Genomic DNA, 97,943 nt, shown 5'->3' with positions numbered 1-97,943 from the left:
TAGAGTTACTTACTTAAAAAACACTTATATTTATAGTAAATACAAGGATATGGAAAGTATATTTCAGGGGGAGAATATTTTAGAGTTCATAAAGACATTCCCAGACGACCAAAGTTGCCGTGAATTTATAGCCAATGAGAAGTGGAAAGACGGCTATAGATGTAAACGTTGCGAGAATACGAAGTATGTTTATTTTGAAAAACACAATAAAAGAGAGTGTACCAAATGTAGATATAAAGAGAGTGCAACGGCAGGAACTCTTTTTCATAGAGTTAAATTTGGAATTCAAAAAGCATTTTGTATTGCCTTTGAAATGACTTGTACAACCAAATCAATATCCTCAACTCAAGCGGCAAAACGCTATGGAATAACTCAAAAGACTTCTTGGTTGTTTATGCAAAAAGTAAGACTTGCGATGAAGTCCTCAAAACAGTATCCAATGACAGGAAATGTACAAGTTGATGAATTTGTAGTTGGCGGAAAAGAAACAGGAAAACAAGGTAGAAGTTACGATAGCAAAAAGGCAAAAGTTGCTTGTGCTGTTGAGCTGACAGATGAAGGAAAGATAAAAAGAGGTTATGCAAATGTTATTGATGATTATTCTGCAAAGTCAATAAAACCATTATTTGACGAGCATATAAGTAAAGATGCGAATATTAAAACAGACCAATGGACAGCTTACAAAATAATAGCAAAGAGCTATAACATCGTCCAAGAAAAAAGCGTTCCTGGGAAAAACTTCAAAGAAATGCACACTATTATTCATCAGGTAAAAACTGCAATAAGAACGATTCAATCACACGTCAAAAAGGAACATCTCCAAAAATATTTAGATGAATATTTTTATCGACTGAACAGGTCAATTTACAAAGATTCTATTTTTGATAATATATTCAAACGATTAGTCTCACATCCGCATCAGGGTTGGAAGCAAATCGTAGTCATTAAGTAAGTAACTCGATAATTTTATAACTGTAGTCTTTTAATTAAATTAACGTATCACAACATGTCTTTTTCAAGTAATAATAAATTAATGGTATCTTTTATTTTATTGATGAATTCCTTATTGGGTTTTAGTCAATCAAGTAACTTTAAGGTAACGCTAGATGCCGGTCATGGTGCACATGATTTTGGTGCAGTTTATGAGGGTAGGATCGAAAAAAATATTGCATTAGCTGTTGTACTAAAAGTAGGTAAAATTTTAGAATCAACTCCGTATATGGAAGTCAATTATACGCGAAAAACAGATGTTTTTATTGATTTGATTGAAAGAGCCAATATCGCAAATAGATTTAATGCAAATATTTTTGTTTCCATACATTGTAACGCAAATAAAAATACCCTAGCTGACGGAACTGAAACCTATGTGATGGGTTTGAGTAAAGTGTCATCAAACTTAGAGGCGGCAAAGAAAGAGAACTCTGTAATAACTCTAGAAAAGGATTATAAACAAAAATATGAAGGTTTTGATCCTAACTCTCCTGAGACGATGATTGGTATGACTTTAATGCAAGAAGAATATTTAGATAACAGTATTTCACTTGCCAGTAAAGTGGAGGATGCGTTTGAAAATTTAGGAAAAAAAATACGTGGTGAAGGGGTGAAACAGGCTCCATTTATGGTTTTACATAAAGCTTATATGCCTCGTGTTTTAATTGAAATGGGATTTATTTCAAACACTATTGAAGGTAATATTTTAAACTCTGAAGAGGGACAAAACCAGATTGCAAAAGCTATTTCGGATGCAATTATTAGCTATAAAGCGGAATATTATGGGACTAATGAAATTGAAAACATACAAGAAGTATTACCCCAAGACAAAATAGAAAAGCCCCTTAATGAAATTATCGAAACGCCAACTACTTCTGTTTTACAATCAGAAGTTAATGTAGTTGAAGTTTTGCCTGGGATTAATGGTAGTGTCTTACCGGTTTTTAAAGTACAATTGATGGCTAGTTTGACCAACTTAGATCCAAGTTCAAAAACGTTTAAAGGTCTAGAGGCCATTTCTGTAATTACCGAAAATAAATATTATAAGTATTTATATGGAAATACAACAGACTATGAAATAGCCAAAAAAGATCTAAAAGTAGCAAAAGATAAAGGTTTTAGTTCTGCGTTTTTAATTGCTTACAAAAATGGTGAAAAAGTAAGTGTTCTAGATGCTCTTAAATAAATTCTCCAAAAAAGGAAGCTAATGATTTTAAATCTTTTATATTTTGCATAGTGTTTTAAAAATAAAAACAAAATGTGTCTTTTTTTTTCTAATGGCAAGCTTAGCTGTTTTCTCTCAATCTAAAGGTAAATTTATTATTATCCTTGATGCTGGTCATGGAGGTAAGGATCCTGGGAATTCCCATCATGGCTTTATAGAAAAAGAAATTGCACTAAAGACGACTATGCAACTCGAAAAGCAATTGAATGACGATAGGGATATAAAGGTAGTGCATACCCGCAAATCGGATGTTTTTATTGAACTCAGAGACCGACCACACAAGGCCAATTGTCTGCATGCGGATTTGTTTATTTCCATTCATTGTAATTCAGTAAAAGATTCCGCGCCATATGGTACAGAAACATTTGTTATGGGTATAACCCGCAGCAAAGAAAATTTAGAAATTGCAAAACAAGAAAATTCAGTTATACTTTTAGAAAAGGGTTATAGAAGAAGTTATAAAGGTTTTGATCCAAAGAATCCAGAGACATTAATAGGTTTGAAAATTATGCAAGAAGATTACCTAGACCGGAGTATTCAATTGGCATCAAAAATAGAAAGTAATTTTAAAAACAAACTCAATCGTAAATCTAGAGGTATCAAACAAACCCCATTGTGGGTATTGGATGCAGCATATATGCCTAGTGTTTTAATTGAACTGGGTTTTTTAAGTAATAAAAGTGAGGGGTTGTATCTCAACTCTGCGGAAGGGCAAAAAAACATGGCTAAAGCAATCGCATCGGCTATTATAGCCTATAAAAAGGAATATTTTGATACAAGTTCTTCAAATGACAATCGTGATTTGAAAGATATTTCAAAAAAGAAATCCATTGCCAAAGATAAAAATTCAACGGTTAAAGAGGCTTTGTCAGATAAAAATTCGAAAAAATCTAAGACGAATGTTGTTTTTAAAATACAATTTGCAGTAGGTAGTAAAAAGTTAGAATTAAAGCCTCATAATTTCAAAGGTTTAAAAGATGTTTCAGTTCAATCTAGTGCGCAAAATTTATTTACTTATTTCTATGGGGAATCAAATTCTTATGCTACTGCAACAGGAAATTTAAAAAAGGCACAATCAAAAGGATATACAACTGCTTATATAATAGCATTTCAGAACGGAAAAAAGATTAGTGTAAAAGAAGCGCTTAAATTATTATAACAAGTCAAATATTTTATATTAAATTTGTCAAAAATACTTGAATTTTGAAAATATCACGAGAAATTAAAACTGCAATTTTAGTAATTGCATCCATATTATTATTTATTTGGGGGTACAGTTTTTTAAAAGGGAGAGACTTATTTACGGACTATAAGACTTTTTTTGTAGAATATAAAAGTGTAGAAGGACTTGCGTCATCAGCACCAGTCACCCTTAACGGTTTGGTTATAGGTAAAGTTAATAGCATTAAAATTAATGAAAAAACAGGTTTTTTGCTAGTTGAAATGCAATTAAAAACTGATTTTCCAATATCTAAAACAAGTGTTGCATCTATTTACGAGCCAGGTCTTATAGGTGGAAAGCAAATTGCAATTGTGCCAAATTTTAATGATAATGAATTAGCTGTTGAAGGTCAGTTTTTACAAAGTGGCATTAAGCTTGGTTTAACCGATAAAGTTGGGGATCAATTAGCGCCACTGCAAGAAAAATTAGAAAAATTATTAGGCAATACGGATAAATTAATTTCTGGATTAAATAATGTTTTAGATCAAAAAGGTCAAGCTGATATCAAATTAACCCTTGCAGAACTGAGCAAAACTGTATCTGAATTCCATAAACTTTCCACTAATGTGAATGATTTATTGGCTACAAACAAAACACAAATAAATGGAGTTGTCACTAACTTAAATAAAGTTTCAGGAAATTTTTCAAAAATTTCAGATTCTTTAAATAAAGCTGACTTAGGTAAAACTGTTAAAAATCTTAATGCGACGCTAGGACGTGTTGATGGAATTATGCGTAACCTAGAATCTGGAAAAGGTACTATTGGTAAATTATTAAAGGATGAATCTTTTTATCAAAATATTAAAACATCTACTAAAGAGTTAGAATTGCTTCTCCAAGATATTAGGTTGTATCCTACTAGATATGTAAATATTTCAGTGTTTGGAAAGAAAAATAAACCTTATGTAGTACCACAAAACGATTCTATTAAAATAAAGTAAAAAACACATTAAAATGAGCTACTTAGACAATATTTTATTTGCCATAATACTGGCAATAGGTTTTGGATATTTTTTTGTAAGTATCAAAAAAATAAGAAGAAATATCAATTTGGGTACAGCTGTTGACCGCACCGATAATCCAAAAGCAAGATGGACAAATATGGCCATGATTGCACTAGGACAATCAAAAATGGTCAAGAGACCAATTGCAGGGATTTTACACATTATAGTCTATATTGGTTTCGTAATTATCAATATTGAGTTGTTAGAAATTATTATCGATGGGCTTTTTGGCACGCACAGAGTTTTTGCTTTTTTAGGAACTACTTATAATGTATTAATTGCTTCATTTGAGATACTGGCTGTCTTAGTTTTAGTGGCTGTATTTGCTTTTTGGAGCCGAAGAAACATTATTAAATTAAAGCGATTTGTAAGTTCAGATTTAAAAGGCTGGCCTAAAAGTGATGCGAATTACATTTTGTATTTTGAAGTGGTTTTAATGACATTATTTCTATTAATGAATGCTTCTGATTTACATTTACAAAATGTACCAGGAGGTTATGGACATTTTATAAAAGCAGGATCTTTTCCAGTAAGTCAGTTTATTGAGCCTGTTTTTAATGGACTTTCAAATGAATTGGTGATGTTATTGTCTGAAGGATTCTGGTGGGTTCATATTGTAGGGATTTTAATTTTTATGAATTATCTTTATTTTTCAAAGCACCTTCATATTTTATTGGCTTTCCCAAATACGTATTTTGCAAACTTGAATGAACAAGGGAAATTTGATAATTTACAGTCGGTTACCAATGAAGTGAAATTAATGATGGATCCAAATGCTGATCCTTTTGCTGCAGCTCCTGTTGATCCAAACGCTGTTCCAAGTAAATTCGGCGCTAGCGATGTGCAAGATTTAAACTGGGTTCAGTTGTTGAATGCTTACACTTGTACAGAATGCGGCAGATGTACTTCTTCATGTCCTGCAAATACTACCGGAAAAAAATTATCTCCAAGAAAAATCATGATGGATACAAGAGATCGTCTTGAGGAAGTAGGTAAAAATATAGATGCAAACAAAGGTGTTTTTGTGCCAGACAATAAGTCATTGTTAAATGATTATATTACAGCCGAGGAATTATGGGCTTGTACATCTTGCAACGCTTGTGTTGAAGAGTGCCCGGTAAATATTAGTCCATTATCTATAATTATGGATATGAGACGTTATTTAGTAATGGAACAGAGTGCCGCACCAATGCCATTAAATGCTATGATGACAAATATTGAAAATAACGGTGCACCATGGCAATACAATCAACAAGATAGATTAAATTGGAAAAATGAATAACCTGTCAATACAGTATTCATCGTTGTATTTTTAATAATACAAACATAAATTATCACCTAACCGAATTAATAAAATAGTATGTCAGAAAATTTAATAGTGCCAACTATGGCCGAAATGTTAGCTCAAGGAAAACAGCCAGAAGTTTTATTTTGGGTGGGCTGTGCAGGAAGTTTTGACGATAGAGCAAAAAAAATCACTAAAGCTTTTGTTCGAATTTTAAATAGATCCAATGTTTCTTTTGCTGTTTTAGGAACCGAAGAGAGTTGTACTGGAGATCCGGCTAAAAGAGCTGGAAACGAGTTTTTGTTTCAAATGCAAGCCATGATGAACATTGAAGTTTTGAATGCGTATGAAGCAAAAAAAATAGTTACTGCATGTCCGCATTGTTTTAATACTCTCAAAAATGAGTATCCAGAACTAGGAGGGCAATATGAAGTGATACATCATACAGAATTTTTAAAATCTCTACTTGACGATGGTAGGCTTACTATTGAAGGTGGTCAATTTAAAGGAAAGCGTATTACTTTTCACGATCCTTGTTATTTGGGTAGAGCCAATAACGTTTATGAAGCTCCTAGAGATTTGATCGCAAAACTTGATGCCGCTCTTGTTGAAATGAAGCGATCAAAAGCTAATGGACTTTGCTGTGGTGCTGGTGGAGCACAAATGTTCAAAGATGCTGAAAACGGAGATAAGGAAATCAATATAGAAAGAACCGAAGACGCTCTTGAAACTACTCCTGATATTATTGCTGCGGGTTGTCCATTTTGCAATACCATGATGACTGATGGTATTAAAAATAAAGAAAGAGAAAGTGATGTTAAAGTAATGGATATAGCTGAGCTTATTGCCAACGCACAAGATCTTTAAAAATGAGAAAAGTAATCATAGCACTTCTTTCAATTCTTAGTGCAAATGCTTATTCTCAAGACATGTATGACGTTATTGGCAAAGAAACCTGCGCTTGCTTAGGATCTAAAAAATTAGATTATAAAAAAATAGACAAGAAAGAGTTGCAAACTCAAGTAGGGTTGTGTATGATTCAAAGTTATACCAGTCACATAAATGAATTCAAGGAAGAGGATAAGATTCAGTTTGATGACAAAGATGGAATGCGAAAAATGGGCGAGAAAGTAGCGCTTAAAATGCTAGTCAACTGCCCAGAAATTATTTTAGAGTTAGGAAAATCTACTCAGAAAGATAATGGTGATGAAAGTGAAGATGAAATTGTCGCTGATGGACCAGCTGATGTGTTTATTGAAGGTCAAATTACCGCTATTAAGAAAGATCAATTTATTTCTTTACAACTTAAAGATAAAAACGGTAGAGTTTATAGTTTTTTGTTATTAGATTACTTTGAAACGGCGTCAATGCTGACTAACAATGAACTTAAAGCTAAAGATTCTGTTAAAGTGAGTTACACTGAAATTGAACTTTTTGATGTAGCAACAAATGAATTCAAGTATTTTAAAATTATTACTGATTTACAACGTAAATAGTTTTTAATGCTCTCAATTTTACAAACAAAAAAAATATGTACGTTCCTTTTGAAAATTTACCCGAAGATTCTAGAATTTGGATTTATCAATCTAATAGAAAATTCTCTGATATTGAATTTGCTGAAATAGAAACTTTATTACAGTCTTTCTTAGAGCAATGGGCAGCCCATGGAACGAGTTTAGAATCTTCGTATCTCTTAAAGTATAATAGGTTTGTAATTATTGCTGTAAATCAAGAAGTACAAGCAGCTACGGGTTGTTCTATAGATGCTTCTGTAGAGTTTATACAATCATTAGAACAAAAATATACGGTTGATTTATTAGATAAAATGAATGTGACTTTTAAGTTAGGAGACCACATTGCTCATAAAACGCTAATTGATTTTAAAAAAATGGTCAAAGATAAAGCGGTAACTGAAAATACAGTAGTGTTTAATAACCTGGTAAACACTATTGAAGAGTTTAATGAATCTTGGGAAGTTCCTGCCTTAGATAGTTGGCACAGTCGTTTTTTTTAAGAAAGGAATATTTTACTGAATTATAGTTTTTAGAAATAAATATTAAAAAATTTTGAATGCGGAAAGTAAGAACTGAAATTCTATATTGTTTCTTTTTTTTGATGGGTTTTAGTAACTTATTTTCTCAAAATCTTGATATAAAAGTTTTAAGAGCTATACACGTTGAACGCAATCAAAGTTTTGATTCTCAATTTAACAATATTACAAATAGTGCCTTACCAGTCAGTATTGCAACTCCAGTATTGATCTATTCTATTGGGTTAATAAAGAAAGATAGTACACTAAAACATAAAGCTATTTTTATCGGCGAAACATTTCTTGTCAATGCTTTTATTACAAAAGCGCTCAAAGTAGCCGCTAATAGAGCCCGCCCTTTTGATACTTATTCTGATATTGATCCTGTTGTATCATCAACAGGAAAATCTTTTCCTTCAGGACATACCTCTATTGCTTTTTCTACTGCAACTTCGTTAAGTATGGCGTATCCTGAATGGTATGTGATTGTGCCTTCTTTTTTATGGGCAAGTAGTGTAGGTTATTCTAGAATGCATTTAGGAGTTCATTATCCTAGTGATGTGGCGGTAGGTGCGCTTATTGGTGCTGGATCTGCTTTTGCTACTTTTAAGATTAATAAATGGTTGAATAAGAAAAAGTATAAAAAAATAGAAGGTGTAAAATAAAGAGACCTTTAATTCATAAATCTTATTTAATTTTTTTTGGCGAACATTTCGTTTTTCATTTTTTTAAACTTCTTCTCTTTTTTTTTTCGTTTAAGTTACTCTAATGAATGGTAATTAACATTAATTTCAGCAAACTCAATTCAAATTTACTTACTTTCGTAGTATTAAATAGTCTTCATGAAAATTGCAATTGTTTGTTATCCTACCTTTGGAGGTAGTGGCGTAGTTGCCACAGAACTTGGTCTTGAACTAGCGAGACGTGGTCACGAAATTCATTTTATTACCTATAGACAACCAGTGCGCCTAGCATTACTAAGTCCAAATGTATATTACCATGAGGTTAATGTGCCTGAATATGCCTTATTTCACTATCAGCCTTATGAATTGGCGCTATCCAGTAAACTGGTCGATATGGTGAAACTGCATCAAATAGAGCTGTTGCATGTACATTACGCTATTCCGCATGCTTATGCAGGTTATATGGCAAAACAAATGCTCAAGGATGAGGGAATTAATATTCCGATGGTAACTACACTGCATGGAACTGATATAACTCTTGTAGGTAATCATCCTTTTTATAAACCTGCTGTAACTTTTAGTATCAATAAATCTGATTTTGTGACCTCAGTTTCTCATAGTTTAAAGGATGACACTTTAAAATTATTTAATATTAAAAATGAGATTGTGGTTATTCCTAATTTTATAGAATTAGATAAAAACAAAATGGATACTGCCATTCCATGTCAAAGATCAGTAATGGCAAAAGAAAACGAAAAAATAATCACCCATATTAGTAATTTTAGAAAAGTAAAACGAATTCCTGATGTGATTAAAGTTTTTTATAACATTCAAAAAGAGATTCCAGCAAAACTTATGATGGTGGGTGATGGTCCTGAAAAAGAAAAAGCGGAGCTTTTATGTCAAGAATTAGGAATTCAAGACAAGGTGATATTTTTTGGTAATAGTAATGAAATTGATAAGATTTTATGTCTTACAGATTTGTTTTTGTTGCCTTCACAAACGGAAAGTTTTGGACTTGCTGCACTTGAAGCAATGGCATGCAAGGTACCTGTTATTTCGAGTAATTCTGGTGGATTAGCCGAGGTTAATTTTGATGGAGTTTCGGGGTATTTAAGTGATGTGGGAAACACAGATGAAATGGCTTTAAATGCTTTGAAAATATTGAAGGACGAAAAAACGTTAGAATTGTTTAAAGAAAATGCCTTTGAGGTAGCCAAGCAGTTTGATATTAAAAATATTTTACCGTTGTACGAAGCCTTATATCAAAAAGCAATAAACAAATACAAGTAAAAATAGCTTTAATTATAATTTGATTTTTAAGAATGAAAAAAATAGTATTGGGTGCAATAGCGTTATGTTTGTTTTCTTGCGCCGCAGGGAAGCAAACAGCAGACTCGTCAAAAAAGCTTTATGAAGTATTGACAGAGCAGTCATACGGAGGTGCGTCAATTCGTTTTTTTGAAATTTTATCAGAGCCAAATGAAATAAAGATGCTTCAAAAGGATGAAAATCTTAAAAATAGTATTAAACCCTCGGATGTACAAAACTCAAATTTTGTGATTCTGAATATGGGTGAAAAATCAAGTGGTGGATACAGTATACACGTTGAGAGCGTACTAGAAACACCTACTCAAATTATAATTAAGGTAAAGGAAACTGCACCAGATACAGGTGCAATGGTTACACAAGCTATGACAAACCCTTTTTGTGTAGTGAAGATTAACTCAAAAAAAGAAATTATTTTTCAATAAAAAAAGAGGCTATTTACGAATAAATAGCCTCTTTATATGAATCTGCTGATTAAAATCTGTATCTGATACTTAACGCTAAATCTGGAGAAAAACTATCAGTTCTAAAATTATCATCATCTGAAAAGTATAATTCGGGTCTAATGTCAAGAGCTAATTGAATTGGAGCTTCTTTGAAATTATATTCAATACCTAAATCTCCAGCAACAAACGCATAAGTTCCGTTTACATCAAATCTGTTGTTATCCCAGCTTCCTAATCCACCACCTACACCAGCATACCAGTTGAAACCACCGTCAATATTCCAAACCCATTGGTAAATACCTGTAAGTTTAAAAGCATCAACATCATTACTATTTCTAAAACCTAAATCTAATTCTAAACGGTTGTTGTCACCAAGACCTCTTTGGTATGAAATTTCTCCACCAAAACCGTCGTTATCCCCTAAACGAAGACCTAAAGCATTCTTTGAAATATCTTGTGCTTGTGCTGTAAATGATAATGCTACTAACATAACAGCTGATAAAATAATCTTTTTCATTTTTATTTGTTTTATTGAGTAAGCAAATCTATTTTTGATTGTCCGTAATTACCCATAATTAAAAAAAAACCATTATATTTGATAAAAAAAGCAAATGAATTTATTCAGTTTTACAGCAAATTTTGGCAGTGAAGAATCTTGTAGGCTTCATTTTAAAGAAGAAAGAGACAAACAAGGTGTTCAATGTAAATGCGGAAGCAAAGAGCATTTTTGGATAAAAAGTGTTTGGAGTTATGAATGTAAGAAATGTAGAAGTAGAATTTCTTTACGAAGCGGAACAATAATGCAAAGTTCCAACTTATCATTTTTGATTTGGTACAAAACCATGTTTTTAATGACTGCAACTAAAAAAGGTTTTTCAAGTAAAGAAATTCAAAAACAACTTGGACTAAAGCGATACGAACCAGTTTGGGCAATGGTTCATAAATTGCGAAAAGCAATGGGTAATAGAGATGCACGTTATACTTTAGAAGGAATGATAGAATTTGACGAAGGATATTTCACTGTTGAATCATCAGAAATAGAGCAAGAAAAAGGTATTCGTGGTCGTGGCGCAGTGGGAAAATCTAACGTGGGAATTATGGCCGAATCAACTGTTTTAGAAGACATTGAAACTGGAGAGAAATCAAATCAATGTAGATATTTTAAAGCAAAAGTTTTGAAGGATCATACTTCTGAACAAATAAATGAAACGATTGTAGCATCTATCTCTGAAAAAAGTATTCTTTTTACAGACAAAAGCACTTCTTATATTGATATTGCTGACTATGTTGAAATACACATAAAAGAAAAATCAAATAAAGAAACTACAACAGAAACTTTAAGATGGGTTCACATAGCAATTAGCAATGCAAAACGCAATTTTCTTGGAAATTACCATAAAATAAAAGGCAAATATCTTCAATTGTATCTAAATGAGTTTGTTTATAAGCTTAATAGAAGATATTTTGAAGAAAAACTATTCGACAGGCTAGTAATTGCTGGTATTACAGGATTATGACGGAAAACGGACAATCAATTATTCTTCATTTTGAAATTTCAAATTTGTTAAAAAAATGTTAATATTTTTATTTTTTTATATTTTAGATATTCTTAAAAGTTTATTATTTAGATTTTGTAGCAATTAATGCAATTAATTCTGTGTGAAATAATTGTATGGAGGATTTTTTGATATTTAACTTTATTTACATTTTAAGTGTAAAACTTCGCTAAACTTCAGTTGTAGTTTTGGCAGATAGAATTTCTTAAGAATCATTTTTAGATTTTTATGAAGATTTACAAATCGATATTAACATTGGCATAATATAGAAAAAATAATATTAAGCCAGCCTTGCAAGGATGTTGTAAAGAGGAAGTAAAATTAATGGGGCGGAACAAATTAACTTAAACTAAATTCTTAAAGTTTTCGTCCATAAATGGGGTTGTTTATTACTCAAAAAGAAACTAATTTTAAAATGAAAAAAAATAAAATAACTATTGTATTAGCGACTACTATCGCTATAAGTTTATCATTTTTGTTTTCTTGTACTTCTGAAATTAATAAAGATGAGGAGATAATTTCTAGTAAATATCGACTTGATGAATTTTCCAAAAAAACAAGTTTAACAAACTTTGCAGCAAACCATGCAATTTATAATATTTCACTATCTAAACTTGAAGCAAATAAATATAAGGTAATTACTGAAAGTTATGATTTGTCAACTATAAATAAAACCTTAAAAAATAATTATTTTATAACATTGACAAAAAATTCTGTTGCATTAGAGACAAATGTAAATGGAAAGTTTTATAGATTTATAAAAAATGATATTAAAAACGAGGCTTCTTTTCAAGTTAAAGATCAAGTATTTTTACTAGATGATTTATTTTTTCAATCTATAAGTAAAGAAGATGATGATGTTTTGAACAAATTAGTTTCAATTTTTATTGAGCTTTATGATAATAATGCTAAACGCTTAAATTCTAATGCTACAAAAAAAGTTGCCAACTTAATAGCTGGGAAATCGGTAAGTTCTTGTTTAAAGTTTGAATCAGCTATAGGTGCGACAGCAACAGCCTCTAAATTGAGAGCTAGCATTGATACAAAAGAATATATCAGTGACGGTAATAGTGATTGTAAAGCTATTGGATCAGATACTTCGTGTGCTATAGATGGTCATGTTTGTGTTACAACTGTAACAATGGCCTGTTCTAGTTCGTGTAGTTGGTGGAACTAATTTAAATATAAAATATTATGGTAGAAATTCTTTTTATGATTCTTGTGGTTTTTTATTTTGTATTCTGGATTTACTCCTTGTATACGGTTATAAACTTAACAACAGTGTCTTCAGTAACTAAAATGCTTCTTATTCTTTCGCTAATTGTTTTACAACCATTGGGTGTATTAGCTTTTTGGTTGTACAAAATTTTAAGCAATAAAAAAGCTGTCGCAATTTAGAAAGATCATTATAATTTTTAAGTGTTCCTTAAAAACGAATAGTACATTATAAACCTAAAAAAAAATCTCTAATTGCTTAATTAGAGATTTTTTATTTGCGGTATATTTTATTAATGTGCTTCTAGCCAGTCTTTTCCGGTGCCAATTTCTACTTCCAGTGGCACAACAAGTTGAAAGGCGTTCTCCATTTCATGTTTAATCATAGGTTGTATTTTTTCTAGCTCTCCATTATGCACATCAAACACAAGTTCATCATGAACTTGTAATAACATTTTGCTTTTCCAGTTTTCACTTTTTAACCTTTTATGAATGTTGATCATTGCAATTTTGATAATATCGGCAGCACTTCCTTGAATAGGAGCGTTTACGGCATTTCGTTCTGCACCACTACGAACAATGGCGTTTTGAGAGTTGATATCTTTTAAATACCTACGACGTCCCAAAATGGTTTGTACATAACCATGATCTCTAGCAAAGTCTACTTGCTCTTGTATATACGTTTTTAATTTTGGATACGTTTGGTAATAAGCCTCAATCAATTCAGCACTTTCTTTACGGGTCAAACTAGTTTGATTGCTTAGTCCAAATGCTGATACACCATAAACAATTCCGAAATTTACGGTTTTGGCATGACTTCTTTGTTCGCGAGTTACCTCTTCAAGCGGAACGTTAAATACTTTTGATGCCGTAGATTTATGAATGTCTTCGTTGTTTTGAAACGCTTTTATCATATTTTCTTCTCCACACAAAGCTGCAATGACGCGCAATTCAATTTGTGAATAATCGGCAGATACTAGGGTGTGATTTTCATCTCTCGCAACAAATGCTTTCCTAATTTGGCGACCACGTTCCGTACGTATTGGGATGTTTTGTAAATTAGGGTTATTAGAACTCAATCGTCCAGTAGCTGCTACAGTTTGCATATAGTCTGTATGGATGCGTTTAGTAACGGCGTCAACTTGGTTTGGTAATGCATCTACATAGGTGTTTTGCAATTTCACTAACTGTCTCCACTCCAAGATGTCCTTTACTATTTGATTTTCTGGGGCAAGATAACTCAGTATTTCCTCACCGGTAGCATATTGCCCTGTTTTGGTTTTCTTTTGTTTAACTCCGCCAATTTTTAATTTGTCAAATAAAATATCTCCTAATTGTTTAGGTGATGCCAAATTGAATTTTTCACCTGCAGTTTCATAAATGCTTGCTTCTAAAATTTTGATATCCTCATCAAGTGTTTTAGAAAGCGACTTAAGGAAATCTACATCAACCCGAATACCTTCTTTTTCCATATCGGCAAGTACTTTTACCAATGGGATTTCAATTTCTTCAAAAAGTTTTTTAGTTTCAGTTTGTTCTAGTTCTTGGGTGAAAATATTTTTAAGTTGCCAAGTTACATCGGCATCTTCAACGGCGTAATCTTTTATTTCTTCGAGAGCTACGTCACGCATTGATTTTTGATTCTTCCCTTTTTTTCCAATCAAAGCCTCGATAGATTGTGGCGAATATTTTAAATAAGTTTCGGATAAGATATCCATGTTATGACGCATATCAGGATTAATAAGATAATGTGCAATCATGGTGTCAAATAACTTTCCTTTTACTTCTACCTTATAATTAGATAAAATTTTCAAGTCGTATTTTAAATTCTGACCAATTTTTTCAATGTTCTCATTTTCGAAAAATGGAATGAATTTATCTATCAAAGCTTGTGCTTCTTCTTGATTTTCTGGAAACGGAACATAAAATCCTTTCCCTTTTTCATACGAAAAAGAAATTCCCACTAGTTCTGCATGTAGTGCATCAAGCCCAGTAGTTTCGGTATCAAAACATACAGAGGTTTGTTTGTTTAAGTTGTTTAAAAGCAATTTTAGACCTAAATCACCTTGAATAATTTGATAGGAATGTTCAGTGTTTGTTAGCGTACTGTAAAATTGATTTCGATTCTCATCTGATGTAGCGTCTTGATCATTCGATCCAAAAAGATCAAATTGATCTTCATTTTTCGTAGACTTCTTATACAGTTTGGCATCTGTTTCGGCTCCGTTATTTTGTGCAAGCGGAGATGGATTTTTAAAAATAGCATCAAATTGCTCGGCCATTCTTCTAAACTCTAATTCATTGAATATGGCATCTGTTTTTTCTACATCAGGTTTAGAAAGCTCATAGTCATTTTCATTAAAGACAACAGGGCAATCCAGTAATATGGTCGCTAATGTTTTAGATAACAATCCTTTTTCTTTATTGGCTTCAATGTTCTCTTTCATTTTTCCTTTCAGCTTATCTGTATTTGCTAAAAGGTTTTCCATACTGCCAAATTCTTTCAAAAGTTTCTTTGCGGTCACTTCTCCTACGCCAGGCAAACCAGGAATGTTATCTGCAGTATCTCCCATCATGCCTAGAAAATCAATAACCTGTTCAGGTCTTTCAATTTCAAATTTTGCTAGTACTTCTGGGACACCCCAAATTTCAATACCATTACCCATTCGGGCTGGTTTGTACATAAAAATGTTTTCAGATACTAGTTGTGCAAAATCCTTATCGGGTGTTACCATAAAGACCTTGTAATTTTCTTTTTCAGCTTGCTTAGCAATTGTTCCTATTAAATCATCGGCTTCATAACCGCTTACTTCAATAATAGGTATGTGCATGGCCTTGAGTAATTCTTGAATGTAAGGAACCGCAATTTTTATCGCTTCTGGTGTAGCGTCTCTATTTGCTTTATACTCAGGAAAGAGGTCATTTCTTAAATCGCTTCCGCCTTTATCAAATGCTACAGCAAGGTGATCTGGTTTTTCACGTTTTATAACATCCATCAATGAATTCATAAAACCCATAATGGCTGATGTGTCCATACCTTTTGAGTTAATACGTGGGTTTTTGATAAAAGCATAATAGCCACGAAATATTAATGCATAGGCATCAAGTAAGAATAGACGTTTTTGTTGAGACATAATATATTATTTGAAAAGTTCAAAAGTACAAAACTTGAATGAGTATGAACCTTAGCTTTTTAATTTTTATGGATTTGTGTTTTATGAAATTGAAGTGATAATATTTAAAGTTAAATATCTTTTAAGATTAAATCACGAACTACATAAAGTAAGAAAAAATATCATTTATGAATAAAATCATGTATTTTATCGATTAAATATGTATTTAAACGATAATTTGTTTTATATTTACAACAGGTTTAAAATCAAAAGGAGTTGTAATTTTTAATATTTTAATACATTTTGTCATGAGAAAAAATTATTTTCCAAAAAGAGTGTCACAAGTTGTTTTATTCTTTTTCTTAATAATATCTGCAAATACTTTTGCACAAGTAGGTGTAGGTACAACAACACCTCATTCAAGTTCGGTTCTTGACGTTTCATCAACTACTCAAGGAATGCTTACGCCAAGGATGACTACCACACAACGTTTAGCAATTGCATCTCCAGCCGATGGATTAATGGTTTATGATACTGATCTTAAATCATTTTATCATTACAATCAAGGGATAACTTCATGGAACCAGGTCAGTAGTGCTACAACAGGACGATCAAAATTTAAACTCATTAAATCGAGCGATGTACTTGCAACAGTTTTAGCTGCTGAAAAAACCGCAGGATCAAATGCCAAATATGTATTGGACCCAAATACCTATTATGAAATAAATGGATCTGTAACTTTAGATCTACCAATAGATTTAAATGGGGCTTATATTTCAGGTGAGGATTCAGCAGATGATAAACTAATTAGGACTTCTGGTAACCTTTTTGATGGCGCTATAGGCGGAAGTATAAGGAACGTTACCATTCAGGTTACTGGCGGTGGTAAAGTTTTTAACCTAAGTGGCACAGCTGCCCAAACGCTAATTTTTAGAGATGCACTTGTACTTGGGTGTTCTAATGTAGGGTCAATATCAGGATTTGGTCTTGTATTTGTTAGCATAGTACAGTATGCTGGTAATACTACAGGAATTGTTTATGATAATATTTCTAGAGTGTTAATTAGTAATGCGGGATGGTTTGGAAATAATTTGGGAACATATGAGAAATTTACCGGTACTTTCTCCCTAATTGAAAAACAAGGAGGCTTTTCTGAGGTAAATCTTGCTGCTATTGGGGTTGATGTATCTGATCCTTCGCTAACAATCACTGGCGATGCAGTAATGGAAACGGTTGTTTTTACTGGCACCCTTTCTACAGGAAAGTATGTAAATGGATATACAACTGGCACTTATCCAGGATATAACTTCAACAACAGTTGGAATGTGCGTTGTGCGGGTATCCCAACTGAAACTGATGCTAGTGCAGTAGGTGAATTCTCTGTAGATTATGCTGTAGGCTCAGGTGCGGGGACTACCTTTAATACCTCAAACCCTAGTAACACAGTAAAAGTTCAGGGAGTTTCTACTTCATCTAATTTGTATCGATTCTCTACTGGGGCTCAAAACAATAGATTACAATATTTAGGAAAAAAGAAACGTTTTTTTCAAGTTACAGGGTCTATTTCTTTTCAAGTGACTAATCCTGGCACTTATATAATTTATGTTGCGCTCAATGGTACGCCAGTTTCTAAATATAAGATCTACGGACGCGGAACTGTTGCAAGTGATATTGTGGTATTACCATTAAATGCTTTGATTGAAATGAATACTAATGATTATGTTGAAATATATGCACAGCGTTATACGTCAACATTAACTTCAGATAATATTATTACTCCTAACATGACACTTGTAATAAAGTAATATTATTTCTTTTCAAACTTTTTCTTCAGCCCCAAAGTGTTATTTGGGGTTTTTTATGAATTGAAAGTATGATCAACCGTTAAATTTTATTTAATACAAGTCTTGTTTGCTTTTTTCTTTTGTTATTTTGCTTAAAAATTATTGGTGATGATCTTTCGTGTAGTTATATTGTGTTTGTTTCTTTTGGTTTTAGAAATCTACACGTTCCAAGTTTTTAAAACCATTATTAAAAATAAGTCTTTTTTATATAGTATTCAAATTGCAAGTGTTGCTTTATCAGTTTATATTGTTTACTCCTTAATGCAGTTTGATAGGAGTGTAGGTCAAACACAAAAAACAATGTTTACTATGGCCTTGTTGCTATTAGTTTACCTTCCTAAGTTTGTTTTTACAATACTACTTTTAGGAGAAGATTTGTATCGTTTGTGTGTAGGGACCTTAAATTATTTTTCTAATTATGATGAAAGCAAAGATTTTTTTAACTCAAGAAGAAAATTTATAAGTCAAATAGGATTGGGTCTTGCTGCTGTTCCTTTTTTATCACTTATATATGGTATTACAGTTGGTAAGTACAATTATAAAGTAATCAAGCAGCGTATTTTTTTTCCGGATTTACCAGATGCTTTTGATGGATTTACAATTACACAAATATCAGATGTTCATAGTGGTAGTTTTGACAATCCAGATAAAATACAACACGCAATTGATTTGATCAATGAGCAAGGTTCTGATTTAATATTGTTTACGGGTGATATTGTAAATACGCATGCCAAAGAAATGCATCCTTGGATAGAAACGTTTAACAATATCAATAAACACGAGTACGGAAAATATGCTGTATTAGGGAATCATGATTATGGGGAATATGTAACTTGGAAAACCGAGCAAGAAAAAGAGGAGAACTTTGAGAATATAAAAAAGCTTTACGGACAAATAGACTTTAACTTATTGCTTAATGAGCATACTTTTATAAAGAAAGGCAATGATCAAATAGCTCTTGTAGGGGTAGAAAACTGGGGACACAATTTTAAACAAGCAGGAGATTTAGATAAGGCATCAGGCTTGTTAGAAAAACAAGATTTTAAAATATTAATGAGCCATGATCCTTCACATTGGAACAAAGTAGTTCAGCACGATAAAAGACATTTTCAACTTACGCTTTCTGGTCATACTCATGGCATGCAATTTGGTATTGAAATTCCAGGCTATTTCAAATGGAGTTTAGTGCAATATGTTTACGAACAATGGGCTGGTTTGTATGAAAACGTGGGACGCTATATTTATGTAAACAGAGGTTTTGGTTTTCATGCCTATCCTGGTAGAGTAGGAATCATGCCAGAAATAACAGTAATTGAACTAAAAAAAGCCCCTAATGTGGCATAATTCGTTAAAAATGTTACATTTGTATATTATCAATCTCTTGTATTACATTTAGAAAACTAAATATTAAGGTTTATGTCAAAATTTGGAGAACTTTTACATACTCAAGTGCCCGTATTAATTGATTTTTATACGGATTGGAATGAATCTTCGGTAGCCATGCATCCCGTTATTAGAGATGTAGCAGCTGCTCTTGGTGATAAAGCTAAGGTTATAAGGATAGACGTTGATAAAAACCAAGAATTAGCCAATGCACTTCGCATTAAAGGACTCCCAACATTGATGCTTTATAAGCAAGGCCAAATGATTTGGAGACAATCTGGAGAGCTCGATGCAAATACTCTTATTAGTATTGTTCAAGGACAGTATTAATTATCATTACCTATAACTTTCGTTTCATAGTTGTTATCTTGTAAATATTGTAAGGTTGCGGGTAACACGTATTTTAGTTTTTCAAAAGCTTTTATACTGTCATGAAAAACAATAATACTCCCTGGCTGCAAGTTCATAATTACATTGTTCAAGCATTCTTCATTGGTTATCTTTCCATCAAAATCGGCGCTTAAAACATCCCACATAAATATTTTATATCCCATTTTTAATAAAGCTCTAGACTGAGCTTTTTTTATTTTGCCGTAAGGCGGACGAAAAATTTTAGAATCAGAATTGTATTGCATATTCTTGTCTATTATTTCTTGACAAAGCTCCGTGTTGTCAATGTAGTTTTGCGTTGATGTCTTCCATCCGTTTAAATGATTGAAGGTATGATTCCCTACAGCATGGCCTTCACTTATAATTTTTTTAAATATTACGGGATATTTACGAATGTTATCACCTATACAAAAAAAGGTAGCTTTAAAATTGTATTTGTTCAATTCATCCAATATCCATGATGTCACTTCGGGTGTGGGACCATCATCAAAAGTGAGATAAACCACTTTTTTTGTGTTTGGAATGTCCCAAATCCATTTTGAGAACAGTGTCTTAATTAGTTTATTAGTTTTGACCCAGTACAATTTCATCTCAAAGAAAGTTAAAAAAAATAGCGACATGATTGCCGCTATTTTAAATGCTATTTTATTTATTCTCTATCACGTTCAAAACGTTCAAACATTTTTATGTAGGTATTAAATGTAGCTCTGTGCTTGTTGTAGAACTCTAAGTCATTATTCTCTTTCATTACTTTAAGCAAGCTTCTATAGCGCTCAATATCTGTAACAATAGGAATCACAATGCTTGACTGCTCACTAGCTTTTAAACCTCCATAATAATTAAGATTTTCACGGTATTTCTGGGTTAGTTTATCCAATAATTGTTGAGCTTTAGCTTTCTCACCTGTTTTATAATATCCATCTGCAAATGGCTCCACAAGGGAGTAGTAACCAAAGTATTCTATTGGAAGTTTAGTCATTGCGAGATCTATAACTTTCTTTGCCTTATCGGTTTTGCCTTCCTTAATGAGTTGGTTCATCAATCTAGAAAGGTATGATCTGTAGTTGATGCTGTTGCGTCTAGTTTCAGGATCATGATAAATTGTAGTACTTTCTCCGTTACCCCATTCCCATTTCATAACAATATCATACATTTTATCTGAATCCAATTGTCCCATGTCTAGTGGGCTAGCATCTTTAGGTAAAGTAGTTTTAACAGGAACCAGTTTGTATACCATTCCTTCTAGTTGAAGATACTCTTTCATCCAAATGTAATCTTCGTTATCAAATGCACCGCCACTAAAATAGATAGGGCGTTTCCAGTTGTTATTTGCAACTATATCTAGCATCATCAATCGGTTTTTGTACAAGGCATTTTTGCTAACATCAATGTCAATGTATGGAACTATTGAGTCAAAGTATTGCGCCGAAACAACTTTATTTTTGATAATTGTATTTTTATCAACTGGGATTCTGATTTTGTTTGTTGGATAAAAATGAATCGTTTGTCCGTTTTGCATTTCAACTGTTGATTTTGGATTTTTAATAAAATCAATCAAATCTTTAATGTCCCAACGGGTGTCTATTTTAGGGATAAATGCCACATAGTCTAATTTGTCACCCACGTATTGATCATGCGTAAATGAAATCGGCAAAGCATCTGATTCGTATGTTTTGGTTTTCATTTGATCAATATACCAATCGGTCATGAACAAACTAGTATTTACAATTTTAATGTCAGTTCTTACACCTTCAATTTCTTGGGCATACCACAAAGGGAAAGTGTCGTTATCCCCAATGGTGAATAAAATAGCATTAGGATCGCATGATGTTAAGTATGCTTTTGCCATAGCTACAGCAGTAGATTTGCCTGAACGGTCATGATCATCCCAGTTTTGAGATGCCATTAAAACGGGAGCTGCAAGTAAACAAGTACTAATCATTATTGGGCCAGCAATTTTTGGGGCTAAATATTTTTGAGCGCTCTCATATAATGCATATACACCAAAACCAATCCAGATAGCAAACACATAAAACGATCCTACAAGAGCATAATCTCGTTCTCGTGGTTCAAATGGTCTTTCGTTGAGGTATATTTTCAATGCAATTCCTGTAAAAAGAAATAAGGCAAGTAGAACGTAAAAACTTTTTAAATCTTTATTGGCGTGATACATTAAACCAATAAGTCCTAGAATAAAAGGTAAAAAGAAATATACGTTTCTACCTTTGTTGTTTGTCACATCTGAAGGTAAGTTTTCTTGACTTCCTAAATGTAATTCATCAATAAATGAAATACCACTCAACCAGTTTCCATCAAGATAATCATATCTTCCTTGAACATCGTTTTGTCTCCCTACAAAATTCCACATTAAATACCTCCAGTACATATAGCCAAATTGGTATTCAACCATAAAGCCTAAATTGTCTGCTGTGGTAGGTTTTTCAATTAATAAATAGTCGCCATAACTTTTTAAGAATTTAACATATCCTTCATTGTCAATTTGTTGTTGTGCATACGCTTGTCTAAACTCGTTTACAATTTTTTCTGTTTCACTCTTTAGTTGCGCTATTGCTTTGTTATAATCTTCTTCGCTTAATTGGCTAGGGTCAATGCCGTATTTTGCAAGATCTTCTTCATAAGGATAATCAGGATTTAGTCTAAACGCTGGAGGATTAGTAAAATTCATATAATTCTCAATATGCTCAGCGCTCCACATTCTTGGCAAGATGGTTTTATGATTGTTGTCGGAATTTTGATCTGCGTTTTTGAAATTGTTTACAATAACGTATTTACCAGTTTTGTAATCACGCTCATAATTTGGTGCTTTGTCCAAGTACGGATTGTCTTTGTCTAGACCAGCAAAATTTTCAGTGTATTGAGGACCGTAAAAAAGAGGATTCACGCCATACTGCTCTCTGTTATAATAGGCAAGAACTTCGCGAGCATCCGATGGTTTGTTTTCATTAATTACCGTATTTGCATTCGCACGAATAGGTAACATCATCCAAGTAGAAAAACCAATTAGGATGAAAAGTACACAAAGCAATAGAGTGTTATATGTAATTAGTTCTTTTTTCTTGGTGTATTGCAAACTAAAATAAAACAAAACAGCTATTAACAAGGCTACAAACAATGTCCCAGAGTCAAAGGGCAACCCTAAGCTATTAACCATAAACACTTCGGTTTTACCAAAGAAAGCCATGGTAAGTGGCAGTAGCAATTTAAAAATAAATAACAAAATAGAAATCACTACGACATTCGCAATGATAAAACTTTTAACAGTTACTTTTTCGTAATTTTTAAAGAAATATAAAAAACCAATTGCAGGAATGGTTAATAAAGCCATAAAGTGTACACCAAAAGAAAGTCCTACTACTAGTGAAATAATGAGTAACCATTTATTACCTCTTGGTTTATCCATGTCTTGTTCCCAACGCAAACCAAGCCAAAACAATAATGCAATTAAAAGTGAAGCCATTGCATACACTTCGGCCTCTACGGCATTGTACCAAAAACTATCTGAGAAAGTGTACGCTAATGCTCCTACAAATGAACTTCCTAAAATAACAACATCATTATTTTTGTTTAATGCAGTTGTAGATACAAATCGACCAACGATTTTTCTTAAAATCATTGATGAAGACCAGAACATAAATAAAATAGTAAAGGCACTTGAAAAAACAGATACCATATTGACCATCAATGCAATCTTAGTATTGTCTAAAGCAAACATGGCAAAAAAGGCTCCAATCATTTGGTATAAAGGAGCACCTGGTGGGTGACCAACTTCTAATTTTGCAGCTGTGGCTATGTATTCCCCGCAATCCCAAAAACTCATGGTGGGCTCAACGGTTAAAGTATAAGTGATCAATGCTATCCCAAAAGTAATCCAACCTATGATTGTATTCCATTTATTGAAATTGAATGCTGTTTTATCCATGTATAAGGTATTATATTATTTAAGTTACAAAGAAAATGTTTTTTTGTTTAACCCACATAGCATTAACATTATTTTCTGTAAAACTACATATAACTTATAAGCAATTTATAATCAGTATTTTGCACGCAAATCAGGATCTTTTTTTTAAAATAATTTATTTTTTTTCAATAAAAATGCAAAAAAAATTTGTGCAAACTAAAAAATAGTATAAATTTGCACTCGCTAAGCAATAATACAGCAAAGCAAATTTACTGGTCTATGGTGTAATGGTAACACAACTGTTTTTGGTGCAGTCTTTCTAGGTTCGAGTCCTAGTAGACCAACATAAAAAAAACCTCTCATTTGAGAGGTTTTTTTGTTTTACAGTATTTTTTTTTTTTTTTTTAAATCCTGAAGGTAAGAACTGGTCGTGATTCGTGATTTATCAAACCTTGGCTTATGCTGCTATTGAAAAAATGTGACAATCTCGTTCTTCCATGTGTGCAAATGCTTATGAGGTCAGCGCCTTGGGATTCAGCAAAATTAGTAATGCCCTTTTCAATATTGGTGTCATTGTGTACATGGGTTGAGTAGTTTTTTAAATCATATTTTTTAAGAAATTTTCGCATAATTTCATCACTCTTTTGGGTTGTTTTGAAGCTGTTTGGCGTGTTTATCATGACTAAAAGTAATTTTGCATTGGTTTCTTGGCTAAATTTCAATAAGCTCTTGAATGGTTTTTTTGTTTCTTTCGAAAAATCAGATGCAAATACTATCTTTTCTAATTGGAAGTCTTCGGGGTCTTTTTTTATTACTAAAACAGGGGCTTTGGACAAGCGAACTACTTTTTCGGTATTGGAGCCTATGAATAAGTGTTCCGTGTGAGCCCATAATGATTAAATCAATTTCGTTGGTTTCATTGAATGATAAAATTCCAGAAAACGCTTTTTCTAACTGGACGCTACTCTCTACTAGAATGTCTTGTAGGTAAGATTGTGATTTTAGGTCTTCAAGTCTTTCATTTGCCTTTCGAATAAATAAAATCACTTCAGGAATGCTTTTCCCACTCGAAACCGCATCGCTCATTTGGCTGGGAAGTTCTAATAAATGTAAGAGATAAATAGAAGCATTGTTTTTTTTAGCAAGAAGAGCTGCGGCTCTTAGTGCGTATTCAGCTTGTTCAGAAAAATCAGTTGGGACTAAAATATGTTTCATAATTATGAAAGTGTTAAATTATGGGAATCAACAAGTTGTTTTAACTTAATAATAAAGATAAGAATTATTTTTAAAGCAGTCAATTATTTTAATTTGTAAAAAAACACTATATTTGCACCGTTATTTATTAAAAACTAGATAATGAGGGGACGGATTGTCCCCTCTTTTTATAAAAATATGACATTTAAAGAAAATTTACATATAGTTTTGAGCGACTGCCTAGCAGAAAAGCCTTCGATTTTCCTAATTGACCTAGTGGTTACAGATGCTTTCAAAGTAATCATAGCCTTAGATGGTGATCATGGAGTAGCGCTTCAAGATTGTATTGATGTGAGTAAATTTATTGATAGCAAGCTAGATAGGGAAGAGCAAGACTATTCTCTTGAAGTAGCATCAGTAGGTGTAGGGTCAGCCTTAAAACAGGTAAGACAATACAAGAAAAATATTGGTAGAACCTTGATTGTTAAGGCAAATTCGGAAATTATTGAAGCGGAATTAATAGATGCTAATGATGATTTTGTAATTTTGTCTTGGAAAGCAAGAGAGCCAAAGAAAATAGGTAAGGGGAAAGAGACAGTTCAAAAGGAATTGAAAATTTCGTACGTAGATATAAAAGAAGCAATTGTTACAGTAACATTTTAATTAAAGAATTCGCATGGAAAATTTAGCATTAATCGATTCATTTTCAGAGTTTAAAGATGATAAACTCATTGATCGTGTAACGCTTATGGCAATTTTAGAAGATGTATTTAGAAATGCATTGAAGAAAAAGTACGGTTCAGATGATAATTTTGACATTATTATAAATCCTGATAAAGGAGATATGGAGATATGGCAGAGAAGAGTAATCGTTGCGGATGAAGATTTAGACTTTGATCACCTTGAAATTACGTTAACAGAAGCTAGGCAAATAGAGCCGGATTTTGAAATTGGTGAGGAAGTATCTGAAGAGGTGAAACTTATTGATTTAGGACGTAGAGCTATTCTTGCTTTGCGCCAAAACTTGATCTCAAAAATACATGAACACGACAATACGAATCTTTACAAGCAATTTAAAGATTTAATAGGAGATATTTATACAGCAGAGGTACACCATGTGCGTCCTAGGGTTGTGATACTTGTTGACGATGAAGGAAATGAAATTGTATTGCCTAAAGAAAAACAAATCCCATCTGATTTTTTCCGTAAGGGTGATAACGTTAGAGGGATTATAGAAAGCGTTGAATTGAAAGGGAATAAGCCGCAAATAATTATGTCTAGAACTTCAGAAAAGTTTCTTGAAAAATTATTTGAGCAAGAAATCCCTGAAGTTTTTGATGGTTTGATTTTGGTTAAAAAAGTGGTAAGAATTCCTGGCGAAAAGGCGAAGGTAGCTGTAGATTCTTATGATGATAGAATAGATCCTGTAGGTGCTTGTGTGGGAATGAAAGGATCTAGGATTCATGGAATTGTGCGTGAACTAGGAAATGAAAATATTGACGTTATTAATTATACTAGTAATATTCAGTTGTTAATTACACGTGCTTTAAGTCCAGCAAAAGTTTCTTCGATTAAAATTAATGAAGATACCAAAAGAGCCGAGGTTTTCTTGAAGCTTGAAGAAGTTTCTAAGGCTATTGGTCGTGGAGGACACAATATTAAATTAGCTGGTTTGTTAACGGGCTATGAATTAGACGTGATTCGTGAGGGTGATGTAGCAGGAGCTACTGCTGATGAAGATGACGTTGAGTTAACTGAATTCTCTGATGAAATTGAGGGTTGGGTTATTGAGGAATTCGCAAAAATTGGTCTGGATACTGCAAAAAGTATTTTGAGTCAAGATGTTGATGACTTAGTAAGAAGAACAGATCTAGAAGAGGAAACAATTTTAGATGTTATGAGAATATTAAAAGAGGAATTTGACAGTTAGTCAATGAGTCTTCAACTATAAACATGCCATTTTACAAGTAATCTAGCTCGGTAGGTATCGAATAGAAGTAAAGTGAGGAATAACAAAAAAGGTAAAAATAAAAAGGTTTTATGTCTGAAGAGAGAATTATTAGAATAAACAAAGTTTTAAGGGAATTGAATATTTCTTTGGAAAGAGCTGTGGATTATCTAAAAGATAAGGGAATTGCAATAGATGCAAATCCAAACGCAAAAATTTCTGACGATATATACAATGTTTTGTGCGGTCAATTTGCTGGTGACAAAGGGAATAAAGAAGCTTCTAAAGAAGTGGGAGAAGAGAAAAGAAAAGAGAAGGAAGCATTACGTTTAGAGAGAGAAAAAGAAATCGAGGATAAACGTAAACTTGATGAAGAGCGAGCAAAACAACAGGAAGTTATCAAAGCAAGAGCGGTAATATCTGGACCTGTTCAGGTAGGTAAGATTGATTTAAATCCAAAAAAAGCTGCGATTGTTCCCCTGGTAAAAGAGGTGCCAAAAGTAGAACTTGCTCCTAAAAGTGTTGAAGTTCCTGCTGCAAAGATTACACCAGCAGAAAATAAAATTGTCCCGAAAACTTTGGATAATAAAGCTACTTCAGATGTTAAAGAATCTAAGCCAGTAATTACTCCTAAAGAAATGGTAAAAGAAGCTGTGGCTGTAATACCCGAAGCCCCTAAAGCAGTTGAAAAAGTAGAGCCGGTTAAATCTGAAGAGGTGTCTGCTGATGAAACGATTACTACTCAATATCAAAAGTTATCTGGTACTACATTAACTGGTCAAATTATTGATTTATCGCAATTTAATAAGCCTAAAAAGAAAAAAGAAGAACCAAAGATTACGCCTAATAAACCAGGTGCTCCAGGTTCTGCGGCAGCTAATGCAAATAAGAATAAACGTAAAAGGATAGCTCCTAAACCAGGCGCGCCAAGGCCTCCTGCTGTTCCAGGTGCTCCTAATCCAAATAAAATAACTCCTAATACTGGTGGTGGAGGATTTAATGCAAATAGAAGTGCAAGACCTGGTTTCGTAAAAGGAAACAGACCTGCAATTGTTGCAAAAGTGGAGCCAACAGAAGAAGAAGTTAAAAATCAAATTAGAGAAACTTTAGAAAAACTGCAAGGTAAAGGTGGTAAATCTAAAGCTGCTAAATACAGAAGAGATAAAAGGGATACACACCGTCAGAAATCTGATGATGAGCAAAGAGCTTTAGATGAAGGAAGTAAAACTATTAAAGTTACTGAATTTGTTACTGTAGGTGAAATTGCAATCATGATGGATGTGCCAATTACCAAAGTTATTGGTACGTGTATGTCACTTGGAATCATGGTTACCATGAATCAACGTCTTGATGCAGAAACGTTGACTATTGTTGCTGATGAATTTGGTTATGAAGTTGAATTTATCACTGTTGATATCGAAGAAGCAATTCAGGTTGTTGAAGACAGAGAAGAAGATTTAGTTTTTAGAGCGCCAATCGTAACGGTAATGGGTCACGTCGATCACGGTAAGACATCGTTACTGGATTACATTCGTAAAGAAAACGTAATTGCAGGTGAATCTGGAGGAATTACACAACATATTGGTGCCTACGGAGTAACTTTGGATAACGGACAAAAAATTGCATTCTTAGATACACCTGGTCACGAAGCGTTTACTGCGATGCGTGCGCGTGGTGCTCAAGTTACCGATATTGCTATTATTGTGATTGCTGCTGATGATGATATCATGCCGCAAACTAAAGAGGCAATTAGCCATGCTCAAGCAGCTGGGGTTCCTATTATATTTGCTATCAATAAAATTGATAAGCCAAATGCTAATCCTGAGAAAGTAAAAGAAAGATTAGCAGGTATGAATTTACTTGTTGAAGATTGGGGTGGAAAAATTCAATCACATGATATTTCTGCGAAAGTAGGAACAGGTGTTAAAGAATTATTAGAAAAAGTATTGCTTGAAGCAGAACTTTTAGATTTAAAGTCAAATCCAAACAAAGCGGCACAAGGAACTGTTGTTGAGGCTTTCTTGGACAAAGGAAAAGGATATGTTTCTACAATTTTAGTTCAAAACGGAACGTTGAAAATTGGAGATTATATGTTGGCTGGTAAGCATCATGGTAAAATTAAAGCTATGCATGACGAAAGAGGGAACATTGTAACTGTTGCGGGTCCTTCGACTCCGGTTTCAGTTCTTGGTCTTGATGGAGCTGCAACAGCGGGTGATAAGTTCAATATTTTTGAAGATGAAAAAGAAGCGAAACAAATTGCTTCAAAACGTTCTCAATTGATGCGTGAGCAGTCAGTACGTACTCAGCGTCATATTACATTAGACGAAATTGGACGTAGAATAGCATTGGGTCAATTTAAAGAATTGAACATTATCCTTAAGGGAGATGTTGATGGATCTGTTGAAGCATTGTCTGATTCGTTCTCTAAATTATCTACTGAAGAAATACAAATCAATATCATCCATAAAGGTGTTGGAGCAATTACAGAAACTGACGTAATGTTGGCTTCTGCTTCAGATGCAATTATTATTGGATTTAATGTTCGTCCAGCTGGAAACGCAAGACAATTAGCAGATAAAGAAGAAATAGATATCCGTTATTACTCTATTATCTATGCGGCTATCGATGACTTGAAAGATGCAATGGAAGGAATGTTAGCTCCTGAAATGAAAGAAGAAATTCTTGGTACAGCTGAGATTAGAGAGATCTTCAAAATATCTAAAGTTGGTTCTATTGCCGGTAGTATGGTTATGGATGGTAAAATTGTTAAGAATGCCAAAATGCGTGTTATTCGTGATGGTGTAGTTGTGTTCACTGGAGAGTTATTAGCTCTTAAACGTTTTAAAGATGACGTTAGAGATGTAGCCAAAGGATACGATTGTGGTATTCAAATTAAAGGATATAATGATATCGAAGAGCGCGATGTTATTGAATCTTACCATGAAGTTGCGGTTAAAAAGAAATTGAAATAATTTTTTCTATTATAGTTTTAAAATCCCGACTCGTCGGGATTTTTTTATTTTAGTACTTTTTGTAAAATAGTATTTTGTAAATGTGGAGTGGAGATGTTGTTATTGATATATAATCATGCTAAGCTTTTTATTGACTGTTCTAATATTATATTCCTTGACGGATTTTGTTCCTTTTTATATAAAAAAAAGCCATTCTATCTGAATGGCTTTATTGGATATGGTAACTTGTTTTTATTCGTTTTTTATTTGGTTGGGCGAATCAAATTCAGATTTGGATACTTTTTTTTGATAGCTACAATGTGTCTTTCCGCTTCTATTCTTGATTTAAAATTCCCTATCCAAACTTTATAATTTGGAGCGAAAAACACTATGGTAGCTTCAACGTCATTAAATTGTTGTCTAAATTCATTTAATGTTAATTTAGCTTTCTCGTTATCACCACTGTAAATTTGAATTTTAAAACGGTCATTTACAGTGTTTGATTGATTTGTTTTTCTTTTTTCTGTAAGCAATTGCTCGAATTTTGAATCTTGTTTTATAGAAATATTGTGCTGTTGTGCCGTCGATTTCGAGTGAAAAATTGCTGTTGAAATAAGGGCGATAAGTGAAGCTTTCAGGCTTAAAATTCTCATAATGTGTATGTTTTTATGCAAAATTAATATTTAGTGTTTAATACCAAATCAAAAACGTTATTTAGAATAAATATAAATTGAAATTAAGGCTATTTTAGGGTTTTGAGAATAGTTCTTATATCGTATTTTTGTCCAATATTTTAAACAAAGGAGCAGTTCTTCTAAGTCTATTAGTAAAGACTGTGCCAATTTTTAGTAGATAATCATTATACTATATGAAAAAGGTGGGTAACCATAATTCGATCACAAGAAAATTATTTTTAGGCGTAGCCTTATCGTTAATTTTCTCTTTCACTTCATTTGCTCAAGAAGCTGCCGCTGTTGCTGCTCCTGATGCGGCCGCGGCTCCTGCTGCTGCTTCTGGTGGAGATGCTGCTAAAGGTAAAGAATTGTTTAATGCAAATTGTGCTGCATGTCACAAGTTAGATGCTAAAGCTACAGGACCTGCACTTAGAGGTATTGCTAGTAAGTATGAAATGGCATGGCTTTATAAGTGGGTAAAAAACAGTTCAGACTTGATTAAATCAGGTGATGCTCAAGCTGTTAAGGTTTTTGAAGAAAACAACAAGTCAGTAATGTCTGCTTTTCCTCAATTATCAAATGCTGATATTGATAACATTATAGCTTACACTTCTGAGCCAAAAGCTGAAGTAGCTGCTCCGCCTGCTGGTGGTGGTGCTGCGGTTCCTGGTGGTCCAGTTGCTGATAGCGGTATTTCTAACAATCTTATATTAGCTGCTCTTGCACTAGTATTAGTAGTGTTGGTAGTAATGTTAGTTTTGGTAAACAAAGTTCTGTCAAAAGTTGCAAAAGCAAACGGGATAGTAGTTGAACCAAAAGCTAAAACAACTCCAATTTGGCAAGCGTTTGCTAAAAATCAATTTTTGATTTTGGTAACGGTTATTTTCTTACTACTTACAAGTGCTTATTATGTGTATGGTTTCTTCATGCAAGTAGGTGTTGATCAGGGGTATGAGCCAATACAGCCAATACATTACTCGCACAGAATTCACGCTGGTGATAATGAAATAAACTGTAAATACTGTCACTCAGCTGCACGTGTAAGTAAAAATGGAGGTATTCCTTCTCTTAATATATGTATGAATTGTCATAAAAATATTGCTGAAGTTGCTGAGACAACTGCTACTCCAGAGTATAGTAAAGCTTTTTATGATGAGCAAATTCAGAAATTATATACTGCGGTTGGATGGGATCAAGCAACTCAAACATATACAGGGAAAACGCAGCCAGTAAAATGGGTTCGTATTCATAATCTTCCAGATTTTGTTTACTTTAATCACTCGCAACACGTAACTGTTGGAGGAATTGAATGTCAAACATGTCACGGTCCTGTTGAAGAATATGAAATTCAAAAACAGTTTGCTCCATTAACAATGGGATGGTGTATTGATTGTCATAGAAAAACTGAGGTTAAAATGGAGGGTAATGAATATTACACTAAAATCCATGAAGAGCTTTCTAAAAAATATGGTGTAGATAAGTTGACTGCTGCGCAAATGGGTGGTTTAGAGTGTGGTAAATGCCACTATTAATCAAATTATTAAGATTTTAATATTTATATATGTCATCAAACAAAAAATACTGGAAAAGTGTTGAGGAACTAGACCAAAATAGTTCTATTGTTGAGGCGCTAAGAAATAACGAATTTGTTGAAGAAATTCCTACTGATGAATTTTTAGGAAATAGTGATGCATTATCATCTTCTTCAACATCACGTCGTGATTTCTTAAAGTACGTTGGTTTTAGTACTGCTGCTGCTACTTTGGCAGCATGTGAGGGTCCTGTTAATAAATCAATACCATACGTTCTTCAACCTGAGCAAATTATTCCTGGAGTTGCGGATTATTACGCTACTTCAGTTTTTGACGGATTTGATTTTGCAAATCTTTTGGTGAAAACCAGAGAAGGACGTCCTATTAAGATTGATAATAATACTATTGCTGGAGCTAAATTTACAGCAAATGCAAGGATTCATGCTTCTATCTTATCGTTATATGATAGTATGCGTCTTAAAGAACCAAAGATTGAGGGGAAAGATTCAACTTGGTCAGCTGTTGATGCTAAGATTAAATCTAGTATTGCAGATGCAAAAGCTAAAGGAGGACAGGTTGTTCTTTTAACAAATACATTAGCAAGTCCTTCTACTGAAAGATTGATTTCTGAATTCGTTTCAAAAAATCCTAATTCTAAGCACATAATTTATGATGCGGTGTCAGAGTCTGAAGCTCTTGATGCAGTTGAATTAGTTTATGGTGAAAGAGCATTAGTGGATTATGATTTTTCTAAAGCTTCTTTGATTGTTTCTGTTGGTGCTGATTTCCTTGGAGATTGGCAAGGAGGAAGTTTTGATACTGGTTATGCCAAAGGTAGGATACCAAAAGCTGGAAAAATGTCACGTCATTTCCAATTAGAGTCTAATATGACTTTATCTGGTGCTGCTGCTGACAAGCGTTTGCCAATGTCTGTTTCAGCCCAAAAGCAAGCTTTAGTTCACATATATAATATTGTAACAGGTTCTGCTGTTTCAGTTAAACTTGAAGATAAATTTAAATCAGAAGTTACCAAAGCTGCACAGCAATTAAGAGCAGCAGGAAGTAAAGGTGTTTTAGTTTCTGGAATTCAAGATAAAAATGCTCAATTACTAGTTTTGGCTATTAATCAAGCTCTTGCTAGTGAGTCATTTGTTAACGCAGGTTTAAGACAAATTAGAAAAGGTTCAGCATCTAATGTATCTCAATTAGTAGCTGATATGAAAGCTGGTAAAGTTCATACTCTTATTATGAGTGGTGTGAATCCTGTATATACTTTATCAGATAGCGTAAGTTTTCAAGAAGGTTTAAAAAAGGTTAAAACATCTGTAGCATTCTCTTTGAAAGAAGATGAAACTGCTTTGTTGTCTACAGTAGCTGCTGCTGTTCCTCATTATTTAGAATCTTGGAATGATTTAAGTCTGATTAAAGGAACTTATTCTTTGACTCAGCCAACTATTCGTCCGCTTTTCAATACAAAACAATTTCAAGATGTTTTGTTATCATTAAACGGAACTGCAGGTTCTTTTTATGATTATATTAAAAATACTAGTTCTTCAATTATTTCAGGATCATCTTGGAATAAAGTATTACATGATGGTGTTTTTGTTTCTAGTGTGCCAACTTTAGGTTCGGGAAGTGCTGATTATTTAGCTGCTGCAAATGCATTAGCTGCTACTAAGTTGTCTCAAGGTCTTGAGTTAGTATTGTATACTAAAACAGGTTTAGGTGATGGTCAGCAAGCAAATAACCCATGGTTACAAGAGTTTCCAGATCCTATTACAAGAGTGTCTTGGGATAATTATGTAACTGTATCTAATGCTGATGCAGTTAAGTATGAGCTGTCTAATGAGATTGTTGCTAACGGAGGTTTAAACGGAAGTTATGCTACAATTACGACAGCCGATGGATTGAAACTTGAAAATGTACCTGTAATTGTGCAGCCTGGTCAAGCAGTTGGAACTGTTGGTTTAGCTTTAGGTTATGGTCGCAAAGCTGCTTTGAAAGAAGAAATGATGGTAGGTTTAAATGCTTACTCTTTATATAAAGGTTTCAATAATGTTCAATCTATTACCTTAGCGAAAGCTGACGGAGAACATGAATTTGCTTGTGTTCAAGGTCAAAAGACATTAATGGGTAGAGGTGATATTATTAAAGAAACTTCTCTTGAAATCTTCAACACAAAAGATGCTCATATTTGGAATGAACAACCGATGGTTTCTTTGGATCACAAAGAAGTAGAGGCAACTAAAGTAGATTTATGGGATTCATTTGATCGTTCAACAGGTCATCATTTTAATCTTTCAATTGATTTAAATGCTTGTACCGGTTGTGGAGCTTGTGTTATCGCTTGTCATGCTGAAAATAATGTTCCTGTCGTAGGTAAATCTGAAGTTAGAAGAAGTCGCGATATGCACTGGTTGCGTATTGATAGATACTATTCATCAGAAAGTACTTTTGAGGGAGATAATGAAAGAAAAGAAAATATTGCTGGTTTAACAAGTTCTTTGTCTACATTTAACGAAATGGAAAAAGCAGGAGATAATCCTCAAGTTTCTTTCCAGCCTGTTATGTGTCAGCACTGTAACCATGCACCTTGTGAAACTGTTTGTCCAGTTGCTGCAACTTCACACTCTCGTCAAGGTCAAAATCACATGGCTTATAACAGATGTGTTGGTACGCGTTATTGCGCTAACAACTGTCCTTATAAAGTACGTCGTTTTAACTGGTTCTTGTATAACAAAAACAGCGAATTTGATTATCATATGAATGATGATTTAGGTCGTATGGTTTTAAACCCAGATGTTAATGTTCGTTCAAGAGGTGTTATGGAGAAATGTTCTATGTGTATTCAAATGACACAAGCAACTATCCTTAAAGCTAAAAGAGAAGGAAGACCAATTGTTGATGGCGAATTCCAAACTGCATGTTCAAATGCATGTTCTACAGGAGCTATGATTTTTGGAGATGTAAATGATAAAGATGCTGAAGTTGCAAAACTTGCTGCTGATGATAGAATGTATCATTTATTAGAACATGTTGGAACTAAACCTAATGTGATTTATCATGTTAAAGTTAGAAATACTTAGTACAAAAAAAATTAATTAAGAATCAATATAAAGGATTATGTCGTCTCACTACGAAGCAACCATTAGAAAACCCTTAGTTATAGGTGATAAAACTTATCATGATGTAACTGTAGACGTAGCCGCACCCGTTGAAGGTAAGGCAAATAAACATTGGTGGATTGTATTTTCAATTGCATTAATAGCCTTCCTTTGGGGACTTGGGTGTATCGTATACACTGTATCTACAGGTATTGGTACATGGGGTTTAAACAAGACAGTAGGTTGGGCTTGGGATATTACTAACTTCGTTTGGTGGGTTGGTATTGGTCACGCTGGTACACTTATATCAGCTGTACTTTTGCTTTTCCGTCAAAGATGGAGAATGGCAATTAACCGTTCTGCTGAAGCAATGACTATTTTCTCTGTTATTCAGGCAGGTTTATTTCCAATCATTCACATGGGTCGCCCTTGGTTGGCTTACTGGGTTTTACCAATACCAAATCAATTTGGTTCATTATGGGTAAATTTTAATTCACCATTACTTTGGGACGTATTTGCGATCTCTACTTATTTATCTGTATCATTAGTTTTCTGGTGGACAGGTTTATTACCAGATTTCGCAATGCTTAGAGATCGTGCTGTAACTCCTTTTAACAAAAGAGTTTATTCAATTTTGAGTTTTGGTTGGAGTGGTAGAGCAAAAGATTGGCAACGTTTTGAGGAAGTTTCTCTTGTTCTTGCTGGTTTAGCTACACCTCTTGTGTTGTCAGTACACACTATTGTATCGATGGACTTTGCTACCTCGGTTATTCCAGGTTGGCATACCACTATATTTCCTCCATACTTCGTTGCGGGAGCCGTTTTCTCAGGATTTGCGATGGTAAATACTTTGCTTATTATTATGAGAAAAGTTTCTAATCTTGAAGCTTATATAACTGTTCAGCATATCGAATTGATGAATATTGTAATTATGATTACAGGTTCTATTGTTGGTGTTGCTTATATCACTGAGCTTTTCGTTGCATGGTATTCTGGAGTAGAGTACGAACAATATGCTTTCTTAAATAGAGCTACTGGACCTTACTGGTGGGCGTATTGGGCAATGATGACTTGTAATGTGTTTTCACCTCAGTTTATGTGGTTTAAAAAATTACGTACTAGTATTATGTTTTCATTCATAATATCAATTGTTGTAAATATTGGAATGTGGTTTGAAAGATTTGTAATTATTGTTACCTCTTTACATAGAGATTATTTACCATCTTCATGGACTATGTTTTCACCTACCTTTGTTGATATTGGTATCTTCATTGGTACAATTGGTTTTTTCTTTGTGTTGTTCCTACTTTATTCAAGAACTTTCCCGGTTATTGCACAAGCTGAAGTTAAAACAATTTTAAAAGCAACTGGAGATAATTACAAACGCGCAAGAGAAGCAAATAAAGATTCACATCATGAGTAATAAAGTAATATACGCCATTTATAATGACGATGATATTTTGATGGACGCAGTAAAGAAGACTAGAGCAGCTCATCATCATATTGAAGAAGTTTTTTGTCCATTTCCTGTTCACGGTTTGGATAAAGCTATGGGAATAGCCCCTACAAGATTAGCTATTTGTGCTTTCTTGTATGGATGTGTTGGAATTTCAGTAGCAACAGCTATGATGAATTATATTATGATTCAAGATTGGCCTCAAGATATTGGTGGTAAGCCTAGCTTCAGTTATATTGAAAATATGCCTGCATTTGTGCCAATTATGTTTGAGCTTACTGTATTTTTTGCAGCTCACTTGATGGTTATTACTTTTTATATGAGAAGTAAATTATGGCCTTTTAAAGAAGCTGAGAATCCAGATGTAAGAACTACAGATGACCATTTCTTAATGGAAGTTGCTGTACATGATAACGAAGAAGAATTAGTTTCTTTTTTTCAAAATACAGGTGCGGTTGAAGTTAAAGTAATAGATAAGCATTAATTATAGTTATGAAAAGCATATATAAAATAGCACTATTATTTGGTATCGTAATTTTAGTTTCATCTTGCCATGATAATAAGGCACCGAACTATCAGTATTTTCCAAATATGTATGAGTCTTTAGGTTATGAGACCTACTCAGAGTCGGATGCGTTTAAAAATGGTCAAGAAGCACAGTTACCTGCAAAAGGTTCGTTGAATAGAGGTTTTGTACCTTACGAGTATGAAAATACTACGGCTGGTTATGAATTGGCTAAAGCCAATTTGAAATCTCCCCTTGATTCTTTAGGTAGAGATCTTGAGAAAGGTAAAGCACTTTTTGAAATTTATTGTATTAGTTGTCATGGTGCATCTGGTAACGGTAAGGGTAAATTAGTTGAGCGTGAAAAATTTCTAGGAGTGCCTAGTTATAAAGATAGAGTTATTACTGAGGGTAGTGTATTTCATGTTATAACTTATGGTTTGAATTCAATGGGTTCGCATGCAAATCAGTTGAGTCCCCAAGAACGTTGGTTAGTTACTGACTATGTTCTGAAACTAAAAAGTGAATTATAATTGTTGAACAAACTGATCGTAATAGATATGTATACATTTTCAAGTAAATTAAAAACTATTTCTTTTGTCTTAATGGCCATTGGTTTATTAGGTATAGGTTATGGTTTTTACACTGCACCAAAAGATATTAAAGAAGTTGAAGAGCTTCTTACTGCTGATAGTCATGGTACACACGCTGTTCAAAAAGAACATGAAAGTTCTAATGAATCAAATGCTCATGAAGCGCATGGTTCAAGGGAGGAAAGTCATGCTGAAGCTAGTTCTTCTTCACAAGAACATGAAGTTTCTTCAGTTGACGAACACACTGAGCATTTAAATCATGTATTGCATCAATTGCAAAATAAGCCATGGTCTGCTTTGTATGTAGCTTGTATATTTTTTATGCTTGTGTCATTAGGTGTTTTAGTTTTTTACGCAATCCAACAAGTTGCACAGGCGGGTTGGTCCCCTGTTCTCTTCAGAGTTATGCAAGGTATTACATCTTATTTGCCTGTTGGAGCTGCTATTTTCTTTGTTTTGTTAATTTTGTGTGGTTTGCACTTTAATCATATGTTTATATGGTTGGACCCTGAAGTTGTTGCTACAGACAAATTAATTGCTAATAAAACAAGTTTTTTAAATTTCCCGTTTTGGATTGTTAGAGCGGCGATATTTTTGACAGGTTGGTCCCTATATCAATTTTATTCAAGAAAAAATTGTCTTGCACAAGATGAGGCATCAGATGATTTATTGTACAAGAAAAACTTCAAGCTTTCTGCAATGTTTCTTGTCTTTTTCATAGTTTCTGAGTCTATAATGTCATGGGATTGGATTATGTCAATTGATCCGCACTGGTTCAGTACTTTATTTGGTTGGTATGTTTTTGCAAGTTTCTTTGTTAGTGGTGTTACTACAATAGCTTTAATTACATTGTATTTAAAGTCAAGAGGTTATTTGGAGTTTGTAAATAACAGTCATATACACGATTTAGCTAAATTTATGTTTGGTTTAAGTGTTTTTTGGACATATTTATGGTTTTCACAATTCATGTTAATTTGGTATGCTAATATTCCTGAGGAGGTAACGTATTTTATAACTAGAATTCAGTTGTACAATCTTCCATTCTTTGGTGCAGTTGTCATGAATTTCTTATTTCCTTTGTTGATATTAATTAATACTGATTTCAAGAGAATATCTTGGGTAATTGTAATGGCGGGTGTTGTAATCTTGATGGGTCATTATTTAGACTTTTTCAATATGATTATGCCTGGAACAGTTGGAGATAGTTGGTTTATCGGCGTTTCGGAGATAGCTTCAATACTTTTCTTTCTTGGTTTATTTATATATGTGGTATTTACTGCCTTATCAAAATCACCATTGCTAGCAAAAAGAAATCCGTTTATTGAGGAAAGTAAACATTTTCATTATTAATTTTTAAAGAAAAAAACAGATGACAAGTTTGTTAGTAATTATAGTTTTAGTTTTATTAGCTGTTGCTTTATGGCAATTGACTAAAATCTTCGACCTAACGCAAGTTGGATCTACTTCGGTTAATACAGAAATCGCTACTGATAACGATAATAATGTACAAGGTTATTTGATGTTTGGTTTTTTAGGTTTTATCTATATTTTTACCATTTTTGGTTTAATTAAGTGGGGTCCTTTAGTACTTCATACGCCTGCTTCCGCGCACGGTGGTCAAGTTGATAATTTAATGAACATTACTTGGGTATTAATTTTTATCGTTCAAGCGATTACACAAGTTTTAGTACATTACTTTGCTTTTAAATATCGTGGTAAAGAAGGTCAAAAGGCTTTGTTTTTTGCTGATAATAATAAGTTAGAGGCTGTGTGGAGTATAATTCCTGCAGTAGTGTTAGCTGGTTTAATCTTGTATGGTTTATATGCTTGGACTAATATTATGTTTGTTGACGAAGATGAAGATACAGTTGTTATTGAACTTTATGCGCAACAATTTAATTGGAAGGCAAGATATTCAGGTGAAGATAATGTTCTTGGTAAAGCTAATGTTCGTTATATCGAGGGAGCAAATGCTGTAGGTATTGATTTAGCTGATCCTTATTCACAAGATGATGTTGTAGTTACTGAATTGCATATCCCTAAGGGAAAAAAGATTCTTTTTAAAATGCGATCTCAAGATGTTTTGCACTCTGCTTATATGCCACATTTTAGAGCTCAAATGAATTGCGTTCCAGGTATGGTGACACAATTTGCTTTCGAGCCTATTTATACTACGGCTGAGTATAGAGAATTGCCTTTTATGGTTGAGAAAGTAGCTAATATTAATGCTTTAAGAGCTAAGAAAAGTGAGGCGTTAGTTGCTAAAGGTGAAACGGCTCTTGATCCGTATACTTTTGATTATCTTCTATTATGTAATAAAATTTGTGGTGCATCACACTACAATATGCAAATGAAGATTATTGTTGATACTCCAGAAGATTATCAAGCATGGTTAAAAGATAAAGTAACTGTAGTAAATGAAGTTAAAGCTTCATTAGCTGCTCCTGCTGCAACAGGTGATGCAAAAGCAGTAGACAGTAGTAGTGCAAAAAAAGATGAAGTTGCTGCAATGGCAGCTAAATAATTATTAAGAAAATTTAAAGTATAAATATATGTCAGCAGAAGGTCACGATCACGCTATGGATCACGAACACGAACACCACCACAAAGACACTTTTATTACTAAATATATTTTTAGTATAGATCACAAAATGATTGCTAAACAATACCTGATAACAGGTATTATTATGGGTATCATTGGTGTTGGTATGTCGATGTTGTTTAGAATGCAACTAGCATGGCCAGAAGAATCTTTTAAAATATTCAATATTTTATTGGGTGATAAGTTTGCTCCTAATGGAGTCATGGCAAATGATATTTACCTTGCACTTGTTACAATACACGGAACCATAATGGTTTTCTTTGTACTAACTGCGGCGTTAAGTGGAACTTTTAGTAACCTTCTTATTCCACTTCAAATTGGTGCAAGAGATATGGCCTCAGGTTTTATGAATATGGTATCATACTGGTTATTTTTCCTTTCTAGTATCGTAATGATTTCGTCCTTATTTGTTGAAGCAGGTCCTGCTTCGTCTGGTTGGACAATTTATCCGCCATTAAGTGCTTTACCGCAAGCTATTCCTGGATCAGGTATGGGTATGACACTTTGGTTGGTTTCTATGGCATTGTTTATTGCTTCTTCTTTGATGGGGTCTTTAAATTATGTTGTTACGGTTATTAACTTAAGAACTAAGGGTATGACTATGACGAGGTTGCCTTTGACTATCTGGGCATTCTTTGTTACTGCGATTATTGGTATCGTTTCGTTTCCAGTACTTTTATCAGCTGCTTTATTGTTGATTTTTGATAGAAGTTTTGGTACTTCTTTCTTCTTATCGGATATTTATATAGCTGGTGAAGTATTACATTATCAAGGTGGTTCTCCTGTTTTATTTGAGCACTTGTTTTGGTTCCTAGGGCATCCTGAAGTTTATATCGTATTATTACCTGCTTTAGGTATTACATCTGAAGTTATTGCAACGAATTCACGTAAACCAATTTTTGGTTACAGAGCGATGATTATGTCAATTCTTGCAATTGCGTTCTTATCAACTATTGTTTGGGGTCACCACATGTTTATCTCAGGTATGAATCCGTTCTTAGGTTCAGTGTTTACTTTTACAACTCTTTTAATTGCAATTCCATCTGCGGTAAAAGCATTTAATTATATTACTACCTTATGGAAAGGTAACTTACAGCTTAATCCAGCTATGTTATTTTCAATAGGGTTGGTGTCAACTTTCATTACTGGTGGGTTAACGGGTATTATTCTTGGAGATAGTACGCTAGATATTAATGTTCACGATACTTACTTTGTAGTAGCTCACTTTCACTTAGTAATGGGTATTAGTGCTCTTTATGGAATGTTTGCTGGTATTTACCACTGGTTTCCAAGAATGTTTGGAAGAATGTTGAATAAGAATTTAGGTTATATTCACTTCTGGGTAACTGCTATTTGTGCTTATGGTGTATTTTTTCCAATGCATTTTATTGGTCTAGCAGGTTTGCCAAGACGTTATTATACGAATACTAACTTTCCTTTATTTGATGACTTACAAAACGTGAATGTTTTAATTACAACATTTGCTCTTATAGGTGGTGCGTTTCAATTGATTTTCTTATACAATTTCTTTAGTAGTATTTTCTACGGTAAGAAATCTGTTATGAACCCTTGGAAATCGAACACATTAGAATGGACGGCTCCCGTTGAGCACGTACACGGTAACTGGCCGGGTGAAATTCCTGAAGTTCACCGTTGGCCATATGACTACAGTAATCCAAATCATGAAGAGGATTTTGTACCACAAAATGTACCAATGAAACCTGGTGAACAGGTTCTTCATCACTAGAATTTAAGCCTCTACAATGTAGAGGCTTTTTTTTGTTCATTTTATTTGGTGAAGTCTTTTCTTGATGATCCTCTTTATTATCTTTGTACAATGAATGAAAATCTAGATCCTACTGCAAATAATTATAATATTGAAGATTTCGATATCGAAAGAAAGCTTCGTCCTTTATCCTTTGATGATTTTGCTGGACAAGATCAAGTTTTAGAAAATCTAAAGGTTTTCGTGCAAGCAGCCAACCAGAGAAATGAAGCTCTTGATCACACTCTTTTTCATGGTCCTCCGGGTCTTGGAAAAACCACTCTTGCCAATATACTTGCTAATGAATTACAAGTAGGAATAAAGATAACTTCTGGACCTGTACTTGATAAGCCTGGTGATCTTGCAGGTTTACTCACTAATCTTGAGGAACGCGATGTGCTTTTTATTGACGAAATTCACAGGCTTTCGCCTATTGTTGAGGAGTATTTGTACTCTGCAATGGAAGATTTCAAAATTGACATTATGATTGAATCTGGGCCCAATGCACGCACAGTACAGATCAATTTGAATCCTTTCACCCTTATTGGTGCAACCACCCGTTCTGGGCTGCTTACGGCGCCTATGAGAGCTAGATTTGGAATATCTTCTCGTCTTCAATATTACACTACCGAATTGCTGACTACTATTGTTGAGAGAAGTGCAGCGATTTTTAAAATGCCAATTTCTATCGAAGCAGCTATTGAAATTGCAGGTAGGAGTAGAGGTACACCCCGTATAGCCAATGCTTTGCTAAGACGTGTACGTGATTTTGCTCAAATAAAAGGAAATGGTTCTATTGATATTGAGATAGCTCGTTACGCATTGAAGGCATTGAATGTAGATGCTTTTGGTTTAGATGAAATGGATAATAAAATTTTGAATACCATTATTGATAAATTTAAAGGAGGTCCTGTTGGTTTGAGTACTCTTGCAACTGCAGTTTCAGAGAGTAGTGAAACTATTGAGGAGGTTTATGAACCTTTTTTAATTCAAGAAGGTTTCATTATGAGGACTCCCAGAGGTAGAGAGGTTACTGATAAAGCGTATAGGCATTTAGGTAAAATTAAAACGAATATTCAGGGTGGTTTATTTTAGAATTTTTTAAAAGTACAATTATTCAAACTAGATCGAATTATACAAATTTTATTAAGGACGAGGCTTCTAGACTTGGTTTCATGTCATGCGGTATTTCTAAAGCTCAGTTTCTAGAGACTGAAGCTCCACGTCTGGAAAAATGGCTTAATTTAAACCATCATGGAAAGATGTCTTACATGGAAAATAATTTTGATAAAAGATTAGATCCTACTCTTCTTGTTGAAGATTCAAAAAGTGTTGTCTCATTATTACTTAACTATTATCCTAATGAATTTCAAAACGAAGAGAGTTTTAAAATTTCGAAGTATGCCTATGGTTTAGACTACCATGACGTCATAAAAGGAAAATTGAGAGAGCTTATTCATTCTATTCAAACTAATATTGGTGCCGTTTCTGGACGTGCTTTTGTAGATTCAGCTCCTGTTTTAGATAAGGCTTGGGCAGCAAAAAGTGGTTTAGGGTGGATAGGTAAAAACAGTAACCTATTGACTAAAAAAGTAGGTTCCTTTTATTTCATTGCCGAGTTAATAATAGATTTAGAATTAGAGTATGATTCGCCCACTACAGACCATTGTGGTGCCTGCACTGCATGTATTGATAGTTGTCCTACTAATGCTATTGTTGCTCCTTATGTAGTTGATGGAAGTAAATGTATATCCTATTTTACAATTGAATTAAAAGTGAATATCCCGACGGAGTTTAAAGGAATGTTTAATGACTGGGCTTTTGGTTGTGATGTGTGTCAAGACGTTTGTCCTTGGAATAAATTTTCAAAGCCACACAGTGAACCTCTTTTTAATCCAAATCCAGATGTATTGGCGATGTCTAAAAAAGACTGGATAGAAATAACAGAAGAAACATTTAAAGTTGTTTTTAAAAATTCTCCTATTAAACGTACAAAGTTTGCAGGAATAAAAAGAAATATTGATTTTATACAGTAGAAACTATTTTTTTTTAGTTGTAGATTCTCTAGCAATCACTTTCGTTTCGAGTTCTATTGTTCTTGGTGTAAAAGGAATTTCTTTTTTGTGACAATTCATTTCTTCTAATAATAATTTAAAAGAAGCTACTCCCATTTCATGACTAGGTTGGTCAACTGTACTAAGTTTAGGGGTTAGCACTTGAGACATAAACCAATTACTGAAGCCTATAACGGCAACTTGTTCTGGAATTTTTATTCCAATATCATTAAAATAAGAAAGTACACCAACGGCAACAAGATCTGTGATGGCAAATATTCCCTCAACATCAGGATGGTCAATCATAATTTGTTTTGCGAAATCTATTCCTTCTTGAAAAGTTACTTTTTCACAAGTATATACTAAAGAAGGATCAAAGGGAATGTTGTTTATTTCTAATGCTTTTTTATAGCCAATAAAACGATCAATAGCATTTTGTGGGTTTAAGGGACCTCTGATGTGTGCAATTTTTCGGTATCCGTTGTCTATTAAATGTTGAACCGCATTTCTGGCCGCAATTTGATCGTTAATAATCACCTTTGAACTGTGAATCAACTTTGCAATTTTATCAAATTGTACAAACGGAATCTTACGTGCAATAATTTCCATAAGATGGCTGTCATCGTTTGATTCATTTGAGAGTGAAATAATTATTCCATCAACTCTTTTATTAATAAGCAAAGCAACTTGTTTTTTTTCTAATTCTAAAGATTCATTTGACTGCAGAATGATGACTAGATAACCATTTTTTTCAGCTTCAGCAACAATCCCGTTTATAACATTTGAAAAGAAATGATGAACAATTTCCGGAATTATTAAGCCAATGGTTTTTGATTCTTTTGTTCTTAGATTGACAGCAAAAGAATTTGGACTGTAGTTGAGTTCTTTTGCTAATGAAATGACCGCTTCTTTTGTCTTTAAACTAACGTCTGGGTAATCTTTTAATGCTTTAGAAACAGTGGTGATGGATATGCCCAATTTTTCTGCAATTTCTTTAAGAGTAGCTTCTTTCATTAAACAAATATGGGGAAATATTTTTTTATATCAAATCGAAAACGTTTTCGGTAATTCGAAAACGTTTTCGTTTGCGGTATTCGTTATTTTAGTTCTTTATAATTATACATTTGATAATTAAACCAAATAAAAGTTATTAACTAATTTATTTTAAGACCATGAAAAGATTTATTTTATTAATCAAGCAAATAGGGATTATTGTAGCATTACTACTATTTAATCTTTCTTTTGCGCAAAATTCGACCGTTGCAGGAGTTGTTTCGGATGTTAATGGAGCACCAATACTAGGTGTTAATATTTTAATTAAAGATTCCTCAAAGTCAGTTGTTACAGATATTGATGGAAAATATAATTTTTCAAATCTTAAAAATGGAACTTTTGATTTTATTGCTTCATACATTGGATATAAAAATGTTATGTTTAAAATTGAAGTAAATGGAAATGTGATTAAGAATATAACTTTAACCGAAGATAATAATGTGCTTGATGATGTTATTATTACAGGTGTAGTTAATCCTAGAACAAAAATTAAATCTAGTGTTTCTATTACTTCAATAAATACAAAAGAAATAGAGCAGTCTGCACCAAGATCTACTGCTGAGATTTTTAGAACAATTCCAGGAATACGCTCAGAATCATCTGGAGGAGAAGGAAATTCAAATATATCAGTTCGTGGTGTGCCAATATCATCTGGAGGTTCTAAATATTTGCAAATTCAAGAAGATGGCCTTCCGGTATTATTATTTGGAGATATTGCTTTTGCAACGGCTGATATCTTTACAAGATTTGATGGTAATGTGGCAAGAATTGAGGCTATTCGTGGAGGTTCAGCTTCAACATTATCTTCTAATTCTCCTGGAGGAATTATCAATTTCATTAGTAAAACTGGGAAAACTGAAGGAGGAACTATGAGTACTACTTTTGGACTAGATTATGAAAATTTCAGAACAGATATTGATTATGGGGCTAAAATAGGTGATGGATTGTATTTTCATGTAGGTGGTTTTTATAGAACAGGTGAAGGCGTTAGAAAAACGGGTTTTAATAGTAATAATGGTGGCCAAGTAAAATTCAATATTACAAAAGAGTTTGAAAAAGGATCAGTAACAGTTTATGCTAAATTTTTAAATGATAGAGCAGTAGCATATATGCCAATGCCTGTTCAGGTTTCTGGAACAAATGCTAATCCAAAGTGGACGAGCGTAGATGGATATGATGCTACTAGAGGATCAATGCAATCTATTTATTTAAACCATAATGTAGGGCTTGGGACAGATGGAAATGTAAGAAGAGAAAAAGTTGCAAATGGAATGCACCCTATTTCAAAATCTATAGGTGCTAGTGCTACTTTTGATTTAGATAATAACTGGAAAGTTTCTGATAATTTACGTTATTCTGCAAACAGTGGTGGTTTTATATCTCCATTTCCTGCTGAATTGGGTACAGCTACTGCTATTGCAAATTCTTTTGGTGCAGGCGCTACGCTAAGTTATGCAAATGATGGGACAGCTTTTAATATTCCAAATGGATTAGTTGCTAGAGTTCATATGTTTGATACACAATTGAACGACATGAGTAATTTTATGAATGATTTGAGATTGACAAAGAAAATAGATAATTTAGGTGTTACTTTTGGATTTTTCAAATCGATGCAAAATGTTTCAATGTCTTGGTTATGGAACTCTTACTTACAAGAAGTATCAGACAATAATCCGCGTTTAATTAATGTAAAGGATGTTAACGGAAATCTATTATCTGAAAACGGACTCTATGCTTATGGAACTCCTGCTTGGGGTAATTTAGCTAGAAATTACGATACGCAGTATAACGTATCTGCACCTTACGTAAATGTTTCATTTGATTTATCTAAAAACCTATCTTTTGAAGGTGGGGTACGATATGATAACGGAAAAGTTACTGGTTCTTTTACAGGCGGGACAGCAACAAGTTACGACATCAATAATGACGGAATATTATCAGCACCGGAGAACAATGTCTTTGCTGTGAATACTGCAAATGATACTCCAGTTAATTATACTTACGACTATTTTTCATACACGTTAGGAGGGAACTATTTGTTAAATGCGAAACAATCACTATTTGCTAGAGTTAGTAGAGGTGCATCTGCAAAGGCTGATAGAATTTTATTTAATGGCTTGGATTATTTAGATGGAGATAAAATCAACGCGTTGGATTTTTTAATGCAATCCGAAATTGGATACAAACAAAAAATTAATAAAGGATATGTTTATGCAACAGCTTTTGGTTCTAAAACTGATGAGCAAGCAGGTTATGAGGCTGGAGCAAATGTAATTAGACAAAATAATTACAAATCTTTAGGTTTAGAGCTTGAGTCAGCATATGATTTATCAGATAATTTAAACCTTAGAGGTTCAATGACGTATACTAAAGCGGAAATAACATCAGGTGCAGATAAAGGAAATGAGCCAAGAAGACAGCCTAAATTGATGTATGGTGTAATGCCAACGTTTAAATTTATGGATAAGAAAAATACTTTAGGTCTAAGTTTTATTGGTCAGACTAAAGCTTTTGCTCAAGACTCAAATCAACTTGTAATGAATGGTTTTGTAATTGTAAATGGTTTTGTAGAAGTTGGTTTGACAAAAGGTTTATCAGTGAATCTATCTGGTAATAATATTTTCAACTCATTAGCAATTACAGAGGCAGAAGAAGGAAATATAACTGAGAATACAGTAAACTATGTAAGAGCAAGGTCATTGACGGGAAGATCAATTTCTATGGCTTTGTCATATAGATTTTAATGAAATGTTTCATGATTAATTAGTGATTAGACAATTCCTGTATTTTTAAATATAGGAGTTGCTTTTTTTAATTTAAAAAAAGAATAGGAGCATGTTTAAAAAGGTAAAACTTAATTTTTGGCAAATATGGAACATGAATTTTGGGTTCTTTGGAATTCAATTCAGTTTTGGGTTGCAACAAAGTAACATGAGTGCAATTTATAAATATCTAGGAGCTGATGAAGGTAGCTTACCGATGTTGTGGCTTGCTGGTCCTATTACCGGTTTGATAATTCAGCCAATTGTTGGGGCGATTAGTGACGGCACTTGGTCACCAAAATTTGGTCGCCGAAAACCATTTTTCCTTATTGGAGCTTTAATCTCAAGTTTTGCATTGCTGGTAATGCCTTTTTCTAATTCTATTTTTATGGCAGCAAGTTTGCTGTGGATTTTAGATGCTGCAAATAATTTGGCCATGGAGCCATATCGTGCCTTTATAGCCGACAAATTAGATCAAAAACAACAATCATTAGGTTTTTTGATGCAAAGTTTCTTTACAGGATTAGGTATAACATTGGCTAATTTTACCCCTGCTATTTTAGTGGCTTTTGGAATTCTGGCAATTACGGATAAATTATCAAATGGGATCCCAACGTATACTTATTGGGCTTTTTTCATTGGAGCTTTTGCTGCTATTGTTTCGGTTTTGATTTCAGTTTTTACAACAAAAGAATATCCACCCACTGAAGAGGAGTTAGCAGTAATTAAAGAAAAGAAGAATCAAAATATTTTTAAAACGGTTTTAGTAGACATTGTAATGGCTTTCCGTACCATGCCCTTAACAATGAAACAATTAATACCGGTTAAATTCTTTACTTGGTACGCCATGTTTTGTTACTGGCAATACATCACATCCACACTTTCAATTTCTATTTTTAAGACTACAGACCAAGCATCAGAAGGGTTTTCTCAAGCTCAATTGTTGACTGGCAGTTTAAATGGAACCTATAATATCATTTGTTTTATGGTTGCTTTTTTACTGGTTCCTTTAGCTCTTAAAATCGGGGCAAAAGGAGTTCATTTTTTCGCTTTATTATTGGGCGGAATAGGTTTATTAAGTATTCCATTTTTAAACAATGTAGATGTTCTATTTGTAATGCACAATCCGTTTGGAGAAAACGTAGCCGTAACAACCATCTTTTTATACTCATTTGGTTTAGGGATTTCGTGGGCTTCTATGATGGCTATGCCTTATCAGCTTTTGGCTGGCTCTATTCCAAAAGATAAAACGGGTATTTATATGGGTATTTTCAACATGTTTATTGTTATACCAATGGCGATTCAAGTCTTGACCATGCAATACTTTGTATATGATTTATTAGGAAGGAATCCATTGAATGTGATTAAACTAGCAGGTGTCTTTTTAATTTTAGGTGCAGTTTTCACTCTTTTTATAACTGTTAAAAACCGAAAAGAAGCTATAGTATAATGGAAAATATAGATTATAAAAAAGCAATTGAACTATTACATAATGCTTCGTCTAAAGAAGGATTTTTAGCAAGTGCTCAAAACATTTCAAATTACAAAAGAGTTTGGGCTAGAGATGGAGTTATTTGTGGTTTAGCAGCATTAGCCTCTTCCGATGAAAATTTGATTGAGACCTTTGCTGATACATTAGAAACATTAGCAAAAAATCAGCATCATAACGGTACAATTCCTTCAAATGTAATGATAGATGGAGATAATGTAGAAGTGAGCTATGGAGGTTTAGCAGGTAGAGTTGATGCAGTAACATGGTTTATTATTGGTGTTTGTCAATTCGCTTTTTATAAAAAGGACCACGCATTCATTCAAAAATATGAGAGTAATATTCAAAAGTGTTTACAGCTTTTAGAAGCTTGGGAATTTAATAATAAACATTTGCTTTATGTGCCTCTTTCTGGTAATTGGGCTGATGAATACATAACAGATGGGTATGTGCTGTATGATCAATTATTGAGAGTATGGGCTCTTAAAAGTTATAATTATTTTTGCAAAAGTGATTTGATAGCAAGTAAAATTGAACAAATTACGCAACAGTTAGTAATTAATTTTTGTCCAAACTCAGTTGGAGAGAAATACCACGAAAGAGCATACAAGGAAGCTAATATTCAAAATTTCATGCCTTGTTCGTTTTCTCCAGCAGGTTATAAGATGCAGTTTGATGCTTTTGCTAATTCCTTAGTACTACTCTTAAAGATTGGAACTCCTACACTTCAAGAAGATGTAGTGTCGTATTCATTAGGGTTGAAAAACAAAATGCCATTAAAGTTGCTGCCTGCTTTCTGGCCGCCAATAAAAGAGAATGACCCTGACTGGAACTTGCTTAAAAATAATTATAAATACGAATTTAGGAACTTTCCAAACGAATTTCATAATGGCGGAAGTTGGTCTATGGTTAATGGTTTTTATGGACTCGCCTTGTTATCTTCTGCAAAAAAAGAAGAAGCTATAGAAATACTTCAAGCTATAAATGCTATTAATAAAATTGATAATTATAGTTTTTACGAAAATTTCAATAGTAAAACCCAATTGCCTAATGGAGTTTTATATTGCACATGGAGCGCAGCTGCAACTGTAATGTTGCATCAAAGTATTTACAGTGATTTTAAATATTTAGTTTAAAAAAATGAAAAAATCTATTGATATAATTTGTATTGGGGAAGTTGTAATTGATTTTATAGGTCATCAAATTGACACTTCAATTAATAGAACTAAAGATTTCCATCGATTTTTAGGTGGATCCCCTACAAATGTTGCTGTTAATGCAACAAGATTAGGCTTGAAATCAGCTTTAGTAGCCACTTGTGGTCAAGATGGATTAGGAGAGTATATCGTTCGTAAATTGAAGGCTAATAATGTCATTACTTCTTATGTTAAAAAAATTGATGATAAGCCAACTTCGGTGATATTTGTTTCTAAATCTACGGGAACCCCTGATTTTATTCCTTTTAGAGAAGCTGATTCTCAAATTTACCCGGATCAAATTACAGATGATTTACTCGAAAAAGCCAAAATTTTTCATACAACTTGTTTCGCATTAAGTAAAGAACCTGCTCGCACCACCATTCTTGAAAGCGCTAAAAGAGCAAAGCAATTGGGATTGAAAACAAGTATCGATATTAATTTTTCGGAACGAATTTGGAAGGATAGAGAGGAAGCTAAATCGGTGCTGAAAGAGTATTTAGCAACGGATCCATTAGTAAAACTAAGTGAGGATGATTGCTACAGGCTGTTTTCAGAAGCAAAAACCGAAGATTTTATTTTTGAATATTTTCATGACCTAGGTGCTTCCACAATTTGCTTGACAAAAGGAAAAGAAGGAGTGGTTTTGTCAGACAAAGAGTTTGGGCTTTTTCATCAGGAATCAATTCCAGTTCTAGAAATAAAAGATGCCACAGGTGCTGGTGATGCATTTTGGACAGGCTTTTTGTATGCGCAACTTTTGAATAAAAATTTTAATGATACTATTACGATAGCTCAAAAACTTGCAGTTCTTAAATTGCAAAATGTCGGCAGACTTCCTACTAATATTGATATTGGTTCGTTTATCGAATTAGAGTAGCTACCTGGCAAAAGATATTCTTACTACAATTTATATCCTTTTATGTTTATTTTTTATAACTTTATCATCCACTAAATGAATTGATTATGACAGTAAACCAAATTTTAAGCACAAAAGGGAAAGAGGTATTCTCTATACTATCAACCCATACAGTCTACGAAGCTCTGACCATTATGAGTGAAAAAAACATTGGAGCCATCCTCATTATTGAAGACACAGAGCTAAAAGGAGTTTTATCAGAGCGGGATTATGCTAGGAAAATTGTTTTAAAAGCAAAATCTTCAAAGAAAACATTTGTTCATGAAATTATGGAGACAAATGTGGTGACCGTAAAACCAACAGATAATTTGGATTTTTGTATGGAGTTAATGAGTACAAAAAGAGTACGTCACTTGCCCGTTTTAGAGAATGATATTGTAATAGGAATTATATCCATAAGCGATGTTGTAAAAGCAATAATAGAGTTGCAAAAAGATACTATACAGCATTTAAATACCTATATTACACAGTAAATAAATATTTTATAACATTGATATAGCTGCATTTATATGCGGCTATATTAGTTTACAAGATAATAAAAGAGCCCAAAATTTGAAAAGAATAGTATAAAAGCTGACTTTTTAAACCAAGTCTTCTATCTTTGTGTTATAGAATAAAAGCTAAAAAAATGGACAAAAATAACAAAAGAAGAGAAGCATTATTATACCACGCTAAGCCTACTCCAGGAAAAATTCAAGTTGTTCCAACCAAAAAATATGCTACGCAAAGAGATTTGTCACTAGCATATTCTCCAGGAGTTGCTGAGCCATGTTTAGAAATTGCAAAAGATATCAATAACGTTTACAAATATACTGCCAAAGGAAATCTAGTAGCCGTAATTACAAACGGTACTGCTGTTTTGGGTCTAGGGGATATAGGTCCCGAAGCTTCAAAACCAGTAATGGAAGGAAAAGGTTTGTTGTTTAAAATTTTTGCAGATATTGATGTTTTTGATATTGAAATAGGAACGAAAGATATTGAAGAGTTCATCCAAACGGTTAAGAATATTGCTCCTACTTTTGGAGGGATCAATCTTGAGGATATCAAAGCACCAGAATCTTTTGAAATAGAAAGGCGTTTGGTAGAGGAGTTAAATATTCCTGTAATGCATGATGATCAACACGGTACGGCTATCATTTCATCAGCGGCATTGTTGAACGCGCTTGAACTTGCTGATAAGAAAGCCGAAGAGGTTAAAATGGTGGTTTCAGGAGCAGGATCGGCGGCACTTGCTTGTGCTGATTTGTATGTTCTATTGGGTGTTAAGGTTGAGAATATTTTCATGTTCAACAGCAAAGGTTTGTTAACAAGTGACAACCCAAGTTTGTCTGAACTGCAATTAAAATATGCAAAAAATATCCCTTCAATGTCTCTTGCCGAGGCTTTAGTAGATGCTGATATTTTTCTAGGATTGTCTACAGGAGGATTAATGTCTCCAGAGATGCTGCTTACAATGGCTGATAATCCTATCGTTTTTGCTATGGCAAATCCGGATCCAGAAATTGATTATAATGTAGCTATTGCAACACGTAAAGATGTTATTATGGCAACAGGAAGATCAGATTTTCCTAACCAAGTTAATAACGTTTTAGGTTTTCCTTACATTTTTAGAGGTGCTCTAGACGTACGTGCTACCAAAATTAATGAAGCTATGAAAATGGCTGCTGTTAAAGCACTTGCTTTATTGACTAAGGAATCTGTTCCAGAACAAGTTAATGTGGCTTATGGAGCTACAAAACTTAATTTTGGTAGAGATTACATCATTCCAAAACCTTTTGATCCAAGATTAATATCTATTGTTGCACCGGCTGTAGCCAAAGCAGCTATGGAGTCTGGCGTAGCATTAAACCCTATTACAGATTGGAAAAAATACGAAGAAGAATTGAACGATCGTTTGGGTAACGATAACAAAATGGTTCGTTTGATTACCAATAGAGCCAAGATGGATCCAAAACGAATCGTTTTTGCCGAAGCAGATCATTTGGATGTTTTAAAAGCAGCTCAAATAGTACACGAAGAAGGTATTGGTTTCCCAATTTTACTAGGGAACAAAGAAATTATATTGGAACTAAAAGAAGAAATTGGCTTTGATGCTGATGTGCCTATTATTGATCCAAAAATTAAAGAGGAAGAGTCAAGAAGAAATAAATTTGCCTCAACGTACTGGTCTACAAGACAACGTCGCGGTATTTCACTTCTAGATGCTCAAAAACTCATGCGCGAAAGAAATTATTTTGCAGCCATGATGGTCAATGAAAATGAAGCCGATGCACTGGTAACAGGACATTCAAGAAGTTATCCATCTGTAGTGAAACCAATGTTGCAACTGATTGATAAAGCAGCTGGCGCTTCAATAATTGCTACAACAAATATGATGATGACGGCTCGTGGGCCAATGTTTTTATCAGATACCGCAATAAACATCAACCCATCAGCAGATGATTTAGCCAAAATTGCAATCATGACTGCTAAAACTGCTAGAATGTTTGGAGTAGAGCCAGTAATAGCTATGGTGTCGTTTTCTAATTTTGGATCTTCATCAAATGAGAATGCTTCAAAAGTGCGTGAAGCTGTAGCCTTTTTACATAAGAATTATCCGGACATGATCATTGATGGAGAAATTCAAGCCGACTTTGCTTTGAACCCTGAAATGTTAAAAGAGAAGTTTCCATTTTCAAAACTAGCTGGGAAAAAAGTAAATACGTTGGTTTTCCCAAATCTAGAATCGGCAAATATTACGTATAAACTATTGAAAGAACTTAATAAGGTGGATTCAATAGGACCGATTATGTTAGGAATGGGTAAGCCAGTACACATTTTTCAATTAGGAGCAAGCGTTGAGGAAATGGTAAATATGGCGGCAATTGCAGTGATTGACGCTCAAGAAAAAGCTAGCAAGAAATCCAAACAAGTTTAATTTAATGTATTGTAAACAAGTTGTATCGTAATTTTTGCTAAGAAATTTATGCGTGTACAAATTTTATTATATTTGGAACTATTTAATAAACATCATGATAGCACACTTACAAGGGAAACTCGTAGAAAAATCTCCAACACATATTGTTATTGATTGTGGGGGTGTAGGCTACCATATAAATATTTCCTTACATACATATTCATTGTTACCCAATACCGATTTTGTAAAAGTATATACGCATCTTCAAATTAAAGAAGATGCGCATACACTTTTTGGGTTTATGGAAAAATCTGAAAGAGAAATTTTCAGACTCTTATTATCTGTTTCAGGGATAGGTGCAAGCATTGCTAGAACAATGCTGTCCTCACTTGATCCCAAACAAATTACAAATGCTATAGGATCTGCAGATGTAGTAACTATTCAATCCATTAAGGGAATTGGTAGTAAAACAGCACAGAGGGTGATACTTGACCTCAAAGAAAAAGTATTAAAACTTTATGATTTAGATGAAGTTTCTATGTCTCAAAGCAATACAAATAGAGATGAAGCGTTATCAGCATTGGAAGTATTAGGTTTTGTACGAAAAAGTTCGGAAAAAGTTATCGAAAAAATCGTCAAAGAACATCCAGATGCTACCGTTGAAACTATTATCAAACAAGCTTTAAAAAACCTCTAAAAGGGATTTAAGAAACAGGAGTTATATGCATAAAAATTGTATTTTTTGGCTTGTTCTATTATGTGGTTACATAGTGCATGCGCAAGTTAAAGATGGAACTCAAGATACGGTAAGTAAGGGTTTCTCTAAGGGGAAATTACAGCTTAAAAACCCACCCAGTATACTTTCATCCTACACCTATGACCCAGCTATAGACAGGTATGTATACACAAGCTCCTTTGATGGACTTTCTATAAATTACCCTATTATATTAACTCCAAAAGAATACGAAAAGTTAGTTTTGAAAGAGTCAATGCGCAACTATTTCAAGAAAAAAGTGGACGCAATTGATGGTAAAAAAGAGGGGAGTCAACTAGCAAAGAAAGATCTATTACCTAGATATGTAATTAAATCAGGTTTGTTTGAATCTATTTTTGGTAGCAATACCATTGATGTAAAACCTACAGGATCTGTTGAAATGGATCTGGGTTTGCGTTATACAAAACAAGATAATCCTTCATTTTCTCCTAGAAACAGGTCTAATCTTTCCTTTGATTTTGATCAAAGAATCAGCATGAGTTTGATGGGTAAAGTGGGAACAAGACTTAATGTAAATGCTAATTATGATACTCAATCTACCTTTGCATTTCAAAATTTAATAAAACTAGATTACGCTCCTACAGAGGATGATATCATTCAAAAGATTGAAGTCGGAAATGTAAGCATGCCTCTAAATAGCTCTCTTATACGTGGTGCTCAAAGTTTATTTGGTTTCAAAACCCAATTGCAATTTGGTAAAACAACTTTTACAGGAGTATTTTCAGAACAAAAATCACAAACAAAAAGCGTAGTAGCGCAAGGCGGAGGTACCATTGAAAACTTTGAAATGTTTGCTTTGGATTATGACAGTGATCGGCACTTTTTTTTATCGCAATATTTTAGAGACAGGTATGATAAATCACTTGTAAATTATCCTTTTATTGATAGTAGAGTTCAAATTTCTAGAATTGAAGTTTGGGTTACTAACAGGCAAAATAGGGTGACTACAACCAATAATAATTTGAGGAATATTATTGCTCTTCAAGATTTAGGTGAAGCTCAGCTCTCTGGAATTCCAGATAATGACGTTGTTGTGCTAGACCCATCTACAGGAATCTTTAATACTCCGGCTAATACTCCCTCAAGTAATGCCAATAATGATTATGATCCAGCGCAAATTGCTGCAGGGACAGGATTATTAAATGCTAACATTAGAGAAATTGCAACTTCAAATTCGGGTTTTAATACCACCGTACGTGAAGGTCAAGATTACTCTAAGCTGGAAAATGCTCGAAAATTAAACCCAAATGAGTATACTTTTAATCCGCAACTCGGATTTATTTCTTTGCAACAACGTTTGGCAAATGATGAGGTTTTAGCAGTTGCTTATCAATATACCATTGGAGATCAAGTGTATCAAGTAGGGGAGTTTGGTAATGATGGTGTTGATGCCACTGTGGTTACAGGTAGTACACCCGCTACACAAGCGATTATTTCTCAAAGTTTGATATTGAAAATGCTGAAAAGTAATTTAACCAATGTTAAAAATCCCGTTTGGAACTTGATGATGAAAAACATCTATCAAATACAAGGTGGATATCAGTTGAAACAAGAAGATTTTAGATTTAATATTTTGTACACTGATCCTTCTCCGCTAAATTATATTACTGAAGTTACAGGAACTCCTTTCCCTTCAAATCCGGATCCAGATAAAAAAGTTGCCGAAACGCCATTATTGAAAGTATTTAACTTAGATAAATTAAATTTCAATAACGATCCTCAAGCCGGAGGTGATGGTTTTTTTGACTTTATTCCCAGTTTGACAATTGATGCGCAAAACGGCCGTATCATGTTTACAACCAAGGAACCTTTTGGGGAATTGTTATTTTCTAAATTGTCTAATACTTCTTCAGAAAATTACAAAAATCCTACGACTTATAACGAAAATCAGCGTAAATACGTGTTTCAAAGTATGTATCGCGATACGCAAGCGCGTGCATTGCAAGACAGTGATAAAAATAAGTTTTTGTTAAGAGGAAAGTACAAATCCAGCGGAGGTGATGGAATTCCTATTGGGGCTTTCAATGTTCCACAAGGATCAGTCGTGGTTACTGCCGCAGGCAGACGCTTGGTTGAAGGGGTAGATTACAGTGTAAATTATCAATTTGGGCGTGTACAAATTCTTGATCCTTCACTTCAAGCTTCAAACACTCCTATAGAAGTGTCTTTAGAAAATAATTCTGTTTTTGGACAACAAACCAGACGTTTTATAGGCTTAAACGTAGAGCATAAAATATCAGATAATTTTGTGGTAGGGGGAACATTTTTAAAGATGACCGAGAGACCTTTTACACAAAAATCAAGTTTTGGTCAAGAGTCTGTAAATAATACTGTTTTGGGTTTCAATACAAATTATTCTACAGAAGTTCCTTTCTTGACTCGTCTTGTTAATAAATTACCAAATTTAGATACTGATGTACCCTCTAATTTATCCATAAGAGGAGAAGTTGCATTTTTGAAGCCAGACACTCCAAAAGCAGATCAGTTTCAAGGAGAGTCTACTATTTATGTAGATGATTTTGAAGGTTCTCAATCTACAATTGACATGCGTTCACCGCAGGCATGGAGTTTGTCATCAACTCCAGAGAAAACGGCAACAAGTACCTATGACTTTAATGGTAGCGCAATTGATTTAAGCTATGGCTTCAAACGGGCAAAACTGGCGTGGTATACTATTGATCCTATTTTTTATACCCAAAAACCACCCGGAGTTTCTGATGCAGATTTGTCATTCAACAAAACAAGAAGAGTGTTTAGTAGGGAATTATATCCCTTAACGGATATTGCACAAGGGCAAACACAAGTAATAAGCACGCTGGATTTAACTTATTTTCCATCAGAAAGAGGACCTTACAATAACAATAGTAACATAGCAGTTAATCCCACTGAAAATTTTGGTGGAATTATGCGTTCATTGAATTCAACAAATTTTGAGCAAGGAAATGTGGAGTACATTCAGTTTTGGGTTTTAGATCCGTACGTAGGTAATGGTGCAGCGCCACAATCAAATACAGGAAAGATCTATTTTAACTTAGGTGAAATTTCCGAAGATATTCTAAAAGATGGAAGAAAACAATATGAAAATGGTCTTGGGCCAGGTCAAATTGTAGTGAATCCAAGACCACTTTGGGGAGATGTTCCGGCATCACAATCCTTGATCTATGCATTTGATACGAATGTTAATAACAGACAAAATCAGGATGTAGGTCTTGATGGTTTGTCAAATACTAATGAAGCGTCTGTTTACACAAATTTTGCATCAGAGCTTGATCCAGCAGCAGATGATTATTCTTTTTATTTGAATGCCAATGGTACAATCATAGACCGATATAAAAATTACAATGGTGTAGAGAATAATTCTCCAGTAGATATTAATACAGCAAACAGAGGTTCAAGTACTGTACCTGATGTTGAGGATATTAATAGAGACAATACCATGAATACTATTAATGCCTACTATGAGTACAGTGTTGATATGCGTCCGGGGATGGATGTTGGACAAAATTACATTACCGATATTCGCAACACACAAGTGACCTTGCCTAATGGTTCCACTACTGAGGCAAGATGGATACAGTTTAAAATACCAGTGTCACAGCCTAAAAATGTTATCGGTTCTATCTCTGATTTTAGATCCATTAGATTCATGAGAATGTTTATGACAGGTTTTATTGATGAGGTTACAGTGCGTTTTGGTGCGCTTGACCTTGTACGCGGAGAATGGAGACGCTATACGAATACACTTGATTTTAATGACCCAAACCCTGATGATCTCCGCACCAATCTAGATGTTTTGGCTGTTAATATTCAAGAAAATAACAAGCGATGCCCTATAAATTATGTAACTCCACCGGCAGTTCAACGAGAACAATTATTTAACAACAACACGGTAATCAATCAAAACGAGCAATCACTTGCTTTACGTGTTTCTGGAGATGGATTAGAGCCACAAGATTCTAGAGCAGTTTTTAAAAATGTAAGTATAGACATGAGACAATTTAATAAATTGAAAATGTTTTTACATGCTGAATCACTGCCTAACGAGGTGGCGCTGAACGACAATCAGATGGTAGGTTTTATCCGTTTCGGAAACGATTTTAATCAAAATTTTTATCAAATAGAGATTCCATTAAAAGTAACATTACCCCCTGGTGGCAGTACTTCAGATTGTGGACCTTTGAGTCCAGAACTTGTTTGGCCAGCCGAAAACGAAATAGACTTACCTCTTGAATTATTGACTAGAATGAAAATTTTAGCCATGAAAGTAAAGGTAAATTCGCTTCCGCAAGACGGGATTTATTACCCAGATACTGATGCGTCAATTCCAGATGGAGATAAAACTAGTACGCTTAAACTTGGGATTAAAGGTAATCCTAATTTTGGTTTGGTAAGAACACTTATGGTGGGAATAAAAAACAATGATCCTCTAAATGACATAAAAGGAGAGGTTTGGTTTAATGAATTACGTTTGGCCGATATGGATAACAAAGGCGGAATGGCTGCTGTTTTAAATATTGATACCAATTTAGCTGATTTTGCTACCGTATCTGCTTCTGGTAAAAAAACTACAATAGGTTTTGGTTCCTTAGAACAAGGACCAAACGAGAGAAGTAGAGAGGACATACAGCAATACAACATTGTTACTAATGTCAATGTAGGGAAACTATTGCCGAAAAAATGGGGTGTGAATTTGCCATTTAACTATTCTGTAGGGGAAGAAACAATCACTCCAGAATACGATCCGTTCAATCAAGATATTAAGTTGAAACAATTATTAGAAAACACAACAGATCAAAATCAAAAAGATAATATTACTAGTAGGGCTATTGATTACACTAAAAGAACAAGTATCAATTTTATAGGGGTTAAAAAAGATCGTCAACCAGAGCAAAAACAACGTATATATGATCCTGAAAACTTCACTTTTTCTCAGTCTTTTAATCAAGTGGAACGTCATGATTTTGAGATAGAAGATTATGTAGATCAACAAGCCAATTCGGCGGTGGATTATGCGTATACTTTTAAAACAAAACCTGTTGAACCCTTTTCAAAAACAAAGTTTTTAAAGAAAAATAATTATTGGAAATTGTTGAGCGATTTTAATTTTAATTATTTGCCCTCAACCATTTCTTTTAATACTAATATCAATAGACAATACAACCGTCAACAATTTCGTCAGGTTGAGGTAGAAGGAATTGGACTTGATCCTTTGTTTAGAAGGAATTTTGCATTTAATTATCAATATGGTTTTAATTACAACCTTACAAAATCATTAAAACTAAATTATACAGCTTCCTCTAGTAATATTGTGAAGAGCTATCTCAACGAAGACAATGAACCTATTGATAGTTTTACAATATGGGATAGTTACTGGGATATGGGTGATCCTAACCAACACATGCAACAGTTGGTTGTAAATTACGAATTGCCTATTAATAAAATTCCGATATTGAGTTTTATAAAAGCAACCTATTCTTATACGGGTGATTACAGCTGGTTGCGTACTTCCAATGCTTTATCAAAAATTCCAATAGGAGGACAGGATTATAATTTAGGAAATACCATTCAAAATGCAAGTTCAAGTAATTTGAATGCAAGCTTGACTATGGAAACGTTGTATAAATATTTAGGCATTTCAAAAACTAGTAAAAAAGCAGCTCCAAAGCCCAAAACAGGTCCGCCTAAACCGGGTGAGAAAATTGTAAATACAAATGTTGCTGCAGCCACAGCTAAAAACGGTGCTTTTGTAGATGGGTTGTTAGGAGTGCTTACTAGTGTCAAAAATATTCAGGTAAACTATACGCACAATAGTGGTACTGTTTTACCCGGGTATACACCGGGCGTTGGTTTTCTGGGGTCTTCTAGGCCTTCATTGGGCTTTGTTTTTGGAAGCCAAGATGACATACGTTTTGAAGCAGCAAAAAAGGGTTGGTTAACGAACTACCCAGACTTTAATCAAAATTATGCTCAAGTAGATAATAAAATTTTGAAGGCTACCGCAAATATTGATTTGTTTCCTGATATGAAAATAGATTTAACCTTTGACAGAGCATTGTCTCAAAATGATTCAGAGCAATACGATGTTTCAAACGGGATATACAATCCAAGATCGCCTTTTAGTACAGGAATTTTTTCTATCTCTACCGTATTGATCAAAACGTCTTTTTCGGCAAGTGATCAAAACGCTTCACAAGCATTTGATGATTTTAGAGAAAACAGACTTGTAGTAGCAAATAGATTAGCCACAGATTATTATGGTGCTACTGTGCCTAGATACAATGCTACGGCGTTACCGGCAGAAAACGCAGGCGTTCCTATTACAGATTTGGCTAATCCAGATAATTCTAAGAGAAGGCAGATTATAATAAACGATGGGTTTCCTGTGGGTTACGGAAAGAATAATCAATCCGTTTTGTTACCCGCTTTTCTTGCTGCTTATTCAGGCAATGATGCAGGAGGTGCTTCATTAGGTATTTTTAGGAGTTTCCCATTGCCTAATTGGTCTGTAAAATATAATGGATTAATGCGCTATTCTATGTTCAAGAAAAACTTTAAGCGCTTTTCATTGCTTCACAATTATAGAGCTTCCTATACTATCAATGCGTTTCGTTCTAATTTTGAATATGATAAAGATCCAAACGGTATTGATGCTAAAAGCGGTAATTTTCTTAATAAGACCATCATGTCAAATGTCAATTTAGTGGAGCAATTTAATCCTTTGCTTCGAATGGATTTTGAGCTTAAAAGTTCGCTCAAAGTACTTACTGAAGTTAAGAAAGACAGAGCACTATCAATGAGTTTTGACAACAATTTATTGACCGAGGTTAAGGGGGTTGAATATGTTGTTGGGCTTGGTTACAGGTTTAAAGATGTTGTTTTTTCATCGAGATTGGCTGATAATCCTACTGGAGTCATAAAAAGTGATATCAATCTCTCAGCAGATGTTACATATAGAAATAACGAAACGATAGTGCGTTATTTAGATTATAATAACAATCAGCTGGCAGGTGGACAAAATATTTGGACCGTAAAAGTTAAGGCTGACTATGCTTTTAGTAAAAATTTGACTGCCATTTTCTATTACGATCACTCTTTCTCAAAGGCTGTTATATCAACTGCTTTTCCACTTACCAACATCCGATCAGGATTTACGTTGCGTTATAATTTTGGAAATTAATTTTTAAATTCTAATCGGTAATTGAAGAGAAGATTGTTACATTTGTCAATAAATTCAAAAAAAAATAAAAACTAATAAATAATTACAATTTAAATGAACATACCTGCAAATTTAAAGTATACAAAAGACCACGAGTGGGTTAGTATAGAAGGCGATATCGCAACAATAGGAATCACTGATTTTGCTCAAAAAGAATTAGGTGATATTGTTTATGTAGAAGTTGAAACTTTAGATCAAACACTTGATAAAGATGAGGTTTTTGGTACTGTAGAGGCAGTAAAAACAGTTTCGGATTTATTTCTTCCTGTAGCGGGTGAAATCATTGCTTTTAATGAAGATCTAGAAAGTAATCCTGAAAGTGTAAACACAGATCCTTATGGAGCTGGATGGATGATTAAAGTTAAAGTGGCAAATATTGCTGATTTTGACACTTTATTATCAGAAGAAGCATATAAAGAATTAATAGGTGCTTAGAAAAATATTGCCATGGGCTTTAGTAATCTGGATAGTAACTGTAACTTTTTTTTGTTTGGTAACCTTTAGTAGTGTGCCCTTAGGAAGCGTTTCTAATTTGGATAAAATAGTACATGCATTTTTTTATTTGATATTTACAATTCTGTTTTACCTTTCTATTAAAAATAGCTTCTCAAATACGAGTAGTTTTAAAGCAATGACATTATCGTTTATTTGTTCGGTCTTGTACGGTGTTTTAATAGAAGTTGCTCAAGATAAATTTACAGCCACACGTCATGCCGATATTTATGACGTTTTAGCAAATACTACTGGAGCAACTATTGCGGTACTGCTAATTTTCTTTTCAAATAAAATACTATTATCAGAATCAAAAAAAATCTCACACTAGTGGGATTTTTTTTTGAAGTCTACTCGTCCTAATTTTTTTGTTCGCTATATTTCAAATTGTAATTTTTAAGTAGGCTTAGTGTAGAGATAAAATGTATTTTTGTAAACAAGATTTAGTAAAATCAATAATCAAGACGACTATGGATATTAGGCAATATTTAGATGCAACCTACTTAAAAACTCCAGATCAAGCTGGCCTTACTCTAGAGGATAATACCGCTGTTGTAAAAAAAAATGTGCAAGAAGCAATAGAGGAGGGGTTTAAACTAGTGATGATAAGACCAGATATGGTATCGTTAGCCAAAAAAATGATTATAGATGCTAATGCGGTCTTGCAAGTTGGTACTGTTATTGATTTTCCTAAGGGTGAATCCTGCGTTGAAGAAAAATTAGATGAAGCCCATATTGCTATTCAAAATGGTGCCGATGACTTGGATTTTGTGTGTAATTATAAAGCCTTTAAAAATGGTGAAATAGATCTTGTAAAGCAAGAAATATTTGAATGTACACAGCTTGGTTTGGATCATAATAAAGTAGTCAAGTGGATCATTGAAGTGGCCGCTTTAACAGATAAAGAGATTATTCAAATTTCTAGTTTGATTAAAAATGTAGTAGTGACTGCTTTTAGTCAAGAACAATTTTCACGCGTTTTTGTAAAATCCTCCACAGGCTTTTATGAAACGGAGACAGGTGTTCCCAATGGTGCAACTTTACATACCATAAAAATCATGCTTGATAACGCTTCTCCTTTGCCTGTAAAAGCAGCTGGTGGTGTACGTACTCATGAAGAGGCGGTAACAATGATAAATCTTGGTGTAAAAAGAATAGGAACTTCAGGAGCAAAAATAATTTCCGACGGTCAAAAGGCCACAATAGGATACTAAATTGTACAAATTTTAAGGATGAACAAAGTATTAACGTCACTGCTATTTTTATTTTCTATTTTAAGCGCAACTGCACAAGACAACTCTAATAATGGAAACCTTCCCGTCAATACATCAGAACGTTTCCCTGTGTTTGCAGAATGCAATTCTAAACAATTCAAGGCGCTGGAAAATTGTTTTTACAACCAAGTGCAAACCTATATTACTTCCAGTTTTAACGTGCCTCAAGAGTTGGTTACTTCTAATTTTAAGGGAAGTATAAAAGTGCTTTTTGAAGTTGACTCAAACGGTATCTTTAAGGTGATTCATGTAGATGCTACTGATGAGAAACTTATTTTAGAAACAAAGCGTGTTTTTGGTAAAATACCCAAAATTCAACCTGCAACATATAATGGAAATGTCACTTATTCAAGATTTACGTATACAATTGCAATTCCGTTGGTAAACAACACCATTATTGAAGGTGACTCTTTGGCGAAAGCCAAACCAAGTTTCACGAAAGATAAGATTTTAACAGAACTTGACAGCATTGTTTATAAAAAATTCGATAATCCAGAATTAGAAAGTCAATTGAATATTCCATTTTCACATGGTTATTATGCGCAATTTGATGCAGCGTTAAATCAAATGGGGAGTAATAATCATACAGCTTCAAAGCCATTTACGTATGCCGAAGTGTCTAAATATTACAATCTCAAAACAGTGCAAGCGTCTCTAATGAAGAAAGCCTATAGCTGGTGGTCTCGAAAATTATGGAATGAGAATATGGTTGCCATTCAAGGAGAAGGATATTGGTTTACACTTAATCCTATTGTAGATTTACAATTAGGGAAGGCTAGTAAAAGCAGTGATGCGTACACTTATGTAAACACAAGAGGACTTAATTTTAGAGGAGCTTTGGGGAAAAATTTGCATTTCACAACCACGGTTTTTGAGAGTCAAGGTCGTTTTGCTCCTTATTATAATGCTTATGCGGCTTCTATAAAGCCGGCAGGTGGTAATCCCGCCATAATTCCTGGAATAGGAATTGCTAAGGATTTTAAAACAACAGGTTTTGATTTTCCTTCGGCAGATGCTAATTTAACATTTACACCAAGCAAGCATATTGATATGCAATTAGGCTATGGCCGAAATTTTATTGGAGATGGTTACAGGTCATTGCTAGAAAGTGATGGCGCTAGTCCATATCCGTATTTTAAATTGAATACAAATTTCTGGAAGATTAAGTATACCAATACGTATTTGTGGCTCAAAGATGTGCGTCCTGAGGTAACCTTGGAACGTACCTATGCAACTAAGTTTATGGCTAATCATTATTTGAGTTGGAACGTTTCAAACAAGTTGAATTTGGGTTTCTTTGAATCGGTGGTCTGGACAAATACAAATGATAGAGGGTTTGATGTGAGTTTTGTTAATCCATTAATTTTTTACAGATCAGTAGAATTTACCTCTTCGGCAAGGAGTGGCAACGCAATATTGGGTCTAACTTTTAAGTACAAATGGAATAACCAGATCAATTTCTATGGGCAGTTTATTCTAGATGAATTTTCATTAAATGATGTGAAGGAGAGGAATAATAGTTGGAAAAATAAATATGGGTATCAGTTGGGAGCAAAGTATTACAATGCTTTTGATGTAGAAAATTTAACAGTACAATTAGAATACAATCACGTGAGGCCATATGTTTACTCTCATAGCATGCCAATTACAAATTATGCACACAACAATCAAAGTTTAGGGCATCAGTGGGGAGCTAATTTTAGCGAGTTAATCCTTTTAGCTCGTTATCGAAAAGAACGATATTACGCTGATGCAAAATTTACAATGGGAACCAGAGGTTTCGATTTTGATACCACTGAGAACGGATTTAATTATGGCGGCAACATCTACAAAGATTACGATGAGAAAAGACCTTTTAATTCCGATGTAAAAGTAGGTCAAGGGAATAAAACAGCCGTATTTATGGCGGATCTTCAAGTAGGATATGTAGTGAATCCGTCTACAAACCTTAAGATATTTGGAAGTTATATTTACAGAACATTTGACCCAACTAAAAATACATTAACTGCACAAAATCAAGACACGAGTTGGCTTAGTTTAGGTGTTAGAACTGATGTTTTTAATTGGTATTTTGACTATTAATAGACATCCATTTATTTTTATACTTTTTTGTGAATTGTTTTTTTGTCAAATCCCTTTTGATAGCCTACTTTTGCATAAGTTTTTAGAAATAAAATAAATAGTAGCATTGAGCGCATCACAAAGTACATTTTCATTAAAATCAGTTTATATAGACTTCAGGGAAATCACAAAAGCACGATTAGCGGTTAGTGTCGTTTTTTCGTCTGTTGCGGGATTTATGTTGGGTATCTATGACTTTCAGTCTTTAGATTGGATGGTGTTGTTAAAACTGGCAATTGGTGGGTATTGTATGGTAGGTGCATCAAATGCATTCAATCAAATCATTGAGAAAGATCTTGATGCTTTGATGGATCGTACAAAAGACAGGCCTGTTCCAGCAGGAAGAATGACACAAACCACAGCACTAGTTATTGCTGCGTTATTGACTATAGTAGGACTTGTGTTGTTGTATACTATAAATGGAAAAACAGCAATGTTTGGGGCTGTCTCTATATTTTTATATACGAGCGTTTATACGCCATTAAAAACAGTAACTTCGTTATCTGTATTTGTAGGTGCATTTCCAGGAGCAATTCCTTTTATGTTGGGTTGGGTTGCGGCAACTGGAGAATTTGGTATTGAAGCTGGGACTTTATTTTTAATTCAGTTTTTTTGGCAATTTCCACATTTTTGGGCCATTGGATGGTTTTTATATGAAGATTATGAAAAAGCAGGTTTTTTTATGTTGCCAACAGGGAAAAAAGATAAAGGAACAGCATTGCAGGTTATTTTATATACCGTTTGGTTGATATTAGCATCTTTATTGCCAGCCTTTGGTTATACAGGTAGGTTGTATATAACTCCAATTGCTGCAGGAATTGTTCTGTTATTGGGTTTGTGGATGTTGTTTTATGGTGTTAAGCTTTACCAATTAAAAACAGCAAAAGCAGCAAGAACACTGATGTTAGTTAGTGTTTCATATATTACATTATTACAATTAGTATACATATTTGATAAATTTTTAAGATAGTTATGGAAATGACAATGACAGCCGAAGAGCAAAAAACCAGAACAAATAGATCTTATAAATTGATCCTTTTGTTCGCAATGGCAAGTATGACCATGATGTTTGCAGGACTCACAAGTGCTTTTGTAGTGAGTAAATCAAGAGCAGATTGGTTAAAAGACTTTCAACTGCCAGTTGCATTTTATTACAGTACTGCTGCTATTGTAGGTTGTAGTGTAACTTTTCATTTGGCTAAAAAAGCAATACAAAAAAACAATAATAGCGCCACAACAATGTATCTTTTGACTACATTGGGACTTGGTATTTTATTTGTAATTTTACAGTTTGTAGGTTTTGGACAAATAGTAGAAAGTGGGTATTATTTTACTGGAAGCGGGAGTTCAATTACTACTACATTTTTATATGTAGTAACGGTTGTGCACTTAATTCACCTTGCTGGTGGTGTTATTTCGCTGTTAATTATAATTTATAATCATTTTAAACAAAAATACAACTCATCTCAAACCCTTGGTATAGAACTAGGTGCAATGTACTGGCACTTTCTGGACTTATTGTGGGTTTATTTGTTTTTGTTTTTATATTTCTTTAAATAAGAAAAAAACGTAAATTTGGGAACTTTTTAACGAATAACTTTTATGGAAGCGACAGTTACTACTGCAAATAGTGAAGAAAAAACTTGGGGAGGCGGCAATGAGCCAATGGGAGCAAGTTATGGCAAATTAATGATGTGGTTTTTTATCGTATCAGATGCTTTAACGTTCTCTGGATTTCTAGCCGCGTATGGTTTTTCTAGATTTAAATTTATTGAGACATGGCCATTGGCTGATGAAGTGTTTACTCACTTTCCGTTCTTACACGGAGTTTCAGCGCCAATGTATTATGTGGCATTAATGACTTTTATTTTGATTTTCTCGTCGGTAACTATGGTTTTAGCCGTAGATGCTGGTCATCAAATGAAGAAAGACAAAGTGGTTTTGTACATGTTTTTAACCATCATTGGAGGTTTTATTTTTGTTGGTTCTCAAGCTTGGGAGTGGAAAAACTTTATCAAAGGAGAGTACGGGGCAATTGAAACAAAAGGAGGTAGTTTACTTCAGTTTGTTGATAAAGACGGAAAACGTGTAGCACTTGCTGATTTTGCAGTGACATTACCGGAAGAGCGTGAACAGCTTAAAAGAAACAAAGCTAAATGGTTTATGGAAGAGGGTGAATTACCATCTTACTCTGTGGCAGAGGTGCAAGCTGGTTTCAAAGCTCATCCAGATTTATTGGTTAGAACAGAAGTTGTAAATGCAAAAAAGCAAAAAACTATTCTTTCAAGAAAAGATTCAGAAGCTAGATTATCTCAAGCACATTATGTTGTAGAGGGTGCCAACTTAATTAGAAATGAATATGGTAGTAAGTTATTTGCTGATTTCTTCTTTTTTATTACAGGATTTCACGGATTTCACGTGCTCTCAGGAGTAATTATCAATATCATAATCTTTTTTAATGTACTATTAGGTACTTATGATAAAAGAAAAAGTTACGAAATGGTAGAAAAAGTAGGTCTATATTGGCACTTTGTAGATTTAGTTTGGGTATTTGTATTTACAGTTTTCTATCTAGTTTAATTTCTAAAAAAAATTATTATGTCACACGAACACGCATCAAACGTAGGTAGAATCTGGAAAGTATTCGGAATATTATCTGCTGTAACCATATTAGAAGTTATTTTGGGTATTTTTAAACCAGAATCGCTTCACATGAATAGTTTAATGGGTATGAACCTGCTAAATTGGATATTTTATTTGCTAACTATTTACAAAGCATATTATATCGTTTGGGCATTCATGCACATGGAAGGTGAAAAGAGCTCCTTAAGAAACGCAGTTGTTTTCCCGCTTATATTTCTGATATTATACATCCTTTTTATCTTTCTTACTGAAGGGGATTATATTTATGAGGTTTTTAAAAACTCCACTATTAAATGGAATTTTTAACAAGATATTAATTCAATAAAAGGGTACGCATTGCGTACCTTTTTTTATTTTTGTACTATATATTTAAAATGTGATGAAAAAAAATATTGTCCTATTTGTTCTCTTTATTTTGCCAATAGTTGCTTATTTGTTTTTTGCTTCGGGAGTTAATGGCTACACTAAATTACCTATTATTACTCCTAATACCGCTGATTTTGGTGCGTGGAAAACTTTAGATAGCAAACCTGTAACTTTAAATGGGAAAGTTACTATTTTGGGGTTTTGTGGTGCTGAATTACTTAAAAACAGAGGTAATCTTTTTAATTTAAATCAGAAAATTTATCAACGTTATCATGAATTTAAGGACGTGCAGTTTGTAATGGTTTGTCCTAATGGTACTGAAAATGATGCAAAAAAAGTCGTAGATGCTTTAGGTGCTTTTACAGATGTTGCTCAATGGAGATTTGTTTTTGCGTCACCTGAGGCTATAGCAGCTTATTATGCGCAATTAAAACTGGTAGAAAAACTGGATGATAAGTTGGGGACTCCAAAGGTTTACATCATTGATAAAAAAAGAAATTTACGTGGGCGTAAATTAGTAAAAGATGTAATGGAAGGATATAGTACGTTTCATCCGGCTGAATTAAGCAATGAAATGCTGGACGATTTTAAAGTTATTCTATATGAGTATAGAGCTGCACTCAAAAAAAATAACAATGCTACAAGAAAAATTTAATTGTTATGTTTAAAAATAAATCTTACATCGGTATTTCATTTATTATTTTGGTATTTGGTATTTATGCCATACCTAAGATTGTGGATCGTATTAAAAATGATAAAATTGTTCAAGGTGATAGACTTGATAATGTAAATCCCGTAGTTGCCGAAGAGGGAAAGCTTTTGAAAATAGGTGCTGCGCCTAAGTTTGAACTTAGAAATCAAGATAATATAAAAATTACAAACGAAACTTATCAGGGTAAAGTATATATTTTAGAATTCTTTTTCACTACTTGTCCTACTATTTGTCCGAAGATGAATGAAAGTATGTTGCTTATTGAAAAGAAGTTTTTTGGTAATCCTAACTTTGGTATTGCTTCTATAACTATTGACCCTGTTACGGATACTCCTGCGGCATTAAAGGTGCATTATGATTTGTTAGGAGTTCGGTCTAAAAATTGGAATTTTTTAACTGGTGATAAAGAGTATATTTTTAAATTGGCAAACAAAGGCTTTAACTTGTATGCTGGTGAGAACAAAAAAGTGGCCGGAGGGTTTGAACATTCTGGTTTATTTGCATTGATTGACAAAAACGGAAATATTCGTTGTCGTAATGATGAATTTGGTAATCCTATTTTATATTATGATGGACTCGATAAAAAAGGAGTTAGAAACCTACAACAAGATATTAATATTTTATTAGAAGAATAGATATGAAAAACAATTCCTTAGAACAAAAATTCAACAAATACATCATTGCGGTATCTATAGTAATCCCTGTAGTGGTAGCTATTTTATTTAAAATTAAACTAAAAGATTTTGGAATTGATGTAGCGCCTTTATCTTTTTTACCGCCTATTTATGCAACTACAAATGGTATTACAGCGGTTTTACTTGTAGCTGCTGTTGTAGCTATTAAAAACGGTAATAGAAAATGGCATCAGTATTTTATGACTACAGCAATTGCTTTATCGCTTGCTTTTTTAGTGATGTATGTTGCGTACCACATGACCAGTGACTCTACTGTTTTTGGTGATATTAACCATAATGGCTTATTAGAGGATTCAGAAAAAGGGAGTGTAGGATCTTTACGTATTGTGTACTTATTGATTTTGATAACACATATTATTTTATCTATTGCTATTATTCCTATGGTTTTGATTACTTATGTACGAGCAATAGGTCAAGATTTTGTTGCACACAAGAAGATTTCGAAAATTACTTTTCCAATATGGTTATATGTTGCAGTAACGGGTGTTGTTGTCTATTTCATGATTGCGCCTTATTATAGTTATTAATTTTACAGTTTGAAAGATGAAGTTAATTAATCCTTGTGGGAGTAAGTTTTGGTTTCTTTTTATAGCTTTTGTTTGGAGTGCAAGTATAAATGCTCAATGTGCTATGTGTAGAGCTGCGCTTACAAGTGGTGATAATACTACTCAAGCTGCTGCTGTAAATGATGGGATTGTATATCTAATGGTGATTCCATATTTACTAGTTGCAATTATTGGGTATTTAATCTATAAAATGAAGAAAAATAAGGCTTCGTGATTTATTGTTTCTATCAATGTTTATTTTAAACCATTGATAGAAACATTTATTTTTCCTTTAACTTTTACAAATGCTATAATAGCTTGATTGGTAAGTTGTATTTTTTGGAATTCTATTTCTTCCATTTTTCCATTTACAAATACGCCCTGCATGGGAGAGTAATTTTTTAGATAACCCAACATACTTTTTTGGCCTTCGTCAAGGTTTGGTTGAATAGAATACCTACAACTTTGTTTTATTTTTTTTAGAATCAATGTTTGAGCCAGCCAGTTTGCGGTTCGCATTAATTTGTTTTTTGTATCCAATGCATAGTCTAGTTCTTCAAAATAAATTTCTTTTGTTTTGTCATTATATTGAGGTATGCCAGATAAGTACAACATTCCATTTACACTCCCTAATACATCCAAGGCAATAATCATTTTTCCTTTTTTGTGCCAAATGTCTACGTTTTGTACTTGAATTTTTTTGGACCCCGATCCAAATTCTTGTCCTTTAAAATTCTTAGTCATTATTTTAGACGCTTCTTGATAGGAGGATATAGCAATAATGTTTGCATCGATATCATTAGGAATTTTTGTAACCGGTTTAAGAGTAATCTTAGAGGCATTAAACTTTGATTCAGGTTGTTTTCCTATAAAAGTTTCCATATTGCACTTCATTCCCATCTCAATAAGAAATGCGTCATTTTTTAAGCTTGCTGTAGTGGTGTAGATGTCTAAGGGTACTATTCGTAACCAGCTTTCATAAGTTTCATTCATTAAAAAAGGAGTGGTTATTTTTTCTAACGCACTCAAGACATTTGGTTTAAAATCCACTGATTTTCCTATGGCTTCATCAATTTTACGTTCAATTTTTGATTTAAATATTTTGATTGCAGGATTGATTAGATAGGTTACGGGTACATTTTTCCCAAAAACAATCATGGTAGGACTTTCGTTCCAATCAAGTGATTTTAATTCGGTTTTAGTGTTTAATTTCCAATTTGTTAAGGTAATATCACTAGATAAGGTCACAACGCCATCTAGATTAAATTCTCTTGTATCATAGAGTTCTATCCCCATTTTTTTGGTGCCAATTCTGTATTTTATTATAGCTTTTAAAGGTAGAATTGTCTTGATTTTTTCTCCTTTTTCGGATGTAATTGTTATTGGGGCTTGTTTCCAAACTTTCATTTCAATGTCATCGTCCTCAATGGTATTGTCCTCATAGATCAAACCAGTTAATACTTGATTAGTTTGATTCTCTATATCTTTTAACTTTACCGATATTGGTAGATTGATATAGGACGGAAGATTTTCATAAACCAATGGCACAGCATCGTCTGGTTCAGGTTTTAAAGCATTTATCTTGTTTGTAGTGGCGCAAGAGCCACATGAAATTATAGCTACAAAAACAAAAATGATTCGAAAGAAGGTGTACATTTAATTAATTTTAGAAAACAAAATTAGTAAAACAATTCTTTTTTTATGATTTTTTGTAACAAATGCTACGAACGAAAGTCTTATTGTTTAATTATTGATTTTGAAAGGCTATACTTTGGAGTTTCAGAGATTATAATTAAACTAAGTTAAATGTGTTTGATCCATAATTCAGGCAATTATTTAAAAAAATATGAAAAGAAATAGTTTTTTTAGTTTGTTCATTGTTCTTGTAGGAATGTCTGTTCACGGACAAGCCAAAAAATGGACCTTGCAAGAATGTGTAAACTACGCCATTCAAAACAATATCTCTATTAAGCAATCAGCTCTAGATACTAAAACGGCATTGATTGATAAGAGAGGTGCTATTGGTAATTTTTTACCATCATTGACTGCCAGTGCTTCTCACTCGTGGAACATTGGTTTAAACCAAGATATTACAACTGGTTTGTTGCAAAATCAAACCACACAATTTACTTCTGCGGGGGCAAATGTAGGAATTGATATTTACAAGGGTTTACAAAATCAAAACACCTTACGTAGGTCTAATTTATCCCTAGTTGCTGCCAAGTATCAGTTGTTAAAAATGCAGGAAGATGTGGCCTTAAACGTAGCGAATGCTTTTTTACAAGTGCTTTTTAACAAAGAAAACTTAAAAGTACAAAAGCAACAGCTTGGCATTAATGAAAAGCAATATCAACGTTCAGAAGAGTTAGTAAATGCAGGCTCCATACCAAGAGGTGATTTATTAGATATTAAAGCTACTATAGCAACAAACAATCAAAATATAATTGCTGCCGAGAATGCTTTGCTAATTTCTAAATTGAGTTTATCACAATTGTTGCAGCTTAAGGAATTTGAAAACTTTGATGTAGCAGACGATACTGATGTAAAGGATGAGAATAATATCATGATGCAAAATCCTAATGCCATTTATAATAAAGCATTAGAAGGAAGAACAGAATTGAAAATTGCCAAAACTAATTTAGAAATTGCTGAAAAAGATGTTGCTATTGCACGGGGTGCTTATCAACCCACTATTCAAGGTTTTTATAGCTTTAATTCTAGAGTAGCCTATAGTGATAGAGTAGTTGGAAAAACACAAAGTACTGAAGATCCTACCTCACAAATAGGATTTGTAGAAGGTACAAATCAAAATGTTTTGACTCCAAATTATTTACGAGTTTTAGGGAAACCGGCTCCATTTTTCAATCAGTTTAGCGATAATAAAGGGCACTCTTTTGGAATTCAAATGTCTGTTCCTATCTTTAATGGATTTTCTGTAAAAAACAATGTAGAGCGTTCTAGGGTAAATCTAGAACGATCAAAAATTGCGGTTGAACAACAAGACTTAGATTTACAAAGAAATGTTTACACGGCATTTGCTGATGCTAAAGGAGCTTTAAAATCATACGAATCGGCTGTAATTGCCGTTGAGGCAAGACAAAATGCTGTTGATTTTGCAAAGGAGCGTTTTAATGTGGGGCTAATGAACTCATTCGATTACAATCAAGCCCAAACATTGCTTACTAATGCACAATCTGAAGTATTGAGAACCAAATACGATTATATCTTTAAAATTAAAATATTAGAATTCTATTTTGGAATTCCTCTTATCAAAAACTAATTATTATGTCAAAAAAAACAGTTTATATCCTAATAGGTGGTGCAGTAGTAATTATTGCGGGTTTAATTGCTCTTTCTAAATCTGGGGTTATAGGTAAAAAAGATGTAGGTACCGAGGTAGAAACCGCACAAGTAATTCCATCTACAATAATTGAAACGGTATCTGCTACTGGAAAAATTCAACCAGAAATTGAAGTTAAAATATCATCTGAAGTTTCGGGAGAAATCATAGCTTTAAATGTAAAAGAAGGCCAAGTGGTGAAAAAGGGAGATTTACTAGTGAAGATCAATCCAGATTTATACACGTCTGGTTACAACAGATCGGTATCTAACTTATCCGGGACTAAAGCAAGTTTGAGTCAAGCAGATGCTTCTTTCAAAGAAGCAAAAGCAAATTACGATAGAAACAAAACGTTGTTTGATAAAGGAATTATTTCAAAGTCGGATTGGGACAAGGCTACTGCTTCGTTTGAAGTTGCCAAAGCAACAAAACAATCAGCTTATTACAACGTTCAAAGCGCTTCTGCAACAGTAAGCGAAGCTAAAGATAATCTAGGACGTACAACTATTTATGCGCCTGCTGATGGCACTATTTCTATGTTGAATGTAGAATTAGGAGAGCGTGTTTTAGGGACTCAACAAATGACTGGAACCGAAATTTTGAGAGTAGCCAACTTGAATAATATGGAAGTTGAAGTAGATGTTAATGAAAATGATATTGTAAAAATTAAAGTGGGAGATGAGGCTAATGTTGAAGTAGATGCTTATCTAAAAAAACAATTCAAAGGTGTTGTTACAAGTATCTCAAATTCTGCGAGTTCAGCATTAACTGCAGATCAGGTAACTAATTTTAAAGTTAAAGTAAGAATATTAAAAGAATCGTACGAAGATTTATTAGAAGGCAAACCAAATACCTACTCTCCTTTTAGACCAGGTATGACGGCTACCGTTGACATTATTACTGAAACAAGAAGCAATGTACTTGCGGTTCCTATTAGTTCAGTTGTAGTAAAATCAGATACTGCTGCCGTAAAAGAAATAAAAGTTGAAGATTCAGATGAGGAATCAAAAGAGGCTGCACCTAAAAGCGACAAGAAATTTGAGTGTGTTTTTGTTAAAGTAGGAGATAAAGCAAAAATTAGAATTATAAAAACGGGTATTCAAGATGATACTAATATCGAAATCTTAACCGGCTTGAAAAAAGGGGATGTCATTATAACAGGACCTTATGCTACGGTCACAAAAGAATTGAACTCAGGTGATAAAGTAGCAATTGCAACTGATAAAGATAAAAAGGACAAGGACAAGAAGTAATCTATTACACTTACCATTTTGAAATCACAATCATAAAATCTAATTTTGTGATTGTGATTTTTAATTTAAACAAAAACCAAATTGAGTTATATACTAAACATTGAAACCGCTACTAAGAATTGTTCTGTTTCATTAGCTAAAGATGGAGTAACAATCCTTTGTAAAGAAATTGCAGAAGAAGGATATTCACATGCAGAGCGACTACATGTTTTTATAGAAGAAATTTTTAAAGAATCAGGTTATAATCTCAAAGATTTATCTGCCGTTGCAGTTAGTCAAGGTCCAGGTTCTTATACTGGTTTGCGTATTGGTGTATCAGCTGCAAAAGGATTGTGTTTTGCATTAGATATTCCACTAATAGCTATAGATACGCTGGAAACTCTTGCGGCACAAGCCAAAATTAATAAGGGTCTAATCATTCCGATGATTGATGCTCGAAGAATGGAAGTTTACAGTGCTATATTTGACTCTAGACTTGAAAAAAAGCGTGAAGTTCAGGCTCAAATAATAGATGAGAATTCATTTGATGACCTTCAAGATGATTTGTATTTTGTGGGAGACTGTGCTGTAAAATGCAAAAACCTACTCAATAAAAGCAATCATTTTTTTCTAGAGACTTTAATTTTTCCTTCGGCTAACGAAATGAGTTTTCTTAGTTTTGAAAAATTCAAAATAAACGACATTGTTGATGTCGCTTATTTTGAACCCTATTATTTGAAAGACTTTATGATAACTACTCCTAAAAAAAAGTAAATTGTGCTAACTAGTTTTTGGTTGCAGTGTTTGATATGTATGATGATTCTTTAACAAACGGTTGCATAGTAATTCCAGCAATATCAAAGGCTTCTTTACATCCTTGAAGCGTTTCTGCACATACATTTCCAAAATCCTCATTTGTTGCCCATGGTCTAACAGCAAGTTGAATTGCATTGTCTGTTAATATTTTGACAGCAACTTCGGCTTCTGGTGTTTTTAAAACCTTAGGGTTGTTTTCCAAAACTGCAGTTATGATGTCTTTCGCAATTTTAATATTGGTGTCATAGGATATTGCAATAGTTAAGTCAGCTCTTCTAATTTTTTCCATAGAATAGTTAGTGATATTCCCATTTGATAAGGTACCGTTAGGAATAAAAATAGTTTGATTGTTTCCTGTGATTAATTTGGTAACAAAAATTTGTATTTCACTTACTGTTCCTGTTACACCTTGTGCTTCAATTGTGTCGTTTACACGAAATGGTTTGAAAAGGATAATTAACATTCCGCCTGCAAAATTTGAAAGAGATCCTTGTAATGACAGTCCCACGGCAAGTCCCATAGCTCCTAAAATTGCTACAAAAGAGGATGTTTCGATTCCTAATTTAGAGATAAAGGAGACAAACAGTATTACTCGTAAAACCCAAAGTAAAATATCAGCTAAAAACCGAGTTAGGGTAGGGTCTAAATCTCTCTTGACCATTAAGGTTCTAATAAATCGATTGATTAATCGGATGATGTATAATCCAGCGATTAGGATGATAAATGCCGAAATTAATTTGGGAGAATAATCAATTAATACCTGCGCAAAAGTATTGGCGTAACTAGTGATTTGATTTGGGTCTAAATTCATAATTGTAAAATAAAAAACCCTCTCAATAGGAGAAGGTTGGTTTTGTGGGTCAAAAATACAATTATTTTATTTTTTATTAAATTAATCCGCGTCTTCTTCAATTTTATTTACAACTTCTTTTGTTTCTGTTGTAGCAATTTCTTTTCCGTCGTCAGCTAAAGCTACGGCTTTCTCAGCAGTGTTTTCAATTGCTTTTTTTGCATCATCGGTACCGTCAGCAACTGCATCGCTCGTGTGATTCAGTTTTTCTTTTACAGTATCGGTAATGTTTTCTAAAGTTTCTTCGGCTTTATCAGCAAATTCGGCTACTTTTTCTTTTGCTTGTCCAGCAAACTCCTCTGCTTTATCCATAATAGGCGCTGCGTGTTCTTTGACTTTATCGATCGTTTCTTCAGCAAAATTTTCCGCTTTTTCAAGGTAAGGAGCTGCGGTTTCTTTGACTTGTTCTAGTTTATCTTCAATGAAATCTTCGGCTTTATCTAGATAAGGTGCTGCAGTGGCTTTTGCTTGCTCTAGTGTTGCTTCGGCTTTATTGGCCAGTTCAGCCGTCGTTTCTTTGGCAGAGCCAAATAAATTTTTAAAAAAAGTGGTTAGTCCCATGGTGTTTTTTATTTGATTAGTCCGACAATGTTAGTCAATTTTTTTTAATAATGGTTTATCCTATTATTAATAATTTATTGATAATCAGTTGGAAAACGAGTTTTGTTTGTTGAAAGTATTGATTTTACTCGTTTTGTGGGGTGTTGATTTTGGGAATAGCCAGGCCTTTTTATTTTAATTTGAATGTTAATTTGGATCGTGATAATACCTTTATTCTAGATGAAACACAAAAAAAGCGCTTCGATAGAAACGCTTTTTTAAAATAACTAAATTATACACTCTAGGGTGTAATTAATTGCTAAAGCAAGATGAAAAGTACTTATGCATTAACGGCTTCTACTTTGATACTTTCGTCGTTTAGCATGCTTTTTAACATGTTCTCGATACCGCTTTTTAAAGTAAAAGTTGATGATGGACAACCACTGCAGGCTCCTTGTAAAATTACTTTTACCAGTTTTTCCTCCTCGTTATAAGAGTCAAAAGCAATATTACCACCATCAGCCTGGACAGCTGGTTTTACATATTCTTCTAATATATTAATGATTTGTTGAGATGTGGTATCTAAATTATCAAACTCTTGTGCTTTTACAGTTTCACTAGCTGTGTTGCTTGCAATGTAGCTTTCATCAAGTACAATACCTCCGTTTTCAATATATTGTTTGATAAAACTTCTCAGTTCTAATGTAATTTCTTGCCATTCATTGATGTCATATTTAGTAATTGAAATATAATTTTCATCGATAAAAATTTCTTTTACGTAAGGAAATTTAAATAATTCCTTTGCTAATGGCGAAGCACTTGTTTGATCAATATTTTTAAATTCTACTGCATTTTTAGTTAGCATTTTGCTCACTACAAATTTTAAAGCAGCAGGATTTGGAGTAGTTTCTCCATACACATTTACAGGTTGCTTCTTTGTCGGAGTTTCACTTTTAGTGACAATTACTCCCCCGTCTTTTATGAATTGCTCAATTTGTTCTGCAACTGCTTCCTTTACGTCGTCCCATTCTACAATGCTAAATCTTTCGATTGCAATAAAATTACCAGAGATATACACGGTTTTTACAAAGGGTAAGTAAAATAATTTTTGAGCCAATGGCGAATCTTTAGCTTCGTCGATATTCTTAAACTCAAAATTTTCATTTTGTGTTATAAAATCTTCAAACTCAAATTTTAATATAGTTGGGTTTTGCGTTTCTTTTATGTTGATTTTGCTCATGATTTTTGAAATTTTTACAAATTTACTAAAGTTATTTTCTATGAATACCTATATTTGATTTTTTAAAGAAGAAATTAACTTTTGTTATCTAGTTTATGGTTTCAAGATTTGATTTTACGCTATTATAGCCAGTCAATTCATTTGGTTAATTAAATTTTTTTCAATGTATCAAAAACTTTCTGTTTTACTTGTTTTTTTCTTTTTTCAAAATTCTTTTGCTCAAGAGGGAATCCCTGTTTATTCCGATTATCTATCTGATAATTATTACCTTCTTCATCCTTCTATGGCAGGTGCTGCAAATTGTGCTAAAATAAGACTTACTGCTCGTAAACAATGGTTTGGTCAGGATGATGCTCCTGCTTTGCAAACACTCAGTTTTAATGGTAGAATAAGTGATAACGCCGGTGCGGGTATTATTGTTTTTAATGATAAAAATGGATTTCATTCTCAAAAAGGTGTTAAACTTACTTATGCTTATCATTTGATGTTTTCTAGAGACGAAGTAGATCTTAATCAACTGTCTTTTGGTATGAGTGCGGGTTTTATTCAAAGTCAACTGGATCAAACCTCTTTTTTAGAGCCTGGACAAAGTGATCCTTCTGTAGATGGAACGGTGATGCTTAAAGAAGCTTATTTTAATACCGATATTGGTTTGTCTTATAATTATCTTGATTTTTATGCCCATGCTACTGTAAAGAACGCCATCGAATCTAGAAGTGCAATTTATAGTGATTACGAAAATAGCAATCTAAGAAAGTACATGATCAGTGCAGGGTATAATTTTGGTAATCCAAAAGGGTTGCTTTTGGAGCCCTCTATTTTGTTTCAAATGGTTGAAAGTACAAAAGAAAAATCAATGGACTTCAATTTGAAAGTTTACAAAAACATTGATTTTGGTCGTGTGTGGGGTGGTCTTTCATACAGACGTAGTTTAGAAGGAGCACAGTTTAATGATAAAGGTGGCATTGGAACCCAAAAATTACAATATATTACTCCTATCGTGGGTGTGAATGTTAATAAATTTATGTTTGCTTATACTTATTCTCAAGTTTCGGGAGCCGTGCAGTTTGATAACGGTGGTTACCATCAAATTACCTTAGGGATTGATTTATTTTGTAAGCCAGCTAAATATTCATGTAATTGTCCAGCCATAAACTAATTTTTTATGATCATAAAATCGGTTCTAGGAAAAACTCCTGCTATACCTGAAGATTGCTACGTTGCAGAAAATGCAACCATTGTAGGCGATGTGAAATTTGGAAAAAATTGTAGTGTTTGGTTTAATACTGTAATTAGAGGTGATGTAAATTTTATTACCATCGGAGATAAGGTAAATATTCAAGATGGAGCCGTTATTCATTGTACCTATAAAAAGCATCCCACAATTATAGGGAATAATGTTTCTATAGGGCATAATGCTATTGTGCACGGTTGTATCATACACGACAACGTTTTAATAGGTATGGGCGCTATAGTTATGGATAAATGTGTTGTAGAGAGTAATTCTATTGTAGCTGCAGGTGCCGTGATTACTCAAAACACAGTTGTTACTTCAGGCTCTATTTGGGCTGGAGTTCCTGCCAAAAAAGTTAAAGATATTGATCAGTCTGATTTTGCTGGTGAAATTGAACGTATCTCTAATAATTATGTAATGTATTCAAGCTGGTTCAAAGAAGAGTAAATTACTTTAAAAATCTTTACTAATGGCGATAAAATCATTACCAATAATTTCTTGAAGCACTTTTGGGGTTGTGTTTGTGTAGAATATATTTTTAGTCTCCGAACTATCGCCAAAACCTACCTTTTCTTTTAGTACATTTTGTGTTTGTTTGGCTACAGCCTGACCTGAATCTATAATTTGAATGTGATCAGGGAGTATTTTTTTTATTTGCGGAATCAAATAGGGGTAATGGCTGCAACCTAGTACAAGATAATCAATGTTTTCTCTAATCATTGGTACAAGATAAGATTCTAGTAAAAGAGTCATTTCTGGGGAGTTTATCTGTCCGTTTTCTATCAATTGAACCAAGCCGTGTCCTACTTGTTCGATTATTTTTGTATCCTGATATTTTTCAGTGGTTTTGTTAAAGAGTTCACTATTGAGTGTGCCTTGTGTAGCTAAAATGCCTATGACTTGTGTTTTTGAATGCGTTACGGCAGGTTTTATAGCTGGTTCTATGCCTATAAAAGGAATAGTATATTTGGCCCTTAATTCTTGAATAGCGTTTGTGGTAGCGGTATTGCAAGCCACTACTATTAATTTACAACCCATATCTATTAAAAAATCAGTGTTCTTCATGCTCAAGGCAATAATATCTGATTTTGATTTTTGACCGTAGGGAGCATTTTTGCTATCGGCAAGATATATTGTTTTTTCATTTGGAAGTAAGGCATGTATAGCACACCATATTGAGGTGCCACCTATTCCTGAGTCAAAAATTCCTATCGGCTGATTGTTGTAGTCCATAGTAACAAAGTTATGTGCTTAAATTTAATATTGCAATACTGTATTGAAACAAAAAACTGCTCAAACATTAATAGTAGGAGCAGTTTTTATAATTTAAAGCTTGATTTTCTTAGAAACCTAAATCTTTTTTAACATCAGCAGTTAAGTTTGGTCCGTCAGCAAGTAATAAAGAAGATCCATCAACGATATATTGAAAACCTTTTGCTTTACCAATTTTTTGGATTGAAGCTCTTACTTTTTCCATAAGGGGTTTCATGATATCAGATTCTTTTTGTTGCAATTCTTTTTGAGCATTGTCTCTATAATCAACAATCCTTTTTTGCATGTCTTGTACTTCTTTTGAACGTTCACCGTTTATTGCTTCAGTTACTGTAGCAGCTTCTGCTTCGTACTTTTTTAATTTTCCTTGGTACTCTTCTACCATTTTTTTGTATTCAGCATCGTATGTACCGCTCAATTTGTCTAATTGTTTTTGACCATCTAATACTGCTGGCATTTTTGTCATAATTTCACTTACATCAACATGAGCTGTCTTTGCTTGTGCATTAACGGTTTGGTTTGCTCCTAACATTAATAGTGCAGCAATTAATAGAGTTTTGATTTGTTTCATCGGTTTTAAAATATTAAGTAATTAATTGTTATTTGTGTTTTTCTTTTGTAAATCTTCTTTTGCTTTTTTTTGAGCTTCGCGATCTTCAAGGATTTTTTTCTTTTTATCCTCTAAAGCTTTCTTTCGTTCTTCAAAAATTTTCTTTTTCTCTTCGGCTGAATTTATTTTTACTTCTTCCGTTTTTTGGGTCGTTTTAGTTGCTTCATTTGTGGCAGTTTTAGTTGCGTCATCTGAAGTTGGTTTTGCTAAAATCGTGCCATTTTTTTTAGCCAATCTTTCCTCTTGAATTCTTTTTTTGTTGTCCTCGAATTCTTTTTTCTTTTGCTCTTGCAATGCTTTGCGCTCTTCAAAAGCTTTGTCTCGAGCTGTCTTTTTCTCTTCTAGAACTTTTTGTCTTTCTTGAACAAGTTCGTTATCAGCATCGGTATCTTCTTTGCTTTCCCTTGCCTCAGCATCTTTGAGTTGCTTTTTTGTGAGTTGCTCTCTTTTTTCGGCACGTGTAAGAACTCTTAAAACTTGATCGCTAATATCGAATTTTTTTGCGGCAAATAGCATAGTTAGGTCCGAAGATTTATCAAAAATAAAATCATATTTTAATCGGTCTGCAATATCTTGAACTGCTGTAAAAACTTGGTCTTGTATTGGTTTTATCAGTGTTTCTTTTTGTGCTATTAAATCACCGTTAGGACCAAATCTTTTTTGCTGGTATTCTAAATTTTCATTTTCAAGAAACCGAATTTCTGTTTCTCTTTCTTCAATTAACTCTTTTGTTAATAAAGTTTTTTCTGCTTTCAGGGCTTCCTTTAGAGAATTAATCTCGTTTCTTTTAGTATCAATCTCAAGCTTCCACTTTTGAGTTCTTTGATCCAATTGATTTTTTGCCTCAATATAATCGGGTACATTTTGTAAAATATACTCCATGTCTATGTACCCAAGTTTTGTTCCTTTGACTTGTGCATTTAACCCGTGGAAAATAAATGCAAATACTATAAAAAAGACTGTAAATTGTTTTTTCATAATGGTACTATTTTAAGTTGCAAAAAAAGATGCTTAGAACTGCTGGCCTATAATGAAATGAACTGACTGTAAATTATCTCCTACTGGATCAAACCCATGAGCAAAATCAATTCCTAATAATCCAAATGCGGGCATAAATATACGCAATCCAACTCCAGCAGAACGGCTTAGAGCAAATGGGTTGTATGCTTTGAAATCTTTATATGCTGATCCCGCCTCTAAAAATCCAAGTGCATATATAGATGCTGATTGTTTTAGTGTGATAGGGTAACGTAATTCCATAGAAAACTTGTTAAATACTGTTCCACCTATTGGTTCTCCTGTTCCATTTGTAGGAGTAAGAGAGTTGTTTTTATATCCTCTTAATTGAATGTTTTCACGTCCATCCATTGCAAAGTTTGCCTGCCCGTCTCCACCTAAATAATATCTTTCAAAAGGTACTGCTCCACGATCTTGATTGTAGCTTCCTAAGAATCCAAACTCTGTTAATAAACGCAATACTAATTTATCGTAAATTTTGGTATACGTATCTGCTTTAAATTTTACTTTATAGTATTCTAACCAGTTGAATCTTTTTTGGTCTACTTTACTTGCATCGGCTACAGCCAAATTAAAATCAGTTACTTTATTGCCGTTAGCATCAATATAATCTCCAATATTTACAGTGTTACCATTATCATCTGGTATATTTTGTCTGTTTTGTGTATTCTTTAATTTGTACTCTTCTTGATTGCCAAGGTTAGCATAATCTACTCCATTAAACAAAGAATAAGGTGGAGTCAGTTTTGCCGAAAGGCTGATCTCTGATCCGTATGTAGGGAAAATTGGGTTTACACCTTTGCTATTTCTGGTAAGTCCTACAGTATATGATAAGTTTCTCGAAGTTCCGTTACCAAAGGTAAACAACCCGGTGTTGTAGTTGTTTAACGAATAGTGCTGGTAACTTATAGATTGAGATAATACAAAGAAATCATCTGGTACAGTTAGTCTTTTTGCAAGACCTACAGACAAGGTTAGGATATCAAAACTTCTTGTTTTATCTGCTCTTTGCGTAACGAAATTGTTTAAAAATTGTTTACTGTATGATAAGGATGAACTAAAAGATACTGGTTTTTTTCCTCCAAACCATGGCTCAGAAAACGACATACTATAGGTTTGAAAAAAAGTACTTGCTTGCAAACGCAATGAAACTTTTTGTCCGTCTCCCATAGGTAAGGGCTTGTAGGCTTCTTTTTTAAACATATTTTTAGCAGAAAAATTGTTAAATGATAGTCCAAGTGTACCTATGAAACCACCACCGCCATAACCACCTTGAAGTTCAATTTGGCTTGATCCTTTTTCTACAAGATTGTATTCAATATCTACCGTTCCTGCTCCTGAATCTACATTTTTAAATTTCGGGTCAATTGCTTCTGGATCAAAAAATCCTAATTGTCCAATTTCACGAACTGTACGTACTAATTCGTCTTTACTGTATTTTTCCCCTGGCTTGGTTCTTAGTTCACGGTAAATTACTCTATCATTAGTTTTATCATTTCCTACTACTGAAATTTTATTAAAATAAGCAATAGGTCCTTCAGTAATTCTAATCTCAAAATCAATGGTATCGTTTGCTGTCTTTACTTCAACTGCATTTACGTTCGAAAATAAATAGCCATTGTTTTGGTATAAGTTTGTTAAGTCTTCGGCATCTGGTTTAGACTTGTCTGCAATTCTTTTTTCAAGTAAAACACCGTTATAAGTGTCTCCTTTTTTAACTCCTAAAACTCTACCTAAACCTTGATCAGTATAGACAGTGTTTCCTAGGAATTTAATATTTCCAAAGTAGTATTTATTACCTTCTTCAACATTGATTTTTATATTTAAAAGGTTTTTATCTTTATTGTATACTATAGAGTCAGATACTATTCTAGCGTCTCTAAAGCCTTTTTCTTTGTAAGAAGCTATTACTTTTTCAAGATCGGCTTTGTATTTGTCTTTAATGTATTTTGATGGTTTTAAAACATGTAAAGGATTTTTTTCCTTTGTGTCTTTCATTACTTTACGTAATTTTTTGTCGCTAATTTTTGTATTCCCTACAAAATCAATACTTTTTATTTTGACTTTATCCCCTTTATCAATGTTTACAAGCATATTCACTTGATTGATAGTTGCGGTGTCTTTTATAGTGTTGATGTTAACTTTAGTGTTATAAAAACCGTCTTTTTTATATTTATTTTCAATATAATTTTTAGTGGTTGTTATTAAGTTTTCATTAACAACTTTTCCTTTTGTAAGAGAGTTGTCTTTAATTAATTCTTCTACTTTAGCCTTTTTTACTCCTACAATTTTTACTTCACCTAGTTTAGGTAGTTCAACAATATGTAAATCAAGGTAAATGCTATCGTTTTGAATTCTATTTACATAGAATGAGATTTCATCAAATAATCCAAGTTTACCCAGTTTTTTTATGGCTGTACTAACTTGCTCGCCAGGAATAGTGATTTCTTGTCCTTTTTGTAAACCTGTAAAAGTCACTACAGTTTGGCTGTTAAAACTGATATCTCCTACAATAGTTACATCTGCTAATATGTATTTTTTTCCTTGATCAAAAGGAACTCTTTCCTGCGCTTTTACTTGTGTAAAACACCCAAAAATTAATACGCTAAGGGCTAATTTTATGCTTTTTTTTAACACTAAAAAATTATTTAATTTGTTCACTTGTTTTTCCAAATCTGCGTTCTCTTTTTTGATAACTAATGATAGCCTCATATAAATCTTGTTCTTTAAAGTCTGGCCACAATATATCAGTAAAATATAATTCTGCATAGGCTATTTGCCACAACAAAAAATTACTTATCCTATGTTCTCCACTTGTTCGTATTAATAAATCTACCTCTGGTAAATTTTGCGTGTAAAGATGCTCATTAATAATTGAATCGTCAATATTGTCTATTGAAATTATATTATTTTTAACTTTACTACAAATGTTTTTTACGGCCGAAACGAGTTCTTCTCTAGAACCATAACTTAATGCCAAAGTCAAAGTCATTTGAGTATTGTTTTTTGTCTTTTCAATAACGTCAAGTAATTCTTTTTGAGCTGTTTTAGGTAGTTTTTCTAAGTTGCCTATGGCGTTGAGCTTAATGTTGTTTTTTTGTAGTGTGGGCAACTCTTTCTTTAAAGAGTTTATAAGAACCTTCATTAAGGTTTCTACCTCAAGCTTAGGTCTGTTCCAGTTTTCGGTAGAGAATGCATATAACGTTAAGCACTCAATACCTAATTTTGCTGTAGCTTCAATGATAAGTTTTACGGATTTAGTACCGCTTTCGTGACCAAAAGCGCGTAAAAAACCTTGTTGTTTTGCCCAGCGTCCATTACCGTCCATGATGATGGCTAGGTGTTTGGGTAATCTAGTGGTGTCTATATTTTCTAATAAATTCATTTTTATTCTTTGCAATAACACGGTTTTTGTCCAAAAGTGTATGTAAGACTTACTCCTGTAAAAACATACCAATCGTTATTATTTATATTCCCAAAATTTTGATTAAAACTGCCGTCTATATTATCGGTCATGCTGTATCTGGCTCCTGTTTCTAGAGCTAGTATTAGTTTAGGTGCAATATTAGACTTAATTCCTATTATCATAGGTATTGCAAGCGACTTTTTTCTCTCTGTTTTTCCATTTACAGTTAAGCCACTCTTGCTATTGTTTAAGTTGTAATCAGCAAATATATAATTAATGCCTGATGCTACATAGGGAGTGACTTTAGTAGAAGATTCATGTAGGTTAAAGTCAAAAAAGTTGAACTCTAGTCCTAATGATACTTCTTGGATATTAGTTTTAAAATCATATCCTCTTTTTGCTCTGCTGCCTTCTTTAGAATCTTGATCTCTAGCGGTAAGGTGTGATTGATTGTATGAAAACCTGTAGGAGTGTCTTGGACTTTTATTCCATTTGTATAAAAAACCAAAAGCAGTTTCATGTGGTGCAATATAAGTTGTTGAGCCTACATCACCTATGTAATTGCTACCGCCCATAAAAATACCAATCTCATGTATTTGAGATTGTGCTTCGGTAAAGGGGATAATAGATAATAATAAATAAAAGATCTTCTTCATTAACTCAAAAATTGCGTGCAAATATAATAATTATCAATTCGATACAATGCTCAATCTGTTAAATGTGTGTTTTTTTAATAATTCACATGGTAACGTTCATTAAACAAGGTGTTTGTTTCTTTTAAACGTAAAAAACTGATAAAATCGTATGGCTTTTAAGTTAAATGATTTAATTGCGTTTGTCTTGGCCCCAAAGTAGTTTGCTACGAAGTGTTTTTAGAAAAGTTTCTTCGGGAATTTCAACCATATTAATTTGAAATGGTGTTTTATTTAAAGTTAGTATCGATTCGTTTTTTATTGAGGTAACTCTTGAATCTAATGAAACCAAATAATTTTCTTCTCTACCAGATACTTTTAACCTTATTTCTGTTTCGTCTGGAACTACAAGTGGTCTTGCTGTTAGGTTGTGTGGTGCAATTGGTGTAATAACAAGACTTTTTACATCAGGAGTTAATATTGGTCCTCCACAACTTAATGAATATCCTGTTGAACCTGTAGGTGTTGATATGATCAATCCATCTGCCCAATATGAATTTAAAAACTCTCCGTTTAGATACGTGTCAATAGTGATCATAGAAGTAGTATCTTTTCTGCTCACTGTTATTTCATTCATTGCAAAATTAATTTCCTCAATTGCCTCGTTTGTGGGTGTGCAGGTTAAAGTTAATAATGTCCTTTTTGAAATGGTATATTTTTTATCAATTACAAATTGCATAAATGCTGCAATATTTTCCTTTTGTACTGTAGCTAAAAAACCTAGTCTGCCTGCATTTATACCTAATATTGGAATGCCGGAGTTTCTTACTAGCGTAGCAGCTCTTAATATGGTACCATCGCCACCTATGCTTATCAACATATCAAAACTGCTGTCTAATTCAGTGTGTTTGCTAAAGGTATTGTATGTTTTTTCTACAATTTTCTTATCGTTTAATATTTTTAAAAATTGAGCTTCAATAACCATTTCAACCTTTTTTTTATTGAAAAAATCAAAGATATCATTGATAATTGGTTCTGTGCTGTTTTGATAATATTGACCGTAGATAGCAACTTTCATATTTTTTGAATAATCGTTTTGTGGAATAATAACCTTTTTTAAAGTGAAATTTTCTCTAGATATTAAGGTATTTGTCTAAATAATCAGAGCGTTCTTTCAAGTTGTTGATGTAATTGTCTTCTTGATGTTCTGTCAGAATAATGTAATTGTATCTTCTGAATGTTTGAATAATTTCATTCATGGCTCCAAGAGTTATTTTTAAAGTCACCACTACATGGTCAACCTCAGCCTCAGAAACGAATAATCCTAGAAGTTTACCGTTGTTACTCTCTACGATTTGTGCTATCTGACTCATGGAGTATTCTAGTACGGGTTTTTTTACTACAATGATTCCTCCTGGTTCTTTTAAAAATGGGGTGTCGTGAAAAAAACGCATTATATCCTCTATTTCATAATACCCAACATAAGTATTGTTTTCGTCTAGAACAGGAACTAAATTCGTTTTGTTTCTAGCAAAAACTTCAAGTACGTCAAGCCATACCATATTAGTTCTTGTAAGAAAACCTTCAAGGGTGAAGCGATAATCAGACACTTTTTTAGTACCATCAAATGTTTCGATATCCTCTGATGGAATGCTACCTATATATATACCTTCATCTACAACGGGAAAGTGTGAGTAGTGGAGTTCACTAAAAAAATCCTGAACCGTGGCAATAGATTCTAGCTTATCAATAGCCTTGTAATCGTTAGTTATAAACTCTGTAATTTCTGTCATAAATCAATCCGCAATATTTCTTGCAAAATAATCAAAAATTAGCAAAATCTCCTAAGTTTTACTTTGTATTTTTGTAATCATAAAATCAATTATCAAAACAAAAGCGATATAAATGACAAAGTTAAGTGTAAATATCAATAAAATAGCTACATTACGTAATGCTCGTGGTGGTAATGTTCCTAATCTTTTACAGGTAGCTACAGATATTCAAAAGTTTGGTGCAGAAGGTATAACCATTCATCCTAGGCCTGATGAACGCCACATAAGGTATCAAGATGCGCGAGACTTAAAAGCAGTTGTTCATACAGAGTATAATATCGAAGGAAATCCGCAACATAATTTTATCGACTTGGTCTTAGAGTGCAAGCCTACACAAGTAACTTTAGTTCCAGATGCCATTGGAGCCATCACTTCTTCGGCTGGCTGGGATACGGTTAAAAATGAAGCCTACCTGACCGAGGTGATTCAGGAATTTCAACGTAACGGTATTCGAACCTCTATTTTTGTAGATCCCATTGCAGCGATGATTGAAGGAGCTCAAAAAACAGGAACCGATAGAATAGAATTATACACCGAGGAATTTGCGCACCAATACAGTCTGGGGAACAAAAAAGGAATTGACCCTTACGTTAAAGCTGCTGAAATTGCTAACCAACTAGGATTAGGAATTAATGCGGGTCATGATCTAAGTTTGGATAACATTCAGTTTTTTAAAGAGAATATTCCGGGTTTACTGGAAGTTTCTATTGGTCACGCCTTAATTGCAGAATCACTTTATTTAGGATTTGATAATGTGGTGAATATGTATTTAAGAAAGTTGAAGTAACTGGAAAATTAAATAATTATCACTGGTGAGAATTGATTTTTAATTGCTTATTTTCGCACTTTTCTTATTAAAACTAAGTATTGAAATCAATTCTTCTCTTTTTCATGTTATGCTTTTACAGCATAAGTGCGCAAACTAAAGTAATAATAAGAGGGTGCATAAAATCTTCTCAAAATAAAAACATAGTTGGTGCTTCGATTTTATTTAACACAAATAACTCTGATTACTATGCCAAGATTGATAGCACCGGTTTTTTTTCAGAGAGAATTCCCTCGGGGAAAACAAAAGTTGTAGTTAAGCATCAAAATTATGTAGAGAAGCAATTTTTTTTGGATTTATCACAAGATACATTGATTTCAATTATTCTTGAAAAAGACAATTCAATTTTAAATGAAGTTATCATTACCAATACTAAAAAAGCAGGAGTTACTAATCTATCAGGAGGAAAATTGTCCTTTAATTTAAGTGAGTTAGCCACTGTTCCTTCTGTTTTTGGTACGACAGATATAATTAAGATTTTACAACTTACCCCTGGTGTTCAAAATTCTGGCGATGCTAATGGATATCTATATGTAAGGGGTGGTGATCCAGGACACAATGCTATTTTGTATGGTGGAACTCCAGTATATGGAATGTCTCATTTATTGGGGATATTTCCTTTTTATAATACAGATCACATCAAAGAAGTTGAGTTTGACAAATCTAGTTCAAATTCAAAATATGGAGGAAGATTAAGTTCAACTACAGAATTGTTACCTAATAAAAAAATACCTTCAGTATTCCATATTCAAGGGAATATTGGGGTTTTGGCTTCTCAATTCACTTTGGCTGCTCCGATAAGTAGTAAAACAGGTTTTTATTTTTCAGCTAGAAAAACATATATTGACGAGATTATAGCACCTTTGATTAAATCAGGATCAAAGAATAACGACGTTCAAGGAATGAAGTACGGATTTTCGGACGGGAATTTTACTTTTATATCTCAACTATCTGAAAAAAATCTATTTTATATTGATGCATTTGTTAGTGCTGATGCGTTGAAAGTAAAAGATGGAAATCTTGCTTTGCGAACCAATTTAGAATGGAGCAATTTTATTGTTTCTCCAACTTTGGTGACTACTTTTTCCTCTAAAGTATCCATGTCAAATGCTGTTTATTTTAGTCAGTATTCAAATGACTTGAATATGGAACAAGCTACCATTCGGTTTGGAGTTTCTTCTTATGTCAAAGATTTTGGATTTAATAATTCGGTTAAATTTTCGATTAAAAACATGCCAATTGAATCTGGTGTTCAGTATGTTTTTCATGATTTACAGCCTCAAAAAATTAGTGTTGAAAACTTAACTAATTTGAATACTGCTTCTCAAGATAACACTATCAATTCAAGCGAGGCTGCTATTTTTGCCACTATTAAACCAAAGATTACGGATCATTTTAATGCTGAATTAGGGCTTCGAATCAATTACTATACTTCAGGTACAAAAATAGATTCCTATCTTCATTTCCAGCCCCGGATATTGTTGAATTATAGAGTTAATAGTCATTACTCGTTTTATACTTCTTATAATAAGCAATATCAGTATTTGAGTATGATAACTACCTCAAGTGTTGGTATTCCAACTGACTTTTGGATGGCAAGTTCTGAGGGTATAAAGCCGCAATCGTCAGATGAATTCTCAATTGGATCTAGCCTGAACGTTACAAAAAACGTACTCTCAACGGTTGGAGGATTTTACCGCTCGATGAAAGATTTATTAGAATATCCTTATGGCGTCACCCAGTTTAATGAAGCTACAACACTCAGGAGTGACTTACTCGTTGGAAAGGGAAAAGCTTACGGTTTTGAAATGATGCTCCGAAAAAACAACGGCAAGTTTAATGGTTGGCTTAGTTATACACTGAGTTGGTCAGATCGAAATTTTGATAAATTGAATAATGGGAATACTTATTTTGCAAAATACGATAGGAGACATAATCTTTCATTGGTTGGTATGTATAATTTAAATCCAAAGTGGAATTTTGGATTGACTCAGGTCTTTAGTTCTGGAAACCGTTTTACAATGCCTACTTCTTGGTATTTTGTGAACAATAATCCGGTTAAAGAATATTCCAAATATAATAATGCACAAATGCCTAATTATCTTAGAACGGATCTTTCTGTGAATTATTTTTTTACGAAAACAAATAAAAAAGAAAGTGCATTAAATTTTTCAATTTATAACACTCTAAATATTGATAATCCTATTTATGTGGTGCTAAATATTCAGGTAAATGAAGATAAAAATAGTGTAATAGTGGAACAAGAAAAAAAGGTTTTGTATCGAATTCTACCTTCGCTTAGTTGGAGGTTTAAATTTTAATAGATGAAAAAATATTTATTATTTCTTTTAGCTTTACTCTTTGTGGATTGCGCAAAAGATGATTTTAGTAATCAAGTGAATTCTGAATCAAAAATTGTGGTAGAAGGATGGATTGAAGAAGATGATTTTGCTCAGGTTTTGCTGTCGAGTAGTATTTCTGTAGCTGAGGTTATTGACTCAACAAATGTTTTAAATCATATTATTAGGTCAGCTAAAATCACTATTTCTGACGGTGTTAATTCTGAAATTTTAAGGGTTAAGAATGATAAAGACAGAGTGCCTCCATTTGTTTATTACGGTACAACGCTAAAAGGAGTAGCTGGAAAAGAATACTCCTTAAAAATAGAGTATTTAAATAGAATTGTTGAAGCTGTTACAACCATACCCAAAAGTGTTGTACTTGAAAGGGCTGAGTATGTTAAAAAAAGTTCAACAGACACAACTGGTTATGTTTTTGTAACGTTCGAGGATCCTTTAAATGAAAAAAACTATTATCAAATTGCGACTAAAATAGATAAAAAAGAACCCATTTTTGTACCTTCATTCTACGGGAACTTAGACGATAAAAATTTTAAAACCTCTACCGTTGGAATACAAATAAATAGAGGTGTTTTACTCTTTCCTAAAACTAAATTCACTCCTTACTTTACTGATGGTGATTTGATTCATGTAAAGTTAAGAACTCAAAACAAAGAGGCGTTGGATTTCTGGAACAGTTGGCAAAATGAAATTGTAAACAGTAGAAACCCGATTTATCCTTCTAATACAAGCTTGAGATCAAATATAAAAGGAGGTATTGGTCTTTGGGCAGGTTATGGTCAAAGTACTTTGGTAGTGAAAACACCAGCAAAAAAATAAAGCCGATTTGAATATTTCAAATCGGCTTTACAGTTATAAAAATTCTAAACTATTTGTCGAAAGCTTTGATAAAGTCTTCAAATTTTGTTTCAAATTTTTCAAATCCTTCTGAGAAATAAGTGCTCATCGCTACTTCGGTATTGTCATTGAATTTTAAGTATAATTCTTCTTCATAATATTGAATGGTAGTACCACCGTTTGGATTGTATCTCCAATATCCGCCAAAGGTATATGACTTGTCAACTACCCATAAATCATTCATGTCTTTATAGGAATATCCTTTAACGGCACGTTTTACAACTTCAGCTATTTTTGTACCATCTTTTTTAGAAACTAAACTTAGTTTGATGTTTTTGTTAAAGTTGGTAACATTACCTTCAGCTGATTTTACTTGATAAGTGTTTAAATTTATAAAATAATTTTTTGTTTCATAGTCAACTGCTGGTAAGCTTTTTTCTAATGTCATTTCATCAGCAGCTGCAGTAGCTAAATCCATATTTGCTACTATAACAAAGTTATCCATGATTTGAACCAAACCATTAGCTTTTCCTCTGTATTGCACTAGTTCGTCATTATCGATCAATTTGTCAATACTTGCAGTGCTTCCTGCATTAAAAGAAATTAAATTTTTTCCATTAAAAGTAAAGGCTGCTTTTGAAGTGTTTTCTGCTGCTTTTGTTCCACTCATTTCCCAAGTGTAACCATCGTTAAGCGTCATTTTGTATGCAAATTCATTCGGTACTTCTTTCCCGTTCGCATATTTTGCAGTTTGTGTAAATGTAGCTGCTGATGCACCGTTAATAGTTAAAACGGCATCTGCAGCTGTAGGTAAAAAGATATAATCATTTACCTCAGTATTGGTTTGCCAGATATAACTGTCATAAATTTTTACTTTCACATCAGATGAAGTTCCTTTGGTAGAAAAAACTGCATTATTAGTTGTAAGAGATGCTTTTGCAGGAAAAACAAATTTCAATTCTGTTGCAGAAGCGGTTTTTGTCCAATTGTTTTTTGTAGCATTCCAAGTATAGATTCCGTATACTCCAGCGGTATTGATAATATCTTCTACTGAGTTGTCGTTTTTACCACTAAAAACATCCACAGAGCTAACATCTAATAATTGGGCTAAGTTTTGTAAAGCCTCAATTGCTCCTGAGCTTTTTGATTTGTCCATTTGAACCAACATTTCATTGGCTTCAGCTTCTAGTTTTACTTTTTGTTCAGCAGGAGTTAATTTTGAATAGGGTTGTTTGACGATTTCCGCAATTTGCTCACTTAAACTTAGTTCTGCTTTTGGGGTTACAGGTTCATCAGTAGAACAAGAGATAGTTAGTTGAGAGACCACAACTGAGAGTAAAAAAATTTTTTTGATCATGGATAATGATTTGCAAGTGTTAATGAATTAAGTATTTTTCTGTTAGAAAAAATCTTATGCAAAAATAGTTTTAATTACTTGTATTACAATACCCACTTTTGGTGATATTCTATTAAAACGTATTACTCATTTTAATGGTCTAGATTTCTTATCTTTGTAATAATTTAAAATCTATAGAATGTTACACTCAAAAATAGAAGGTTCTGGGCAACCACTATTAATTCTGCATGGATTTCTTGGTATGTCAGACAATTGGAAATCACTAGCAACGCAATTTGCATCCCGTTTTGAAGTCCATAGTATTGATCTTCGCAATCATGGTAGAAGCTTTCATTCAAGTGAATTTAGCTATGCTATCATGGCACAAGATGTTTTTGAATATTGTCAAGCATATGAGTTGTCTTCTATTTTTGTAGTAGGTCACAGTATGGGAGGTAAAGTAGCTATGACACTGGCTACAATACAACCGCAATTGATTAGTAAACTTATTGTTGCAGATATAGGACCAAAATTTTATCCACAGCATCATGAGCTCATTTTGGCGGGTTTAAATGCTGTTGATTTTTCAAAAAAACCTACTCGTAGTGATGTCGAGACGGTTCTTGAAAAATTTATTCCGGATTTTGGTACAAGACAGTTCTTGTTGAAAAATTTGTATTGGAAAGAGCCTGGTCAATTGGCTTTTAGATTCAATCTTGAAGCTTTCAATATGAATTTAGACCAGATAGGTCAGCCGCTTCCCGACAATGCGATGTACACAAAACCCACATTATTTATAAGAGGGGGAGACTCTAATTATATTTTGAATACTGATCTTGGTGGCATAGAACATCATTTTCCTATGGCAATCATTGAAACAATACCCAAAACAGGGCATTGGCTTCATGCCGAAAACCCTACTATGTTTTACAGTATAGTAATTTCTTTCCTAGAATAATGTCAAAAACCTTTAAAAAAATATTACTTTTCATTTAAAAACCATTTACTCATGAATTTACTTTTAAAAATTATCGTTACATCAATAATAGTTTTAATTCTTGCAAACTTTTTACCGGGCGTTTACGTAAATGGATTTACGACAGCTTTGATTGTAGCAATAGTTTTAGGCTTGTTAAATATTTTTATCAAACCTATTGTTGTTCTTCTAACATTGCCTGTTACAGTGCTTACATTAGGATTGTTTTTATTGCTTATAAACGCGCTTATGATTGTATTGTGTTCACAAATTGTGGATGGGTTTAAAGTCGAGACCTTTCTTACGGCAATAATTTTTAGTGTATTATTATCAGTTAGTCAATCTATAATGAATGGTTTATTAGGAATTAATAAGTAAAAAATAAATTTTAACACTCATTTAGCAATAAGATGCTGTGTTGGAAATGATCAATAAATACCTTTGTAAAATATAATTGAATACAATGTCAAAAAACCTATACATATTGCTTTTAGTTGTTTTTGGATTCTTTTTGAGTCCAATAACAACTATGGCGTGTAATCAAAAAGGGGAAATGACGTGTTGTGCTAAAAAAAGTACAGCTAAAAAAGAAAAAAAAGACTGCTGTTCAAAAACACAATCGTCTAAAAAAGATTCACACGAAGGTTGTAATGGCGCTTGTAAAAGCATTACATGCGGTGGTTCTTTTATTTATTTAGGGATAACAAACGGCATACATTTAGAATTTAATAATCCTTTGTTTGATTTTTCTGCAAAAAAACAGAATTTTTATTATTCTAATATCTTCGTATCGTCAGGATACAAGTCCATCTGGCTTCCGCCAAAAATAGCATAATTGTATTGATGACAGCCAGAAGTCTGTCTTGTTAAAAAGAATTAGCTTTAAAAAAAATCAAAAATTTGTCGTGTCATTTATTCAACAATACATTTATATGTACTGCTGAGGTATTTGACGGCGTTATATCTCAAAAAAATAAATCAAGATGAAAACATTTTATAAAATTATAGTAGCCTTAGTACTAGTGTTATCTGTGACAGTAAGCGCACAAAGTACTACTAAAGTAACCAAAACAGTGAAAATTTATGGAAACTGTGGGATGTGTAAAAAAAATATTGAAACCGCTGGCAACCAAAAAAACATTGCTAAAGTGCAATGGGATAGCGAGACTAAAATGGCAACCTTAGTGTTTAATCCTGCCAAAACAAACCAAGAAGAAATTTTAAAAAGAATTGCAGCAGCTGGTTATGATAGTGATAATCATAAAGCTCCAGATGCAGTTTATGATAGTCTTCATGGATGTTGTCAGTACGATAGAGTTACTAAAAAACAAAAATAAAAAACAATAATTCAATCAAGTGTCTACTTATTGAGCTGTGTTTTGCTCAATAAGTAAATATGTTTTAAACGTATACAAGATGAAAAATATAATAGTAGTACTCAGTATATTTTTTAATTTGGCTTTAGCCAATGCTCAAATTAAAACCGGCGATGCGTTGCCAAATGTTCAGTTAAATAACAATACTGACGTTCCAGTAACTCTTGAATCATTTAAGGGCAAGGTAGTTTTGGTTGATTTTTGGGCTTCATGGTGCGGACCATGCAGACAAGCAAATAAAAAACTAGTTCCCTTTTACAGTGCTCATAAAAACGACAATTTTGAGATAGTGGGGATATCATTGGACACTAATAAAGCAAAATGGATTGCTGCTATTCAAAAAGATAAATTGACGTATCCGCAATTGATAGATCCAAACGGATTTGATGCCAAAACGGCATTGCTTTTTGGAGTAGAGGGATTGCCAAGTTCTTATTTGTTTGATGCTTCGGGTACATTGGTAGCTATAAATCCAACAGAGGAAATTATTCTAACCTTTTTAAAAAAATAACAAGATGTTTAGAAATAATTTAAAGGCAGCCATGTCTATTGGCTTAGTTCTGCTATGTGGTTTTACCAGTTTGGCCCAGATGCAAAAAGCTGAAATTAAAGCGACTGGCTTAACGTGTTCAATGTGCTCTAATGCTATAAACAAACAGTTAAAAGCCATGAGTGGTGTAACTACTGTAACTACAGATTTAAATACGAATTCGTTTTTTGTAGCCTTTGAAAACAACAATACAATAACGCCTAAAATGTTGAAAGATGCTGTTGAAAAAGCAGGGCACTGAAAAACATCGCTTATTTTGATTAGCATCCTTTTTTAGATAATAAAAAACGCTTGTAACAGGATTTTAAACATCCGTTATAAGCGTTTTTTTTTTGCAACTGTTTTTTATTGTAGGTTATATGAGTCGGTTTTTGACTTATACAGGTTCATTTGGCAAAATGCATGTGTAGATTACATTTTCTACATTAATTTGAGTATTCTTTTTAAGTTGACTGTAAAAATTGCTATTGCACCTTGCATTTGCATATTGGTA

At 33.3% G+C, this 97,943-nt stretch carries 84 protein-coding genes and 1 tRNA gene; 64 read left to right on the top strand and 21 right to left on the bottom strand.

The genetic code is table 11. The features are described from left to right. Positions 1-49 precede the first annotated feature (49 nt). The 11 genes from FJV36_RS05905 (at position 50) to FJV36_RS05855 (ending at position 10,192) form a co-directional block, all read left to right on the top strand. The gene (locus FJV36_RS05905) at positions 50-952 is read left to right on the top strand and encodes an IS1595 family transposase (RefSeq protein WP_158728025.1); all 903 of its coding nucleotides are present in this window, start codon (positions 50-52) and stop codon (positions 950-952) included. 54 nt (positions 953-1,006) lie between these two features. Continuing rightward, complete coding sequence (locus FJV36_RS05900) at positions 1,007-2,176, top strand: N-acetylmuramoyl-L-alanine amidase (protein ID WP_158728305.1); 1,170 nt, start codon at positions 1,007-1,009, stop codon at positions 2,174-2,176. Between the two features lie 91 nt (positions 2,177-2,267). Then, on the top strand, positions 2,268-3,374 hold the full coding sequence (locus FJV36_RS05895; protein ID WP_158728304.1) for an N-acetylmuramoyl-L-alanine amidase: 1,107 nt from the start codon (positions 2,268-2,270) through the stop codon (positions 3,372-3,374). A 44-nt stretch (positions 3,375-3,418) separates the two neighbouring features. Further along, the gene (locus FJV36_RS05890) at positions 3,419-4,378 is read left to right on the top strand and encodes an MlaD family protein (protein ID WP_158728303.1); all 960 of its coding nucleotides are present in this window, start codon (positions 3,419-3,421) and stop codon (positions 4,376-4,378) included. A gap of 13 nt (positions 4,379-4,391) precedes the next feature. After that, positions 4,392-5,723 (top strand): (Fe-S)-binding protein, encoded by a 1,332-nt coding sequence (locus FJV36_RS05885; RefSeq protein ID WP_158728302.1) that lies wholly within the window; start codon positions 4,392-4,394, stop codon positions 5,721-5,723. A 78-nt stretch (positions 5,724-5,801) separates the two neighbouring features. Then, positions 5,802-6,593: a (Fe-S)-binding protein gene (locus FJV36_RS05880; protein ID WP_158728301.1), complete on the top strand. Its 792-nt coding sequence runs from the start codon at positions 5,802-5,804 to the stop codon at positions 6,591-6,593. A gap of 2 nt (positions 6,594-6,595) precedes the next feature. Further along, the gene (locus FJV36_RS05875) at positions 6,596-7,222 is read left to right on the top strand and encodes a hypothetical protein (RefSeq protein WP_158728300.1); all 627 of its coding nucleotides are present in this window, start codon (positions 6,596-6,598) and stop codon (positions 7,220-7,222) included. A gap of 35 nt (positions 7,223-7,257) precedes the next feature. Further along, positions 7,258-7,740: an ABC transporter ATPase gene (locus tag FJV36_RS05870; protein WP_158728299.1), complete on the top strand. Its 483-nt coding sequence runs from the start codon at positions 7,258-7,260 to the stop codon at positions 7,738-7,740. A gap of 56 nt (positions 7,741-7,796) precedes the next feature. Next, positions 7,797-8,420, top strand: a complete 624-nt coding sequence (locus FJV36_RS05865; protein ID WP_233264536.1) for a phosphatase PAP2 family protein — start codon at positions 7,797-7,799, stop codon at positions 8,418-8,420. Positions 8,421-8,597: 177 nt separating this feature from the next. Continuing rightward, on the top strand, positions 8,598-9,731 hold the full coding sequence (gene bshA / locus FJV36_RS05860) for an N-acetyl-alpha-D-glucosaminyl L-malate synthase BshA (RefSeq protein WP_158728298.1): 1,134 nt from the start codon (positions 8,598-8,600) through the stop codon (positions 9,729-9,731). 32 nt (positions 9,732-9,763) lie between these two features. Then, the gene (locus FJV36_RS05855) at positions 9,764-10,192 is read left to right on the top strand and encodes a protease complex subunit PrcB family protein (protein WP_158728297.1); all 429 of its coding nucleotides are present in this window, start codon (positions 9,764-9,766) and stop codon (positions 10,190-10,192) included. A gap of 49 nt (positions 10,193-10,241) precedes the next feature. Here FJV36_RS05855 and FJV36_RS05850 read toward each other — a convergent pair whose 3' ends face one another. Then, positions 10,242-10,730, bottom strand: coding sequence for a hypothetical protein (locus tag FJV36_RS05850; RefSeq protein ID WP_158728296.1), 489 nt, complete (start codon positions 10,728-10,730; stop codon positions 10,242-10,244). Positions 10,731-10,824: 94 nt separating this feature from the next. Here FJV36_RS05850 and FJV36_RS05845 point away from each other — a divergent pair, with 94 nt between their 5' ends. Both FJV36_RS05845 and FJV36_RS05840 read left to right on the top strand, forming a co-directional pair. Further along, on the top strand, positions 10,825-11,730 hold the full coding sequence (locus FJV36_RS05845) for an IS1595 family transposase (protein ID WP_158728979.1): 906 nt from the start codon (positions 10,825-10,827) through the stop codon (positions 11,728-11,730). A 454-nt stretch (positions 11,731-12,184) separates the two neighbouring features. Next, positions 12,185-12,946, top strand: coding sequence for a hypothetical protein (locus FJV36_RS05840; RefSeq protein WP_158727842.1), 762 nt, complete (start codon positions 12,185-12,187; stop codon positions 12,944-12,946). Between the two features lie 331 nt (positions 12,947-13,277). On the opposite strand, the gene polA is transcribed toward FJV36_RS05840, so the two are convergent. Then, complete coding sequence (gene polA, locus FJV36_RS05835; RefSeq protein ID WP_158727841.1) at positions 13,278-16,118, bottom strand: DNA polymerase I; 2,841 nt, start codon at positions 16,116-16,118, stop codon at positions 13,278-13,280. A 287-nt stretch (positions 16,119-16,405) separates the two neighbouring features. Between polA and FJV36_RS05830 the strand changes: the two genes are divergently transcribed. The 3 genes from FJV36_RS05830 (at position 16,406) to FJV36_RS05820 (ending at position 19,654) form a co-directional block, all read left to right on the top strand. Next, complete coding sequence (locus FJV36_RS05830; protein WP_158727840.1) at positions 16,406-17,902, top strand: hypothetical protein; 1,497 nt, start codon at positions 16,406-16,408, stop codon at positions 17,900-17,902. A 147-nt stretch (positions 17,903-18,049) separates the two neighbouring features. Further along, entirely contained in the window at positions 18,050-19,285 is a 1,236-nt protein-coding gene (locus FJV36_RS05825) for a metallophosphoesterase (RefSeq protein ID WP_158727839.1), read from the top strand. Between the two features lie 72 nt (positions 19,286-19,357). Beyond that, on the top strand, positions 19,358-19,654 hold the full coding sequence (locus tag FJV36_RS05820) for a co-chaperone YbbN (protein ID WP_086454349.1): 297 nt from the start codon (positions 19,358-19,360) through the stop codon (positions 19,652-19,654). On the opposite strand, the gene FJV36_RS05815 is transcribed toward FJV36_RS05820, so the two are convergent. Continuing rightward, positions 19,651-20,334: a polysaccharide deacetylase family protein gene (locus FJV36_RS05815; RefSeq protein WP_347753041.1), complete on the bottom strand. Its 684-nt coding sequence runs from the start codon at positions 20,332-20,334 to the stop codon at positions 19,651-19,653. The two genes, FJV36_RS05820 and FJV36_RS05815, sit on opposite strands and share 4 nt — an antisense overlap. 29 nt (positions 20,335-20,363) lie before the next feature. Further along, a complete protein-coding gene (locus FJV36_RS05810) occupies positions 20,364-23,654 on the bottom strand; it encodes a DUF2723 domain-containing protein (RefSeq protein ID WP_158727838.1) in 3,291 nt (1,096 codons plus the stop codon). Between the two features lie 252 nt (positions 23,655-23,906). On the opposite strand from FJV36_RS05810, the gene FJV36_RS05805 reads away from it, so the two are divergent. After that, positions 23,907-23,977, top strand: a tRNA-Gln gene (locus tag FJV36_RS05805). Positions 23,978-24,037: 60 nt separating this feature from the next. Here the strand turns inward: FJV36_RS05805 and FJV36_RS16625 are convergent. Beyond that, the gene (locus FJV36_RS16625; RefSeq protein WP_347753039.1) at positions 24,038-24,355 is read right to left on the bottom strand and encodes a universal stress protein; all 318 of its coding nucleotides are present in this window, start codon (positions 24,353-24,355) and stop codon (positions 24,038-24,040) included. Positions 24,356-24,392: 37 nt separating this feature from the next. After that, the gene (locus FJV36_RS16620) at positions 24,393-24,848 is read right to left on the bottom strand and encodes a universal stress protein (RefSeq protein WP_347753037.1); all 456 of its coding nucleotides are present in this window, start codon (positions 24,846-24,848) and stop codon (positions 24,393-24,395) included. A 177-nt stretch (positions 24,849-25,025) separates the two neighbouring features. Here FJV36_RS16620 and rimP point away from each other — a divergent pair, with 177 nt between their 5' ends. From rimP to infB, 3 genes are all read left to right on the top strand, one after another. Continuing rightward, positions 25,026-25,490: a ribosome assembly cofactor RimP gene (rimP, locus tag FJV36_RS05795; protein WP_158727837.1), complete on the top strand. Its 465-nt coding sequence runs from the start codon at positions 25,026-25,028 to the stop codon at positions 25,488-25,490. Between the two features lie 13 nt (positions 25,491-25,503). Then, positions 25,504-26,757: a transcription termination factor NusA gene (gene nusA / locus FJV36_RS05790; RefSeq protein ID WP_158727836.1), complete on the top strand. Its 1,254-nt coding sequence runs from the start codon at positions 25,504-25,506 to the stop codon at positions 26,755-26,757. 110 nt (positions 26,758-26,867) lie between these two features. Further along, a complete protein-coding gene (gene infB, locus FJV36_RS05785) occupies positions 26,868-29,750 on the top strand; it encodes a translation initiation factor IF-2 (RefSeq protein ID WP_158727835.1) in 2,883 nt (960 codons plus the stop codon). 242 nt (positions 29,751-29,992) lie between these two features. Here the strand turns inward: infB and FJV36_RS05780 are convergent, their stop codons facing one another. Continuing rightward, a complete protein-coding gene (locus tag FJV36_RS05780) occupies positions 29,993-30,382 on the bottom strand; it encodes an SPOR domain-containing protein (RefSeq protein ID WP_233264520.1) in 390 nt (129 codons plus the stop codon). 215 nt (positions 30,383-30,597) lie between these two features. On the opposite strand from FJV36_RS05780, the gene FJV36_RS05775 reads away from it, so the two are divergent. The 10 genes from FJV36_RS05775 to queG all read left to right on the top strand — a co-directional run bounded on the left by FJV36_RS05775 (position 30,598) and on the right by queG (position 43,996). After that, on the top strand, positions 30,598-31,935 hold the full coding sequence (locus FJV36_RS05775) for a c-type cytochrome (protein ID WP_158727834.1): 1,338 nt from the start codon (positions 30,598-30,600) through the stop codon (positions 31,933-31,935). A gap of 29 nt (positions 31,936-31,964) precedes the next feature. Further along, positions 31,965-35,021, top strand: a complete 3,057-nt coding sequence (locus tag FJV36_RS05770) for a TAT-variant-translocated molybdopterin oxidoreductase (RefSeq protein ID WP_158727833.1) — start codon at positions 31,965-31,967, stop codon at positions 35,019-35,021. 37 nt (positions 35,022-35,058) lie between these two features. Further along, positions 35,059-36,462 carry an NrfD/PsrC family molybdoenzyme membrane anchor subunit gene (gene nrfD / locus FJV36_RS05765; protein ID WP_144889577.1) on the top strand — a complete coding sequence of 468 codons (1,404 nt, stop codon included), beginning with the start codon at positions 35,059-35,061 and terminating at the stop codon, positions 36,460-36,462. Continuing rightward, positions 36,455-36,979 carry a DUF3341 domain-containing protein gene (locus tag FJV36_RS05760; RefSeq protein WP_144889575.1) on the top strand — a complete coding sequence of 175 codons (525 nt, stop codon included), beginning with the start codon at positions 36,455-36,457 and terminating at the stop codon, positions 36,977-36,979. Before nrfD ends, FJV36_RS05760 begins: the two co-directional genes overlap by 8 nt. 8 nt (positions 36,980-36,987) lie before the next feature. Beyond that, positions 36,988-37,533, top strand: coding sequence for a cytochrome c (locus FJV36_RS05755; protein ID WP_158727832.1), 546 nt, complete (start codon positions 36,988-36,990; stop codon positions 37,531-37,533). Positions 37,534-37,560: 27 nt separating this feature from the next. After that, positions 37,561-38,943, top strand: coding sequence for a quinol:cytochrome C oxidoreductase (locus FJV36_RS05750; RefSeq protein WP_158727831.1), 1,383 nt, complete (start codon positions 37,561-37,563; stop codon positions 38,941-38,943). 19 nt (positions 38,944-38,962) lie between these two features. Continuing rightward, positions 38,963-40,117 (top strand): cytochrome c oxidase subunit II, encoded by a 1,155-nt coding sequence (locus FJV36_RS05745; protein ID WP_158727830.1) that lies wholly within the window; start codon positions 38,963-38,965, stop codon positions 40,115-40,117. Between the two features lie 28 nt (positions 40,118-40,145). Then, positions 40,146-41,942, top strand: coding sequence for a cbb3-type cytochrome c oxidase subunit I (locus tag FJV36_RS05740; RefSeq protein WP_158727829.1), 1,797 nt, complete (start codon positions 40,146-40,148; stop codon positions 41,940-41,942). 90 nt (positions 41,943-42,032) lie between these two features. Beyond that, entirely contained in the window at positions 42,033-43,055 is a 1,023-nt protein-coding gene (ruvB, locus tag FJV36_RS05735; protein ID WP_158727828.1) for a Holliday junction branch migration DNA helicase RuvB, read from the top strand. A gap of 20 nt (positions 43,056-43,075) precedes the next feature. Then, positions 43,076-43,996: a tRNA epoxyqueuosine(34) reductase QueG gene (gene queG, locus FJV36_RS05730; protein WP_199251029.1), complete on the top strand. Its 921-nt coding sequence runs from the start codon at positions 43,076-43,078 to the stop codon at positions 43,994-43,996. A gap of 3 nt (positions 43,997-43,999) precedes the next feature. Here the strand turns inward: queG and FJV36_RS05725 are convergent, their stop codons facing one another. Further along, positions 44,000-45,028, bottom strand: a complete 1,029-nt coding sequence (locus FJV36_RS05725; protein WP_158727827.1) for a LacI family DNA-binding transcriptional regulator — start codon at positions 45,026-45,028, stop codon at positions 44,000-44,002. A gap of 158 nt (positions 45,029-45,186) precedes the next feature. On the opposite strand from FJV36_RS05725, the gene FJV36_RS05720 reads away from it, so the two are divergent. The 20 genes from FJV36_RS05720 to FJV36_RS05625 all read left to right on the top strand — a co-directional run bounded on the left by FJV36_RS05720 (position 45,187) and on the right by FJV36_RS05625 (position 71,403). Beyond that, positions 45,187-47,811, top strand: a complete 2,625-nt coding sequence (locus tag FJV36_RS05720) for a TonB-dependent receptor domain-containing protein (RefSeq protein WP_158980908.1) — start codon at positions 45,187-45,189, stop codon at positions 47,809-47,811. 91 nt (positions 47,812-47,902) lie between these two features. Next, positions 47,903-49,279: an MFS transporter gene (locus tag FJV36_RS05715; RefSeq protein WP_158980906.1), complete on the top strand. Its 1,377-nt coding sequence runs from the start codon at positions 47,903-47,905 to the stop codon at positions 49,277-49,279. Next, a complete protein-coding gene (locus tag FJV36_RS05710; RefSeq protein ID WP_158980904.1) occupies positions 49,279-50,454 on the top strand; it encodes a fructofuranosidase/invertase in 1,176 nt (391 codons plus the stop codon). Before FJV36_RS05715 ends, FJV36_RS05710 begins: the two co-directional genes overlap by 1 nt. A gap of 4 nt (positions 50,455-50,458) precedes the next feature. After that, positions 50,459-51,394: a carbohydrate kinase family protein gene (locus FJV36_RS05705; protein WP_158980902.1), complete on the top strand. Its 936-nt coding sequence runs from the start codon at positions 50,459-50,461 to the stop codon at positions 51,392-51,394. 86 nt (positions 51,395-51,480) lie between these two features. Next, positions 51,481-51,906 carry a CBS domain-containing protein gene (locus FJV36_RS05700; protein WP_158727822.1) on the top strand — a complete coding sequence of 142 codons (426 nt, stop codon included), beginning with the start codon at positions 51,481-51,483 and terminating at the stop codon, positions 51,904-51,906. Between the two features lie 155 nt (positions 51,907-52,061). Then, complete coding sequence (locus FJV36_RS05695; RefSeq protein ID WP_158727821.1) at positions 52,062-54,350, top strand: NADP-dependent malic enzyme; 2,289 nt, start codon at positions 52,062-52,064, stop codon at positions 54,348-54,350. Between the two features lie 94 nt (positions 54,351-54,444). Further along, positions 54,445-55,026, top strand: coding sequence for a Holliday junction branch migration protein RuvA (ruvA, locus tag FJV36_RS05690; RefSeq protein ID WP_158980900.1), 582 nt, complete (start codon positions 54,445-54,447; stop codon positions 55,024-55,026). Positions 55,027-55,051: 25 nt separating this feature from the next. Continuing rightward, positions 55,052-62,281, top strand: coding sequence for a cell surface protein SprA (gene sprA, locus FJV36_RS05685; RefSeq protein WP_158980898.1), 7,230 nt, complete (start codon positions 55,052-55,054; stop codon positions 62,279-62,281). Between the two features lie 93 nt (positions 62,282-62,374). Then, the gene (gene gcvH / locus FJV36_RS05680) at positions 62,375-62,755 is read left to right on the top strand and encodes a glycine cleavage system protein GcvH (RefSeq protein ID WP_158727818.1); all 381 of its coding nucleotides are present in this window, start codon (positions 62,375-62,377) and stop codon (positions 62,753-62,755) included. Continuing rightward, positions 62,748-63,143, top strand: coding sequence for a VanZ family protein (locus FJV36_RS05675; RefSeq protein ID WP_158727817.1), 396 nt, complete (start codon positions 62,748-62,750; stop codon positions 63,141-63,143). Before gcvH ends, FJV36_RS05675 begins: the two co-directional genes overlap by 8 nt. Before the next feature lie 139 nt (positions 63,144-63,282). After that, a complete protein-coding gene (deoC, locus tag FJV36_RS05670; protein WP_158727844.1) occupies positions 63,283-64,026 on the top strand; it encodes a deoxyribose-phosphate aldolase in 744 nt (247 codons plus the stop codon). Positions 64,027-64,044: 18 nt separating this feature from the next. Further along, a complete protein-coding gene (locus FJV36_RS05665; protein ID WP_158727816.1) occupies positions 64,045-66,168 on the top strand; it encodes a gliding motility protein RemB in 2,124 nt (707 codons plus the stop codon). Between the two features lie 106 nt (positions 66,169-66,274). Further along, positions 66,275-67,177 (top strand): heme o synthase, encoded by a 903-nt coding sequence (gene cyoE, locus FJV36_RS05660; RefSeq protein ID WP_158727815.1) that lies wholly within the window; start codon positions 66,275-66,277, stop codon positions 67,175-67,177. 2 nt (positions 67,178-67,179) lie between these two features. Next, positions 67,180-67,767 carry a cytochrome c oxidase subunit 3 gene (locus FJV36_RS05655; RefSeq protein ID WP_158727814.1) on the top strand — a complete coding sequence of 196 codons (588 nt, stop codon included), beginning with the start codon at positions 67,180-67,182 and terminating at the stop codon, positions 67,765-67,767. 42 nt (positions 67,768-67,809) lie between these two features. Further along, positions 67,810-68,787, top strand: coding sequence for a cytochrome c oxidase subunit 3 (locus FJV36_RS05650; RefSeq protein ID WP_158727813.1), 978 nt, complete (start codon positions 67,810-67,812; stop codon positions 68,785-68,787). A gap of 18 nt (positions 68,788-68,805) precedes the next feature. Next, positions 68,806-69,156, top strand: coding sequence for a cytochrome C oxidase subunit IV family protein (locus FJV36_RS05645; RefSeq protein WP_158727812.1), 351 nt, complete (start codon positions 68,806-68,808; stop codon positions 69,154-69,156). Positions 69,157-69,229: 73 nt separating this feature from the next. Further along, a complete protein-coding gene (locus tag FJV36_RS05640; protein ID WP_158727811.1) occupies positions 69,230-69,871 on the top strand; it encodes a hypothetical protein in 642 nt (213 codons plus the stop codon). Positions 69,872-69,876: 5 nt separating this feature from the next. Continuing rightward, positions 69,877-70,563, top strand: coding sequence for an SCO family protein (locus FJV36_RS05635; RefSeq protein ID WP_158727810.1), 687 nt, complete (start codon positions 69,877-69,879; stop codon positions 70,561-70,563). 2 nt (positions 70,564-70,565) lie between these two features. Then, the gene (locus tag FJV36_RS05630; RefSeq protein WP_158727809.1) at positions 70,566-71,150 is read left to right on the top strand and encodes a DUF420 domain-containing protein; all 585 of its coding nucleotides are present in this window, start codon (positions 70,566-70,568) and stop codon (positions 71,148-71,150) included. A gap of 16 nt (positions 71,151-71,166) precedes the next feature. Next, entirely contained in the window at positions 71,167-71,403 is a 237-nt protein-coding gene (locus tag FJV36_RS05625) for a hypothetical protein (RefSeq protein WP_158727808.1), read from the top strand. Between the two features lie 20 nt (positions 71,404-71,423). Here FJV36_RS05625 and FJV36_RS05620 read toward each other — a convergent pair whose 3' ends face one another. Next, positions 71,424-72,824: a DUF4403 family protein gene (locus FJV36_RS05620; protein ID WP_158727807.1), complete on the bottom strand. Its 1,401-nt coding sequence runs from the start codon at positions 72,822-72,824 to the stop codon at positions 71,424-71,426. 190 nt (positions 72,825-73,014) lie between these two features. Between FJV36_RS05620 and FJV36_RS05615 the strand changes: the two genes are divergently transcribed. The 3 genes from FJV36_RS05615 to tsaB all read left to right on the top strand — a co-directional run bounded on the left by FJV36_RS05615 (position 73,015) and on the right by tsaB (position 76,514). Next, positions 73,015-74,448: a TolC family protein gene (locus FJV36_RS05615; RefSeq protein ID WP_158727806.1), complete on the top strand. Its 1,434-nt coding sequence runs from the start codon at positions 73,015-73,017 to the stop codon at positions 74,446-74,448. Positions 74,449-74,453: 5 nt separating this feature from the next. After that, the gene (locus FJV36_RS05610) at positions 74,454-75,761 is read left to right on the top strand and encodes an efflux RND transporter periplasmic adaptor subunit (RefSeq protein WP_158727805.1); all 1,308 of its coding nucleotides are present in this window, start codon (positions 74,454-74,456) and stop codon (positions 75,759-75,761) included. Positions 75,762-75,842: 81 nt separating this feature from the next. After that, positions 75,843-76,514: a tRNA (adenosine(37)-N6)-threonylcarbamoyltransferase complex dimerization subunit type 1 TsaB gene (tsaB, locus tag FJV36_RS05605; protein WP_158727804.1), complete on the top strand. Its 672-nt coding sequence runs from the start codon at positions 75,843-75,845 to the stop codon at positions 76,512-76,514. 10 nt (positions 76,515-76,524) lie between these two features. On the opposite strand, the gene FJV36_RS05600 is transcribed toward tsaB, so the two are convergent. From FJV36_RS05600 to FJV36_RS05590, 3 genes are all read right to left on the bottom strand, one after another. After that, on the bottom strand, positions 76,525-77,367 hold the full coding sequence (locus FJV36_RS05600) for a mechanosensitive ion channel family protein (protein ID WP_158727803.1): 843 nt from the start codon (positions 77,365-77,367) through the stop codon (positions 76,525-76,527). A gap of 81 nt (positions 77,368-77,448) precedes the next feature. Continuing rightward, complete coding sequence (locus FJV36_RS05595; protein WP_199250855.1) at positions 77,449-77,967, bottom strand: hypothetical protein; 519 nt, start codon at positions 77,965-77,967, stop codon at positions 77,449-77,451. A gap of 319 nt (positions 77,968-78,286) precedes the next feature. Continuing rightward, positions 78,287-79,186 carry a NifU family protein gene (locus FJV36_RS05590; protein WP_158727802.1) on the bottom strand — a complete coding sequence of 300 codons (900 nt, stop codon included), beginning with the start codon at positions 79,184-79,186 and terminating at the stop codon, positions 78,287-78,289. A gap of 163 nt (positions 79,187-79,349) precedes the next feature. On the opposite strand from FJV36_RS05590, the gene FJV36_RS05585 reads away from it, so the two are divergent. Together FJV36_RS05585 and FJV36_RS05580 are read left to right on the top strand one after the other, a co-directional pair. Then, entirely contained in the window at positions 79,350-80,345 is a 996-nt protein-coding gene (locus FJV36_RS05585) for a type IX secretion system membrane protein PorP/SprF (protein WP_158980896.1), read from the top strand. A 6-nt stretch (positions 80,346-80,351) separates the two neighbouring features. Next, positions 80,352-80,867: a gamma carbonic anhydrase family protein gene (locus FJV36_RS05580; RefSeq protein WP_158727800.1), complete on the top strand. Its 516-nt coding sequence runs from the start codon at positions 80,352-80,354 to the stop codon at positions 80,865-80,867. A 6-nt stretch (positions 80,868-80,873) separates the two neighbouring features. Here FJV36_RS05580 and murI read toward each other — a convergent pair whose 3' ends face one another. The 8 genes from murI to FJV36_RS05540 form a co-directional block, all read right to left on the bottom strand. Beyond that, complete coding sequence (gene murI / locus FJV36_RS05575; protein WP_158727799.1) at positions 80,874-81,653, bottom strand: glutamate racemase; 780 nt, start codon at positions 81,651-81,653, stop codon at positions 80,874-80,876. A gap of 109 nt (positions 81,654-81,762) precedes the next feature. Next, positions 81,763-82,263: an OmpH family outer membrane protein gene (locus FJV36_RS05570; RefSeq protein WP_144889506.1), complete on the bottom strand. Its 501-nt coding sequence runs from the start codon at positions 82,261-82,263 to the stop codon at positions 81,763-81,765. Positions 82,264-82,284: 21 nt separating this feature from the next. Beyond that, positions 82,285-83,280 (bottom strand): OmpH family outer membrane protein, encoded by a 996-nt coding sequence (locus FJV36_RS05565; protein WP_158727798.1) that lies wholly within the window; start codon positions 83,278-83,280, stop codon positions 82,285-82,287. Positions 83,281-83,313: 33 nt separating this feature from the next. Then, positions 83,314-86,031, bottom strand: coding sequence for an outer membrane protein assembly factor (locus FJV36_RS05560; RefSeq protein WP_158727797.1), 2,718 nt, complete (start codon positions 86,029-86,031; stop codon positions 83,314-83,316). Beyond that, on the bottom strand, positions 85,964-86,704 hold the full coding sequence (locus FJV36_RS05555; protein ID WP_158727796.1) for an isoprenyl transferase: 741 nt from the start codon (positions 86,702-86,704) through the stop codon (positions 85,964-85,966). Before FJV36_RS05555 ends, FJV36_RS05560 begins: the two co-directional genes overlap by 68 nt. Before the next feature lie 2 nt (positions 86,705-86,706). Next, entirely contained in the window at positions 86,707-87,381 is a 675-nt protein-coding gene (locus FJV36_RS05550; RefSeq protein WP_158727795.1) for a DUF6089 family protein, read from the bottom strand. Between the two features lie 169 nt (positions 87,382-87,550). Then, entirely contained in the window at positions 87,551-88,435 is an 885-nt protein-coding gene (locus FJV36_RS05545; protein ID WP_158727794.1) for an NAD kinase, read from the bottom strand. Between the two features lie 55 nt (positions 88,436-88,490). Then, positions 88,491-89,150, bottom strand: coding sequence for a CBS domain-containing protein (locus FJV36_RS05540; protein WP_158727793.1), 660 nt, complete (start codon positions 89,148-89,150; stop codon positions 88,491-88,493). A 112-nt stretch (positions 89,151-89,262) separates the two neighbouring features. On the opposite strand from FJV36_RS05540, the gene FJV36_RS05535 reads away from it, so the two are divergent. From FJV36_RS05535 to FJV36_RS05525, 3 genes are all read left to right on the top strand, one after another. Continuing rightward, complete coding sequence (locus FJV36_RS05535) at positions 89,263-89,976, top strand: pyridoxine 5'-phosphate synthase (RefSeq protein ID WP_158727792.1); 714 nt, start codon at positions 89,263-89,265, stop codon at positions 89,974-89,976. Between the two features lie 80 nt (positions 89,977-90,056). Continuing rightward, entirely contained in the window at positions 90,057-92,336 is a 2,280-nt protein-coding gene (locus tag FJV36_RS05530; protein WP_233264518.1) for a TonB-dependent siderophore receptor, read from the top strand. A 3-nt stretch (positions 92,337-92,339) separates the two neighbouring features. Then, positions 92,340-93,194 carry a DUF4249 domain-containing protein gene (locus FJV36_RS05525; RefSeq protein ID WP_158727791.1) on the top strand — a complete coding sequence of 285 codons (855 nt, stop codon included), beginning with the start codon at positions 92,340-92,342 and terminating at the stop codon, positions 93,192-93,194. Between the two features lie 49 nt (positions 93,195-93,243). On the opposite strand, the gene FJV36_RS05520 is transcribed toward FJV36_RS05525, so the two are convergent. After that, positions 93,244-94,569 (bottom strand): hypothetical protein, encoded by a 1,326-nt coding sequence (locus FJV36_RS05520; protein WP_158727790.1) that lies wholly within the window; start codon positions 94,567-94,569, stop codon positions 93,244-93,246. A gap of 178 nt (positions 94,570-94,747) precedes the next feature. Between FJV36_RS05520 and FJV36_RS05515 the strand changes: the two genes are divergently transcribed. From FJV36_RS05515 to FJV36_RS05490, 6 genes are all read left to right on the top strand, one after another. Further along, on the top strand, positions 94,748-95,506 hold the full coding sequence (locus FJV36_RS05515; protein WP_158727789.1) for an alpha/beta fold hydrolase: 759 nt from the start codon (positions 94,748-94,750) through the stop codon (positions 95,504-95,506). Positions 95,507-95,557: 51 nt separating this feature from the next. Then, positions 95,558-95,902: a phage holin family protein gene (locus FJV36_RS05510; RefSeq protein WP_158727788.1), complete on the top strand. Its 345-nt coding sequence runs from the start codon at positions 95,558-95,560 to the stop codon at positions 95,900-95,902. Between the two features lie 85 nt (positions 95,903-95,987). Further along, positions 95,988-96,359, top strand: coding sequence for a hypothetical protein (locus FJV36_RS05505; protein WP_158727787.1), 372 nt, complete (start codon positions 95,988-95,990; stop codon positions 96,357-96,359). 148 nt (positions 96,360-96,507) lie between these two features. Next, positions 96,508-96,861: a heavy-metal-associated domain-containing protein gene (locus FJV36_RS05500; RefSeq protein WP_158727786.1), complete on the top strand. Its 354-nt coding sequence runs from the start codon at positions 96,508-96,510 to the stop codon at positions 96,859-96,861. Positions 96,862-96,940: 79 nt separating this feature from the next. Further along, positions 96,941-97,411, top strand: coding sequence for a TlpA disulfide reductase family protein (locus FJV36_RS05495; RefSeq protein WP_158727785.1), 471 nt, complete (start codon positions 96,941-96,943; stop codon positions 97,409-97,411). A gap of 4 nt (positions 97,412-97,415) precedes the next feature. Further along, complete coding sequence (locus tag FJV36_RS05490) at positions 97,416-97,691, top strand: heavy-metal-associated domain-containing protein (protein ID WP_158727784.1); 276 nt, start codon at positions 97,416-97,418, stop codon at positions 97,689-97,691. Positions 97,692-97,943: the final 252 nt, after the last annotated feature.

Source organism: Flavobacterium sp. I-STPP5a (genome assembly GCF_009764685.1).
Taxonomy (GTDB): Bacteria; Bacteroidota; Bacteroidia; order Flavobacteriales; family Flavobacteriaceae; genus Flavobacterium.
The sequence above is the reverse complement of the archived record's forward strand: the minus strand, read 5'-3'. Positions and strand labels throughout refer to the sequence as shown.

Excerpts from the sequence above, each read along its gene's own strand:
- FJV36_RS05665 (WP_158727816.1), top strand. The coding sequence starts at position 64,045 with ATGAACAAAGTATTAACGTCACTGCTATTTTTATTTTCTATTTTAAGC.
- FJV36_RS05715 (WP_158980906.1), top strand. The coding sequence starts at position 47,903 with ATGTTTAAAAAGGTAAAACTTAATTTTTGGCAAATATGGAACATGAAT.
- FJV36_RS05525 (WP_158727791.1), top strand. The coding sequence starts at position 92,340 with ATGAAAAAATATTTATTATTTCTTTTAGCTTTACTCTTTGTGGATTGC.
- FJV36_RS05620 (WP_158727807.1), bottom strand. The coding sequence starts at position 72,824 with ATGTACACCTTCTTTCGAATCATTTTTGTTTTTGTAGCTATAATTTCA.
- FJV36_RS05760 (WP_144889575.1), top strand. The coding sequence starts at position 36,455 with ATGAGTAATAAAGTAATATACGCCATTTATAATGACGATGATATTTTG.
- gcvH (WP_158727818.1), top strand. The coding sequence starts at position 62,375 with ATGAACATACCTGCAAATTTAAAGTATACAAAAGACCACGAGTGGGTT.
- FJV36_RS05520 (WP_158727790.1), bottom strand. The coding sequence starts at position 94,569 with ATGATCAAAAAAATTTTTTTACTCTCAGTTGTGGTCTCTCAACTAACT.
- FJV36_RS05490 (WP_158727784.1), top strand. The coding sequence starts at position 97,416 with ATGTTTAGAAATAATTTAAAGGCAGCCATGTCTATTGGCTTAGTTCTG.
- FJV36_RS05515 (WP_158727789.1), top strand. The coding sequence starts at position 94,748 with ATGTTACACTCAAAAATAGAAGGTTCTGGGCAACCACTATTAATTCTG.
- FJV36_RS05750 (WP_158727831.1), top strand. The coding sequence starts at position 37,561 with ATGTATACATTTTCAAGTAAATTAAAAACTATTTCTTTTGTCTTAATG.
- FJV36_RS05815 (WP_347753041.1), bottom strand. The coding sequence starts at position 20,334 with ATGTCGCTATTTTTTTTAACTTTCTTTGAGATGAAATTGTACTGGGTC.
- FJV36_RS05640 (WP_158727811.1), top strand. The coding sequence starts at position 69,230 with ATGAAAAAAAATATTGTCCTATTTGTTCTCTTTATTTTGCCAATAGTT.
- FJV36_RS05755 (WP_158727832.1), top strand. The coding sequence starts at position 36,988 with ATGAAAAGCATATATAAAATAGCACTATTATTTGGTATCGTAATTTTA.
- FJV36_RS05845 (WP_158728979.1), top strand. The coding sequence starts at position 10,825 with ATGAATTTATTCAGTTTTACAGCAAATTTTGGCAGTGAAGAATCTTGT.
- FJV36_RS05775 (WP_158727834.1), top strand. The coding sequence starts at position 30,598 with ATGAAAAAGGTGGGTAACCATAATTCGATCACAAGAAAATTATTTTTA.
- FJV36_RS05570 (WP_144889506.1), bottom strand. The coding sequence starts at position 82,263 with ATGAAACAAATCAAAACTCTATTAATTGCTGCACTATTAATGTTAGGA.
- FJV36_RS05600 (WP_158727803.1), bottom strand. The coding sequence starts at position 77,367 with ATGAATTTAGACCCAAATCAAATCACTAGTTACGCCAATACTTTTGCG.
- FJV36_RS05610 (WP_158727805.1), top strand. The coding sequence starts at position 74,454 with ATGTCAAAAAAAACAGTTTATATCCTAATAGGTGGTGCAGTAGTAATT.
- FJV36_RS05700 (WP_158727822.1), top strand. The coding sequence starts at position 51,481 with ATGACAGTAAACCAAATTTTAAGCACAAAAGGGAAAGAGGTATTCTCT.
- FJV36_RS05850 (WP_158728296.1), bottom strand. The coding sequence starts at position 10,730 with ATGAAAAAGATTATTTTATCAGCTGTTATGTTAGTAGCATTATCATTT.
- FJV36_RS05630 (WP_158727809.1), top strand. The coding sequence starts at position 70,566 with ATGAAAAACAATTCCTTAGAACAAAAATTCAACAAATACATCATTGCG.
- nusA (WP_158727836.1), top strand. The coding sequence starts at position 25,504 with ATGGAAAATTTAGCATTAATCGATTCATTTTCAGAGTTTAAAGATGAT.
- deoC (WP_158727844.1), top strand. The coding sequence starts at position 63,283 with ATGGATATTAGGCAATATTTAGATGCAACCTACTTAAAAACTCCAGAT.
- FJV36_RS05880 (WP_158728301.1), top strand. The coding sequence starts at position 5,802 with ATGTCAGAAAATTTAATAGTGCCAACTATGGCCGAAATGTTAGCTCAA.
- FJV36_RS05745 (WP_158727830.1), top strand. The coding sequence starts at position 38,963 with ATGACAAGTTTGTTAGTAATTATAGTTTTAGTTTTATTAGCTGTTGCT.
- FJV36_RS05740 (WP_158727829.1), top strand. The coding sequence starts at position 40,146 with ATGTCAGCAGAAGGTCACGATCACGCTATGGATCACGAACACGAACAC.
- FJV36_RS05500 (WP_158727786.1), top strand. The coding sequence starts at position 96,508 with ATGAAAACATTTTATAAAATTATAGTAGCCTTAGTACTAGTGTTATCT.
- FJV36_RS05900 (WP_158728305.1), top strand. The coding sequence starts at position 1,007 with ATGTCTTTTTCAAGTAATAATAAATTAATGGTATCTTTTATTTTATTG.
- FJV36_RS05695 (WP_158727821.1), top strand. The coding sequence starts at position 52,062 with ATGGACAAAAATAACAAAAGAAGAGAAGCATTATTATACCACGCTAAG.
- FJV36_RS05540 (WP_158727793.1), bottom strand. The coding sequence starts at position 89,150 with ATGACAGAAATTACAGAGTTTATAACTAACGATTACAAGGCTATTGAT.
- FJV36_RS05725 (WP_158727827.1), bottom strand. The coding sequence starts at position 45,028 with ATGAAAGAAGCTACTCTTAAAGAAATTGCAGAAAAATTGGGCATATCC.
- FJV36_RS05595 (WP_199250855.1), bottom strand. The coding sequence starts at position 77,967 with ATGGGACTAACCACTTTTTTTAAAAATTTATTTGGCTCTGCCAAAGAA.
- ruvB (WP_158727828.1), top strand. The coding sequence starts at position 42,033 with ATGAATGAAAATCTAGATCCTACTGCAAATAATTATAATATTGAAGAT.
- FJV36_RS05560 (WP_158727797.1), bottom strand. The coding sequence starts at position 86,031 with ATGAGGCTATCATTAGTTATCAAAAAAGAGAACGCAGATTTGGAAAAA.
- infB (WP_158727835.1), top strand. The coding sequence starts at position 26,868 with ATGTCTGAAGAGAGAATTATTAGAATAAACAAAGTTTTAAGGGAATTG.
- FJV36_RS05705 (WP_158980902.1), top strand. The coding sequence starts at position 50,459 with ATGAAAAAATCTATTGATATAATTTGTATTGGGGAAGTTGTAATTGAT.
- FJV36_RS05770 (WP_158727833.1), top strand. The coding sequence starts at position 31,965 with ATGTCATCAAACAAAAAATACTGGAAAAGTGTTGAGGAACTAGACCAA.
- FJV36_RS05535 (WP_158727792.1), top strand. The coding sequence starts at position 89,263 with ATGACAAAGTTAAGTGTAAATATCAATAAAATAGCTACATTACGTAAT.
- FJV36_RS05885 (WP_158728302.1), top strand. The coding sequence starts at position 4,392 with ATGAGCTACTTAGACAATATTTTATTTGCCATAATACTGGCAATAGGT.
- FJV36_RS05495 (WP_158727785.1), top strand. The coding sequence starts at position 96,941 with ATGAAAAATATAATAGTAGTACTCAGTATATTTTTTAATTTGGCTTTA.
- FJV36_RS05590 (WP_158727802.1), bottom strand. The coding sequence starts at position 79,186 with ATGAGCAAAATCAACATAAAAGAAACGCAAAACCCAACTATATTAAAA.
- FJV36_RS05580 (WP_158727800.1), top strand. The coding sequence starts at position 80,352 with ATGATCATAAAATCGGTTCTAGGAAAAACTCCTGCTATACCTGAAGAT.
- FJV36_RS05505 (WP_158727787.1), top strand. The coding sequence starts at position 95,988 with ATGTCAAAAAACCTATACATATTGCTTTTAGTTGTTTTTGGATTCTTT.
- murI (WP_158727799.1), bottom strand. The coding sequence starts at position 81,653 with ATGGACTACAACAATCAGCCGATAGGAATTTTTGACTCAGGAATAGGT.
- FJV36_RS05855 (WP_158728297.1), top strand. The coding sequence starts at position 9,764 with ATGAAAAAAATAGTATTGGGTGCAATAGCGTTATGTTTGTTTTCTTGC.
- ruvA (WP_158980900.1), top strand. The coding sequence starts at position 54,445 with ATGATAGCACACTTACAAGGGAAACTCGTAGAAAAATCTCCAACACAT.
- FJV36_RS05555 (WP_158727796.1), bottom strand. The coding sequence starts at position 86,704 with ATGAATTTATTAGAAAATATAGACACCACTAGATTACCCAAACACCTA.
- FJV36_RS05710 (WP_158980904.1), top strand. The coding sequence starts at position 49,279 with ATGGAAAATATAGATTATAAAAAAGCAATTGAACTATTACATAATGCT.
- FJV36_RS05875 (WP_158728300.1), top strand. The coding sequence starts at position 6,596 with ATGAGAAAAGTAATCATAGCACTTCTTTCAATTCTTAGTGCAAATGCT.
- FJV36_RS05895 (WP_158728304.1), top strand. The coding sequence starts at position 2,268 with ATGGCAAGCTTAGCTGTTTTCTCTCAATCTAAAGGTAAATTTATTATT.
- FJV36_RS05840 (WP_158727842.1), top strand. The coding sequence starts at position 12,185 with ATGAAAAAAAATAAAATAACTATTGTATTAGCGACTACTATCGCTATA.
- FJV36_RS05585 (WP_158980896.1), top strand. The coding sequence starts at position 79,350 with ATGTATCAAAAACTTTCTGTTTTACTTGTTTTTTTCTTTTTTCAAAAT.
- FJV36_RS05625 (WP_158727808.1), top strand. The coding sequence starts at position 71,167 with ATGAAGTTAATTAATCCTTGTGGGAGTAAGTTTTGGTTTCTTTTTATA.
- FJV36_RS05810 (WP_158727838.1), bottom strand. The coding sequence starts at position 23,654 with ATGGATAAAACAGCATTCAATTTCAATAAATGGAATACAATCATAGGT.
- sprA (WP_158980898.1), top strand. The coding sequence starts at position 55,052 with ATGCATAAAAATTGTATTTTTTGGCTTGTTCTATTATGTGGTTACATA.
- bshA (WP_158728298.1), top strand. The coding sequence starts at position 8,598 with ATGAAAATTGCAATTGTTTGTTATCCTACCTTTGGAGGTAGTGGCGTA.
- FJV36_RS05830 (WP_158727840.1), top strand. The coding sequence starts at position 16,406 with ATGAGAAAAAATTATTTTCCAAAAAGAGTGTCACAAGTTGTTTTATTC.
- FJV36_RS05870 (WP_158728299.1), top strand. The coding sequence starts at position 7,258 with ATGTACGTTCCTTTTGAAAATTTACCCGAAGATTCTAGAATTTGGATT.
- FJV36_RS05565 (WP_158727798.1), bottom strand. The coding sequence starts at position 83,280 with ATGAAAAAACAATTTACAGTCTTTTTTATAGTATTTGCATTTATTTTC.
- FJV36_RS05635 (WP_158727810.1), top strand. The coding sequence starts at position 69,877 with ATGTTTAAAAATAAATCTTACATCGGTATTTCATTTATTATTTTGGTA.
- FJV36_RS05510 (WP_158727788.1), top strand. The coding sequence starts at position 95,558 with ATGAATTTACTTTTAAAAATTATCGTTACATCAATAATAGTTTTAATT.
- FJV36_RS05820 (WP_086454349.1), top strand. The coding sequence starts at position 19,358 with ATGTCAAAATTTGGAGAACTTTTACATACTCAAGTGCCCGTATTAATT.
- FJV36_RS05825 (WP_158727839.1), top strand. The coding sequence starts at position 18,050 with ATGATCTTTCGTGTAGTTATATTGTGTTTGTTTCTTTTGGTTTTAGAA.
- FJV36_RS05780 (WP_233264520.1), bottom strand. The coding sequence starts at position 30,382 with ATGAGAATTTTAAGCCTGAAAGCTTCACTTATCGCCCTTATTTCAACA.
- FJV36_RS05550 (WP_158727795.1), bottom strand. The coding sequence starts at position 87,381 with ATGAAGAAGATCTTTTATTTATTATTATCTATTATCCCCTTTACCGAA.
- FJV36_RS05720 (WP_158980908.1), top strand. The coding sequence starts at position 45,187 with ATGAAAAGATTTATTTTATTAATCAAGCAAATAGGGATTATTGTAGCA.
- FJV36_RS05655 (WP_158727814.1), top strand. The coding sequence starts at position 67,180 with ATGGAAATGACAATGACAGCCGAAGAGCAAAAAACCAGAACAAATAGA.
- FJV36_RS05905 (WP_158728025.1), top strand. The coding sequence starts at position 50 with ATGGAAAGTATATTTCAGGGGGAGAATATTTTAGAGTTCATAAAGACA.
- rimP (WP_158727837.1), top strand. The coding sequence starts at position 25,026 with ATGACATTTAAAGAAAATTTACATATAGTTTTGAGCGACTGCCTAGCA.
- FJV36_RS05545 (WP_158727794.1), bottom strand. The coding sequence starts at position 88,435 with ATGAAAGTTGCTATCTACGGTCAATATTATCAAAACAGCACAGAACCA.
- nrfD (WP_144889577.1), top strand. The coding sequence starts at position 35,059 with ATGTCGTCTCACTACGAAGCAACCATTAGAAAACCCTTAGTTATAGGT.
- FJV36_RS05645 (WP_158727812.1), top strand. The coding sequence starts at position 68,806 with ATGTCACACGAACACGCATCAAACGTAGGTAGAATCTGGAAAGTATTC.
- polA (WP_158727841.1), bottom strand. The coding sequence starts at position 16,118 with ATGTCTCAACAAAAACGTCTATTCTTACTTGATGCCTATGCATTAATA.
- FJV36_RS16620 (WP_347753037.1), bottom strand. The coding sequence starts at position 24,848 with ATGAAACATATTTTAGTCCCAACTGATTTTTCTGAACAAGCTGAATAC.
- FJV36_RS05865 (WP_233264536.1), top strand. The coding sequence starts at position 7,797 with ATGCGGAAAGTAAGAACTGAAATTCTATATTGTTTCTTTTTTTTGATG.
- FJV36_RS05615 (WP_158727806.1), top strand. The coding sequence starts at position 73,015 with ATGAAAAGAAATAGTTTTTTTAGTTTGTTCATTGTTCTTGTAGGAATG.
- FJV36_RS05650 (WP_158727813.1), top strand. The coding sequence starts at position 67,810 with ATGGAAGCGACAGTTACTACTGCAAATAGTGAAGAAAAAACTTGGGGA.